Genomic DNA, 115,343 nt, shown 5'->3' with positions numbered 1-115,343 from the left:
AAGAAGATGAATTTGATGTTGATTTAGATGAGGTTTCTTTACCTACTCAAATGCAATACATTACAGAAAAGCCAGAAAAAATAATACAAGAAAATAATACGAGGTACAACTATACATATATTGATGAAGGTGGTAACATAGATATAGTTCCAATTGAGTTATTCGATGATGGTTATTTAACCTATTTAAAGTTTAGAAATAGTAATAAAATTCCTCAGATTTTTATAGAAGGCGAATCCTGTAAAAGGCTGTTATTTGATGATTATGTTGTAATAAAAGGAGTACATAAAAAGCTATTAATGCGTTATGAAGGTAGTGAAGTTGAAGTTATAAATAGGTCACTTTAGTTCTGGTACATATAATATGAGTAAAGAAAGGCATAATAGTGTAGAAGATGAATCAGAGATAGAAAGCAAGGTAGTAACAGTTGGCTCTAATCAAGGTTATAAGGCATTGATGATAGTTATGGTAGCGCTCTTAGTTGGTGGAGTGTACTATCTTTATTTTAGTCCTTCTAATAAAGAGGGTCCAGAGATTGTTAAAAAAGAGGAAACAAAGCAAAACATTCAAGAATTGAAAGGAAAGTTAGAACAAGTTCCAGATAATGTAGTAGTTTCCGAGAGGATAGCAACTGATCTCTTGCCACCCTTACCTCCTCTTCCTATCCCACAAGTCATACCAGAAGTAAAACAAATCAAAAAAGAGGAAGTGACAAAAAAAGAAGAGCAACTAAAAGAAATTCCCTTGTCAAATATACCTGTTTTACCAAAGCAAAATTTTCCTTCTGGTAATGTTATTAGCAATTTGCCTACTTCATTTCCTACAATAGGGGGTGGCGGTTATCCTAGAGACAGACGTAGTGCACAAATGTTAGCAATTTCAGGTAGTAGTGGGGAAGGTAAAGCTACAGATGCTGTTTTATCCAATACCTCAGCACAGTCGAGCAAAGCTACCAAAGCTGGAAAGCTTGGTTTAATGATTATTCAAGGTAAAGTTATTGACGCTATTCTTGAAACTGCAATAAGTTCTGACTTAAAAGGAATGCTCCGTGCTGTTGTTAGTAGAGACGTTTATGCAGAAACTGGTGATACAATTTTAATACCAAAAGGTTCAAGGTTAATAGGTGGTTATTCATTCGACTCAAATGTTGCAAAAGCCCGCGTGAACATAAATTGGAATAGGATCATTCTTCCTCATGGTATAGATGTTGCTATTGCATCATCTGGTACCGATGAGCTTGGAAGGGCAGGGATAGCTGGAATAGTTGATAATAAAATAGTAAGTGCATTATTCTCTTCAGTGGCACTTGCTGGTGTTTCGATTGGTTCAGCTGTTGTAGGACAAAAAGCCTCTAATCTTATCGATGCGCTAACTGCCATGTATGCAGAGAAGTCTATTACTGCAACTGAAATAGATATTTCTTCTCTCAAAGGGGCTATTGTTGAGAGATTGGAGAATTCTATAAAAACTGAAGTTGGGAAGGTAGGAGACGAAAAATGGAAATTGGGTATTAGGGCTATTGAAAAAATTCGAAATGCTAAAAGTGATCAGGATTTGCTGAGAATAATAAAGGAAGAAATAGTAAGTGTGATAAAAAGTTCTGGAGCTAGTGGAGTTGATACAATTACTAGTGACAATATCGGTATAACTTTAGACGATGTACGTCAACTGTTGAGGCAAACTCAGAAAAGAAGCAAATCTGTTTATGATGAAGAAATTGGGAAGTCAATCAATGATTTTTCCAAAGACATGCGAGATATAGTTGATAGGAGTGTAGATAAAAAACCAACTATTTATGTTAATCAAGGAACTGCATTGAAAGTATTTGTTAACCAAGATATAGTATTTCCTCCACAGTCAATATTAAATAACTGAAATGAACTATGCTGCACTTGATACATACTTGGAGCCATTACAAGGGATATTTCAAGAGGAAGGTGTAAATGAAATATCAATAAATAAACCGAAGGAAGTATGGATTGAAAATCGCGGTGAAATAAGATGCGAAAAGTTAGAAATATTTGATCTTAATCATTTAAAATCTCTTAGCAGGTTGATTGCTCAAGCTACAGAACAAAAACTGAGCGAAGAGACACCGCTGCTTTCAGCTACATTACCAAATGGTTATCGTATACAGATAGTGTTTCCTCCAGCATGTGAGCCTGATAAAGTAGTCATTTCAATTCGTAAACCTTCTTCTATGCAATTGGCATTGGATGATTATGAAAAAATGGGGGCTTTTTCTGAAACTGTTATAGGAGTGACCGATAATCCAGTAGATCGTCACCTAGATTTGCTACTGAAACAAAAAAAAATAAAAGAGTTTTTAGAATATGCTGTAATAAGTAAGAAAAATATCATAATTAGTGGTGGAACTTCCACTGGTAAAACCACTTTTACTAATGCTACTTTGCGTGCTATTCCATCTGAAGAAAGAATTATTACTGTTGAAGATGCGAGGGAGATAGTTTTGAATGATCATCCGAATAGAGTACATCTTATTGCTTCTAAAGGAGGGCAAGGCAGGGCAAAAGTGACCACTCAAGATTTGATAGAGGCATGTTTACGTTTAAGACCAGATAGGATAATAGTTGGTGAATTACGTGGAGCAGAAGCTTTTAGTTTTCTTAGAGCAATAAACACTGGCCACCCAGGGTCAATATCAACTCTTCATGCGGATAGTCCGGCAATGGCTCTTGAGCAAATAAAACTTATGGTTATGCAAGCAAATCTTGGCATTCCCCCAGATCAGATCATACCATACATTAGAAATGTAATTGATATTGTTATTCAGCTAAAAAGAACCAGTGGAGGCAAAAGAAGCATTTCTGAGATATTATTTACTAGATCTTCAAATGAAAATACTTAAATTTATACGTAAGTTAAGAAAAAGTAGTTTATGAGTAATGGAAATCACCTACGCAATATTCTCATAGGAGGTGTAGTATCTTTTAGCATACTTGAATTTTGCTTCTATTTGTCTGGTATATTATTCTACCTGTTTGTTGACGGTCCAGATGGTGTAGATTTTAGAGCAATTAATCCTAGCTTGACACCTTTTCCTCAAGCTCTCTGGCCGACAATTTTTGATCATATACAATATTGTTGGCATCATCCAGAGCTATATAGCTTTGAGCTCAAAATTAAATTAGTTGTATCTTCTATACTGCCTCAAATTGTTTTGATGATTATTTTGTGGAATGTGAGAGAAAGACTAATTGAGTGGCGGCCATTTAAAAAGAAAGAATCACTTCATGGAGATTCACAGTGGGCATCAGAGAAAGACATACGAAAAGCGGGATTAAGAAGCAAAAAAGGTCTATTGCTTGGTAAAGATAAGAGAGGATATTTTATTGCTGATGAGTTTCAGCATGCATTGCTCTTTGCACCTACAGGCTCTGGTAAAGGTGTTGGTTTTGTAATTCCTAATTTGTTATTTTGGAATGATTCGGTAATTGTGCATGATATAAAATTAGAAAACTATGAAATAACAAGTGGTTGGCGAGAGCGACAAGGACAAAAAGTATATGTATGGAACCCAGCGCAGCCAGATGGGGTAAGCCATTGTTATAATCCACTGGAATGGATTAGTGAAAAACCTGGACAGATGGTTGACGATGTGCAAAAAATAGCTAACCTAATCATGCCTGAACAAGATTTTTGGCAAAACGAAGCAAGAAGCTTATTTGTTGGGGTGGTACTATATTTACTTGCTGCACCAGAGAAAGTTAAATCTTTTGGTGAGGTTGTGCGTACGATGCGTAGCGATGACGTAGTTTACAATCTTGCTGTAGTTTTGGACACAATGGGTAAAATAATACATCCGGTAGCGTATATGAACATTGCAGCTTTTTTGCAAAAGGCTGACAAAGAAAGGTCAGGTGTTGTGTCAACTATGAACTCGTCGCTTGAATTGTGGGCAAACCCATTGATCGATACTGCAACTGCATCAAGTGATTTTAATATTTTGGATTTTAAAAAGAAGAAAACTACAGTTTATGTTGGTTTAACTCCTGATAACTTAACTAGGCTCAGGCCTTTAATGCAGGTTTTTTACCAACAGGCAACTGAGTTTTTATGTAGAAAATTGCCATCGGATGACGAGCCTTACGGCGTATTATTTTTAATGGATGAGTTTCCAACACTTGGAAAAATGGAGCAATTTCAAACGGGCATCGCATACTTTCGTGGCTATCGAGTAAGGTTATTTTTAATTGTTCAAGATACTGAACAGCTTAAAGGAATATATGAAGAAGCAGGAATGAACTCCTTTTTATCAAACTCAACCTATAGAATAACTTTTGCAGCCAATAATATTGAAACGGCTAATTTGATATCTCAGCTTATAGGAAACAAAACTGTACAACAAGAATCATTAAACAAACCTAAATTTTTAGACTTGAATCCTGCATCAAGATCATTGCATATCTCTGAAACACAGAGAGCATTGCTCTTACCTCAAGAAATTATTATGCTGCCACGTGATGATCAGATAATTTTGATAGAATCGACTTATCCAATTAAGTCAAAGAAAATTTTGTACTATAGTGATAGCACATTCACAAGAAGGCTGATTAAACCAACACGTGTGCCTACACAAGAGCCATATGATCCAAACAAGGTCTTTTCTGCTGCTAACAAAGATAAGATTAGTAATGAAGAAGAGAGTAATGCTATTGAAGCTGCTGATTATCCTGTTGAAGCTAAAACTGAAGATGCAATATACGATGAGCCAGGGATTGAAGATGGATTTGAAGACGAGGATATTGATGATAAGTTTGAAGGTGGTGATGGGTTTGATGATGAGGAAGACGATGATGGGTTTGATGATGAAGACAGTAAGGATGAATTTGACGATGATGATGAATTTGAAGATGAGGACAAACTAGACGGCAATAAAATCGAGGATAGAGGTTAATTTTACCTATTTTTTAGCTTAGAAAATAATTAGTTTTTTCATATTAAATCATTTTTAATTAATTAGTACTAGATTAGCTATTTTAACTAGAGGAATAGTCATGATGAGTAAAAAAACATTAGCAGTTACAGCACTTGCTTTATTGTTGTCACAACAATCTTTTGCAAGTGAAACAGAAGGATTTTACTTTGGTGGTGGATATTACGGTCAATATTTGAACTTGGGTAAGTTGAAAGCAAAAATTGGAGGCAAAGATGTAAAGATGATAACCGTGTATCTATAAATGACATAGACGCTCAGAGAACAGAAGGTCAGTTAATAAGTAAGTATAAAGGAGATTATAACCCACCTTTTGCTGCAAATGTAACGTTTGGTTACACAGGAGAACTAGGCAATAATAGCTATAGAGCTGAATTGGAAGGGATGTACTCTTCTGTAAAAGTAGATAATATTGGTTTATCAAGTAATCAAGTAACTGTTTCGTATCTAAAAGACGTTAGTGAGAGTGCTAATAAAAAAACTTATATGTATAAAACTGTAATTAATCATGACCAAGTAGAAAACGCATCTGTAATGGCAAATGTTTATCATTATTGGAAAAGTGATAGTTTATCTTTTTCTCCTTATGTTGGGGTTGGAGTCGGTGCAACAAGAATGACAATGTTTGAAAAATCGTCAATAAGACCTGCAGGTCAATTGAAAGCTGGCTTTGATTATCGTATAAACGAAGATGTAAATATGCACATCGGATATAGAGGTTTTGGTGTTCTTGGTAGTAATGTTGATTTTGAAGCAGAGGTGTTAGGAGAAATGAAAGCAAAGCAACCGGTAAACCCAGATGGAAAAAAGATATTAGAATTGAATAAAAGTCAAAAACCATCGGACCAGAAGTTACACAAAGAAAGTATCAGTATAGGCAATCAAGTGTTTCACACACACGGTATAGAAGCTGGTCTTACTTTTCATTTTGCAAGCAAAGCTTAACTCTGATAGAGACTATTTTCCTGGTAGCACGTCTGCGTCACACGACTGTAGCTGCTAACCAGGTGACAACTTTCTCGTTATCTGAATATTTTCTTTCTTGTAATTCAGGCTCTTTTTTTCTCAGTTCCAGCGTGTAGCGCTGGAACAACAATAAAAAGCATATGGTTATGCAAGAAGTCTACTTTTTATTCTTAATTAACTCTAAAGCCTTCTTCAGATCTATACTTTCAATATCTGCATTCTTGCCCAACGCAACGTTTGTTTTACCGCATTTTATATAGAATCCGTACCTACCGTTGCAGATAAAAACTTCTTTTCCCTTTTCATTAAAACCAAGAGATTTTAGCTCTTTGCGTGGGCTGCTCTCAATAATTTGTATAGCTTCGTTTAATTGTGTGTCTAATACCTCCTTAGAGCTTTTTTTAAGAGAAAAGTATCGACCATCATAGAGAATATAGTACCCAAATCGTCCAAGACCTATTTTTACTTCTTTTCCAGTTTCAGGGTGCTCTCCGATTATTTTCGGCAGGGAAAGTAATCGAGTGGCGGTATTTAGATCAATATCATTAACATTTATATCTTTTGGTACAGAAATCTTTTTTTTCTTTTCTGACTCACTATTAAACTCCAGATAAAGTCCAAAAGGACCTTTTTTGATCATTACCTCTTGGCCTGTCATATCATCTATACCCAAACTTTTTGGATATTCTGAATTGTCATTACTGCCCGTAATTTCTTTTGTATGATTGCATGCAGGATAGTTAGAACATCCAAGAAACACACCGGCTTTTCCAAAATTTAATTTCAATATACCACCAGAGCAATTAGGACATTTTTTACCTATTTCTTCCTTTCCTTCCTCTGAGCAAAACCAATTGACTACCAAATCATGAATACCACTAAAAATCTCATCATGTGTCATTTGCTTAACAGAATTTACATGATTAAAAAATGGCACCCAAAAATAGCCTAGTTCTTTTTTCCAATCTGCATGTCCATTTGAGATTGAATCAAGCCTTTCTTCCATTTGTGCTGTAAAGTCATACTCTACACAACGCTGAAAAAAAGTTTCCAAAAATATAGTCACGATCTTACCGCGGCTGCTTGGAATAAATCTTTTGTTATCCAATGAAACATATTCACGATCTTGTAATACCGAAATAATTGTTGCATAAGTTGATGGGCGACCTATACCGACTTCTTCCATTTTTTTTACTATACTCGCTTCACTATAACGAGGTGGCGGTTGAGTAAAATGCTGTTTCGGATCAACAGAAATCAACTTGCACGCTTCCTCTTCCTTCATGGCAGGTAGCAGACCTTCATTTTCGGCTTCTATGTTATCTTGATAGACTTTATAAAAACCATCAAAGAATATACTTGATCCACTTGCTCGCAGAATCACTTTCTGGTCAATAGAACTAATTTCAACTACCACTTGATCAAGAATCGCCGATTCCATTTGACTTGCAATGGTTCTTTTCCAGATTAAATCGTACAATTTAAATTGCTCTGGCGTTAAGTAATCCTTAATACTACCCGGTGTTCTATTAATATCAGTTGGCCGGATTGCTTCATGTGCTTCTTGAGCATTTTTGACCTTTTTTACATATTTACGAGGAGAATGCGGTAAATATTTATCACCATATAATGACTTAATTGATCCCCTGATTGAGTTTATAGCCTCATCTGCAATATGAAACCCATCTGTACGCATGTAAGTTATCAACCCTACGGTTTCACCACCAATATTGATACCTTCATATAAATTTTGCGCTACTCGCATAACATTTTTCACATTAAAATACAGTTTATTCACTGCATCTTGCTGAAGACTTGAGGTGATAAATGGAGGAAGCGGGTTTCTCTTAACTTGCTTGCGTTCTACTGTGCTTACAGCATACTGCCTTGACTCGATCTCCCTGACTAAGTTCTTTGCCTCTTCTTCATTCTTAATATCAAATTTTTCTAGCTTTTTATTGTCATAGTGGCTTAGCATAGCAAAAAAAGCCTCATCTTTGCTATTTTGCATTTCTGCCTTTATGCTCCAATACTCCTGTGTTATAAATTTACTAATTTCATCTTCTCGTTCGCATATAAGCTTTAATGCAACAGACTGCACTCGCCCTGCAGATTTGCTTCCCGACAATTTTGTCCACAGCAGCGGTGACAAGCTAAATCCAACTAGATAATCCAAAGCTCTGCGTGCTTGCTGTGCACGCACTAAGTCCATATTAATTTCACGTGGATTTTTTATAGCTTCTTGCACTGCTCTTTTTGTTATTTCGTTAAAGACTACTCTATGAATGTTACTTTCATCATTGATTGCTTTTCTTTCCTTTAGTGCCTCTATCACATTCCAAGCTATTGCTTCCCCTTCTCTGTCTGGATCTGTTGCAAGGTATATATCTGATGTTTTACTAGCTTCCTTGACTAACTCTTTTACATACTTTTCTGCTTTTTCAATAATCTCATACTTCATGGCAAAGTCATTATCAGGATCAACAGAACCATTCTTCGCTGGCAGATCTCTGACGTGGCCAAAAGATGCAGCCACTTTGAATTCTTTACTCAAATATTTACCTATCGTCTTTGCCTTTGCTGGCGACTCAACTATTAATAATGCCATAATTATTAGTACTTAAAGGTAATATGTTGAAATATATAGAATAAAAAGTAAAAAAATATTTTAATGGTCTTTCCAATTTTTCTAAGTAATTGTTTGATGTTCGCAAAAAAACTAATGAAAGAACCTGCTTTATAAATTTTTTCAACTCCCTTACCATAAGGATAACGCTATACTATTTATCTTCGTCTGTGCAGATTAAACGACAAAAGCATAACGCAGTTGTCGTCTTATTTTTAATTTTTTGCACTATGTGCATCTTATTTCTTTACAAAACTTCCAGTTTTTTAACCATATAAGCTGAAACGGGCTGTTTAAGACAGGCCAATTTTCAGGATTAGAGCTAGCTAATAGGGGGTTTCTTTTGTCTTTTTTCTACTTGGTAAATTTCTTGATATTTGTAGCTAAAGTAATTTAAGAGAGGTGTCATCCCAGTGTCGGAGCACTGGGATGACAAGAAAAGGAGTACTGGAATGACACATTCCACCATGTCATTCCAGCGGATGACCAGATTTTTTTATTTGATCCCAGACTGGCTGGTTATGCAAGTTCCAATTTTAATAATATTTACATATAAGCCATACGCTTGAGTTGCAAAGTTCTAAAAAGCAGCCAAAATAAAAATAAGTAGACATTTACAAATTAAACTAAGTGTACAATCAACAAACAAGAGTATTGATTGCAACAATACTCTGTAGAATCGCAATATGGTATGACCATATGCTCTTTATTGATCTGGTTAATATAATTAGTAGAGAATTTTGTTATGCAAAAGATATCTACTACAGCATATTGCAATTGTTTGGAATTGCAGGACTGGGTGCAATGGTAAGACCACTTGGTGCATCTGTATTTGGTCACATTGGTGATAGGTATGGAAGGAGAATGGCGTTAACGATTGCTATCTTGCTAATATCGATTCCTTCTAGTCTCGTTGCGTTTATTCCAAGTTATAGTAAAATAGGAATAACCTCTACTATGTTGCTTCTTACAATCCATCTGATACAAGGGGTTGCACTTGGCGCTGAGCAAGGAGGTAGCTCTGTTTATCTCATAGAGCATTTACCTAATAAGAAAAAACTAGGAATGTTTTTTGGAATAATAAGTTTTGGTCGCTCTATTGGCATATTGCTCTCTGTGGTTGCAGTGATCATCTGTAAAAAAACCACTGATTTTAACGCTTGGGGTTGGAGGCTGCCGTTTATTTTTTCAGCCATTTTAGGATTAATAAGCGCATATAGTATATATACACTAGGAGAAACTCCAGTGTATGAAAAAAATCGAGAACAAAGAAATTTACCTAATTTACCAATAATAGAGCTTACAAAACGCTATAAAAGAGCCCTGATACTTGCCATTTTAATATCTGTACCTGTTAATGTTGCTGTTGGATTTACCATATTTCTTAGAACAATTGCAAAAGAAATAGTGTCTGTTGAAACTTATGTAACAACGTATGTCAACGAAGTTGTACTCATTATAACCAGTATATTAATGCCGATATCTTCAATAATGCTTGGAATTTTAGCTGATAAAACAGGAAGAGAACGCACTGCAATCTTATTTATAGTGATAACAATGGTATTATGTTGTCCTATGTTATCTATTGCATATTACTATAAAAGCTATCTTATAATCATGTTGAGTGTTATGGCTCTTTCTATAATCGAGAGGGGTATTAATCCTATAGGGATAGTTACTGCTGAGCTTTTTCCTACTAATGTTAGATTTAGTGGTGTGAGTTTATCACGTAACATTTCTTATGCCCTGCATGGTGGATTTACTCCTATGATATGCACTGGGTTTACTATAATGTTTCCTAAAATAGACTTTGCTGCTGGGCTTTATGTAATTTTTTGCTTATTAGTCAGCTTAGTAGCAATATTGCAAATAAAACCACAAGATAAAAAGTGTGATTGGTAATTTTCTCTATTTAAATTTATTTCACTTATTTAGCTAATTTTTATTAGAATTATAATTTTGGCTTTTATGAAAACTGCATACGTATGTCAATTCTGCGGTCATAGCACTGGAAGGTGGGTAGGAAGGTGTATTGCATGTGACAGTTGGGATACGGTTGTCGAAGAAATAGTACTAAAAACAGAAACGAGAAGTACATCTGCACCAATTTCAATAAAAGCGTTATCAGATAGTGAAATTATTACCCCCGATCGTTTTTTAACAGGAATAGAAGAGTTAGATAGAGTTTTTGGTGGAGGTATCGTTCAAGGTGCTAGCATTTTAATTGGTGGTGAACCTGGAATTGGCAAATCTACTCTTTTGCTTAGGATTGCAGCTAATGTTGTACAACTTTCCTCTTTTGAATGTCTTTATGTATCTGGCGAGGAATCTTTAGAGCAAGTGAGCCTCAGAGCAAAGCGTCTTAAGATAAATGAACCTAAAATTAAGCTTTTATCTACAGTATCTTTAACTGATGTAGTAGCAACAATAAGGAAAAATAAAAGTATTAAGTTCTTGATAATTGATTCTATACAAACTATGTATGATAGCAAAGTCACATCAGCACCAGGAACTGTAACTCAAGTCCGTACCTGCGCTCATGAATTGACTGTTCTTGCAAAGCAATATAGTGTTTCTCTCTTAATAGTTGGCCATATAACGAAAGATGGACAAATAGCAGGACCTAAAACCCTGGAGCATATGGTAGATACAGTACTATATTTTGAGGGTGAAAATAGTAATCAATATCGCATTTTACGCACTATTAAAAATAGATTTGGCCCTGCAAATGAAATTGGTGTTTTTGAGATGTCTGAAGCAGGACTCATGCCTGTTGATAATCCATCATCATTATTCTTGACCGTACATGATAGAGAAGTAGTTGGCAGCGCCGTATTTGCAGGAGTTGAAGGCTCAAGACCAATCTTAATGGAAGTGCAAGCATTAATAGCAAGGACTAATATGGCAACTCCAAGAAGAGCAGTAGTTGGTTGGGATATTAATAGATTAGCTATGATAATCGCGGTTCTAAGTGCTCGTTGTAAAATGTTTTTGCATGATAAAGAAGTATACCTAAACATTGCGGGAGGACTCAAAATACAGGAACCATCAGCTGATCTTGCTGTTGCTGCTTCCCTTATTTCAAGTTTAGTAAATTTACCGCTACTAACTTCTTCAATAATCTGCGGTGAAGTTGCACTTTCAGGAGAAATTAGAAATGTTTCGCATGCTGATCTCAGACTAAGGGAAGCACAAAAGTTAGGATTTAAAAAAGCGATTATGCCTAAAAATGGCAATTATTCTTCTCATGATATTGAGATAATTAAGCTTGGTCATATAAAAGAGTTAAAAGAGGTCTTCAATCACAATTAAATATTATCTGCATGAACATTTTGCTTGTGGGAAGGGTGTCATCCCAGCTTCCATAATGTCATCTGAGTAGGTGACACTGGCTTCTTTTTTTACTGTTTTTACTGTAATTAAAAATTCATTGGATCTTGATTATATATTTCCTCTGCTATAAGCAATAATTTTTCGCTCTCATCAAAGAGACTTTTTGCGCTAGCTGCTAATTTCTCACTAATTTGTGGTAGACATTGTCATAATATACTCCTTAAATTTTTAAAATATATTTATGTTGGTATACAAGTATCAATATTACATTAATATAATTGCTTTTTAGGCATGAGTGACAAGCTGAAGTGGTTTTTAATTACTCAAAAAACAGAAACGTTTCTATTTCCTACACTTTCTAAAACCATAGGCGCCCATTATTAGCTAAAGTAAAGGTCAAGTATCTGGAATTCTGGACGGCTTTGTTGCATAGCACTGATAGGCATGTAAATCACAGTGAATTTACGCAGCTAATTTAAATTCAGCCATACCTATATCAGTAAATTTGTTCAATAAGTAGCACTTAATTAACAGCTCTTTTTCACGATTTACCTCTGATTTATTTTTCAAGCCAAACCCAAATATTTGCTTCAACCTATAGAAAAAGACTTCAATATAAGACCGTGCTCCATACTTAACTTTTTTCTTCCATTCATTAATACCATCTTCATAATTCTCATATGACCTAATTCTACTAATATACTTGTTTCTTTCTGATAAGTAGTCAGCTAAACAAATTTTAGTATCCTTCCTAGGGCGAATAATAGGCACAATATTGTATTTTCTGCATTCTTTATACACACTTTTTATATCATAAGCCGCATCTGCTCGAATAGAACAAATGTTATATTTATCACTGACTTCTTCTAACATATCGCAGACCGGCAAATAGTCTACAGCAACACCACTAGTGTAGTTCATGCTTATTGCTTTCTTATCATTTATGTTTAAAACAACATGTAATTTTCTTACTTGACCATAACCACTGTATTTTCTTTTTCGAATATTAAGCTTACTATGCCCACCGTTATTATTGTAGATACTAACTCTAGTGCTATCTACGGCAATTTCAACATTTTCCAGATCATCTTTATTGCTTCTATGGTCATCAATCTTCAAATTAAGCTTTTTAAATCTTCTGGAAGCTTGTGTATAGCTGATAATCTTAAGTTTTTTGCCTATTTGTACCATATAACCTTTTACAAAACCTACAGCTTGTCTCAAGCCAATTCTAAAAAGATGAACTATTATGTGTATTAAAATTACAACTTTATCACTATAAGTGTTATTGCCACCTGCAACTTTTGGACTATTTTCATACCAATTTTCTATGGCTTGATTAACAAAATGAAAAACATTTCCTCTTTTTTTGAGAAACTCGTTATATTCTCTTTGGTTACTTACTCTCATTTTTTGTGGCATAAGTTGTACTTGTTTGAAAAATGCCTATTTTACAACAAAATTCGTTAGTAGCCATATATTAAAAAGCTTTTCTTCTTACAATAACCTCAACCAACACTAGCTATGCAACAAAGCCATTCTGGACATAAAATCCTCCTGTGTAAAAAAGAGTTAGAAAAAAAATGCAGTGCACATACGACAGATATACACTGAAGAATACATTTTTTAATAAGTTTGATTAAAAAGTCTGCAGACTAAAGATAGATTTTGAGCTCTTAAAATATCTCTATTTGTAATTATAATGAGATTGAAAATATGCGGAAGTAATTTTTATACGTTAACGGCTCACCCAACCCAATAATCACTTGCAACCAGCGTCACATGCTGGAATGAGACCATCTAAAAACGGCTTCTCATGATAATTAAGCTTGGTCATATGAGAAAATTAAAGAGATCTTCAATCACATTTAAACAGCGCTTCAGCAAACTCTTTGCCAGTAAATTCCCTCAGGTCTTCTATACTTTCACCAATTCCTATAGCGTGTAATTTCACCTTATAAGCTTCTGCAAGCCCAATCACTACTCCACCTTTGGCAGTACCATCTAGCTTTGTTACAATTAACCCGGTAACACCAACCATTTTACTAAAGGCCTCTAATTGGCTATAAGCATTTTGGCCAGTAGTTGCATCAAGAACCAAAATAACATCATGAGGAGCAGTATCATCCAATTTCTTTATCGTTCTATGTATTTTTGACAGCTCTTGCATGAGATTTACATTGTTTTGTAGCCTTCCTGCTGTATCAATTAAAACAACATCAACGCTATCTTTTATCGCTTGATTTACAGCTCTATATGCCACACTTGCAGAATCGCTACCGTGTTCTCCAGTAACAATAGAGCAATCAGAACGTTCTGCCCAAATATTTAATTGCTCACTCGCAGCAGCTCTGAATGTGTCGCACGCAACAAGCATAACGGATTTTCCTTTTTCCTTATATTTATAGGCAAGTTTACCTATAGTTGTAGTTTTTCCATTACCATTCACTCCGCACACCATTATTATGTGTGGTTTTTTATTCAAAATGAGCGGCTGCACAACAGGGTTTAATATTGTTTCTATTTCGCTCATTAACTGCTGTGTGATAATGTTATGTTCAACTTCTGATTCAAATTTGATACTTGCGAGCTTATCAATAAGCAATCTAGAAGTTTTATGACCTATATCCATGCTAATCAGCAGCTCTTCCAGATCATCTAAAAGCGACTGATCTAATTTTTTTTTGCCAGAAAAAATATTTTTTACTCCATCACTAAAACGGGAGGAGGTTTTTAATAGTCCTTGATAAAGATTACTGAATAAACTCAAGAAATACTCCTTTCAAAATTACCATATAAAGAATGACATGCACTATATGTATTTGTAAAGTAAATACACTCGTAACCTATATATTTTGTGAGTAAAATGTACTGCTTGCTAGTGTATTTTACTTTAGTTTTTAACCTAAATATGTTATAATGTAAGTAATGGTTTACGGGTAATCTATGAGTTATAATGAGAAAATTTTAGATCATTACGAAAATCCAAGGAATGTTGGTTCTCTGGATAAAAATGATCCAAATGTTGGTACTGGTTTAGTTGGTGCACCATCATGCGGAGATGTAATGAAACTGCAAATAAAGGTCAACGATAAAGGTGTTATTGAAGACGCAAAATTTAAAACTTTTGGTTGTGGTTCTGCTATAGCTTCAAGTTCTTTGCTTACAGAAATGATCAAAGGAAAAACTATTGAGAATGTAACAAAGATAAAGAATACTCAAATAGTGGAAGAATTGTCTTTGCCGCCAGTAAAGATACACTGTTCAGTACTTGCTGAGGATGCTATAAAAGCTGCTATTCATGATTATCAAAATAAACAAAAACATTGAGGAATATGAGTGAATTTCAAGGAGTAAATTCTGTTAAAAAACCTATCACTCTAACTGCAAATGCAGTAGAGAGGGTAAGGTTTTTATTGGACAAAAAGAAGCATGCTAACCTTGAAGAAGCAATAGGAATAAGAGTTCTAATTAAGCAAAAAGGATGCTCTGGTTTAAAATATGATATTGAGTATGCATATGATGTTCGTCCTTTGGAGTCGGTAATTGAAGAAAGCTGCAGTGATGATCAAAAAGTCAAGGTGCTGATCGATCCAAAATCTATCATGTTTATCCTTGGCTCTGAAATGGATTATGTAGAGGAAAAATTCTCATCAGGTTTTATTTTCAAAAATCCTAATGAGAAAGGAAAATGTGGTTGTGGAGAGAGTTTTCATGTCTAGCAACCATTTCACATTATTTGGAATTGAACCGGCTTTTAACATCAGCTTTGATGAGCTGGAGAAAAAATATATTGAGCTAAGCAAAACTGATATAAATGAAAGAGAGTCCAAAAGTATGGAAAATATCAACAAAGCTTATCAGGTACTGAAGTCACCGCTAAAGCGTGCCGAACATTTGTTGGATCTTTTTGACGTAAAAAGCAAAAAAGAGCATCTTGATCCTGAAATATTAAATGAATCAATGGAAATAAGAGAATACTTTCTAGACTGCGATGATTTACAATTTGCAAGTAGGATGATTGATGAAAAGGTAAAAGATTGTACTAAAAACCTAATTAATGCTTTTGCTACAAAAAATTTTGATGAAGCTGCTACGCAAGTTTTTAGATTGAGATATTTATATAAGTCATTTGAGGAGATAAAGGAAAATGCGGCCAGTTCAAATTTCTGAACCAAGTTTAAATGAGGTAGTTTTTGGTATAGATCTTGGAACTACTAACTCTTTAATTGCCATGGTAAATAAAGCTGGCAATGTAGAAATATTTAAAGATGAGCAAGGTCGTGAACTATTACCTTCTGTCATTTCATATGAAAAGGATGTACTAAAAGTAGGCTACGATGTTGGCGAAAACGCTATCTGCTCTATAAAACGCTTAATGGGTAAAAGTGTTAAAGACTTGCATAAAGAAGGTATCAATTGTGAAATAGATAACGAAAGTGAAAAAGTTATTAGGGTAAAATGCTCAGAAGAAAAGTATCTCACTCCTATTGAGATCTCTGCTGAGATACTAAAAACTCTATGCAAGAGGGTAAAAAAATTCACAGGGATGAAAGTTAACAAAGCAGTGATTACTGTACCAGCTTATTTTGATGATTCAGCACGTAACGCAACCAAATATGCAGCAAAATTAGCTGGCATAGATGTTCTTCGCCTCATTAATGAACCAACCGCTGCAGCACTTTCTTACTCCATTGAAAAGAACAATAACAGTGGCATATATGCAGTTTATGACCTCGGTGGTGGAACATTTGACATTTCAATATTAAAATTACATCAAGGAGTGTTTCAAGTTCTTGCAGTTGGTGGTGATACTAAACTTGGTGGTGATGATTTTGATCATCTACTTAGTTTAATCGTGCTTGAAAAGTATAGAGAACAGGTAGGTTTAAATAAAAAATGCTCTAGTGTCATCCCAGTGCTCCGACACTGGGATCCAGAAAGTTTGATTGCAAGTGAACACACCAGAAAGTTATATAATAAGAACTGGATTCCAGTGTCAAGCACTGCACCATCTGATACAACTACCTACAAATTACAACATTCATACACTAAAACTGGTATCTGCAATATACGTGCTATAAAAGAGTACCTAAGTGAAGATACCTCTGGCACTTTTGAATTCAGCATCAATGGTGAATTATTTAAGTGCAAAATTACCAAAGAAGAATTCGAGCAAGCAATCAGTCCTTTGGTTAATAAGACTATGAATATAGTTACTCGTACTATAAGCAACATAGATCTTAAAATCGATGATATAAAAGGGGTAATTTTAGTTGGTGGCGCAACTAGAGTGCCATTAGTGCAAAATTCACTAATCAAACTCTTTGGCAATAAAGTGCTGAATGATGTGGATCCGGACAAAGCAGTTGCCAATGGGGCAGCTTTGCAGGCTCATTATTTAACTTCAAACTCAAAAGATAGGAATATTCTCCTTGATGTGCTGCCTTTATCACTTGGCATAGAAACTATGGGGGGAATAGTTGAAAAAATTATACCAAGAAATACACCACTACCAGTTTCAGAAATAAAAGAGTTTACAACTTACGCTAACGGGCAAACAGCAATGAAAATTCACGTTTGTCAAGGAGAACGTGAAATGATAAAAGATAATAAATCTCTAGCACTATTTGAACTCAAAGGTATACCACAATTGCCTGCAGGTTCTGCAAAAGTTGAAATAGGATTTACAGTTAGCATTGATGGAATATTGACTGTCACTGCAAGAGAAAAAACTACTGGAGTCGAACAGACAGTTAAAATAAATTCAAGCTCTGGCTTAAATGAAGAAGATATTCAAGATATGGTCAATCAGTCAGTAAGTAACTTTGATGAAGACATGAAGGCTCGTTCCCTTGCAGAGGCTAAAATTAACGGTAACAAGCTCATACATCTAGTTGAAAATGTTTCCACTGAGCAAAAGTTAAAAATTTTACTACAGAACGCAAAAGACGCTTTACAGGAAAATGACTTAGACAACATTAATAATGCTATCTCTGAGTTAGAAAACTCTGCTTTAGAATTATGCGAATCAGCAGACAGATAGAGTTCATACAACTTTGTGAAGTACCCTGTCAAATCTCAGAGCAATAGGTAACCTAAAATCAAACGGCAACCAATCAACTTTGCCTAATTTAAACGATAAACCAACCATGCTTACGCGTCCAACTATATTTTCAGTTGGTATTAACCCAATTTCAGAAAACCTGCTATCAAAAGAATTATTTCTATTGTCTCCCATAACAAAAAATTGATCATCAGGCACATAATAAACTGGAGTATTGTATGATAACTTATTAGAAAGATTATCTATTAGAATTTCATGCTCCTTGCCGCTCGGGAGTGTTTCGATGTATCTTGCTATATTACGCTTTGACTCATAATCAAAAAAATTTTCAATTTGTCTTCGCTTTACTTTCTGATCATTTAAATATAATTTCCCCTCTATCATTTGCACTTTATCGCCCGGTATTCCTATTACCCGCTTAACAAATCTAATGCTGTCATTTCTTGTAGGCTTGAAAACTATTATATCACCACGCTCCGGAGGGGTATAAAAGATTCTACCGCTAAAGATGTTTGGAGAAAATGGAAAAGAGTGTTTACTATAACCATATGAATATTTACTAGTAAAAATATAATCTCCCTCAAGTAGAGTGCTTTTCATTGAACCAGAAGGAATATGAAATGGCTCAAATAAAAAACTACGTATTGATAGCGCAATTAGTAGCAAAAAAAACAGTGAAGATAAAAACTTTCTCGTTCTTGCTATCCGGTTCTCTCTCAATTCTTTCAATTTTATTTTCTTTATAAATTTAAGCTTATCATAACACATAAAAGTGGTAATGTGAAATTTTACTCATGGGTGTTATTGCTCTTTTTCGAAAGTCGAAATAAGCTCTCAAGTAATTGACAGTGATTGATAACCAATAGACATCATTTGCTATGCAATATTGTATAAATCACAATGCTAGTTTTACTAAAAATTATACTATTTTAGATATAATTATAGTATTTAAACTTAAGGTATAGGGATGAACCCTACAATTAGAAAGGTTTTTTGTATTCTACTTATAGTATTATTTATTTCTTTTTCTCATGTTGGAAGTGCTGCTAACTCTAATGACGATACAACTGCTCAAGTAATATGTAATATTATTGGCTACGTTTGGGGAATAGGTGGACCGCTTATGACCGTAGTGATAATAGGAGCAGCTTTACTTGCAATATTTGGTAGAATGCCGTGGCCTGCTCTTTTCGCCCTCGGTGTATTTTGCGCTGTGTTTTTTGGCGCTAAAACTATTGTCATAAAAGTAATGGGTGGTATAAACTCTACAAATGCCTCTTTTATGGAAGAATGTGGAACGGGAGATAAAAAAAAGAGTCAATAGGACTATTTCTTTCTAAAGCAGACTTGGTGCACAGCTTCAACTATATCTTCCACTTGTGGTAATGCTTTCTTTTCTAGGTTTGCAGCATAAGGTAAGGGGACATCCTTGCCGGTTACCCGTACAACCGGAGCGTCAAGGTAGTCAAATCCTTGTTCCATAACCATGGCTGAGAGTTCTGCTCCTATTCCTGCAAATGGCCAACCCTCTTCTATGCTTACTAATCTATTGGTCTTCTTAATAGAGTTAATAACTGTTTCAGTGTCAAGTGGTCTTAAGGTTCTGAGGTCGATAACTTCAGCTTCTATTCCTTCACTAGAGAGTAAATCTGCTGCATTTAACGCATCCATTAGTTTCAATGAAAAAGCAGTGATAGTTACATCCTTTCCTTCCCGTATAACAGCAGCTTTGCCTATCTCAAGTAGATAATCTTTATTTGATAGCTCAGAGTCAGGAACTTCATGCTCATGTCCATAAGCGATCTCGTTTTCTAGAAATATTACCGGATTAGGGTCACGAATTGCAGCTTTAAGCAGACCTCTGCAATCGGAGGCAAAGTAAGGTGCTATTACTTTCAACCCTGGAACATGCGAATACCAAGATGCAAAGCACTGAGAATGTTGTGCAGCAACTCTTGCTGCAGCTCCATTTGGTCCACGAAATACTATAGGGCATCCAAGTTGTCCACCCGACATATAATTTGTTTTTGTTGCGGAATTCACAATTTGGTCGATAGCCTGCATAGAAAAATTAAAAGTCATAAACTCGACTATTGGCCTCAGTCCAGCAAATGCTGCTCCAACAGCAAGACCAGCAAATCCATGTTCAGTAATGGGTGTATCAACTACCCTATTTTCTCCAAACTCTTTCAGTAATCCTTTCGTTACTTTATAAGCACCATCATACTCTGCAACTTCTTCACCCATGATAAATATATCAGGGTCATTTTGCATTTCTTCTCTGATCGCTGTGCATAAAGCTTCTCTTACACTTAAGATTGCCATTTGTAAACCTGTAGATTTCAACTGAAATAACTATATCAAAATTACCAGGAAGCGCACAAGTTAAGTTTTACAAGCATCATGTTGCACTGAGCATTGAATACTTACTTCTTTTAATTCAGTAGGTTGCGGTGATAGTGCGTATGTAACTCCACCGACTATCAATGAAGACATCACAGAAGTTGCAATCATCAATAGAATTGGTAATTGGAAGGCTATACTAAAGGCAACACCTACTGTCAACATGATTGTAAAGTTTACAGAAGCAATTTTTAAGAAAGACAGTTGTCTTTTTTCTGTTTTTTCTAGTAATACTTTATTTGCTTTGGTTTTGCTTAATTCACTATTAAGTGTTGTATTTTTACTTTTTAGATCTTGTATTTGTTGTTTTAGTGATTGATTCTCTTCACTGAGTTTATCAAGTACTTCTAACCTATTCTCATGTCCACCCATGCAATTCTTTACCCGTTTTAATTCCTCATCTGCCTCTTGTAATTTCTGGATTTGGCTATCTCGCAACTGAATTTGAGATGGCAAACTTTCTAAAGTTTGATTATCAACTGCCTCGTCGTGATTTATTTCGGAGCAGGAAGAGGTATTAAATGTAGTTTCAAGTTCTAGACCGCTGTCATCACTACTAACACTTTCGTCAATAGGAGTCTGTTTACCACTACATGTAGCACTTTTTCTTTGCGGTGACTCAAATTTTTCTACCATATTCTTAACACTAACACGTAAGTCTTGCTCACTTACTAAACTGTCACTACTTTCGCACGTAACAGGAGCCTGTGCACCACTACGTATGGTATCATATTGTTTCACAGAATTTATAACATCTGCTGGTGCAGCAGTTTTTTTCTCATGCTTTGTACAAAAATTTTGTTCTGCTTCCTTTAACATTTTTACTATAGCTTCTTTATTTTCTATATTACCAACCACCTCCCTTGGAGTCTTATTTTTGCTTTTTAATGAAGGATTAACTCGATCATCACTTAGTAGTTGTTTTACCATGCTTTCATGTCCACAAGAAGCAGCAATATGCAAAGCAGTTAGCCCATCATTTTTAGAACCATCTTTTACTCGAGCGCTAACACTTGCTTTCTTTTTCATTAGAAATTCCGCTATCAAAAGATTGTTGCATGCTGCAGCAAGATGTAACAACGTCCAATCTTCTGCAGCTTCTTCTGAAAATTTTATACTAAATTGATGTTCTTTACTAAAATTTTTACTAAACTTGTTGTACTCTCCTGCATCTTTTCCTTTTAACTCATTCTTTATTCTTTCAAGTAAATTATCTTCATCCAAATCGCTACTTTCACTTACCTCATTTATTATTTCAAAAAACTTCTCCTTCTCTATTGCCACAACCTTTCCCTCTCAATTTATTTTTATCACTGCATAATCTCACAAAAAAGTTAAATTTATCAAAATTCTATATTTTATATAAAATAAAATTTCCTGTTTCCAAAAATTGGTAAGCATGTTTTTGATGAGATTGTAGAAAACATACTTTTATGACACCATTTGTTGTACGAACTCACTTGGCGAAAACAGATGTTTATATAGTTGTATGGCAAAATGTTTTGCACTAGTTGTGCTACTTCGTTTTCCGTAATAGTTGAAAAAATTAGTAGAAAGTTGTTGTAAGTTTATGTATTTTGAGGCTGTAATGGTCAAAGGTACATGAAGTATGATCAGAGTTAAAGGTGCAAGAGAGCATAATTTGCAGGGTATTGATGTCAATATACCAAAAAATAAGTTAGTTGTTATAACTGGACTAAGTGGTTCTGGTAAGTCTAGCCTCGCATTCGATACGATTTATGCAGAAGGCCAACGCCGATACGTCGAAAGTCTATCGGCTTATGCACGTCAATTTCTTAATATTCAAGATAAACCTGACGTTGAATCGATCACAGGCCTCTCTCCTGCAATATCAATTAACCAAAAATCGATCTCAAAAAATCCAAGATCAACTGTTGGAACCGTTACTGAAATTTATGACTATCTACGCTTAATATATGCGCGAATAGGCATTCCTTACTCACCCGCAACTGGATTGCCAATAACGAAACAGACTGTATCTCAAATTGTAGATACTATTACAGCATTACCTTTAGAAACTAAAGTATATATAATTGCTCCTATTGTACGTGGTAGAAAGGGAGAGCATCTAAAAGAGATACTGGAAATTAAAAAGCAGGGTTACGTAAGACTAAAAATAAACGGTGAAATATGTGATATAGATGACTTGCCTAAGCTCGATAAAAACAAGAAACATGATATTTTTGTGATTGCAGATAGAGTGTCCATATCAGATGATATAGGAAATCGACTACCAAGCAGTATAGAATCAGCATTGAGACTTGCCCATGGCTTAATGTATGCAGAAATAGTTAACTTACCTGATAACCACAATTCCGAGTATAAAAATGGTCAAACTTTAACTTTCTCAGAGAATTTTGCATGTCCTGAGTCTGGCTTTACTCTTGAAGAAATAGAGCCAAGATTGTTTTCTTTTAACAGCCCCTACGGTGCATGCAGTTCATGCAATGGGCTCGGTAAAAAGCTAAGTGTTGATGCAAAGCTAATAGTGCCAGATGAAACGCTCTCGATATCTGAAGGTGCTTTAAAGCCAATTGGATCAATATTCCGTCAAGTGCATACAAACTATGGATTGCTAAAAAATGCAATTCTGTCACTGGCTGAAAATTGCAAATTTAGTCTTGATGTTCCGTGGAAGAATATAGACCAAAAAGTGAAGGATTTAATACTTTTTGGCTCTAGAGAAATGAAATTTCAAGGTTTGGTCAGTATCCTAGAACGCCAGATGGATTACGATGCATCACTTATTGATAGGTATTGTTCTGTTACTGACTGCAAAGAATGTGCTGGCTATAGATTGAGAAAAGAAGCACTTACAGTGAAAATTGATGAAAAACACATAGGTGAAATATCAGGGCTCAGCGTCGATGAATCCCTTGATTGGTTTGAAAATTTGCCAGACAAGCTCACAGAACAACATAAGCAAATTTCAAATAAAATATTAAACGAAATAATCAAAAGGCTGACATTTTTAAAGAATGTAGGGCTAAATTACCTTACACTTGACCGTGAATCTAGCACTCTCTCTGGTGGTGAAAGCCAGAGGATCAGGCTTGCTTCGCAAATTGGCTCTGGTTTAACAGGAGTGCTATACGTGCTTGACGAACCCTCAATTGGCCTTCATCAATGTGATAATGATCGATTAATTGCCACACTTAAAAATCTGAGAGACATGGGTAATACTGTGATTGTTGTTGAACATGATGAAGACACAATAATGGCTGCTGATTATGTGATTGATATTGGTCCTGGAGCTGGTGTAAACGGAGGAAAAGTTGTTGCAGAAGGAACACCAGATCAGTTACAAAAAAATTCAGAGAGCATAACAGGACAGTATTTAAGTGGAAAGAAGGAAATTTCAATTTCAAAAAGAAGAAAGCAAACGACTCAGTTCATAAAGGTAGTTAATGCTTGTGAGAACAACTTAAAAAATATAAATGTTGAATTTCCTATAGGGAATTTTATTTGTGTTACTGGAATATCAGGAGGAGGGAAATCAAGTTTAGTGATAGAAACATTATATAAATACTCAGCACACAAGATAAATCATTCATCTGCAAGGCATGGTCAATGCGACAAAATAGAAGGCCTTGAGTATATAGATAAAATTATAGAAGTTGATCAATCGCCAATTGGTAGGACCCCAGCATCAAATCCAGCAACATATGTTGGTATGTTTACTCACATCAGAAATTGGTTTGCAGGTCTCCCAGAGTCGAAGGCACGAGGTTACAATATAGGCCGATTTTCATTTAATACCAGGGGAGGAAGATGTGAAGCTTGTAAAGGTGATGGGCATTTAAAGATCGAGATGCATTTCCTACCGGATGTTTATGTGAAATGTGAGCAATGTAGAGGACAGAGGTATAACCGAGAAACATTGGAAGTTACTTACAACGGAAAATCAATTTCTGATGTGCTTGATATGACAATAGATCAAGCATGTGACTTTTTTGAAAATCTTCCAATGATAAAGGAAAAGTTGATTTCTTTACAGGAAGTAGGGCTTGGCTATATAACGCTTGGACAGTCGTCAACAACGTTGTCCGGGGGTGAAGCACAACGAATAAAGCTGTCTAAGGAACTATCAAAGCGATTTACCGGGAAAACATTGTATATTCTCGATGAGCCAACAACTGGGTTACATTTTGAAGATGTAAATAATTTACTGAAAATACTCCATAGGCTAGTTGATTTAGGAAATACTGTTATAGTTATTGAGCACAATTTACATGTTATAAAAACTGCTGATTACATAATAGATATTGGTCCAGAGGGTGGAGTAAAAGGTGGCGAAGTGGTTGCTGTAGGAACTCCAGAAAAAGTTGCACAGACTCCAAAAAGCGTTACAGGCAAGTATCTTAAAACATATTTATTGGATCAAGTATCGACTATTTCTTAATAATTAGGTTATGAGGAGCATTTTAAAAGGTATACCTAACATATTTAATTCATGAATCTTCTCTTATTAAAAAAAGCTACAGATCTCATATTTCCAAACGTATGCGTAAGTTGTGAACGTATAATTGATAAAAGTTATGATTTATGTAGTGAATGCAATAAAAAAATCAATTTTTTAACTAAGCATTACTGTAATGTTTGTGGTGTAGTAATTCCAGATAACATTGATACATGTGGTAAATGCATCAGTAACCCTTCACCATTTAAAGTATTAAGATCAGTTTTTGCTTATGATGAACATAGCAAAAATATGATTATAAATTTTAAATTTTTTGATAATTTAAATTATGTGAAAGTCTATGCAAAGTGGATGTACAAAGCTAACAAAGACATGTTTCAAAATGCAGAGGTCATAGTTCCCATACCGCTACATAAAATACGCTTATTTAAACGTAAATATAATCAAGCAGCATTGCTCGCGAAGGAATTAAGTAAGTTATCTAATTTATCTTATACACCATTTGCAATAAAACGTATTCGTCACACCAAACCTCAAGCTGGTCTTTCACTTAAACAGCGTGAAAAAAATTTGAAAAATACTTTTAAAGTAAGTAACAGCGAAATTATCAAAAACAAAATCGTGATATTGGTTGATGATGTAGTAACAACTGGCGCAACCGCAAGGTCTTGCTCTCAGGAAATTTTAAACTCTGGTGCCAGAGAAGTGAGAGTGCTATCGCTTGCAAGAACTGTATGAAAATCAGCTTTAAGGTATAATTTTCATTTTTGAAAACTGTTTAGTGTCTTAGTACTAACTTGTGTATCATTCCTCTTAAAAAAAAGTCTAGTTATAGTGTATACGGAGTCTATAATTATAGCTCTTTTTCTAATAGTTCGAATAGCTGAATATTCTTTCTGGCTAAATTTTTTATAACAAACCAATGGTTTGATTAAAATCAGGAGAATATGGAGGCAGATATATAACTTCAGCACCGACACTTTTAACAAAGTCACTTATTTTCTATGAAAAGTTGCATTATCCAAAATCACCCAGCAAAAAGCTTGAACTAGCTATTAAAAACGTCTGTATCGCAATAGCCTTCAAAAATCATAGGCGCCATAATTTTTCCCTTATTCAAAGCTGCAATCATATTTTTGAATACTCACTGCATTCAGAAAAAAATAGGTACATGCTAGTGTAATAGCACTGGATGTAATAATTGGAACAAGTAAAAAAGCCTCTATTAGTTTTCTTATAGAGCTGGCTGGTTTAATGCTGTTATTATTCAATGATGCAAAATAATTTTCACTAAGGTTGGCCATCCATTTTGCGCCAGATAAGACCCTCTCACTATTTTTTTAGATAAGTTGACTTGTATTTGCTTTCCCATGTTTATAATTATGCTAATAATAAATATGATAAGATCAGTATAAATTTTTTACTTCCGTGTTTTTTCTATTGTTGTTTATAATGACTATAGTTACATCACATATTTCTTTCAATTAAATGGATCAGTTATTTATTGCAAATCACTGACTTTTTTAATGGATTCTTTTTCTAAATAATTTACAAAAATGTGTTTACTTTTGTTTGTAATTGTGTAGTAACTGCAACGTAAAGTTATAGGAGGTAAAGATGAATTTTGAAAATCTGAAAAAGATATTAAGTGCAATTGATAAAGATGCAAGTGTAAATAAAGATAACGTAATTAATAAAATAAAAGAGGTATTGCGAAGGGAAGATACAATAGCGTATCAAGAGTGGGAAAATAAAAATTTTAGTATAAATCATACATTCATCCAAAGTGATCCTGATGCCGAATTTACATTATTAATTGCAGCTGCAGCATCTAGCTGTAAGGATTTAGTGAATGTTTTATTAGATAGGCATGCGGATGTTCATGTAGAAGATGAAAATAGAGAGACTGCTTTGCATCATGCCGTTTATAGTAGATGTGTAGGTGTAGTAAATGCTCTACTAAAAAAAGGTGCTGATGTTAATGTAAAAGACAGAAGTGGTAGTACTCCTTTGCATTATGCTACTATATATAAATTCATAGATGTAGTAAATGTTCTACTAAAAACAGGTGCAGATATTAATGTAAAAGATGAAAATGGTAGTGCTCCTTTGCATTATGCTACTTTAAGTAACCATGTAGAGGTAGTAGATGCTCTGTTAGCTGAAGGCGCAAGTGTTCATGTAAAAGATAGAAATGGTAGTACTCCTTTGCATTATGCTGCTAAAAATGGCTATTTAGAGATAGTAGATGCTCTACTAGACAGAGGTGCAGATGTTTATAAAAAAGATAGTTTGCAGAAAACTCCTTTGTATTATGCCATTATAAATCACCAAGAAGATACGGTAGAGAGTATAAAAGGGTTTTTAAAAAATAAAGTAGTTCAAGGTAGTGTAGTTGTTGGTGGCTTAGTTGCCATGTTAGGGAATTTTGTAACATCGACGCTTTTTATAACCGAGACAATGGAAATTACATTAACATCTGTTACGGCAGCAATAGCTGTATCTGCATCAACAGCATTAACATCTGGTTATGTTAAATATCTAATGTCAAAATTCGATAACGAAATAAAAGAAATAAAAGAGCGACAAAACGTAATGGAAGGGAGGCAAAGCTTAACAGAAGGGTGGCAAAGTGTAGATCTACAAAGCATACGTATACATAATGCTCTTTCGTAAATTTTTACTTCCGCACTTCTTTAGTGTTGCTTATGATAACTATAGATTCATATTTTAATTAGAGGCTTTAATTACCTACTTTAAGTTATTGAATTTCTTATCATAGCATCTGTCATTCCAGTACCCTGGAATGACAGAAAAAGAACACTGAATTAAAAATACAACATACCATCTTATATCTTAATACTGCATAATACCTCGATCATAGATTGATTAAGGACACCTTGAGTTATCTCTTTAATTAGTCTTGATTTACTATGAAAAGCTTGTACTCTTTAAATGTATTATTTATAAATTAACTGTTTATAAGCTAAAATATGTCTAGTAGAGCTAATATACCTTTTTTTATAGCTGGTGCTATTGCTTCTCTTACATTAATTACATCTGGAGTTTTTGCTGTAGCTCCTTACGTTGCATTTTTATCTTCAGTTGCAGCTTTAAATATAGCTCCCCCTGTTATTTTTATTTTATTTGCGCTTTCTGCAGTAGTAATTGTGTTTTCATATAAAATGATTAAACAAAATAAAAAATCTCAAGAAAACTCGAAAGCTGAAGTCGAAGAGCCGAATAAAGGGTTAAGGAAAGAAGAAAATAAGCTAACTCCAATTAAAGAAGAATTAGAAGATGGAAAGGATAAAGAAAATAAATACGGGTTTAGTGGTCTAGAAGAAAAAGTTCATAGAATTTTAGAGAATTTTGTAACGAAAGATGAAGTGAATGGGTTAAAAAAAGAGGTTAGTGACCTTTCTGCACAGTTAATTAATAGTACTGCAATAGATGAAGTAGAAGCAAAGCTGAATATGGAATTTTACGCAAAAGGTGAAGAAAGAGGGTGGAATACAACATTTAGTGATATTATATTACCAAATGACATAAAAGAAAAATTGAAAGGGATTTGTGAGTTACAAGGCAGAGGATATCTCTTGTACGGTCCACCAGGAACTGGTAAAACTAGTATTAGTAAGGCAATTGCAAATCAAACTAAATCTCTATCTGCGTTTATATCTATTTCTGCATCTTGTTTGTCTAATAAATCGAATATAGATCAAATTTTTGAGAAAGCAGAGACAAACAGTCCGTGTATAATTTTTATAGATGAGATTGACGGCATTGGCAAAAAGCGCACTTCCAGTGAAAATGCAGGACCTTTAACTCATTTACTCACTAAATTGGATCGAGAGTTTTTATCCTCAAAAAATATAACGGTAGTTGCTGCAACTAATCATAAGAATCATTTAGATCCTGCGCTTATTAGGGGTGGTCGTTTGGAGTGTATTGAGGTTCCTGGGCTGGATAAAGACGATACACGTCAAAAAATATTACAAGAACGGCTCATCAAAAAGTTAAAAGATAGCGATATGAAAATTCTTGTACAGGCTAGTAAGGGATTCTCAATGGCAAATCTGATTTGCTTAATCGATAAAATAAGCGAAACTACAGAAAAGGAAGGCGAAATAAAATATCTTCGCACTTTCTGTAAAAATTTCAAGAAGGAGCATAACATAAAAGATGAGCCAGATAAGAAATATAGTAACGGGAAAACTAAAAACAAGGATATAAGGCTATCATCTGGAAGCTTATCTAGAAGTTCATCAGTAAGCTCTTCATTGAGTGATGTATCTTCTCGAGGAAGTAAGTGGCAAATCGAGGAATAAAGAGAATTACTACACAGTCTGGTCATGCAAGTCGAATCATGTCATTCCAGTGCTTGACAATAGTTTTTATCCAGAAGGAACTTCTAAAAGGGTGTCATTCCAGTACTGGAATCTAGGAATTTTTTGAGCACGCAAGTTGTGCCAAGTTTTTTGTTGGTAAGAAAGGCTGGATCCCAGTACTGGGATGACAGGAAGAGGGCTACTCGGGTGACATCGAAGGGGCTACTTGCATGACAACAAAGGGGCTACTTGCATAACTCAAATTCAAAGAAAAATCATTTAATGTCATTCCAGCGTGTGACGCTGGAATCCAGAAATAAAGAACAATGGATCCCAGTACTGGGATGACAGGAAAAGGGCTACTCGGATGACATCCTTTTTTTCCTGGATACCAGTCGCATGACACTACTATATAGTAGGTCCCAATTTTATCCCAGTCTGGGATCTTCTTTCAAAAATTCAAAACAATCTATTAAAAAGGAGAATATTATGTCTACAATAATTTTATCATCAATTTTAAGTAAAGCGGGCAGTATTTTTGGGCCAATTGGCCAGATTGTTGGCTCAGAACTCGGTGCTCTGCTTGGTGCACAGCTTGATAATGCAATATTTGGTCTTGATGCCGAGCAAAAGATAACGCATGGGGCGAGGCTGAAAAATCTGCAAGTTCAAACCTCAACTTATGGCAAAGCAATTCCAATTATCTATGGCACTGCTCGCATTGCTGGAAACATTATTTGGTCACAGCCAATAAAAGAGGAGGCGATAACCACTCAAAATAAAACAGGAAGAGGTATAAATATTACATATAACTACTATGCAACACTCGCAATTGCAATTTGCAAGGGGAAAGTAGAAAAATTAAATAGAATCTGGGCGGATATAAAATCGCTTAGTTTTGATGAAATAGATTATACTTTTTACCACGGCAGAGAAGACCAAAACCCTGATCCGTTTATGTTATCAATCGAAGGTGAGAAGAATGTACCAGCTTATAGAGGAATATCTTACATAGTCATCAAAAATTTCCCTTTGGCAGACTATAGTAATCGTGTTCCGGTGTTTACATTTGAAGTGCAAACTGCACTGAAGCTCAATGGATTCTCAGTAGCAGAAAACATTAAAAATATCAATATCATACCAGGTTCAGGGGAGTTTGTGTATGATACGAAAATACAGAAGAAAATTGCACGAGAAAAAATAAGCAGTAGTCAATATATTCCCTATGGACCGGTACAAAGAGTAAATCACAATAATCACACAAAAAAGAGCGATGCTATGCTTTCTTTGGACCAATTGAAGGAAAGTTTACCAAATGTTGAATGGGCATCGGTAGTGGTTAATTGGTTTGCAAGCAGTTTGAATATCAAAGATTGTAAAATATATCCTGCAGTTGAATTTCAAGACGATTCTGCTATAGTGCCTGATGATTGGCAAGTGGGAAATATAACCAGGGATAATGCCCAGCTCATTTCAAAAGATAATCATGGCAATCCAAGATATGGTGGTACAGTTAGCGATGCAGCACTAATAAGATATATAGAAGAGCTGCATAGCAGAGGTTATAAGGTGATGCTCTATCCAATGCTCTTGCTTGACACAAAAAACAAAGAGTGGCGAGGAAAATTGAGCGGTACTCCTCAGGATATAAGTGATTTTTTTGAGAATCAGTATAGCAAATTCATAGAGCATTACACAAGCATTGCCAAACAAACTAAAGTGGAAGGGTTTATTATTGGTTCTGAGTTTGCTCAGCTTACCAGAGTAAAAGATGCGAAAGGCAATTATCCTGCAGTAGCAGAGCTAGTTAAAGTTGCAAAGCAAGTAAAATTTCAGCTTGGAAAAGAAGTAAACGTAACTTACGCTGCCGATTGGAGTGAGTATCATTCATATGATGGTTGGTATAATATGGATGAACTATGGTCTTCAGAGTTTATCGATGTTGTTGGCATAGATGCTTACTTTCCACTCACCGATGGCCCAGAACCTCCTTTTGGCTATTCCGCGAAAGATGTAACGGGTGGTTGGAGCAGTGGGGTAGGGTATGATTATTTTTACGATTACTCAAAAAGTGATCCTGAGAAAATAAAGTATAATGACAGCGAATATGCGTGGAAAAATATCGAGAAATGGTGGAGTGAAGTTCATGGAAATCCAGGTGGTAGTAAAACAAAATGGCAACCAAAAATGAAGAAAATATGGTTTACCGAATATGGATTTCCCAGTATGAACGGCTGCACTAATGAGCCCAATGTGTTTGTTGATAAAGTTAGTATAGAGAGTAAATATCCACGATACTCAAACGGATAGGTGAGCTTTCTTTCGCAGAAAACTGCAATCGAAGGAACATTAAAAAAGTGGCAAAGCTCAGAAATGGTGGAGAAAATGTTCCTCTGGGCGTGGGATGCAAGGCCATTTCCTTATTTCCCCAATTTATGTGACATGTGGGCTGACTGCCATAACTGGCAGACCGGGCACTGGATTCAGGGAAAAATTTCACAACTTAATGTTTCCGATGTTTTGTCTGATCTGTTGCAAAAGGTAGGTCTCAAAGGCGATCAGTTTGATACAAGTGATGTTAAAGGATTACTATCTGGGTATGTAATAAATGATCAGCAACCCGTACGCTCAATTATTAAAATGCTGCGAAGGTGCTATTTTTTTGATGTGGTTGAACAGAACTCAAAACTGAAATTTATTCAAAAGGGCAGGGGAGTGACAACTGGTATACCAGTTGACGAAACTGTTTTCAATCACAATCCCAAGCTGATACAGCTTAGTCAATTAGATTTAAACAATAGGATTAACATCGTTTATTTTAACCGCAATTTTGGCTATCCAATTGATGTGAAATATGCTGAACTGCCAAAGCAGGGCAATGCTGCAACAGTTGAAATACCTCTCATTATGGAGGAAGGGGAGGCGCAAAATATAGCTGAAGTTTTACTTTATTCTTCGTGGCAAGAGAGAAATGTATACAACTTTAAGCTCCCGATAAAATATGCATGGCTTTTACCAAGTGATGTCATAGCAATTTCAGATGGCGAGAAAAGACATACGATGAGAATTATAAAAACAAAGTTTGAAAGCATGTCCATTCAAGTAATGGGAGTTGGTTATGATCCCTCTATATACAAGCTCTCCTTTCCTTCAACAAGATCACTTATGCTTAAAGAATACCCTCCTTCTCACATCAGTAAATCTATCGTAGAAATGATAGATTTACCGCATATTAAAGGTAATATCGCAAGTTTTACTTTAATTAGTGAAGAGGAAGGTTGGAAAGGAGCAACACTTTTTATTTCGTATGATGATAAAAATTATAAGCCCATCGCGAGCGCAAATATACAATCTACTTACGGATATGTAATCGAATCTACCGATGAGGGAATTACAGTAGTGCTACGTTTTGGTAAGCTAGACGTCATGAATCCAACTGTGTTAGCGCTGGTTGGAAAAGAGGTAATAAAATTCCAAGATGCCAAGCTTATAGATAAAAATAAATATAAGCTTAGCAACCTAATTAGAGGTCAAGAAGGGACTAAGAAATATGAACACACTGCAGGTGAAAAATTTATTCTACTTGATGATTCAATAATTTCTTTTGAAGTGCAAAAAGGGAGAAAGTTTTATCTTAAGGCAGTCACTTACGGTGATTCATTAGATAATACGGAAACAAAAATTGTAAACTGAGAGAGCGTAAGTGAAATCTTAATGTCTACTTGCATTTTATTAAAAAATCCACTATATTATAAATATAGCAATATAGTAAGGTAAAATAATGATCGGTAATGTAAAAAAATTATCAAATGAAGCGCCAATAATACTAACATGGGTGCCAAGAGTACATGGTGCATCTTTACCTGATGGTAAAAACAGTGACCTTAATTACTTAGATATAATAAAAAATCATAAATTAATAAATAAAGAAGAGAGGGATATATATTTGATTATCAACGGTCCTGGATTCAAAGAAAATCAAATAGATGATTTAAAATGTGAACTGAAAGGAATTGAAGGAGTACATGTTATAGACTTGCATCAGTATGACTGGAGCGAAATAGATCAAGGATGGAAGATAGATGGTAAAGATACTAGTATCAAAGATTTCTTTAGAGATATGTATAATATGTCAGAGGAGCAAAGGATGTATTTTGCTATTGAAATAGATACTTTTAGATTAATTGCTCTTGCTCTTTCAGAAGAAATTACAGGAGAGAAAGGTGCAATATATATAGACTTTGATTCTTTAAAAGCCATTGACTCTCATATAGGGAAGGATATAACAATTCCTGAAAAAATATTGTTAGGGTTTGTACTTGTAATGTGTGACTCAAATAGTGGAAGAATTATTCAAACAGGCTTAAATAATGATCTAATTGCAATAAATGATTCAAGCGTAGCAGCTGATATTTTATCTGAGTATAAGGATAAAATATTAAGCCAAAAAGAAATGTGCAGTGATATAAAACAACGTTTACCATTGTTAATGGATGAACTATTGGATAAAGAGTTTGCGAAGCTGAGAGAAAAGAAAGAAATTGCAGAGGAACAAATAGAAATAATTGAGGGAGAGACAAAAAAAACAACCAAAGAAGGGGTAAACAGATACGTAAATGATCTTGAAAATAGAGGAATAGTAGCGTTGTATGATATGCAACCACAAAATTTTCAATATCTTAATTCATCATATCTTGGTTGTTCTTCAACAGGTTTTAACTTAGGTCACGTACACATTCAAAAGGTAGTTAACAAAGGACTGATTGGTGAAGAAGTTAGCAGATGGAAGTCATTTGCTTTTGGAGAGAACAATGGTAATTATGTTTCCGTACCAGGAAGTGATTTATCCTGGATGAAAGGAAAAGATCTATACCATGAACGAGTAGATAATAAGCTGGAAGGAGCAGAAGTAGACAGGGTAGCAATGGGAGAGCTATCACTTATATAGCATTGATTAAAGAACTTTCTAGTATCGTCGATTCGGTGCTAGAAAATTCAGTAAAGTAGTTAAAATATTAGCTGAAAAATAATTTTCTTCGAAACAGTCACCTACATATAGAAACGAGAATGTTTAAGCCCCTAGGAGATTTTATTTGTACGCCGCTAAAATTTCATTATAATATGAGTATGTTAATGTGTTGAGGTAAAATAATGATCGGTAATGTAAAAAAATTATCAAATGAAGCGCCAATAATACTAACATGGGTACCAAGAGTATATGGTGCATCTTTACCTGATGGTAAAAACAGTGACTTTAATTACTTAGATATAATAAAAAATCATAAATTAATAAATAAAGAAGAGAGGGACATATATCTGGTTATAAATGGTCCTGGATTTGAAGAAAATCAAATAGATGATTTAAAGCGTGAACTGAAAGGAATGGAAGGAGTGCATGTTGTAGATTTACACCAATACGACTGGAGCGAAATAGATACAGGATGGAAGGTAGATGGTGAAGACATTAGCATAAAGGATTTCTTTAAGAATATGTATAATATGTCAGAGGAGCAAAGGATGTATTTTGCTGTTGAAATAGATACCTTTAGATTGATTGCTCTTGCTCTTTCAGAAAAAATGACAGGAGAGAAAGGTGCAATATATATAGACTTTGATTCTTTAAAAGCCATTGACACTCATATAGGAAAAGACATAACGATTTCTAAGGGAATTTTGTTAGGGCAAGTTACTGTACATGTTAATCAAGAGAGCGGCAAAATTATTAAAACGGATTTAAATAATGACTTGATTGCAGTAAGTTGTCCAAGTATAGCGATTAATATTTTAGCTCAATATAAAAGAGAAATACTGAGTCAAGAAAAAATGTGCTATGAGTTGGCAGAACGTTTATCTCGGTTTATGCAAAGAGAAGAATCACAATTTTTTACCGCATGTAAAAGATTGGAAGAAGAACAGCTGTGGGATTATGAGACGAAGAGATTAGTGAGAGTTATTAAATACGGATTAAAGAAGATAGAGTGTACAATAGGTGATCTCAAAAATGGTGAGATAAGAAAATTATATGAGCCACGGGTGTTAAGGTATATGCAACATCCTGAAGTAAGTATGAATTTGGGTCAATTTTATACTGTAGAAGTAATTCGTAGTGAATTAATTGGTCAAGACGAAAGTAAACTGAAGCTGTTTTGCTTCGAAGAGGACAATGGCAATTACGTTTGTACAATAAATGGTGACCTATCTTGGGCTAGAGGAGCAAACTTATACCATAAACAGGTAAAAAGTGAGTTAGAAAAAGTACAAGTAGATCAGATGGAATTGGAAAATCTATCGTTAGAGTAATCAAGTGTAAACCGGAAAGTAACTCAGGTTACAGTTGATAGTCTATATTATTAAAAGGTTAATAGTTATATATATATTATAGTATAAGAGCTATTAATAGTATATATGTCAAAAAAAATGATTAATGAGTTGAAAGATAAGGCGAGGGAGAGGAGATATGCTGATTTGAAGTCTACAGAAAGTTCTGATTATAGAACATATAAGGATTTGGATATGGACTTCAATAGTGAATATGAATTTGTTTGTGACCTTGTTATTAATGGGAAGGCAATAACTAATGATTTCATTAAAAATTTATATTTAAAACATGAAAATCTCATTACAGAAGATAAGGACAAAAAAGGGAGTTATCGTCTGTTTCTTAAGCAAATCTTCACGGAAGTATTTGTACACGCCGGTGCAGCAGTTCCAAATGACTCTATTATGGAAGAATTGATAACTTATTATAACAGGTCTGGGTACAAGCAATTCTTTTCTTCTCAAAGTCAAGCACTTCGTTCTTTTGGATTGTGCATGTATTCATTCCACTATTTAATTCCTTCTTACAGAGAAAGGACCTGTATAAGTTGTGAAGATCCAAATTATCTGAAGTTCAGTTTTAGCGTAAATGATGGTATATATAACGGTAATAAAATTTTAGTATGTGATTTACAAAACTCAGTGGAGTTTAAACTAAAATGTGAAGGTGAAAATGTGATATATGAAGAAGGTAAGGTTTCTCTCACTATTCCTAAGGAGCTGAAAAATTACAAAGCAAATGATAAGAATTTGTTTGACGTTATTATTGAGTATTTTCAGAAATTTTGCGAAAAATTTGGATTTCACTTTTTTGAGGAAAATTTTGAGTATAATCTGGATAAGCCACTTGGAGTATTAAGTGATATAAATACAACCAAAGACAAGAATCTAAACTTGAAGAATTTAAAATAAGATATTGAAATCTCCGCTTTTTTTAATAAGGTGAGTATAATAAAAAGTAAATCAAGTTTTACAGAAAACCTTTACTTATGATGAAAAGTACGTAATACGTATATAATATAAGATTGTGATATGTCAAAAAAAATAGTTAACGCATTGAAATCTGAAGTAAAAAAGCTCAAGTATTCTGATTTAAAATCTATACCAATGAAATCAGGTGGTTGGAGTAGCATAAACTCTGGTTACAACACATATATTGACCTTGATAGATCACACAACCTTACTATCAACAAACAAAAAATAACCAATGAGCTTATCGAGGAGCTATATTCAAAACATAAAGATCTCATTTTAGGGAATGAAAAAGGGAAAAGAAACTATTGTTTGTTTCTTAAAGTAGTCTTTATGGAAATGTTTATACGTGTTGGTGCAACAGTTCCAAATGACTCTATTATAGAAGAATTGATAACTAGTTATCATCAAGAAGGATATAATCATTTTTTGTTTCTGCATTTATTAAAGGCTCTTTTTCCACTTGGCTTGCTTGTGTTAGATTCTGATATAATAATAACTTATAGTATGGATTGCCATAGTTCCAATTGTCTAAAACTCAGTTTTAGCATGGAATGTATAAGGGTACTTAGCAGTGATCTTGCTAGTGATATCAAAACACCAGGTTTTTACAGTTCAGTAGAATTTAAACTGAACTGTAAGGGTAGAAATGTAACATATGAAGATGGTAAAGTGTCTCTTATTATTCCGAAAGAGCTGAAAAATTATAAAACAAGTGGTAGAAGTTTGTGTGACATTACTATTGAGTATTTTCAAGAATTTTTTGGAAATTTGGGATTTAAATTTGAGACAAAAGTGGAACATAGTCTAGGGGAGCCACTGAAGGTGTTAAATGATGTAAGTGTGCTTTGCTCTCAGTTAGAATGTATCCGTTCAGCAGAGTGGTAAAATAAATTAGACGAAACTAATAAGTGGGTATCATGAAAATCCAGTCTTTTCATGCAAAAAAAAATGATGTCATTCCAGCGCGTGACCAGTTCTGATTGACTAATCAGTCTTCTGGATCCCAGTATCAAGTACTGGGATGACAAGAGTAAAGAGGAAACTGGGATGACATTATGAAGGCCTAGCAATTTATGACGGTGTCATTCCAGCGCGTGACCAGTTCTGATTGCCTGGTCAGTCCTCTTGGTTTCAGTGTTAGGCTACTCGAATAACAGGTGTTACTGAAATAACACCGATGGGCTACTGGAAGGATAAGAGGCTACTCGAATGAAAAGAAAGGGAGTGCACATTTCTTTGAACAGATAGGTTAAATTAGGTTGAAGTTTTAGCAGCAGCAAGTCTGTTAAAATCTTCTTCAGCGTGGTACGATGACCGCGTTAATGGGCTTGATGCAACTACCAAGAAGCCTTTAGAATAAGCAATATATTTATAATGCTCAAACTCTTCTGGAGTAACATATCTATCAATTTTTGCATGCTTTGGAGTTGGTTGCAGATATTGACCAATTGTAATGAAATCAACTTCGGCGCTACGTAAATCATCCATAACCTGAAAGATTTCTTCTTTTGTTTCTCCAAGACCAACCATAAGCCCTGACTTCGTGAAAAGTTTAGGATTAATCTGTTTCACCATCTTTAGCAAATATAGTGAATGAAAATAACGAGCTCTTGGTCTTATTTTTGCATACAGCCTTGGTACTGTTTCGATGTTGTGGTTATAAACATCAGGTGATGCAATAGCTATTGCTTCAAATGCTCCTTTCTTATTTAAAAAATCAGGAGTGAGAATCTCTATTGTTGTTTCCGAAGTTATCTTTCTAATTTCTTCTATACACCTTATAAACTGATTTGCACCACCATCTGATAAATCGTCACGGTCAACAGAGGTAATGACAACGTGCTTTAAATTTAACTTTTTTATTGCTTTTGCTAAATTTTCTGGTTCATGAGGATCGAGCTTATCAGGAATGCCAGTTGCAACGTTGCAAAACGCACAAGCACGAGTACAAACAGAACCGAGAATCATCACAGTAGCATGACGTTTATTCCAACATTCACCAATATTTGGACACGCAGCTTCTTCGCATACTGTATGTAAGTTATGTAGCTTAACAGTGTTTAAGGTTTCATTGAATACTTTACCAGCTGGAGCTTTTGCTCTGAGCCATGTAGGCTTACTATGCATCTGAAACAGCTAGCTCTACCTCTTGTTTTGCTAAAACTTTCTTTAATCTTCTTTTTATCTTTTGCGCTTCTTTACTTAGTTTAATTGTTTTTGTGTTGAGCAAGAAAGCATCAAGATCACCTTTGTAATCTATAGTTCTTAAAGTTCTTGTCGCTATACGAAAGCTAAACTTTTTTTCTAATATATTACTCGTTAATGTAACTTTATGTAAATTTAAGAGAAAGGTACGCTTTGTTTTACGATTTGAGTGCGATACCTTATTACCAAAAGACTTTTTTCTATTTGTTAATTCACAAATTCTACTCACTTCAATATACCAATTTATCCTATGTAACTAGGTTAACCTTATATAGTTAAATAGTCAACTCCCTTGCTTGATTTTTATACCGTATACTGCTTTATAGCCAAAAAACACTGTAATTTTTTCTATTACAAGAGAAACCATATGCTGCATTTCTAATGCTTTACTGCCATTTGTTACTAACAGATGCAGAACACCAGAATTTACGTTTTGTGCGTATGAGATCTTTTGTGGTTTTGTACATTCTGCTAATTCCTCTCCAACTATACTTTTCCAGTTTAAAATAAGACGTATTTCATTTTTGCTGATCTTATTTTTCATGCATTTTAATGCATAGTTTTCTATTATAGATTTTAATTTCTTTGGCCCGCTATATTTAAGCATAGTTTTCTATTAATCAGATTTTGTCATATTTACACTACCGACAATGTTGCAAAAAACATAAAAATAAAACTAGAGAAAACCATTTCTCGAAAACTTCTGTGTCCAGAACCAAGAGTCCGATTTACTTATAGCGCTAATAATCAATTAACCATCGGCTTTAAGGAATGATATGAACATATTATTTCAAGGAAAAGTCATGAGAAACAAGAGATTAGCTATCCAAATTAGCTGTAGCTATGAACCTAATCGGTTAGCAGAACAATGCTTATCAGATGCTTATGAAAAGGTAGTGTCAAAGGAAATAAGTCAAAAAAACTTAAAACATAAAAATGGGATTCAAGGAGGGTCAAATGGTAACAGTATGTTTATATGCGAGAGTTTCTTCGGGGAAACAAGTAGAAGGAAATACGATAGAAAGTCAAATTGCAGCTTTAGAGAAGCAAATTAATCTGGACGGATACAGATTGTTAAGTGAGTATAAATTTATTGATAACGGCTACAGTGGATCTCATTTAGTCCGCCCTGATTTAGAAAAATTACGTGATAAAGTAACAGAAGGTAAAATTGATAAGATTTACATTCATTCTCCTGATCGTTTATCTAGAAAATATGCATATCAAATGGTGCTGATTGAAGAATTTGAAAAAGCAGGAGCAAAAGTGGTTTTTTTAAATTATGAGATTAACGGTAACCCAGAATGGCTTTGTTGCATAGCACTGATAGGCATGTAAATCACAGTGAATTTACGCAGCTAATTTAAATTCAGCCATACCTATATCAGTAAATTTGTTCAATAAGTAGCACTTAATTAACAGCTCTTTTTCACGATTTACCTCTGATTTATTTTTCAAGCCAAACCCAAATATTTGCTTCAACCTATAGAAAAAGACTTCAATATAAGACCGTGCTCCATACTTAACTTTTTTCTTCCATTCATTAATACCATCTTCATAATTCTCATATGACCTAATTCTACTAATATACTTGTTTCTTTCTGATAAGTAGTCAGCTAAACAAATTTTAGTATCCTTCCTAGGGCGAATAATAGGCACAATATTGTATTTTCTGCATTCTTTATACACACTTTTTATATCATAAGCCGCATCTGCTCGAATAGAACAAATGTTATATTTATCACTGACTTCTTCTAACATATCGCAGACCGGCAAATAGTCTACAGCAACACCACTAGTGTAGTTCATGCTTATTGCTTTCTTATCATTTATGTTTAAAACAACATGTAATTTTCTTACTTGACCATAACCACTGTATTTTCTTTTTCGAATATTAAGCTTACTATGCCCACCGTTATTATTGTAGATACTAACTCTAGTGCTATCTACGGCAATTTCAACATTTTCCAGATCATCTTTATTGCTTCTATGGTCATCAATCTTCAAATTAAGCTTTTTAAATCTTCTGGAAGCTTGTGTATAGCTGATAATCTTAAGTTTTTTGCCTATTTGTACCATATAACCTTTTACAAAACCTACAGCTTGTCTCAAGCCAATTCTAAAAAGATGAACTATTATGTGTATTAAAATTACAACTTTATCACTATAAGTGTTATTGCCACCTGCAACTTTTGGACTATTTTCATACCAATTTTCTATGGCTTGATTAACAAAATGAAAAACATTTCCTCTTTTTTTGAGAAACTCGTTATATTCTCTTTGGTTACTTACTCTCATTTTTTGTGGCATAAGTTGTACTTGTTTGAAAAATGCCTATTTTACAACAAAATTCGTTAGTAGCCATATATTAAAAAGCTTTTCTTCTTACAATAACCTCAACCAACACTAGCTATGCAACAAAGCCTTCCAGGGTTAGATGTGAGAGAATGATTCGTTCCAGATGGGTCACGTATGACACATTTGACTTTTTCTACTAAGTTATCGTTATCATCTACTACTTTCATTTTAATCTCTTGTGTAGAACCCGAAAGAATTGTTGCAAAACAACCGGTTAATAACACAATTGTAGACAACATTAAACAAATGTTTAGTAACCTAGAAGATATACAATATTGGTATATTTTAAACATAACAACCTCACAAATCAAATTTTATTATCCGGTAGGCTTAACATAACACATAAAAAGCAGTATTTGTATATTTTTGCCTAACTTGTAATCATTTTTAATTGTAATTTATTAAATTATTATGAAGCTAATTAAAATTCGAGTAAAGTATAGTATTTCCAAGAAGATTATCTTTTTACTGTATGCAGTAATTTTCTTATAGCTATCTGTTTTTTAAGATCTTTCTGCAATCCAAGCTGCTTGAATGGCCTCTAATATTTTTTCATTACAATACTTTTCATCATCATCAAACTCCTTCAAACCCAAGATCTTTTTCTTAAGTTCAGTGAATCTAATACTAATTATATCCTTATTGGGAAACTTCTCTTCTAGAGCTTCTGCAATATCTTCTATATCAAGCCATTTCATACTTTTTTGATAAATTAAACTGGTGCCCATGGGGAGACTTGAACTCCCAAGGTCGCAAAACCCACGGATTTTAAGTCCGCTGCGTCTACCGATTCCGCCACACGGGCCTTATGTTGTTTATCTAGAGTAAAATTCTACTACTAAATTGACTTCCATGTCTGCTGAATAGGGGACTTCGGAATATTGAGGCGCTCTCAAATACTTCACTGAAAGTGCTTTGCTATCTGCCTCTAAATAATCTGGAGCCTTACGTTCTTGTTTTTGTTCAGCCTCTATTAATATAGGAATTTTTGCTGCTCTTTCCCTTATTTTTACTATATCACCAGGCTTCACTCTATAACTTGATATGTTAACCACCTTATCATTAACTGTAACATGTTTATGAGATATAAGCTGTTTTGCCGAGTAAATTGTTGGCACAAAACCAGAGTGATATAAAACAGAGCTTAACCTTGATTCTAAGGCACCAATAAAATTATCAGCCGTATAACCCTTTCTTTTGTAGGCATCTAAAAATGTACGTCTAAGCTGCTTACTTGAAATTGCATAGTAGAACTTAAATTTTTTATGTGCAGCAAACTGCTTACCAAAATCAGATAACTTCTTAAATCCAAGAATACCATGCTGACCTGGAGGGTATTTTCTTTTATTGACCGAATCTTTTGCTCTACCCCATAAGTTTACACCAAGCCTGCGACTGATTCTATACTTTCTATTGATAACAGTTGTCATACAAAAATTCTCACAATCTAACTATAAATTATTAATGATTTTAACATTAAGTGTCAACTTGTTTTTGCCACTATGATATAGTATACTTCACTTTTAAGTTTTCCTATTAATACATGAATCATCTACTACTAAAATCCATGGCAAATGCTGTCCGCTTTTTATCAATTGATGCAGTACAAAAAGCAAATTCTGGACATCCAGGTATGCCACTTGGCATGGCAGATGTTGCCACTGTATTATTTGCTAAATACCTAAATCATAACCCTGATGATTCTCAATGGATCAGTAGAGATCGTTTCGTCTTATCAAATGGTCACGGTTCAATGTTGCAATACTCTATATTATATCTGACAGGCTACATTAGTATAGATGAACTAAAAAACTTCAGGCAACTTACATCAAAAACTCCAGGTCACCCAGAATTTGGCTTAACTTCTGGTATAGAAGCAACAACAGGCCCGCTTGGTCAAGGATTTGCCACTGCTGTTGGCATGGCACTTGCTGAATCGATTCTTGAAAAGCAGTTTGAAATCAGTCACTACACTTATGTAATGCTAGGAGATGGCTGTCTTATGGAAGGTATAAGCCATGAAGCAGCGTCCCTTGCTGGGCATCTTAAATTAAATAAGCTGATAGCACTTTTTGACGACAATGACATCTCTATAGACGGCTCTACTAGCCTCTCTTGTTCTGATGATGTAGAAAAGCGTTTTTCAGCGTATGGATGGAATGTTGACAAAATCGATGGGCATGACTTTGATGCTATATCCCTTGCAATAGAGCAGGCACAAAAGTCTGATAAACCTACACTAATCTGTTGCAAAACTATTATCGGAAAATTTTCGAGCCGTGCTGGCACATCTTCTGCTCATAGTGGTGCCTTTACAGAGGAAGATGTAAAACAGATGAGAGAAAAATTGAATTGGAACTATGAACCATTTTATGTACCAGAAGATGTGAAAAACGCTTGGATGGAAACAGTTAAGAGGGCAAAACAAAACTATACATCCTTGATCAATGAAGAACTACAAAGAAGACTTGAGAAACGTTTGCCGAATAACATCGAGAGTGATTTGGCTAACCTGAAGAAACAAATATGTGAGCTCATGCCAAACGAAGCTACTCGATCTTCTTTCGGCAAAGTAATGGAAATATTGACTAAGTCTATGCCAGAACTAATTGGTGGCTCTGCTGATCTTACCGGTTCAAATTGTACTAAATATAAGCACATGCAGGCAATAGATAGTAATGATTATGGTGGCTCTTATGTCCACTATGGAGTGAGAGAGCACGCTATGGCAGCTTGTATGAATGGTATGGCTCTTCATGGTGGAATTATTCCTTATGGTGGAACTTTTTTAGTATTTTCCGATTACTGCCGCCCTGCTATACGTCTTGCAGCTTTGATGAAACAGCAGGTTATATATGTAATGACTCATGACTCAATTGGAGTAGGGGAGGATGGTCCAACTCACCAGCCAATAGAGCATTTAGCTTCTCTGAGAGCTATACCAAATCTGTATGTTTTTAGGCCAGCAGATGCAATTGAAACTTTGGAGTGCATTAGCATTGCATTGGAAAAAAAAGAATCTCCATCGTTATTTGCACTTTCAAGGCAAAATATTAATTACATGCACTCTTATACTGACCAATTGGCCAACCTATCAAAATTTGGTGCATATATACTATGCGAATATTCAGGAAAGCTAGAAGTGACGATATTTGCTACCGGATCTGAAGTTGAAATTGCAGTTGAGGCAAGAGAAAAATTACAGGAAAAAGGTGTAGGTACAAGGGTCATTTCTATGCCGTGTTGGAGGCTTTTTGACGAGCAAAGTGATGAATATAAAGGGGTAGTATTAAATAATGACAGCATCAAAGTTGCAATTGAAGCTGGAAGTGAAGTGGGTTGGCATAAATATATAGGTTCAAACGGTATATTTATTGGCATGAAAAATTTTGGAGAATCAGCACCTTATGAAGCTCTTTATAAGCATTTTAATATTAGCGCTGATTATGTAGTAAAATGTGTTTGTGAATAACACTTTTTGTCATTACGCTGCGCATAAAATTACTTAATGAACTCAGCCAATACCGTTATTATGATAAGAAAGCTGGTGAAATGTTTCGAGTAACTTTTTCGTTTCTATGATCCACTTGGCGGCAAGAATAAAGTTTTAATCGTTCCATGGTTTCTGTATAATTTTCAAAACTTAATTGGTATATATGAAGGTAATAATAGGTAGCGCTAGTAAACGATTAGGAGATTCAATAGCAAGTGGGCTAAATGCTCAGCTATTCCCCAATCAGGTGTCAAGATTTGCCGATGGTGAGGTAAATGTAGAAGTAGCAAATGATCTACGTAATCAAGAAGTATATATAGTACAATCTCTTTCTTCCCCTGTAAATGATAACCTTATAGAGCTTCTGCTTACAATTGATGCAGCAAAGAGATCTGGAGCCAAGAGAATAACAGCTATTATTCCTTATTACGGATACAGTAGGCAGGATAGGGTTATTAAAAACAATAATATGCAATCTGCTTTAAGTGCTAAATTAACTGCAAATCTTATTCAAATAGCTGGTGCAAACAGTGTTGCTGCTATTGATTTGCATTCAAGTCAAATTGAAGGTTTTTTTGATATACCAGTTACTAATCTAAGCTGTTTTGAAGTATTTGTTAACTCTATATACAAGGAAAACTTGGCAATAGTTGCGCCTGATGTTGGAGCAATTGGCAGAGCTCGTGCTTTTGCAAAGATTTTAGAGGAAAAACACAAGTTGGATAATGATATTGTTGTAGTAGATAAATATAGAGAAAAAGCAGGTACATCTGAGGTAATGAATGTAATCGGAGAAGTTGCAAACAAAAATTGCGTCATTGTTGATGATATAGTTGACTCTGGCGGAACATTATGTAATGCAGCTCTTGCTTTAAAAAATCGAGGAGCAAAGTCTGTAGTTTCGTGCATTACACATGGAATACTTTCAGGAAATGCAGTTGAGAAAATCTCTTCCTCTTCTCTGGATAAATTAGTAATTACGGACACCGTATTTCACAAATTTGAAAAAAATGATAAGATAGAGGTTGTTTCAATTGCAAATATTTTAATTTGCTTTATGCAAGGAGGTAAAAGTGCCAGCTAGATCAACAGAAGATGTTATCACTTCGTTAATAGAATTTGCAAATAAGAGAAAAATAACAATTACTAAGGAAGAAATGCTTAAAACTGCACAGCTTGTGAGGATTAAGTTATCCGATGATGAGATTCAATACTACTCAAAAGAACTGACAATGCTGGATTGGATACATGATACTTTGTTGAAAGTTAATACTGAAGGTGTTTCTCCTATGCGTTATGGAACTATAGATAAGGATATTCATGTACGCGATGATATTATAAATTCTCAAAACATTAAAGAAGAAATATTATCCAATACAAAATCAGAGCATGGGTATTTCGTAGTACCGAAGGTTATAAACGATTAAGATAAAGCAAGATTTATACCGATTTTATAGATCTACTTTCAAAAATAAGACCAATCTGGTAAAGAAGCATTCGTTGGAGTAAAAACCATTTTTTGATTTTTCTTTACTAAATCTACTAAATATAATTTAGAGTTGCTTGGTGATTCTGCGTTAGTAAAGATAATTTCTCTGCCATTTGGTAGCCATGCCGGAGATTCAATTTTATGTCCCTCTGAAAGCAAGCGCTCTTCTTTGCCATCTGGCTTCATAACTCCTATGTAAAATTTTCCTGACTGAATTTTTGTAAAAGCTATCAGATCGCCTTTTGGCGACCAAACAGGTGTAGCATATCTTCCATTTCCAAAACTAATTCTCTTGGGTTTTTTGCTTTTTTTAGTGAAATCTATGATATATAGTTGCTGACTTCCACTTATATCAGAACTAAAAACCATGTACTTTTGATCTGGAGACAAAGAGGGAGAAGTACTTATAGCTGAACCTTTAGTAATTTTTTTTGTTCGTTTACTGCTTAAGTCTAGAGATAATATATTTGTTTCACCACTCAATGAGTGGGAAATAAAAAGAGATTTACCATCAGGAGAAAATCTTGGTGCAGAAATAACTCCTTCAAATGCGCTGATTATTGATTCAGTGTTATCTTTTAAATTTTTTAATATTATATAACTTTTACCATTTGTGTATGATATATAAACAATACCCTTTCCATTTGGTGAAAATCTTGGTGTTGACACAAATTTCTCACCATTTGTTAAGTACTTTATATTACTTCCATCTTGATTCATCACAGCAATTTTACGGACGGATTTGTAATTGCTATCTTTTTCTTCAGCGATATATGTAATTTTTGTATTGAAATGCCCTTTCTCACCAATCAATCTATCATGTATCAGATCTGAAACAAGATGACTAATTTTCCTCCAGTCTTTTGCTAGAAAAACAACCGACTGAGTAAGCAATTCTCTGTTTGTAAAGCTGTCAGATAAACGAAAAGATAGCTCTAAATTTCTGTTTGATACTTCACTTAAACTTATTGTGACTACAGTATCGCTTTTCCAAGACTCAACTTTCGCGTCACGTTTCACATTAAATAAGCCACAATTAGATAGATTTGTTTCAATTACTTTTGTGATGCTTTCACTTAGCTCATTTTCCACTTCTGTCTTGCATGCACATTTAGATACAACAAGATCAATATTACCAATATTGCTTTTTTTTATATCAACATATAAAACAGCTTTTGTGGAATAAGGAATAAATAACGAAATAAATAACACCAGTTGAACGAATAGCTTCATTAGATTTCTTGCATTACCTCCTTTCATCTCAGCAAATAGCTTACTTTTGAAGTTAAACTGCATGACAGTAGAGTAAATCAATTTCTGCAGTACTTGACACTGGAATCCAGAAATTTGACTGCAAGTAAGTGCACTGAGGTGGCAAGCATAAAAGTAGCTGTTTTATTCTAAAATAAACGTCTTTGACAAGGTTGCATGAAAAACTGGATTCCAGTGTCAGAGCACTGGGATGACACTCTACTGGTGGAGATTGCTCTAAAACTACAATGTTTGCCTGGGCGTTGAGATGGCACCCTTCTGGTAGATTCAAATCACAATGTTTGTATAGTTGTGTGATCTGACACTGATTTTTTTTTACGGATTCCAGTATTGCATGCTGAAATAACATCAAAGAATACATTGTTAACTTCTTACTCAAATAATGGTTAATAAAAAGAGGTATATTTCTATACCTGTTCTATTTGGACTTCAATTATAGGTCTTTTTAGTAAATATTCCTTTAAGATACTAAATATTGAACTTTCAATCTTATTTCTTATTTTTTTTATCGGCTGTGAGTCAAATGCTGACTCAACCTTCTTTATGATCTTTTGCATAATGGCTGCATCTTTTTGCGCTTCGAAAACACCAGGTGCAAATACTTTTGGCTTAGCAAGCAGTTTATTTTTCTTGTTTACAACTGCTGTCACTACGATAGCTCCGGCATCTCTCATTCTCTCACGCATTTTTATAACGCTGCATTCTGGATGACGGAGTAACATACCATCAATACCAAAGTAGTCGACATCAATGGAGCTAACTTTTTCCCCATTTTCCAAATTAACAATATCACCTGGTGCAATCATTATTGCTTTTTTCACACCGCACTCTTTAGCAAACTTTACATGTGCATCCGTATGAATATACTCACCATGAACCGGAATAGACATCTTAGGTTTTATCAAAGAATACATTTCCCTTAGCTCTGCTTTTACTGGATGCCCGGAAGCATGAACATTCTCTGTTTTTTCAGTAATAACTTCCACTCCCATCTCAATAAAGGCATTGAGCGTGTTATGTGCACGAGTTTCATTGCCAGGAATGATTTTTGATGAAAAGATCATGGTATCACCTTGCTGCATTTTAAATGCTTGATGACTCTTAGAGGCAAGTCTTGCGGTAGCTGCCAGTGGCTCACCTTGACAACCTGTGCAAAGTAGCACCAGCTTTTCCCTTGGAAAATTTACTGCCTCCTTTGCTTCTAGAAACTCAGGAGAATCAGTTAAATAACCACTATCCTGAGCAACTTTCACTATTCTCCATAAAGATCTGCCAAGTAAAACCACTTTTCTATTTAGTGCTTTTGCAGCTTGGCTTATTGTTTCAATTCGCGCCACATTCGAGGCAAATAGCGAGACAGCAACCAATTTTTTAGACCGCTTTATTATATTGTAAATATTATCATAAATTTCACTTTCTGATTCAGGGTCGTGTTTGCTCAGTATGTTTGTTGAATCACAAATTGCTGCAAGTAGATCACCTTTATCGCCAATTTCTTTTAAACGCTCTATATTAGAAATTAATCCAACAACAGGTTTTGGATCAAATTTCCAGTCCCCAGTATGAAGTGCACTACCTGCTTCAGTGCTAATTAATATTGAATTTGCCTCAGGAATTGAGTGAGTTACATTTATAAACTCAACGGTAAAAGGACCCAAATTTATGCTGCCATTTATGTCTACCTCTTTCACAGGTACCACACCTTCCAATCGAAACTCCTTTAGTTTCTCCTTGAGAAAATTAACTGTAAACTTTGTTGTATATATGGGACATTGCAAATCTTCCCACAGATGAGGCACTGCACCACAGTGATCTTCATGTGCATGTGTAATTATTATTCCAAGCAAATCTTTTTTTCTTTGAGCAATAAAATCTACATCAGCAATGAGTAGCTCAACACCTGGCATAGTTTCATCTGCAAAACCGATACCAAGGTCGATCATAATCCACTTGCCTTGATAATGATATAGGCTAACGTTCATCCCAATTCTTCCTACTCCTCCAAGAGGAAGAAATAAAAACTCATTTTTGTTTATGTTCATTAATTTTAAATTATTAAAATGCGAGGATAGCAAAACTTCGACCTTAAATAAAGGAATTTATCACTTTTGCATAACTTAAAAAAATCTTTTCACTAAAAGAGAAGGCTTTCAAATTGGTAAAAAGAATTAAGTGTAGACAGCTACCTCTTTATATCATTTAGCAAATTTCTCATTTTTTTTTTACTTTTCCAAAGAATCCTTCAGATTTCTGCTCTACACTTTCATGTTCCTCTTCCTCAAGCGCTTTTAATAGCTCAATCTGCTTTTGGGTTAAATTCTTTGGATTTAAAGTCTCAACTATTACCTGTACGTATAAATCACCACGAGCATGTGAGTTCATATATGGCATACCCTTTTCCCTACAACGTAGTTTGGTACCAGTTTGAGTGCCTTCAGGGACCTTTACTTTTATTTTAGCTCCATCAATTGATTGAATATCGATTTCACCACCAAGTACTGCTAGTGTCATTCTTATAGGCACTTTACAGTGTAAATCTGCTCTATTGCGAGTGAAGATCTGATGAGTAGCTATTTTCACACATACGTATAAATCTCCGCTTTTTCCACCTCTTGCTCCAGCTTCTCCTTTACCACTGACCCTTACCTTAGCTCCTTCTTCTATGCCTTTTGGAATTGAAACGGAGATATTTACTTCATCTCTTTTACGCCCACTTCCACCGCATTTCTTACATTTATTTTGTATTATTTCTCCTTCCCCATAGCATGTAGTACACGTTCTTTCAATGGTAAAAAAGCCCTGTTGAGTTCTAATTCTACCGCTTCCCTGGCATGTGTTGCACTGAACTGGTTTGATTGCTCCTTCGCTACCTGTGCCTTGGCATGTATTACATTTTATATTTGTCACATAATGTATAGGTGCTTGTATTCCTTTAAATGCATCTTCCAAGGTAATTTTAAGGTCGTAGCGCAGATCTGCTCCAGATACTCCTGTTGTACTTCTTTTTGTTCTTGACCTACTTGTACTGCCGCCGAATCCTCCACCAAAAAAATCGTTAAATATATCACTAAAATCCCCTCCAGCTTGGCTGAAATCAAATCCACCGGAAGCACCATCGTGACCATAACGATCATAACCTGCTCTTTTTTCAGAGTCAGATAGAACTTCATATGCAGCTGTTACTTCTTTAAATTTTTCCTCTGCTTCCTTATTACCAGGATTTCTGTCAGGATGATATTTTAATGCTAGTTTTTTATATGCTTTTTTTATCTCGTCAGTACTAGCATTTCTGCTCACTTCTAGCAGGTCATAGTAGTCTTTTTTGTTCATATATAATAGCTCAGTATTTTACCTTTAAAGATAGGTATTACATATATGAATTTCAAGTATGACCTCTATTTCCTATAAAATATGGTGCACCCTGAGCGACTTGAACGCCCGACCTTTTGATCCGTAGTCAAATGCTCTAATCCAACTGAGCTAAGGGTGCTTGCACAAAGCTGACTTTAACAGATTTTATAGCTTATTTCAATTGGTTTAGCTAAAAATAAAACTCTTATCATGTATGAAACCTGTAAGAAATTGTACTAGCTCTCTTAAAGGATAACTTAAGTTAACAGTTTCCAATTACTTTGATTTTAGAACCGCTATCCGAATAAGAGCTTTTCACATTATACTGCCAAGCTGCTAACAAATAGCGGAATGACGGTTATAGTTAAATCTAAACTATTTTGGCTATATCAGAAGACGGGTTATGCAGAAACCTTAAAATACTTCTTGCTTGCCAAGGAGAATAAATACATTCCTACAAACAAGCAGATACTCAATATCGATGCATAGGAAAACTTGAAAATTAAATCTTTAATATATATTGATAAGCATTTACCTGCAGAAATTTTGTATAGTAGTCCAACACAAATAATCGTACTATCAATGACCGATGCTATAATTAAAGTGATGAAATTTGCCATATGAAAATTCAATTTCGACTTTAATTCTTCAAAAACAACTATGCTTGAGAGAAGAGAGATTAAAATTGGAGTATATAGAACCAGTATCATAAAACTAAAATTTTGCAATTTAAAAAGACAGCATATCACTGTACACACTATTAAGCTGTAAGTAGCTTTGCTTCTACCATAAAACTCAACCATTGAGTTTACAACTAAAGTAGCTCCCACAAATAAGGCAGCACATATCATTAATTTATTTGAAGTGTTAAGTAAAGAAAGACTGATAAGCAAGAGTATTGATAAAATGGACATAATCACCTACCCAAATTTAATAATATGCATTTATTTTAATCAGACATTACACATAATGAAAAATTTGTCTAGCGTAATCAAAAGTTATTTAAACTAGTACCTAAGTCTTTCAAATCTATTCTTATAATATCCTTTATATTGAGAGCTTTCTCCTCTGTCACTTTTCCAATACATGAAAAAACTATACCTTTAAACAATTCTTCAAACTTCCGCTGATTTTGCGGGGCAATGGTTACTAATATTCTACTTTGCGATTCAGAAAACATTATTATCTTGTTTATTATGTCTGTATTTTGTGTTTTTCCTATTGGTACTAGTGAAAGATCAATTTCAGCACCAAGGTCTCCTGCAATTAGCGATTTTGCCAAAGCAATAATTAAGCCGCCTAAGTTTGGTGCAATTGCAGAGACAATTATGCCATCTTTTATTGCCTGGTTGTAACGTTCATACAACTTCCTAGCGCTCTTTGCATTAACTTTTGGCACGTTGTTATTATCTATTCCACTATATAACTGATATTCAGATCTACCAAGCTCATCGTAGGTTGTACCAAGCACATATATCAAGTCCCCTGGCATTTTCACATCAAGCGATACCGCATTTTCAATATTGTCTATAATTCCAATTGCTGAAATGAGTAGTGAAGGTGGTGCAGATATCATCACTTTCTCGCCATTTTCATCATATCCCTTGAAGTCATTGAACATACTGTCTTTTCCGGATATGAATGGTGTTTTAAATGCAGTTGCAAAGTCGTAACAAGCCTCTGCAGCTCTCTTTAGTTGCCACAATCTTTCTGGATTATAAGCATCACACCAGCAAAAATTATCGAGCAACGCTAGATGATTTATATTTCCTCCTGCAGCTACGTAGTTGCGTATGGCAGTGTCAATCGCACATGCTGCCATGTGATAAGTGTCAATTTCTCCATAACTTGAGCCAAATCCCTGCGATTTTACAACACCTTTGTTTGAAGAAAGGACTGGCCTCGAGACAACAGCTTCGCTGCACACTCTTCCCTTGCCTTGCAGTGGTTTCAGTATTGACGATCCTTGAACCTCATGGTCATATTGCACCACTATAAACTCTTTGCTGCGTATGTTTGGTCTGCTTAGCATTTCTTTTAGTTCAAAGGTGTCATGCAAGTAGCTGAGACTGGAATCCATTTCACGCTCAGCTCTACCATCGTATGGGTTTTGGCGTAAAATGTTTGCAGGCTTTACCTGCTGGATCCCAGTGTCAAGCACTGGGATGACAGGAAAGGATACAGCAGACTCCTTAGACCACGGTTTCGTCTGTAAATGCACTTTGGGATTACCGTCATGCAGAAATTCAGTTTCGATGTCCATTATTACTTCTCCTGGGGGACATTTAACAACGGCTTTGCCACTTTTGTTGAATTCTCCAATTACACAGACCTCCACATCATGTGTTTTCATGATTTGCTTAAACGCAGGAAGATTTTCTTCTGGCACTGCTAAGGTCATTCTCTCTTGTGATTCTGATATCCATATTTCCCACGGAGCCATACCATCGTTTTTAAGGAGAACCTTGCTCAAATCAACTTCAAATCCGTCTTTTCCCATTTCACCAATGGACGATGATAGACCGCCTGCTCCATTATCCGTTATTGCATTATAAAGACCAAGATCTCTTGCTTTTACGACGGCGTTGGATAATTTTTTTTGTGTTATAGGATCACCAATTTGCACAATTGTTGAAGGGCTGTTTCCCGACAATGCCTCTGAAGAAAAAGTTGCACCGTGAATTCCGTCCCTTCCAACTCTTCCACCAATAATTACGATTTTATCACCGTTTTTGGGTTCTTTTATGTGTGAAGGTGCATTATTTATATTCCGTGGAATAATTCCGATGCTTCCAACAAAAACTAATGGCTTTCCACAGAATCTATCGTCAAAGTATACCGATCCAAGTTGCGTTGGAATACCGGAGCAATTACCAGCAACATTAACACCGTGAATCACTTCTTTCATTATATATTTTGGTGGTAAGATTTTATCAGTACGCTCTTTATCTCTATAAAGTTTGCCTTTTGATTCTTTGGCAAAGCAAAAGTAATAAGTATTCATGATAGGTTCTGCACCTTTGCCAAAACCGACTATATCTCGATTAACTCCAAGCACTCCAGTCATTGCTCCACCGAACGGATCGAGAGCTGAAGGACTATTGTGAGTTTCAACTTTATCTACAATCAAGTAATCGTCATCAAAAATTATTCCTCCTGCGTTGTCGGAGAAAACTGACACGCATATGTTAGAATTTATCTCACGCGTTGCACGCTTAATATAATGAGCATATAGACCATCTTTTATTTCATCAATAGGGGAGCAAAAAATATTGTGTTTACAATGTTCAGACCAAGTCTGTGCCAGAGACTCAAGTTCAATATCATATGGATTTCTACCGAGTTTTTTAAAGTAATCCTTTATAGCTTTCATTGCTGCCAGCGAGAGCCCTAAAGTGCCATTACCATCGATTCCATCTCTGCTGATTTTTTCAAGCTCTTGGTCACTTACATTGAGTTTGACAGATTTTGCTCCATTATTACCTGGTGTCATCCCAGTGCTTGACACTGGAATCCATTCTTTTTTTTCCTGGTCACGCGCTGTAATGACACCAACTGGGGTATTTTGTTTACTGTAATACTTCCAATGGCAATTGCCGTTTTCTTTATGGAAAAGTGTGCAATATTCAGTAATAGGATTGAATTCCTGTTTTATGTCATCTTCGGTTGGAAAACCTCCTTGACTTAGAATCAATTTTGAACTTCTTGCCTTGATAGAAACACTTTCATCAATGTGGCGTTTGCTCATTAGATATTCTCTAACAATTTGTTTTGCCGTGTTTCCTACGTTATCGGTCATGCCAGGTAAAAAGCTTATCTCCAAGCCCCACTTTGCTTGTGATTCTATGAAGTTATATTGAACTTCTTCAAGGTTTTCATTGTAGGAATAATAACGGCAGTCTTGTATGGCTTTATTATAAAATAGCCCACAAATTTCTTCATGTAATTTTGATGGTAATTCTTTGCTTATGTAAATCAAGTAAACATTAACTACCCTTCTGCGGCTAACTTGTTCACATTTATTAAAAACTTCTATTCTGATGTTTGCCATGTAATATTGTGAAAGACTTTAATATATCATAGCATAAGAAACTGCGAGCACATTTATATTTTAAATAATTTCTATACAATAAAAGTGTTGTATTAATTGTTACTGTTAGTGGGAAGAGTTTTTACTGTTAATGTGAATGAGTCCCTTTTTGATGTGCTGGTTCAGCACATATTTTCTGAATATGAAAGAGAAAAAATTCCCGAGATAAAGATCATACTTCCCTGCAAGAGGGATGTTATAGCATTGCTGAGTGCATTCAAGAATTACAGAACTATAATTTTGCCAGAGATAGTTTCACTAGAAAACATTGATGAAGAAGATTTAATATTAAATCTTGATAGAGTTAAAGTTATCAACCCAACAAAAAGAACACTGCTACTCATTCAATTTATATTGGAGTGGAATAAAAAAAACAATGATAATTTTCCAATCGATCTGGTTTACAGTTTGCCGTCATTGCTTCAATATACCCAAATAGAGGGTGATTATCAACTTGATGAGCACTCAAAAAAAGTAGGGAATTTCATAAATTTACTTATCAAAACTTGGAGTAAAACTTTAAAAGGTTTGGGAGTAATAGATATACTAAAGCATAAGAATGACTACATAAACAATATGATAAACTTCCTGCAGAAAGATCAGCATATGATCTTTATTGGAATTGGAAAGGGTGAAATCTACAAGTTATTGATTAAGGCTATATATGACCTGCCATTTGGAAAGATAATTCTACCTAACCTGAATTTGAAAATGAACGAAAAAGATTGGAAATCACTTGATAAAAAACACTATCAACATTGCCTGAAAGATTTACTCGATTATTTAAAAGTGGATAGAAGGGATGTTAGTTTTCTGTCAGAAGCGTGTTCTGGTGTCATCCCAGTGTCAAGCACTGGGATGACAGAAGAAAGGGCTGGGATAACAGGAAGTCCTGAGGAATATCTTGATTATATCTTCGATACAACTGCTGATCTAAGTGAAGTTGGTGGCGGATCAATTGAAAATATTGAAGTCATCACTTGTGATTCAAGGGAGGAAGAAGCACAAGTGACGTCACTAATTATAAAGAATGAAGGTTATGAAAACGCTTCTTTGTTTGTCTTTGATAAATTACTTGCAGATCGTATGGCGTGTACCATATCGGAAAACTATTCTTATGTGACGCTTCTGCTTTATAGTATTGAGATTTTGAACTCAAAATGGAACGGTGTGGCATTGCTTTCTCTTCTTAAACATAGGCTAGTGACTTTTGGTTACGCTCAAGAAGAGTACACTCGTATTTTATCTGAGTTTGAGATAGAAGTATTGCGTAGCTTTAATACAAATGGTCTTAAGGATATTATTAACGCTATTAATACTTGTAAAAAGCTAAGACATAAAGAAGATATATTAATTATTATCAGTAAGTTAAAGATTATATTTAATCCTTTACTGTATCTTGTAAATTATCCCATTTTTGATGTGGCATCAGCTCATTTGCAGTGTGTTAATGTCCTTTCTAATATCAATTTTTTAGAGCTAAATGGTGAAATAGGTAATTTTACTCGTGATTTCTTAAATGCATGTGAAGATGTAGCAATAAAATGCTCCTTAGAGTTATATAGCCAAATCCTGATATTATTTTTAAAAAGGAAGTTTTTTTCTCCAGAAAATAACTTAGATAAATTCAGCTTATATCACAATAAGGTTGTAGTACTTGCTGGATTTAATGATATACCAAATTTTCAGAATCCGTTTTTGAGTGCACTGAATAGAGAAAAATTTAACCTTCCTTCTGTGCAAGAAGAGCAAGGGTACTTTTTGTATACTTTGCGCAATTTATTTGGTGCCGGCAAGGTTTATATTACGAGGCTAGTGAGTGATAGAAAATCAATTCTATTGCGCCGTTTGGAAGTTCTGTTACAAGAACCAAAATATCCTTATCGCAATTGGCTAAGAATATTAAATACACCTGAGTGCATTGTTCCATGTACTCAGCCTATGCCAAAACCTAAAACTGAAGTGAGGCAAGCAAAAATGCAAGTGATGTCTTGCAGTGCGGTAGAAAAACTGATTCGTAACCCTTATTCATTTTATGTTGAATACATACTGAACCTTAGACAGTTGAAAGACTTAAATTTTAAGCCATCGATATTGGAGTTTGGCACTATGGTACACAATATTCTTGCAAGATATTTACGCAACGAAAAGTCGCTGATGAATATTGCACGAGAAATATTCTCGTCTAATCGATTCCACTTTTCAAATATGTGGTGGGTAAGGTTGCAGAGGATAATTCAATCTTTTGTTGAGCTTGATAGGACTGGAAACAATCAAGTTGAGTTGGAGAAGAGCTTTTCCTATCCGATATTTCATATTCCAGCGCGTGACACACAACTGCGCGGATGCTGTACAACTTCCACTAAGAATAAGGGTGTCATCCCAGTGCTTGACTACTTGGATCCAAAAAATTTGATTGCAAATGAACACACCAGACAATTGTGTAATAAGAGCTGGTCAGATACTCGAATGACAGAAGAAATTTTATTGACAGCAAGATGTGATAGAGTTGAGTATCTACCAGGTGGGCAAGTAGCAATTATAGACTATAAACTTGGTTCACCACCTTCCAATGAGGAAGTTATGTCAGGATTTTTCCCGCAATTAATTTTACAAGCTTTAGCAGTGGAATACACAACAAAAAAAGAAGTCTCGGAGCTTGCTTATTGGAAACTTGATTATGATAAAATAAAGGTTATTGCTTTGAAAGATTATAGACAAAAAATGCATGAATTTCAGAATATTCTACCAGATTTCTTATCTAATTATTTAAGAGATACTACTCCCTTCATTGCCTCTCCTTATTTTGATAAATTCCTGAGATTTAACATCTACAAACAACTAGAAAGGATAGGGGAGTGGTTATAAATTATATCTCCTCTCATCCAGATCAAAATAGCTGGTTGTACAGCTGGTTTACTAAGTGCAGTAGGAGAATTACTAGATTGTGATATAGACTCATCTTTGCTAGACTCAAACAACCATAAAAAAACACTAAAAAGTGATTCAATCAATTTTAGCCATTAAAACTTGAATAGTGGCTAAAATAGCTTTAAATTGTATATTTATTTTAGAGGGGTATATGCCATCACAAAAACAGCTAAATGCGCAGCTAATTGATGCTGCTAAAAAAGGACAGCTAGATTTTGTTCAGCAAGCTATACAGGGTGGAGCAATTATTAATACAATAGATGATGATTATGGGAGAACTGCTTTAATATGGGCTGCTGACAATGGTCAACTAGAGATATTACAATACTTGATAGAAGAGGGAGCAAATGTTAATGCAGAATCTCCGGGAAACATAACTGCTCTAATTCATGCTGCTGCCCATGGTCATCTTGAGGTAGTACAACTTCTAATAGCAAATGGAGCTGATTTAAATGTGAAACGTAAAGGTCAATTCTCTGCCCTAACATATGCTATTGTAAATGGCCATACGGAGATAGCAAAGCTTCTAACTAGATATCATTTAATAGCTAATCTTGATATGTCAATACCTCGCTTGCCTCTTCCTACTTGTATACCAGAGTTATCATCTTATTGGTATGACTGTAAGGATGAGCTCAATAAAATGAAGGAAGAAGATAGTGAATTATATAATTTTCTTGTAAGTAAGAGAATTAATGAACAGGTAAGAATTTGGACAGAGAGTGAGACAATACGAAATATTGCACAAGATAGATTAAATATAGAATACTCAATCTATGCTAAAGATTTAACAGGTAAAATAGAATTAGTGATATTTGTTCTTAACAACAGGGAAATAATCAATTCTTTATCGTGGTATTATAAGGTAAGAATTCAAACAATTGATCAGGTAAAAAGGCTACTTGATCGTTTCACAAGAGAACATGTAGAGCTTGAAGTAGAAATTGTTCCAGCACAATTAAACTTTAATACTCAAGAGTTACAACCCCCTAAACTAAAAACATTATCATTTGCACAAATGATTAACAATCATGCAGGATTATTTTCAGCTGCCAAAAATGGTCAATTAGAAACAGTAAGATACCTGATAGAAAAACAGAAAGAAGATATTAATTCAACAGATCACTATGGAAGAACTGCTCTAATGTGGGCTGCTGGAAGTGGCTATTTAGAGGTAGTAAAGTACCTGATAGAAACAGCAAAAGCAAATGTTAATGTGAAAGATGGCTATGAAAACACTGCTCTGAATTATGCTACTAGAAACGGGCATTTAGATGTAAAAGAATATCTGAAAAGTCATATACAAAAAGAGCTACGGAAGAAATACGTCTGCATTGGTGTTAGTGGTATAGTAGGTTATGTTGCAGGTATGACAATATCATGTTCTGCGGGAGCAGTGATTACAGTTTGTGCAGCATCAGCGACCGTTAGTCTAGCGTTAGGTGCAATGTTGGGTTATATGATTGTAGAAGTAAAAAAAGAGAAAGCAAACAAAGGTATAGCTTCTGCGCTTAAAGATGTTTTCACTATTCAAGCTCTAAGTAGAATAGCCTTATAGAGAGTGAAAGTAGGTTTATTGCTTAAGGTTGCATGATTGCCTTAATAACAATAAAAAAATAATAGAAGCAAAAGATATGGCTTGAAAATTTTCTAAGGTCTTCACTAAAAATGTCTCAACTTGACACTGAAATACAATTTGATTTAATTAATTCATATATGTAGGTAACGTCAAGCACTAGAAGGAGGAAATATGGATAAAAAAATTAGGATAGAATCAGATAGCTTAGGAGAAGTAAAAGTACCAAGTGAACGTTACTGGGGAGCTCAGACTCAGCGTTCTTTGGAAAATTTCAAAATTGGTACAGAGAAAATGCCAGAGCCCCTGATTAAAGCGCTAGCAATAGTAAAACTTGCAGCAGCACGTGTTAACATGAAACAGGGTAGCATAGATAATAGAGTAGGGGATGCAATCTGCACAGCGGCACAGGAGGTAATAGACGGTAAATTTAATAATCAATTTCCGCTTGTTGTTTGGCAAACCGGTTCTGGAACGCAGACCAATATGAATGTGAATGAAGTGATCAGCAATCGTGCAATAGAAATTTTGGGCGGTGATTTAGGTAGTAAGTCTCCAGTGCATCCAAATGATCATGTAAACTGTGGTCAGTCATCAAATGACACTTTTCCAACAGCAATGCATATAGCAGTAGCAGAGCAAATAAACCGCTTGCTTATTCCCAATCTTGAAGAATTATATAAAGCGCTAAATAATAAGGTTCATGAATTTAAAGATATAATAAAAGTAGGGCGTACTCATCTGCAAGATGCAACTCCTCTAACACTTGGGCAGGAATTTTCTGGCTATGCAGTTCAGATTAAAAAGGGAATAGAGAGAGTAAAGTCAACTCTAAGCAATGTATATGAACTTGCACAAGGTGGTACCGCGGTTGGCACGGGAATCAATACTAAAAAGGGTTTTGCTGAGGATTTTGCTAAAGAAGTGGCAAAAATCACTAATTTTCCATTTATTTCAGCAAAAAATAAGTTTGAAGCACTAGCAGCAAATGATGCTTTAGTTGAGCTCAGTGGAGCACTCAATACAGTAGCAGTAAGCTTGATGAAAATTGCAAATGATATAAGGCTACTTGGTTCTGGTCCAAGATGCGGGATTGGAGAAATAATGTTACCAGAAAATGAGCCTGGCTCTTCAATCATGCCGGGTAAGGTGAATCCAACTCAATGCGAAGCAGTGACTATGGTATGTGCTCAAGTTATGGGAAATCATGTTGCAGTGACAATTGGTGGCTCAAATGGTCACTTTGAATTGAACGTGTTTAAGCCGGTGATAATTTACAATGTTTTGCAGTCTATAAGACTTTTAGCTGATGCAAGTTTAAATTTTGCAGAGAAATGCGTAGTTGATATTAAAGCAAACGAAGAAAGAATAAAGGATTTACTAAATCAGTCGTTAATGCTAGTTACTATATTAAATACGCATATAGGATATGACAATGCAGCAAAAATAGCGAAGCTTGCTTATAAAGAAAATATCACTCTAAAAGAAGCAGCAGCAAAACTTCAACTGCTCACTGAGGAGGAGTTTGAAAGGATAGTGAAACCAGAGGAGATGGTAGGTTAATCTACCACCTTTTTTTGTCCCTAGTTAATTGTGGTAATATGTATGGAACTTTGCTGGTTGCTCTACATATACCTCTTCTAAATCACTTAGAGCGTGGTCATTGTGATTAAAGCCATATCTCTTAACCATCTCATCTAGCGTAACAGAGCTTAGAGAGAAACTGAACTCTGGCAATGGATTCACATTTGAGGATTGCAGACTAGTGAATGGCTCTCCGCCATTTATTTGAGAGTCTAGGAAAGTTAGCTCACCTTCCAGGCTAGTATGTTCTTCTGGCACTGCACTATCATTAACTATTGAATCTTCTGGTACTATATTGCAGAATTGATTATGGAATTCAGCAAAACCCTCAAATGGAGGTACTGATATGCACTGGCGCTTTGCTGGTGGCTCCACTGTGCATATTTCTTCTAATTCACATTCTGTAAGACTATTATACGCTGTAAAATATAAGTCTTGTGATCGCTGTTTTCCAGTTATTGAACGAATTATTTGGCTATATAATTGATTCTCTTCAGCTCTTTTTCTTTTGTTTACTAACGGTTCATTTTCATAAGAAAAGTCTGGTCTACTATCAAATGTATGTTCAACAATTGTTTCCTCGAATGCAGGAGTTATAGGAGATAAATTTAACTCTGGCAAATCATCCACAATTGAGGATTGCAGACTAGTTACTCCATTTATCAAATAGTTATAATACTCTGGGGATAATTGCTCACCTTCTAGGCTATCTGATATATGCTCATTCGACGTTAAACTACTACTAACTGTTGAATTTTCTGTTACAGTATGGCTTTGTTGCATAGCACTGATAGGCATGTAAATCACAGTGAATTTACGCAGCTAATTTAAATTCAGCCATACCTATATCAGTAAATTTGTTCAATAAGTAGCACTTAATTAACAGCTCTTTTTCACGATTTACCTCTGATTTATTTTTCAAGCCAAACCCAAATATTTGCTTCAACCTATAGAAAAAGACTTCAATATAAGACCGTGCTCCATACTTAACTTTTTTCTTCCATTCATTAATACCATCTTCATAATTCTCATATGACCTAATTCTACTAATATACTTGTTTCTTTCTGATAAGTAGTCAGCTAAACAAATTTTAGTATCCTTCCTAGGGCGAATAATAGGCACAATATTGTATTTTCTGCATTCTTTATACACACTTTTTATATCATAAGCCGCATCTGCTCGAATAGAACAAATGTTATATTTATCACTGACTTCTTCTAACATATCGCAGACCGGCAAATAGTCTACAGCAACACCACTAGTGTAGTTCATGCTTATTGCTTTCTTATCATTTATGTTTAAAACAACATGTAATTTTCTTACTTGACCATAACCACTGTATTTTCTTTTTCGAATATTAAGCTTACTATGCCCACCGTTATTATTGTAGATACTAACTCTAGTGCTATCTACGGCAATTTCAACATTTTCCAGATCATCTTTATTGCTTCTATGGTCATCAATCTTCAAATTAAGCTTTTTAAATCTTCTGGAAGCTTGTGTATAGCTGATAATCTTAAGTTTTTTGCCTATTTGTACCATATAACCTTTTACAAAACCTACAGCTTGTCTCAAGCCAATTCTAAAAAGATGAACTATTATGTGTATTAAAATTACAACTTTATCACTATAAGTGTTATTGCCACCTGCAACTTTTGGACTATTTTCATACCAATTTTCTATGGCTTGATTAACAAAATGAAAAACATTTCCTCTTTTTTTGAGAAACTCGTTATATTCTCTTTGGTTACTTACTCTCATTTTTTGTGGCATAAGTTGTACTTGTTTGAAAAATGCCTATTTTACAACAAAATTCGTTAGTAGCCATATATTAAAAAGCTTTTCTTCTTACAATAACCTCAACCAACACTAGCTATGCAACAAAGCCTTACAGTATTGCAGAATTGATTATCGAATTCAGCAAAACCCAGAAATGGAATTACTGTTTGGCTACATGATTGATTCTCTTTGTCAGAAGAAAGTTCTAGTCTAGTATCAAATGTATGTTCAACAACTGTTTCCTCGAACGCAGGAGATATAAGAGAGAAATGTGCTGCTGGCAAATCATCTCTGTTTTGTATTAACGGTTCATTGGAGTTTTCAGTACTTAAGTTGCTTGAACTCTCTTTATTGCTTAAGTAAACATTCTTTAGGACAAGCTTAGCTTTGACAGTTGATTTTGTCTCTAAATTTACTTTATAGTCTTCTTTTTGCTGGGGATTCAGTTGATTAAATAGGGTTTTAAATAAAGTAGATTGGGGAGAAATACAATCGAGTGTATTGAAAGAAAATTTTTTATTGTCCCAAATTTGGGAGAAAAACCCTGGACTTGAAGTCCATCCTTTTAAGAATATAATTTTAAGGTGAAAAATCTGAAAGAATGTGGAATATTATAGAAAAAGCAGTCACTCTGTATATATATCACATAGTGTGGATAACAAAATATCGATATCCAGTACTAGTTGGAGATATTGGACAGAAAGCTAAAGAAGTTGTACAAGAAGTATGTGCAAATAATCAAGTAGAAATTATCAGAGGTAGAGTTGCGTCAAGTCATGTACACGTATACGTTTCTGTACCCCCATACTTAAGTATTAGTAAGTTAGTGCAGTTAATAAAAGGAAAAAGTTCCAGAAAAATCCAGCAAAACTTTCCAGAGCTAAAAAAGAGATATTGGGTTGTGGGCAGTAGGCTAGTTTGTCAGGACTAGCGGAAATGTAACTGACGAAATGATAAAAAATTATATTGAAAATCACTCTAAAAAAGAAGATAAATTTGGTGACTTTCAAGTCGAAAGTTAGCATTCTATGCTCTCTCTCAATCTTTGGATTTTAATCCATAGTGGTTGAATTTGATCAGAAATTTTGCCTTCTAATGTAGTTTGAGATTTTTTATTACTTTCAAACTCTGCAACTTTTTTACTTGTAAAAACGTCTTTTCCTTCGAATTTTTGTTTAAATCCAGCAATCTTTTTAAAATCTTCAGCTATTTTTTTTTGCTGCACGATCCATTCGACCTTCAAGATTATGAATCAATTTTTTAATAATCTTCACTTCATCTTTACGCCCTTTTTGAGCTTTAAGCTCTCGGTGCAATTTAACAATAATTTTTACTTTATCTTCCAATGAAGAATTTTCTGGAAAAACATCTTTAAGTTCCCGATTCAACTCGACGATCTTTTCAAAATCTTTAGCTACTTTTTTAGCTGCACGGTTCATTCGATCTCTAAGACTACGATTTAATTTTGCACTGGCCTTCACTTTATCTTCCAATGCAGAAATATCTTCAAACTTTTTCTCGAGACTTTGTCTAGTTACTTGCCTTTTGTAAGCTTTAAGATCTAGACGCAACTCATTGATAATCTTCACTTTATCTTTCAGCGACGTGCTTTCTGGAAAAGCGCCTGCAAAAGCATCTTGAAATTTCTTCTCAATATTTGATATATCTTGAAGCTGTATCATACCTACTATATAAAAGCTTATGCTAAAATAAGTATACTAGGTAATTATGTAAAAATGATTAACATAGAAGCTTTATCATCAAAATATTATTTACTTATTAGCTTAAAATACGTAACAATATAAAAATGAAAAATAGCCGATTAGCGGTAGTATTCGATTGGGATAATACCTTAGTTGATACTCAAGATAATATTTCTAATGCCATTAAGCATACTTTAGATTTGATGGGATCTGGCAGTAAGGTTGTTGATAGAAATTCTCATGAATCAAGAAAGAGCTACATGGTCAATTTGTTTGGTGATCAGTGGAAAAAAGCGAATCAGATATATCAAAAATACCTAGATAATGCATTGTTACAAAATATTACTCTGAATGAAGGAGTAGAGAAAATGCTGCAGACACTGAAAAGCCACAATATTTACCTAGCGATAGTTAGCAATAAGAAAAATACTAATTTACGTCAAGAAGTTGCCTACTTTAAACTAGATTCTTACTTTGAAAGAATAGTTGGATCATGTGATACTGCAGAAGATAAACCATCTGCAACTCCACTGCTATTTGCACTAGAGGAGAGTACGCTACCTGTAAATAGAGAAAATGTGTTTTTTGTTGGTGACAGCATCACAGATATTCTATGTGCACAAAATGCAAATTGCTTACCTATTGTATACGGACAATCAATAAGAGGTTATGAAGATTTGTTATATTTTCAACATTTTAATAAACTTACAGAATTCATAGTAAAGTATTTGAAAGATAGGTGGTAATGACAGAGATCGCTAGTGTACACAGGCGCTTTTGCGCATATTTAATAGATGTAGCAATTTTATTAATTCCAACCTTACTAATTGTGTTGTCATTAGGGGATTTTCCATTAATTTTACACCTGTCATACATGTGTATAAATTGTGGATACTTTACATATTTTATATCTTCAACAGCTCAAGCAACTCCTGGTCAACAGTTAATGAATATATATACTATCACTTTAGATAGTTCTAAAATAGGTTTGAGCTTAGCATTTGATCGCACTATCTCTCAGTTTTTCCTTCCTATGCTAAATAATTCAATTATCACCTTTATCAAACTTTTTCAAACATCAGTAAATGCTTTAAGTATACTAGAAGTGATTATAGTGATGCTTACCTTCAGTTGGTATTTAGTTGCTTGCTTCTCTCAGAGGAAACAGGCATTTCATGATGTGCTATTTGATACGATTGTTGTGAGAAAAATGAATTGATGTTGCCTTGATTGTTATGTAGATTACATTGGTATATTAGCTAAAGAAAGGTTATGAATAAAGAAATAGTAGAACATTTAAATAAATTACTTACAAATGAGCTGACTTCTGTACGCCAGTATCTTTTGCATTCTGCGATTCTTAAAAATAGCGGAATTAATAAACTTGCAGAAAAGATGAAAAACGAGCTTAATGAAGAACTTGAGCATGCAAATAGGTTGGCAGAAAGAATTTTACTGCTTAAGGGCATGCCAAATTTTCAAGATACAAATAAAATCTCAAAGTATGAAGGAAAGTTCACAAAAGATACAATGCAGAAAATCTTAGAAGATAATTCTAACTTAGAAGAAGAAGGTATCAAGGGCATCAAAGAGGCAATTTCCGTTGCTGAAAAAGAAAAGGATTTCGTGAGTGTAATGTTATTAGAAGGACTACTGAAAAATGAGGAAGAGCACTTACATTGGATCAAAGAACAGATTGACCTTATTGAGCTTATGGGTATTGAAAATTACTTGAGAACACAAATATAGAGTGTTAAGAAAAACAGTATTTATTTTCATTATACCTTTTTTACTTCTTTTTTCACTCGGGTTATGGCAGTTATTTAGATTGAGCTGGAAGAATAATATTATCAAAAATATGGATCTTCCAGTTATTCATCTACTGCCTAGTGATAATCTTTCAAAGTTTAACTACAGAAACGTTAAAATCGACGGAATTTTAAGTGATATAGAACTATATGTTTTCGCAGGTCAACGTGGCTATCATGTGCTGTCTCCTATGTTGCTTATCAATGGACATTACATGTTAATAAATAAAGGAATAGTCAGAGAAAAAAAAGAAGAAAAAGCAAAAATTGAAAAAGTAGCTGCTGATGGCGTTTTGTATTGTGATGGTAGCAAAAATTGGTTTATCAAAAATGATATTGCTTCAAATACATGGTTTACCTTAAGTACAGAAGAAATCTCCAATGATCTAGGTATTAAGCTAGAGAAATGTATATTGTGGCAAGACAATTTTGGTGGCAAATTGACTATACAGCCAATAAAGCATCTTGAATACGCAATTACTTGGTTTGCACTTTCCTTGATTTGGCTCATTATGTGCGTATTTTACTATAGGCAAAATATATATAAGTCGTAGAGATACAGTGTGGAAAAAGAAAAGCTACAAATAGAAAAAATGCAACAAAGTGGAAGAAAATACTTATTACAAGGGTTAGTGATATGTCAGTGTTGCAAATCCGTTTATTATGGAATGAGTAATGCTAAGGGAGGAAGAAGTTACTATCGTTGTCCTGGAAAACGTTTTGGTGAATGTAACAGCAAATCAATACGCGCAGATATACTAGAAGGGGTAGTATGGGAAGAAGTGAAGATGTTAAGAGGGCATATAACGAAGGAAAAGTGTGATTTATCAGAGGTAGATTGGGAGACTAAATTTAATATAATTAGAAAGTTAGTTCAGCGTATTGAAATTGATGATGATAATGTACATATGGTGTTTCGATTAAAAGAACTCGCTCTCGAAAGACAAAAAGAAGATATTCAACCTTGTACCAGAATTATAAAGAATGTAGTGCTATCAAATGCAATAGGAATGCATAAAGTTAGCAATGCCCTGGCTGCAATATCAGTTGCAGTGAAACTTGGAATTAGTGATGAAGAGATTAAAAAAGGTCTTTTGGAATTTAAAGGAGTAGCAAGGAGATTTTCTTTAATTGCCGATATTAAAGGTGTTAAGTTAATTGAGGACTATGCTCATCATCCAAATGAAATACAGGCAACCCTGTCAGCAGCACGTTTGACCACTAAAGGAAAGGTAACAGGAATTATCGAGCCGCTTCGTTTTGCTCGTATTCGTAATTTTTTTGATGAGTTCGTACGAATTTTCATGATGTTTGATTATGTAATTCTCACTCCTGTCCATCCTCCAGAAGATAAGCCTATTCCTGGCTGTGGAATTGATGATATACAAAAAACCTTGATCAGTAATGGGTTTAATGATGTGAAGATTATGAATGATGCTTTACTCATTTCACATTTTATTAGTAATTCGACAAGTTCAGGAGATGTAGTATTATTTATTGGTGCTGGTAGTAATATAGCTAAACTAGCGAAAGAAACTGCAAAGCTGCTGCTAGTAAAATAAACTTAAGCATTGGTGATTTATATGATAAAATTGTGTAGTAAAACTGGATCCCAGTGTCTAGGCAAACAACTGTACAGACATTGCGATATGGGGATAGCTTCCATTAAGAATGGTGTCATCCCAGTGCCCAGACACTGGGATCCAGAAGACTTAACTTTAAATAAGTGGCTGTATAATAAAAACTGGATTCCAGTGTCAAGCACTGACCATCCGCTACTCAAATTACCTGTATATTGCAATGTTCGTACACTGAAATGTTACAGCGCTGGGGTGACATTTCCCGAACGTGAACACAATTGTGAATCTAGTGGAGGTTTAGCATGATGAAAAAGACGATCAGCAGTGTATTTGCAAGAGAAATTTTAGATAGCAGGGGTTACCCAACAATTGAGGTAGAAATAGAACTATGTGATGGAGCAACAGGTAGAGCCGCTGTCCCTTCTGGGGCTTCGACCGGTAAACTAGAAGCATTGGAGCTGAGAGATCAAGATGAAAAAAGGTATTGTGGTAAAGGAGTGCTGAAAGCTGTTCAATCTGTGAGTGGAGTGATAGCAAATAAAATCATTGGCATGGATGCAGCAAACCAGAGTGCAATTGATAAAGTTTTAATTGAACTAGATGGAACAAAAAATAAATCTAAACTTGGAGCAAATGCAACTTTGGGTGTGTCTCTTGCTGTTGCAAAAGCAGCAGCAAACAGCTTTAAAATGCCGTTATATAAGTATTTGGGAGTAGGGGAAGAGCAGATGCCAGTTCCGCTAATTAACGTCATTAATGGTGGAGTACATGCAGATAATAAACTAGATTTTCAAGAATTTATGATTCTTCCGGTTGGTGCTGAAACTTTCAGTGAAGCAATCAGAATATCTGCAGAGGTATTTCATAACTTGCGCAGCATTCTTAAGAAAAAAGGTTATAGCACAAACGTAGGAGATGAAGGTGGTTTTGCACCAAACATTGGAAGCACTGAAGAAGCTCTTAATCTGATAATTCAGGCTGTAGAATCTGCTGGTTATTCGATGAAAAATCACTTTGCACTGGGTCTTGATGTTGCTGCATCTACTTTTTATGAAGATGGAGTTTATAAATTTGAAAACAGAGAACTCACTTCAGAGGAATTGGTTCAGTATTATTTTGACCTTGTAGGCAAATATCCAATAATTTCTATAGAAGATGCAATGAATGAAGACGACTATGAAGGTTGGAAATTACTTACTGTAAAACTTGGGAATAAAGTTCAATTGGTTGGAGATGATTTATTTGTTACAAATTGTGAACTAATAAGTAAAGGAATAGAGGAAAAAATGGCAAATTCTGTACTAATTAAACCAAATCAAATAGGAACGCTTACGGAAACTTTTGCTGCTATTGAAATGGCAAAATCAAATGGCTATAGGGCTATTATTTCGCATCGCTCAGGTGAAACAGAAGATACAACGATATCCCACATAGCGGTTGCATCGAATTGTGGACAAATCAAGACTGGCTCGCTGTCGCGTTCTGATAGGCTTGCAAAGTATAATGAATTAATGAGAATAGAAAGTTCATTAGGAGAAAATGCTAAATATTATTGTGGGTTAGCATGGACTTCATAGACGAAGTTAAATTATATTTAAAAGCAGGTGATGGTGGCGATGGCTGCGCAAGTTTTCGTCGAGAAAAATTCGTTGAATTTGGTGGCCCAAACGGTGGTAATGGGGGCAAGGGAGGAGACATAATTTTCATCAGTGATGCAAATCTCAACACTTTGCTTAATTTTCGTTGTCGAAGACATATTAAAGCAAGTAGTGGAAAAAGTGGTACGAGTAGAGATAGATCTGGCACGGCAGGAAAAGATATTATACTTAAAGTTCCAGTTGGTACACAAATAATCGATGAAGAAAGTGAGGAAGTGATAGTAGATCTTGATAAACCCGACATGGAATTTCAAGTAGTACAAGGTGGAAAAGGTGGACTTGGAAATACTAACTTTAAATCTTCCACCAATAGGGCACCAAGGCATTTTACTCATGGTCAGCCTGGTGAGGAAAGAAACATAGTATTGAAGCTAAAAGTTTTATCTGATGTTGGCATTATTGGTATGCCAAATGTAGGTAAATCTAAATTTTTAACCCGCTGCTCGAATTCTGATACGAAAGTAGGCGATTATGAATTTACTACTATAAGACCACATTTAGGTGTAGCAAAAGTGGATTATAGCGAAATTGTAATAGCAGATATTCCTGGAATAATCGCTGATGCTCATCTTGGAGTTGGGCTCGGACACAAATTTTTAAAGCACATAGAAAGGTGCAAAATTTTACTGCATTTAATTGATGTAACTCACGATGAAATTATTTCAGCTTATAATTGTACGCATAATGAACTGAAGCTTTACAATAGCGATCTTGTTGAAAAAGAGGAAATTGTAGTGTTAAATAAATGTGACTTATTGGAAGAAACAGAAATTCTTGAGAAGAAGAATCATTTAGCCAATTATCTTGATAGAGAAGTACTGTGCTTATCAATCGACGATGATTTACAGCCCATCTTAAGATTATTAAATGAAAAAGTGAAAATTAAGGAAATTAATGTATATGATCCTTTTAAGACATAGATTCAGTATACAGATGGCTAATCTAATAATTGCAGTTTTAAATTATATTAATACCTATAGCATAGTAGTCATTACATAGAATGTTTTCGTCCTCATATCTTGCTTTAATGCTATAATTAGTATTTATTCTTAAAAATCGGAGAACATTATGAGTAACACGTCGATATTACAAAAAATACTATATAGGATTGATAATGATGACAAAATAAGTGCATCTAACATAATTGAAAAATTAAAAAGTGAGCTGCAGCAGCATGTTAATATGTACAATGCATGGGAAGAAAGTGGATTTGACATAAATGCTAATTCATTTGATGGAAGTAACTTACTATGTTTAGCATCTGGAAGTGGCTGTGTAAAAGTAGTAGAGTTTCTTATAGAGAAGGATGCAAATGTTAATATACAAGATAATGAAGGAAAGACTCCTTTGGATTATGCTATTTCTAGTGGAAGGGAAGAAGTAATAGAAATTCTTACAGGAAAAATTCTTTTATCTGATGAAGGACTGACATCACAGATGTCATCAGAACAAGAAGTAGAGATTGATTCACAAGATCAATACGAAACTCTTCCTTCATATCCGTTTTTTTCTAACAGGTAGAAAGTTAGAAAGTACACTGAATTGATTTAATTCTTGAGGAGAAAAACTAATTTATAGTCTAGTTACACAGGCAATTTTCCACATTTGTCTGCATTTTTTGTTCCACAACTTATCTTTTTTTCGGCTTGTGCCATTTCTCACACTGTCTCTTGCTTTCTTGAACTCAGAAATTCAATAGCTACAAAAGCATTTGAGTAGTTTTTTGTTAAGAATTAGGCATAGAATCCCCCATATTTATTAATAAAGAACAGAAAAAATGTAACGCACATGCGACAGAGATTAAGCATATGTGTGCACCCATTTGCGCTGAAGAAGATACGCTACATTCTTTACTTAGTTTGATTATTTGATAGAAAAGTCTGCAGACGAAGATAGATTTTGAGCTCTAAAAATACCTCTACTTTGATTATACTAAGATTAGATAAATAGGCGAAGTAATTTTTATATTAGTTTTTTAGTTGCCAATCAATTTGGAGTTCAATAACTTGACATTTATTCAATACTACTGTATAATAAACATGTGTATTTTTTATACACTATGGCAATAAAATTACCTTGTAATAGGTGTATTGGACCCGAGGGCAGTACTCGGCGCCTCCACCATATTTTTGATACGGGGGCGAATAAGGATCGACATGCATAGTAAAGATGGTACCTTTGCTCGGTTAGATACCACCGCTAAGAGTTCATAATTTAGATGCAAACGATAACTTTGCTGCCGAAGACAATGTTGCATTAGCTGCTTAATTTAGGCACTATAACTTCATTGCTATAAGCACGGTTTAGGGAACGCCGGGTAACAGAAGTTCCCCCAAACATGTAAGGGTTATATGGATAAAACAGATTATCAGAAGTCGCTTAGTTATGCTAAATTTCAAGTTATCAAAAAGGCTTTGAATACTATATTAGATAATGTTTTTACTCCTCACTTAGAAATAGTATTTTTTACGCGCTTTAATGGTGTTGTCATACCAGACTACTTGAAAGAATCATACCCTACTCAAATGCTTATTATATTACAGCATCAATTTTTTGGTCTAAAAGTTCTTGAAGATAAGTTTAGCGTCAGTTTGAGCTTTCGTGGAAAACAAGAACAAGTCACTGTACCGTTTTTTGCTATTAGTGAGTTTCATGATAAAATTTCAGGAGATATTTTAGTATTTAGCGTTGATTCTGATAAAGAATACGAAAGTGAAAAATGTGCTGAAAAATCATCAAATGGTAGTATTATATCTATAGATCAACTTTACGATAAGTAGTTGCTTAATTTTATAAATAAAAAATATTGTATCTGTTCAGGATATCGACAAGACCATAGAGTAAAAGTGAGTTTATAACAAATGGTATCATTTGAGTAGCTGACATTAGCTTTCACATAAAAAACGTTATAAAGCGCTTTCATGTTTACCAACTTAGTGCCAATCTGGATCCCAGTGTCTGGGCACTGGGATGACAACAAAGGGGCTACTTGAACAGAGGCTATTTAGGTAACAAGAGGTGACAAGAAAAGAAGCGCTGGTTTCATACGTACCTGAACACTTATCCTGCATGTAATAAACATGATCAAAAAGCTATTCATACAGTACACATCTCTCCGTTAATTTATCAATAAGTTTTTTATCCACGTGGAATTAAAGGGTATAATATCTTATAGCTTATTGTTTACACCTATTTCAGCATAAAAATTATTGTGGGGCTTGATTTTATACATATCACTACACATAATAGGTTTTAGTGTAAATTAGTAATATGCATCCAATCATATACTTACTTAACCTGTTACTTGATCTTTACAGCTTCGTTCTAATATGCTCAATTGCTCTCGATTTGTTGATTAAATTGAATGTAGTTAACATGTATAATGAGATTGTAAGCAGCATAATGCAAACTTTAAACAGACTCACTTATCCTCCACTAAAGGTTATCAGAAGGTATATACAACCATTCAATGGATTAGATTTATCCGTGATGATATTGATAATAGCAATTCACTTTGTAAAATATACAATTACTTATTACTTTAAGTAGATGTTAAAAAAACAGCTAAAATCAGCGATATACTTGTCACTATTAATGTATATATATATATCGGTTTTTAGCTATAATTATAAAGATCCATCCTTAAATACAGCTACAAATCAGGAAGTAACAAATTTGGGCGGAGTAGTAGGTTCATATTTAGCTGATATATTGGTTCAATTTCTTGGACTCGCTAGTATTACAATAGCTACAACCATAGTTTACTTTTTAATTTTCAGAGCATCATTGCTGAAAATTATCTACCTAACGTTAATCAATGTAGCAATATATGCTATATTGTCGCAACTTTCGCTTGGCATTACTGCTAGATACATGCACGGTGGAATAGTCGGTAATGCTCTAATTGACCACTGCCCGTTTTACATATTCACAGTAGTAGCATCAATAGGTATTGTAGGATTGATTGGTTGGAAGAGAACGGTTTATTCTTTGCTTTTCCTATGTAAAAAAATATTTTCCCTTTTTACAAAGGTTCTGTTTTTCAGGTTACGTAAAACTACTGATTATTCAATAGCACCATTAGTAGTAGAGGAAAAATATATAACCACTAAACAACAACCGAAAGAAAGAAAGAAAAAAGCTGCCGAAGAAATTGTTAAACCACCTTCTAGCGAGTTTGAGTTTCCAAGCATTCACTTACTTTCCAAAGCAGAAGAATCTTTGCAGAGAAAACAGTTGAATGCATTAGAGAGCAATAAGAATTTATCTCTGCTCGAACAGGTTCTGAGTGATTTTGGCGTGCAAGGAAAAATTATAAGTGTATGTTATGGACCGGTTGTGACTTTATACAAACTTGAACCACAAGCAGGTACAAAATCTGCAAGAGTGATTGGTCTTGCAGATGATATTGCACGTTCAATGAGTGCACTTTCTGCACGTATTTCAATAATTCGTGGACAAAATGCCATGGGAATAGAATTGCCAAACAAGGAGCGAGAGATTGTAATGCTGCGTGATTTACTTGAATCGCCAGAATACCAAAATGCAAACTTAAATCTTCCAATTGCGCTTGGCAAGGAAATAAGCGGAAAACCAGTTATTGCAGATCTGACTAAAATGCCCCACTTGCTTGTTGCCGGAACTACAGGGTCAGGTAAGTCGGTTGCAATTAACACGATGATTCTGTCGCTTGTTTATCGACTAAGTCCTGATGAATGCAAGATGATAATGATCGACCCCAAAATGCTCGAGCTTTCAATATATGATGCAATACCGCATCTAATAACGCCAGTGGTAACAGAGCCAAAAAAAGCTGTTATTGCTCTTAAGTGGATAGTGAAAGAGATGGAAAATCGCTATCGCATGATGTCATATTTAAATGTGCGCAATGTAATAAACTATAATCAAAAAATTACAGAAGCGATGAATAGCGGAATAGAGTTGGAGCGCGTTGTACAGATTGGCTTTAACTCAACAACGGGTAAACCTTTATTTGAAAAAATACCACTTAAAATGGAGACATTTCCGTATATTGTGGTGATCGTAGATGAAATGGCAGATTTAATGCTTGTTGCTGGCAAAGATATAGAATGCTCTATTCAACGTTTAGCTCAGATGGCTCGTGCTGCAGGAATACACATCATAATGGCAACACAACGCCCATCTGTAGATGTGATAACAGGTGTGATAAAAGCAAACTTTCCAACGAGAATTAGTTTTGCTGTTACTTCTAAGATAGATAGCCGTACAATACTTGGTGAACAAGGGGCCGAACAGTTACTCGGTATGGGTGATATGCTTTATATGGCCTCTGGTGGTAAGATTATTCGAGTGCACGGTCCATTTGTAAGTGATGATGAGGTGCAAAATATAGTTGATCATCTGAAAACGCAAGGTGAGCCAAACTACATGGAGGAAATCACTCAAGAAGATGAAAATTCTTTCGCGGAATCAGAAGGTGAAACAGAAGATGAAGAGAACGATCTATACAAGCAAGCAGTGGCCATCATTCAGAGAGATCAAAAGGTTTCAACTAGTTACATTCAAAGGCAACTTAGAATAGGCTATAACAGAGCTGCAAATATTGTTGAAAGAATGGAGAAAGAAGGTATTGTCAGTGCTCCGAGTTACTCAGGAAAGAGAGAGATATTGGTAGAATAACCCTTAACTTAAACCAAAGAAAGTTATTTTAAGATCAATAGATCTCTTGCATAACTGGAATTCAAAAGTTCCAGCGCATGACCAGATATTTCTTATTGGATCCCAGTTGTATAGTGTTTAATACTAAATTAACTACTAAAAACGTACAATAGTAATATATTAATTAGCTAGGGGGTTAAAAATGGGTATAACCAAATTTGTATTCGGTTTTGATAAATCGGATGTAACAGCATTGCAGGAAAGTCAAAATATTGATGCTAAAAAGTTTCAAGAAGTATTTAGCGCATTAAAAGAATGGCAAGAAGCTCAAAAGATAGATGCTAAACAGTTTGAAGAGGTATTTAGTGCATTAAAAGAGTGGCAAGAAGCTCAAAAGATAGATGTTGAGCAGTTTGAAAAAGTTTTTGGTGCATTAGAAGACAAGATTGGTACTGAGCAGTTTCAAGCTATGCAAGAGCACTTAAGCGGCTTGCAAGAAAAATTTACAGGCTTAGAAGAAAAAGTAGAAACATTTGCAGACATGGTAGGGGGACAAGAACAAGCAATACTAACTTGTGCCATAGTCAGTGCTGTTGCTGCAATAGCTGTAACTAGTTTTGTTGCATTCTGTATCTATCAGGGAGTTAAGCTTGATAAAGAGAAGAAAAACGACTTGTCTCAAGATATGCCAAGCGGAAAGTTTAATAATGTGAATGATACCGAAAAACTGAAGAATAACTTACAGCAAGGAAGAGTGTAATGCTCTTCTTGAAAGGGTGTTACGTAAAATTTGTAACACCTTAAATTTCCTTTAGATTATGTAGGTTTTGGTAGTAAATTTTTTAGAAAGATGTTTGTATTATAAAGTTGGTAGAGATTCTGATTTACTTGAAGTTTGTTAATTGGTATCTTTTAAAGCACAATATTCACTATAGTATGCTTAAGATCTTTTCTAAAGTTTTATTTATATTAATACTTTTGGTTTCTAGTTTCTTTACTGTACATAATGTTGAAGCGAAGTCTAAGGTAAAGTTCAGTAAGAGGTACATACCTCCTGGTAACCCTGGTGGTGCAAACTTTCATGCAGACGAGGATTTTGCTGAGTCATATAAACTGTATGAGAAGCGTAGGGAGCTCCTCAAGAAAAAAAAGTTACAAGATCTAGCTATGAATAAAGAAGATCTAATCAAAAAATTAAAAGAAAAAAAAATTGCTAGCCTTGATAACGAGCCAAACAACGTGGGAGCTTGCATAGTTGAAGATGGGGAGGATGCTATGATCAATCAGCATGGTATTAATCTTGCACGTTTAAAGGGTGCTGTATTTATAGATCAAGAGCCAGTTTCTCAGTATGAAAGTAAGCAGCATAAAAAAAGTGAACAACAAAAAGGGAAAAAAGTTACTTCAACACGAGAAAAAAAAGTTTCCCCTATAAATGTTACTATAAAAGAAACTCCATCAAGAAGAACGTGCTCTCATGATTCTATTACTGATCTAAATAGAACACCACAGCATAGTTTAAATGGTTCAAGTTCATTTGGCAGTGTAGTTGACACAGTAAAATACTGTCACGATTAATAATATGCTAGATAGAGACCTGACATTGAGTGATGATGCATATGAGTCATCGCCGGTTTCCAGGCATAAAACTCATACTGTAAAAGTTGGACAAGTGAAGATAGGTGGAAATAATCCTATAGTTGTTCAATCCATGGCACTTGGTGCACATATAGATTCTGACAACATAAAAAGTAGTGCTCAGAAATATGCAAAAGAAGTAATAGAACTAGCGCATGCAGGTTCAGAATTGGTGCGAATTGCTTTGAACTCAGAGGAAGTAGCAAAAGCAATACCTTATATAGTAGAGGAAATAAATAAAGAAGGCTTTGATGGTAAGATATTAGTAGGCTGTGGACAATATGAGCTCTACAGGCTGATTCAGGATTATCCAGACAACATTAAAATTCTGGGTAAAATTAGGATAAATCCAGGTAATATAGGCTTTGGTGATAAACGTGATGAAAAATTCGAAAAAATTATAGAGTATGCAATAACGCATGATCTTCCTGTCAGAATTGGAGTAAATTGGGGTAGTCTTGATAAGTACCTTTCACAAAAATTAATGGATGAAAACTCCTTATCTAGTAATCCAAAAACTTCTGATGTTATATTACGTAAGACGCTTGTAATGTCTGCTCTTGGTAGTGCAAAAAAAGCTGAAAAGATTGGCCTTAATGCAGAGAAAATAATCATTTCATGTAAAGTCAGTAGAGTGCAGGATTTAATTTTAGTTTATACGGCACTTGCAAAATCTTCCAATTATGCGCTGCATTTGGGTTTAACCGAAGCTGGTATGGGTAACAAAGGCGTAGTAAATACCACAGCAGGGCTTACTTATTTATTGCAAAATGGTATTGGAGACACTATCCGGGCTTCTTTAACTCAGCGCCCTGGTGAATCACGCACTAATGAGGTGGTAGTATGTCAGGAAATACTGCAGTCTATAGGTTTGTGCTACTTTAACCCTCAGGTGAGTTCATGTCCTGGTTGTGGACGCACAAGTAGCGATCGTTTTCGTATATTAACCGAGGAAGTAAATGGCTACATAAAAACTCATATGCCGGTATGGAAGAAAAAGAATCCTGGTGTAGAGTATATGAAAGTTGCTGTTATGGGATGCATAGTAAATGGTCCTGGAGAGAGCAAACATGCAAATCTGGGGATCAGCCTGCCTGGGTATGGAGAAAAACCTGTTTCAGCAGTCTACAAAGACGGCAAATATTTCAAAACTTTACAAGGTGATAATATTTTTGAAGAATTTAAGGAAATTATTAGTGATTATGTGGAGAAGCATTACACATAAGCCTTTCACAAGTTTGTACTTAGACTACATTCTGTTTAGTGAACGTCAAATGAGACAATAAAGAACGTAAATTTAAAAAATAGATAATAGGGTTTCTTCTGCCTTTTTTTTATATGGTAAATTTCTTAATATTTAGATTGGCCCGGAGTAGTATAGAGATGTTATTCCAGTATCAAGGACTGAAGTTTCCTGATCTACAATATTTGTACAGTTATGAAATAGATGCAATTTGACATAAAAGCTTTACTTTTTGAAATTTTGGGTTACGTTTAATTTAACATATTTCAGTGGGGAATTTATTGTAAGTAGAAAGGAAGCTTTAAAAATATTAGGTTTTGAATCAAGCGATGTGCCCAGTGAACAAGAAATTAAATCAGCGTATAGAAAATTAGCCTTGAAATATCATCCTGATAAACATTCAGAAGCTGTAAAGAAACAAAATGAGGAGAAATTTAAAAAGCTAGGTTCTGCATATGAATTTCTTACTAAGGAAAGCATAGAAGAGGTTACAAATCTAACTGACGAAAATTTAAATGAAATTAATTCGCCTGGAGATTTGAGGTTTTACTTAAGTAGGGCTCTATATAATCAGGATATAAAGTTTCTTGAAAAGCTTTTTTCCAAATTCAAAAGCAGTAAAGATGGAAGATTTGGTGATTACATCAATGAAAAACTTATTTATATTTACTTTCCATTATCTATTGCTTTAATGCAAGCTAAAGATTCAAGAAATTATAGTATTTTGAAACTTCTTTTAGAAAATGGTGCTGATCCTAATATAAAGCTATTACATAATGAAGCTTCGTTATACTATTATATGGTTCTCGACGACAGCATAATTGTAGAGTTATTGTTACAATGTGGTGCTAATCCTAATATGTTAGATAAAAATGGTCGAGTTCCATTATATCAAGCAATCAATTGTGACAACGATAAACGCGAAAAATATGTAGAGTTGCTTCTAAAGTATGGTGCAGATCCTAATCAGAAGGTTAATGGCTCCAGAGTTATAGAGTGTGCTCCATATTTCACTAATAATTGTGTAATGAATTTGATTAAAACGCTTACTCTGCCATACGGCAGCAATAACAAAGTTAGAAAATTAATGGCCGAGTATGGTGGTGTTGATAGACAGTATATTATGCTTCAAGCAATATTTACTTGTTGTTGCTTAACAGTAGCTTCTGCTACTTTTTTTAGTATAGCTTCTCCTTGGTGTTATATACCAACAGCAATATTTGCACTTGCCGCGTGTTTTTTCATTAAAAATGCTGTACATGCTGCATTTTTTGCAAAAGAACCTTCTACTGAGTTTACCGAAGCTAGAGCTTGTCCAGAGATTAGTAAAAGGCTATAATATCTAAAGTTTTAGTGCTGGGTAAAGATGAGAAAAAAGCATCCAGCAGACCTAAGTCAAAGGGAATGGACAAGAATAGAAAGCTATTCCAGAGTATCATACAGGAAAGTAAGAAAAAAATATACTATAGTTAAAAAAATGTGATGGGATACCAAGGAGAAAATTTAAAAATCATATAAAGGAAGAATATGGTATGGATATTGAGATTGTCAAAAGGCCTTCATGTAGGTTCTAAGTCAACAAAGACACACCGCCTTAGCTACTACCAATGAGGGGTTTAAAGTACAGCCAAGAAGGTGGGTTGTAGAAAGGACTTTTGCTTTAGGAATAGAAGACTATCGAAAGAATAAGATTTACTCACTGAAAATTTCATATATCTGGCTATGAGTAGAGTTATGTTAAGGAGAGAAATATGCTTGAATTCGCGAACAAGTTCTAATCATTAATGTTATACACGTTCTTTTCTTTTTCTATTCTCTCTTGTTCTTCAATACAATACATAGCAAGCGGATTAGCTTTAAGTCTTTCGACTCCTATTTCTTCTCCCGTTCCATCGCAGTAACCATAAATGCCTAATTTTATTTTTTCCAACGCCTCCTTAATTTTTTCTTTTCTATCTTTTCGGCGCTTAATTAATTCTCCATTTTCACTATCAGAATAAATACTACTATCTTCTAGATCTTGTTTCTCCAGTTCAGAGAGTATTGATTGTAACTTTAAGCTAAAGTATTCCAGTTGTTTTACGTTCATATATTCTTCATTTTCTGAAGGAACGTAATCTTCCGGTAACTTTATTTTTATTAATTTTTCCATAGCATTATCAATAAAATATATTAAAACTTATATAACTTGTAAACACAAAAAATTATACTACCCTCAAAGTAAACACTATAATTTATAATAAACATTTAAAATCCTGGTATGATTAGTTTGGTAAAAAAATTAGTAATAAATGATAATAATCTTACTTATATAGTATGTATTTTTATTATAATGTTAAGTTTATCTTCATATACACTTGAAAACAACAGTAAACAAGAAGTCATATTAACATTAACATGGATATGTGCTGCATTTGTTTTGCAGATCTCTACAAATAATTTATTTACATCTGATTATCATGATGGAATATTAGAGCAAATCTTTTTACAGCCACTCTCTTCTAGGCTGATAGTTGCTTATAAAATCTTCGCTCACTGGTTGTTATTTGGGTTACCGATTTCAGTGATTTCTTTCATGTTCAGCTTTGCAATTCTAGGCAATAATATTGAACATTCAATAGCAGTTGGAGTGTCTTTATTATTTAATACGCTGATAATCATTAATATTTCAGCTACTGGAAATGCATTGATGATTGGTCGAAATAACTTAGCATCAGGAGTGTCGCAAATTCTTGTTTTGCCAATGATAATGCCAACTTTTGTATATTTCAAATTGCTAACTCAATTTGAAAATTTATCCTTGAATATTTATACACTACTAATCACCATCTTAGTTTTTGTCATTTTAATTGTTAACAGCACTATAACTACTCACATAGCATTAAAATTTGCTGTGGAGCAGGATTGAAAAAACTTACTAGTTATAGCCCTTCTCATAATAGTCCAAAAAGAGTAAGATATGGATTGATAGTAGTGGAAGGTAAGGATGCCAGTAGCAAATAGTTATGACTTAAGAAAAAAGGTAATGGAAGCATTGGATGAAGGAGAGAGTGGAGAAACTGTTGCCAAGAGATTTAAGATCGGAAAAACAACTTTATATGAGTGGAAGAAAAGACGTGAGAAAACGGGAGATTTTCAATCAAAAAAGCTTGGAAGCGTGGCATAAAATTACCGACTGGAATGCATTTGCCGAATTTGCAAATGAGCAAGGTGGCAAAACTCAGTCAGAGATGCTGGGGCAATATTAGTAGACAAACAATTCATCGAGCACTTAAAAATATAGGATTCACAAGAAAAAAAAGACCTACGGATATAAAGAAAGAAATGAAGAAAAGCGAGCTCAATTTTCAAAGGTTATAGCAACAAAAGAACCTAAAGAATTAGTGTATATAGATGAGTCTGGCATTGATAACACTGAACCTATGGGTATTGCCAGAAAGGACAGCGGTTTTATGCCCTAAAATCTGGAAAGAAAACTCAACGAATTAGCATGGTTGCAGCCTTAAGTGGAAGAAAAATAATTGCTCCGTTAACCTTTAAAGGCCACTGCAATATGGATATCTTTAATAAATGGTTTGAGCAGTTTCTGACACCGATTTTGGAACCTGGACAAACTGTTATCCTTGATAATGCTACTTTTCATAAGTCTAATAAGATTTGCTAAAGGAGTTGGTGCAGAAATTTTATATCTTCCTCCATATTCTCCAGATTTCAACAAAATTGAGCATTATTGGTTTGCTATAAAAAACAGAACCAGAAAAAACATTCCTTTATTCAAATCTTTTCGTCATGCTGTCGATTCTTCTTTCTTATGACCTTTTTGGACTATTATGGGAAGGGCTATATTTACTTGTATCTGCTTAGTTAAGGGTGTTAACTTAAGTAGAGATGGAGACATTAGACTTCTTGCATGAATTACAGCGTGTGAAACCATTATTGGATTTCAGACTGGCTGGTTATGCAAGAAATCTAATATCTATCGAAGAGTCAGAAACTTTTATAACTTACCTTTAATCAACCTAACCCATGCGTGCCAATCTCTCTCACCAAGATTGCTTTCGAAAGACAGAAGATCCTTTACGGCTTTTGAGCAAATTTCTTCACTTGGAATTGACAACTCCCTATTCATTGCTAGCATCAGGCATTGAGTTTTACAAGCTTGTTCTAAGTGATACGTATAAAACATTGCTTCTTGTATAGTCTGACCACATGTTATAGATCCATGATTGCGCATTAACATCACAAAATTTTCTTTCAAATCAGCTATTAATCTTTTTCCTTCTGTATCATCAAGTGCCAGGGAATTATAATCATGGTAAGATACCTTATTATAAAAGTGCAGCGCCCACTGACTTATTGGGAGTAATCCATCCTTGAGAGAAGAAACTGCTACAATAGAAGGTGTATGTAGATGAAAAATTGCTTGAATATCTTTCCTTGCTTGATAAATGAAGCCATGGATTACATAGCCAGTTTTATTATATTGATATTCTTTGCCTTCAATTATATTCCCATCAAACGATACTTTCATCAATGAACTTTCATCTACTTCATAAAAACGTATACCAAACGGATAAACATAAAATGACTTTTTATCTTCAGAACGTACAGAGAGATGAGTATACGTATGATCATCTAATTTAAGATAAGATAAAATTTGATAGGCGTTAACTAGGTCTCTTTTCAACTCACTATTTGTTAATAACATAGCTCTTGACTAAAATTTTCTAAAGATTTATACGTAAAAAAAAGTTTATTACAAACTAAAAGGTGAACCTACGTTAAAATACTAAGCACTTTTACTTGCCTTAGGTGATTAGAGTTTACATTTCTAGATTACATAGTATTTTAACTATAAAAGCGACTTTTTATGTAATGTTTCATATGTTTTAAAGCCTTGTTTTTATGTTATTATAATTGTAGGTTTTAATATTAAAAATAATATGATAAACGTTGAGATAAAAAAACAGCTAACAAAATTTTTCATATATATCACTGGTCTTCCAGGAAGTGGTAAACTTTCTACAGCAATAGTATTATCTAGTATGATAAATGCAGTAATTGTAAGTGGACTTGAATATAATCAAACTTCCAAAGAAGCTCGAGATAGAATATATAACACTACACATGTTATGTTTCAGGCAATAGAAGCCTATCCTATTGACTCAAAAAATTATATATTTGTTGATGAATTAATTAAAAATAATGATTACAACATAAGAATATATAACTCAGTAGTAGAACTTAGTAAAAAAATGAGCACAAAAATCCTCCCTATAGTACTTAGGTGCAATCCATTGATATTACAAGAGCGTACTATATCAAAAAAGCAAAGAAAAAATAGGAAGGTTACTAATATAAATAGTATTAAATTTAGGGAGGAAGATTTATTTGTACCACAAAATGCTATAGAGGTAGAAAATTCAAATATGAGTATAAAAGAAGTAGCAGAAGAAATAGTAAGTCAGATGTACAAACTTGGCCAAATTAATAGTGTTTACGCAATAGGCAACGATTTCATATACTGAGGCTCATTTAAATATAGAGCCTCAACTCCATTTAATTTTTGTTTATTTTTTAGTCTATAACGGACTAATAGCCCTGCATGGCTAGCATCCAACTTTGGTAAACTGCAATCCATATATGTAATGCAGTGCGTTTCAGGCTGGAGTTCACTTACTACAGCAGGATTTGATAGCGGTAACAAATTGAAATCAAATAACTGCGTATAAAACTTTTGATCATCTTCGATTATAGCTTTAATATTTTTTTTGCTATTTGTACAAAGTAGCGATATTGCATATGCTTGAGCTTCCAGGGCACTAACCCCATATAACGGCTTATTTGTAGCAAGATTTATACCTTGTGCAGTTGATATACCAACTCTGATTCCAGTAAAACTTCCTGGTCCAACTATCACTGCTAAATGGTCTATTTTATCGTAGCTGTAATTATGCTTATCAAACAAAGTATTCAGTATTTGAAAAAATGATTCTGCATGACTATTGTTTGCAGAATTGCGTTCTACAAAACAATTACCATCGTAATCAATTACTGCTATTGAACTACCAGCACCTACAGTATTAATTGCTAGAATGGACATCACTTAAGCTTATCATAGAGCTTTGTAAACATCATAGTGAACGCACCGTTACCCATAACATTTGCTGAAGTTATTATTGGGTCAAACACTATATACAATGCTGTAATTAATGAAAGCATCTCTGGGGAGAATTTAAGATACTTCTCAAGAACGGGCAACATTACCATAATCCCTCCCGCTGGAACTGCAACAATAGCAAATTTAAATAACAGAAAGTAGAGAAGGAAAGTCACATAGTCTGTTGCAGACAATGCACCACCAAAAGTCATTATCATTGATAGTATTATAATAAAAAAGCAATCACCTACTAAATGAAAGCTAGCGGTTATTGGCACAACAGACGATGCTATATCATGCTGCTTTACATTTTTTTTGCTTCCTTCAAGAGTAAGCGGCATAGCTGCATTACTAGACATTGTGCTCATTGCAGTAATAAATGCTGGTATCATATTACCTATACTAGCTATCCAGCTTGTGATCTTGAACGAATTTGCTGCTCCATATAAGAGAAAAACATAAAGGTAGGTTGCAGATGATATAATAATAAAAATTATTGAGTAATCCTTAAATATTATGGGTAAAACCTGATCATGTTCCATTTTTAAAGCAAGACCAAGTACAAACATTGGAATAATTGGCGTCAAAAATGTCTTCAAAATAAAGAGAGTTAAATCTAACATTTTGTTCGAGAGCTCTTTGCTTTTTTTTGGTAATATTGTGGACACTAATATGCTTAACACAAATCCACAAGCAAGGGCATAAAAATTAGAAAGCAATGCAGGTATCCTAAATGACCATAAAGGAACAATTGTTTCTTCATATGTTATATCTTGTATTGAATAAGTGTTTTGTGTGATGAAATGCCCAACAGAATAAGCTATTAAACTTGAAGCTAGATTCGACAAGAAAATCGTTATAATAAGTAACAATATAAACTTTATAGCCGACTGCTTAAGATTGTTAACACTACTAAAGATTAATGCAAAAACAATAAAAGGCATTATAAATAGTAAGATCTCTTTTATACTAAGGCTTATTGAATACAAGAAGGTTTTCACTTCCATTGGAACTAGATGACCAAAGAATACAACCGAAGTGATAACAGCAAGTAAGGTTAGTAATTGTAACATATTCTAATATAGCGATACCCTATGGAAATACATATGATAAATTAGCTGCTAAGTAAAGTAAAACTGCCTAGAATATTTGCATTACCTTCTAGTACTTGAATGAGATTTCAAATTACAACGTTTCCACAAAGTATATAATTAACATCCACACCTTTGGTCAAGTTCCATTCACGCTTTATTACATTATATTCCATACCAGTCATATCTTGTAGTGTTACATTGTTCTCTCTTAGATGATTTGCAATTTCTGATGGCTTGAGAAATTTATTCCAATTATGTGTGCCTTTTGGCAGCCAGTTTAATATGTACTCTGCGCCGACTATTGCAAGACAGAAGGATTTAATAGTTCTATTTATCGTCGATATAAAAATTAGCCCTTCTGGCTTCAACAGCTCTATTGCTTTTTTCATGAAAAACTCTAAATTATCGACATGTTCAACCACTTCCATCAACAAAACCACGTCATACTTCTTGTCATTGCTTAGCTCTTCAATGCTAGTGTGTGTGTATTCTATATTTAACCCTACTTTCTTCGCATGCAACTGTGCCACTTTTATGTTTTCCTCACATACATCTATTCCTGCAACGCTAATACCAATACGCGCCATTGACTCTGACAAAATGCCACCACCACAACCAACATCGAGCAATGATAGTTCTTTTAAATCGCATTTTTTTAATTCTTTTATTTTCTCAACGATGTATGATACTCTCACAGGATTCATCATGTGCAATGGCTTGAATTTGCCATTCTCATTCCACCATTCACCTGCTATTTTAGCGAATTTTGATATTTCATCTTCGTTATAAGTTTTTGTGGTTTTTTTCTTGCTAATATTGCTAAGTTTATCAAGGCGTTCTTTATGTCTACTTTCTTTTGAAAATTCTGTTTCGAGGAATTGTTTGACTATGTCTTTTGCTAATCCACTCGCAGTAAACCCTGCACCAAGACAAAGTATATTCGCGTTGCCATGCTCGCGAGCTAATTTTGCGATCTCAACACTATTACATAAAGCAGCGTAGATTCCTTCAAAACGATTTGCCACAGTACTCATGCCCAAACCTGTACCGCAAATTAATATTCCATAATTTGCTTTTTTGTTTGTTATATCTTCTACAACTTCAGCAGCATAGTCAGGGTAGTCTACACTCTTTTGTTCAGCAGTGCAGCCACGGTCTATCACTGTATAATCTAAAGTTTCCAAGTAAGCCTTTATTTCTGATTTTAGTTCATAACCTGCGTGGTCTGAAGCAACTGATATCACATCTGACATATAAGAAATTGCAACTTAAGGGTATTTATATGGGTAATTTATTTTGAGCTTTTTGTCAAGCTCTCCTGATCTTTCTGAATAAATTTCGAGTCAGATATGCATAAATTCTATATAATTTTTATCCTACCACTACTCATTCGGTAAAATGGATCATATAGATATTATAAAGTCAAAATTATTGTTGTCCGACATAGTAGGAAAAAAAGTTAGGTTAATAAAAAGAGGAGATAGTTTTGTTGGACTCTGCCCATTTCATAACGAAAAAACTCCATCTTTTTCGGTCAGCAATGTTAAGGGCTTATATTACTGTTTCGGTTGCTCAGCTCATGGTGATGCGTTTGAATTTATTTCACAAACTGAGGGCTTAAGTTTTAAGGAAGCGTTGGAAAATTTGGCATCTGTTGCAGGTGTTGAGTTACCCAAAAACCTCAGCTTTGCTAAAGAAAATGACAAACTGTTTTCAGCACTGAATTTAGCTGCAAGTTGGTTCGCGCAGAAAAATCGAGGTGTTATGGCTTATTTAAGGCAGCGCAAGATCTCACTCAAAATCATAGATAAATTTAGAATAGGTTATGCACCAAGTTCTGGCTTGAAGGAATATTTGAACTCCTCTGGTATTAAAGACGAGATTTTGATCGATGTTGGGTTAATAAATAAGAATTCTCGTGATTATTTCTATGATCGGCTGATATTTCCTATACACAACATCACGGGCAAAGTTATTGGTTTTGGCGGACGTGCGCTGAACTCTGAGCAACAGCCGAAGTATCTAAACAGCCCAGAGAGTCAGCTCTTTAAGAAAAGAGAAAATTTATATGGATTAAACTTTGCTTTGAGTGAAATACGCAAAAAACAGCATCTATTTGTTGTTGAAGGATATATGGATGTAATAGCACTACATCAAGCGGGAATTAGCAATACAGTTGCTCCGCTTGGTACCGCAATTTCTGCAGAGCAGATAAAAAATCTATGGAAATTTGCTAAAGAAATTTCCATCTGTATGGATGGCGATAGTGCCGGACGTCATGCTGCTATTCGAATTGCAGAACTTGTTCTACCGATACTGGAGCCTGGATACACATTGAAGTTCGTAACTTTGCCAAACAATAAGGACCCATACGATATATGCAATGAGCTAGAATATAAGACAGAAGACGTACTCTCTGCTTTTAACCACTCAACAGAACTGCACTCTGAATATTTATGGCATCACATAATTGGTAGCAATTTGCAAAATTATGAAAAATTTGCTCCGGAAAAATATTCAATTCTTGAGCACAAGTTCATGAAATATGTCAATGCTATCGGTAACAGCAGTATTAGAAGGTATTATAGAGATTATTTTTACAATAAGGTCAGTGAATTAAGAAGAAACTTTAAAAAGCTGATTTTTAATAGCAAAGCAACAAAAGGTGAGTATCTTTACAATAAATCTCCAGAGCTAATTGAAGCAGAGCAAAATCAGGCCATAATTTTGCGTATAGCCGTAGAATTTCCTGAAATCTTGAACCGTCCTATATTTTTTGAGCAATTTTCTCATTTCGAATTTACTAATGAGATGAAAAAATTACAACAGTGCGTAATTAATATGGTAACTAATGAGAGCAACTTTAATAAAGAAATTCTGCTACAGGAGTCTAGTGTTATAAAGTTTATATTTGAAAAAACTAGCGTATTAAATAGTCAATTAAGTGAGAAGAGATCGGCAGAAACTGTCTGGAATAACATAGTATTACGGAAAGAATTAAATGTATTACAAGAAGAAAAAATTAAAGCAAGGCTGGGCGGTAATTTTGACTTAGAGGAAAGGCTAATAGAACAAATAAAGCAAATAGAGGATAGTATACAAGAAATGCAAATGGAATTTATTCAAAAGTAGATGGCTTAAGATGTTCAAAATTATTAGAAAAACACTGTATTAGTATTTGCTTAAAATAGCTTATTCTAGTATATTTCTGGTTTGTTCAACTACGATAAGTGTTTTCATTTCTTCCTCTTATTATCTTTCTAGCCTTATACCTTGGAAGTGGTATTTATTTTTCTTTTATCGGACTTGGTAATCCTCTTCATCAAATTTCACCGTTAGTTTGCTTATTACCAGCATTATTTTTTGCTGTTCTATTCAATAAAAACAAAATTCAACATAGTATTGATACTCTTATAAAAGGTATGGGTAATAAAACTACTCTTACCGTATGTTTGATTTTTCTATTTGCTGGAGCATTTTCTACTGTTACTGAATCGCTTGGTAGTATAAATGTTATTACTAACTTAACTATTCGATTTCTTCCAGCAAGATTATTACTTCCTGGAATGTTTTTACTTTCTACTTTTATTTCAAGTGCAATCGGCACATCAATCGGAGTTATTGCACTTATAACACCAATAGCTGTTAATTTAGCACAAAATGGAGCTTTTGATTGTGCAGTGGGTGTTGGAGCTGTGATAGGTGGGTCTATGTTTGGCAGCAACCTTTCAATGATATCTGACACTACTATTGCTGCTACTTCTTCACAAGGAGCTTCAGTAAAGGATAAAATAAAACTCACTTTCAAGACAGGATCTGTTACAGGTCTTATAATACTTATTTATCTAGTAATAATTTCAAATAGTACAGAAGTTGTTTCTATCTCAAGTCTGAATTATTTATCCATAGTCAAAATTATCCCTTATATATCTTTAATAATTATGGGTTTATTTGAAATAAACACTCTAGTAACATTAGCTATTAATATGGTTATTGCTGGGATATTAGGAATAGCTTTTTTTGATTATTCTCTTATTGAATATTCTCGTGACATATATAGGGGTTTTTATAAGATGAATGAAGTAATGATATTTATTCTCTTCAGTAGTGGATTAAGCCACTTAATGTACGAATACAGTCAGAAAAAGATAGATATATTCACCGATAAGGTGAATATGACAAAAACTCAAGCTGAATTTATGATTGCGGGAATATCATCTCTGTTTACTATTTTAGTTTCCAGCAATGTTGTTGCTATTTTATTAACTAGTAATATTGCGAAAAGACTTGCACAAAGATATAACATTGCACCACACCGTAGTGCGTATTTATTAGAAATATTTACTTCTATCACAAAAAGTATCTTACCTTATGGTTCTCACGTATTACTAGCAAGCAGCATTGCCTCTCTGTCACCTATCATCGTACTAACAAAAGTATATTATTGTTTTGTTTTTGCAGCAGTTGCAATAAGTGAAATAGTGATTAATGGCAGACGTCATGCGGTTGTAGCTCCTCAATTACCATAAACAACTCTTTAAATTTTCACTCAATTTGTTGATAAATTAACAAATATTATAATCTTTGCTAAAATACTTATATAGTACCAATTCTTTTAAAGACATAGTATTACTAATGTTATAAAAAATGTATCAAAATAGTGGAGAAAAAAATGCCTGATTATTATGAAATATTAGGAGTAAAAAGAGATGCTACTCATGGTGAGATAAAAAAAGCATATCGCAAATTAGCATTGAAGCTTCATCCAGATAAATTGCTTGAGGAAGTGAAAGAGCTAGATAGGCTAGAAGGAAAGAAGAAGGACGGAAGGCTACTATCACAGTCGGAAGAAGATCAACGGGCTCAACTTGAAGAGAAATTGACAAAGTTCAAGGAAATATCAGTAGCACGCAAAGTGTTATCTGACCCAACAAAAAAAAGCCAGTACGATAGAGGAAAGTATGAGTATGGGGATTGTAGTGATGAACTGGAGTTGTTGCGGGAAGAGATGAGTAAACTTAAACAAGAAGAGAAAAGAGAAAAATTTTTTAATGAAATATATATTATGTATTGTTCGAAAAGTCAAAAATTAATCGAAGAGAAAATAGAAAGGCTAAAGAAGAGTTTAAAAGAAATAGGCAAGATGGGCAAAGCTAAAGAGACTGAAGAACCAACTGAATCCGAATATGTAAGAACTATTCTGGGATTGTTGTTACATATCCAGTCAAATAAGTATGAAGAGTGTGATGATATAATAAAGAAAGTTACAATTGATGCTGGTGACATTACATTTCTAGTGCAAATTGCTATTATGTACGATCGTGTGGCATTTTTCAAGCTCTTTGAAGGAAGGATAGAAATATCACGAAATGAAATCTTAAGCTATGCTTATGAATACCAATCTGAAGAGTTTTTGGATTATTTTTTTAATAAGTACTTAGATAAATTAGATATCAACTATAAAGATAAAGAAGGAAATACAGCTTTACATCATACATTAAAATGGTTGGATTTGGGTAAATCGAAATACCAAGGTTTTGTCAAGTCACTTCTTAGTAAAGGTGCAAGGCTTGATGTTAAAAATAGCAAAGATGAAACTCCATTTGATCTCTTGGTCAATTATGCTACATACTTCTCTCGTAAGGAAAAAGTAGTAGAAAAATTAAATAATCTTTCGGTGGTGCTTAGTGGTTGTAAAACCGATGAGCTAAAGAAGCTAGAAGGTACTTCTGCGTTGAATGAACTAGTAGATACTATTGTTAGATATAAGCATAAAAAAGCTCTAGATCTTCTAGTTGAAAATAACATAAAGATTTCAAGTACTATTTTAGAAGGTATTGTTAAACACAATTGGAAAAAAGAGATTTTTGATTGCTTTTTACATAGAAAGAAATATAATTTTCAGGATGAAAATGGGAATACACCTCTACATCATGCTTTAAGAAACTTACAGCCCTATACGTCAATGCTTCGCAAAGTTGAATCACTTGTGAGTGCAGGTGCGAGATTTGATGTTAACAATGACCAAGGTGAAACTCCGTTTGATCTCTTGGTTGAATATGTTGAGAAGGGGTTTTATGGTCAAGCGTCAAGGTTAAGTTATGCTTGGAAGTTGTTTAACAAATGTGAAAATAAAGATGTACTAAGAGAGCTAAAATATAAAGATGGTACTACTGCATTAGATAAACTAAATGAGCTTCGTATTAAGTGTCGTAATACTTCTATCATAGTTGCTTCTACGTTAGCAGTAGTAGGAGTTGCTTTAGAAGTAGCTATTGCAGTTTACTCAGGAATGTTAGCGTTAGGGATAGGAATTGGAGTTTGTTGTCTTGTTGTTGCTGCAATCATATACCATTGTAATAGTCCTGCAAATTTATTGAAAGATAGCAATGCTGAAGTTGCAATTAATCAAATGGCATTAGTAAAATTATAACTTAAGATCAGAAGAAATGGCAGATCAAGTTTAATAATGTTAATTCAGTAATATATTTAGTAAAATCTAAAACTAAGAAAATTCTATACTTGCAACTCTGTGAGATGCTGGTGGTATCTATCTTACTTTCTTGATAGGAATATAGATGACAAGAGATAGGCAATGGAATTACAAAGAGTTTGCAAATATTAGTTATTATTTGTAGAATATAGAGAAATTAGTAGAGATTTTAATAGTATGCCATCCGTTACTTTTATTTTACCTGATGGAAGTAAGAAAAGTTATGAAGCTGCAGAGGGAGAAACTCTTCTTAATTTAGCCCATAGAAGTGATCCAGATCTGCTTGAAGGTGCATGTGAAGGTTCTCTTGCTTGCTCTACATGCCATGTGATTGTTGATCCAAAATTTTATGATGTTGTAGAAACACATAATCCTATATCTGATGAGGAAAATGACATGCTGGATCTAGCTTTCGGTTTAACAGAGACATCGAGGCTTGGATGCCAAATAAAAATCACAAAAGATATTGACGGTTTGTGCGTAACCGTGCCCAGAGGTACAAGAAATATATCATTAGATAAATAAGAGGATAATGCGTAAAATTTTTATCTATATTCTCATCTCCTTACCTTTGTTTATTCCTCTAGCGTATAGTGGTTTTTGGTATTTTTCTGCATTTAAGGTAAAAAGTCTTTTAACTGATTACATTAATGACGAAAAAGTTGATATTTCACATGATTTTAAGGGATTTCCTTTTAACCTAGTTTTTCGTGTAACGAATCCAAAATTTTCTAATGAGCAATTAACTGTTTCATCTGAAGCTTTAGTGATAAAAAACAGATTATTTGATAAGTCAGTATATATCTATATACCAAGCAATAAAGTAAACATTGCTGTCCGTAGTGATGAGAAAAAGAATATAAAGTGTCACACACACGTGAGTAGCCACTTTGTTGTTAAACTAAATGATTTACTATCTTCATTAAAATTCAACAGAAATAGCACTGTAATAGACTATATAGATATATTTCGTTACGAAGATTATGGATTAAAATGTGATGTTTTAGAAAATCAGCAAAGTGTTATAACTGAAGTGAATGATAAAAGTAATTACATTCAATTTCACTTTGATAAAGAACTGAATGAAAATACTAAACTAGAATTTGATTTTTATACTTACCGTTATAAACATACTGCAAGTCCTGAAAATTACCTTAGTGTCGACGCTAAATTAGATTATGAATTTGTAAACCATATTTCAGCTTCTAAGATTAATTTCAACATAGAAAAATTTTTGATTGAGAGTAATAACTTTTCTATTGCTGCGAATGGTGGAGTAAGTAATTACAATTTAGTTACATCTTCATTTGAAGATAAAATCAATGTAGCCATATCAAATTATAAAGAATTAATTTCGTTTGTGACTAATGATTCAAAGACTGCAGATAAATTGGAAAAATCAATATCTTCCTTATCAGAAAAAATCACTAATAACGACATTCAATTTTCAATAAAGTACGACAATAATGTAGGTTCAGGCTTTATTGGAAAATTATCCACTACTGATTTTATCACTCAATTCACCAAGAATGAGAATAGTAATTAGCTTACTTTTTACATTGATATTCCATTTAAGCATAAATGCTTTTACTTTGGATGATAAACTAAGAGACGAAAGCATGGAAGAGCGAGCAAGTAGCTTATTTGCAGTAATAAAGTGTCCAGTATGCTCTGGTGAATTATTATCCGAATCTGAGTCTCAAGTTGCATATGGTATGCGTAAGACAATTCGCAAGAAGATCAGTGATGGATATACTAACGAGCAAATAGTTTCAGAGTTAAAAAATTCTTATGGAGATTCAATTATCATTGTACCACCTGTAAAATCTAGTACCTACATTTTATGGTTTACTCCTTTTATAATTCTTCTTATTGGATGTTTTCTAGTACGAAAATCAGTTCAGAAAATAGATAAAGTAGTAAAAAGATAACTATAGAGTAAAAGTGAGTTTACAACAAATGCAAGTAGCTACTATACGAACATTTGAGTTTAGATCAAAGATTGTAAGGTTAAATCTTCCATCCAAATAACCACGCACTCTACCTGCTTATCTGGGTAGACTTCTTGCACTAAGGTTTTATAGATCAACATTTGCTTTTTTATTTCATTTGATGAGGAAATAGAAACGTTATGGTGTGATTTATAGTCAATTATGATTGCTTTGTCTTCTGTTATGCACAGTCTGTCTAGCCGCACTAATACTGGTTTTCCGTCAATTGTTCCACTAAGTGGAATTTCTGATTTGCCCTCCAAGTCGAACAGGTAATCATATTTTTCATTAAAGGTTAATATTTTGCTGTAAATTTCATCCTTATCTTCACTAGTGTTTATGCTATCAAGATATTTCCTAACCCAATTTTTTCTCCTGTCTTTCTCTATCTTGGGCATATATTGCAATATACTGTGAATTATTAAGCCTCTTGCATAGCTGTCTGTCGTCCCAATGCTCCTTTTTGTCATTCCAGCATTCTCATCTGTCATCCCAGTGCTTGACACTGGCTTTTTTTCTCCAGGTTCCAGCGTTACGTGCTGCAATGACATTGATAGGTTTGATGGAGGTGAAATCACTGGAACATCAAAATAATCACGTTTTTTATAAATAGAAGGGTAGTTTGCATTCATGCATAGCACTTCAACTTTTTCTTTAAATATCGGCTGTAAGTATAGTTTTTTCCTCTCATATAATGCTCCATATTGAATAACTAGATCATACCAAGAGCCCTTTTGCACTGGCTCTTTGCCTAAAATGTATAACTCATCTTCAGCACGCGTAAGTGCCACGTACAGCAAACGCAAATATTCGTTATAATCCTCTAGTTTTTTCTCTCTTTTTACTTGATTACAATAAGCATTACTATTTTTGCCACACCAAAATGGTGCTTCCGTTGCATCAAACAAAATATTTTCGCTGTTTCTTGGTACCGTATTTGTGTCAACTAAAAACACTATTGGAGCTTGTAGACCTTTTGATTTATGAATTGTCATTATTCGTACAGCATTGAGTTTTGATTGCATATCGTTTTTAATCTCAGGATTATTTTCTTTGATCCACTGAACAAATGCTTGAAGAGATGGGTGCTCAAATTGCAATACGAGGTTCATAAATTCGTCTAGAATCTCGAAGCACTCAAGACCTAGCCTTGCAGCAAATTTCTTCCTGCCTGTGCGCAATATATGAGTGAATAGTGTAAGGGGGGATTTTGTCTGAGATAAATTAATTAGATAGTTTAATTCATTAGAGATAATCTCCTGATAATCTTGAAGTTTTTCCCACAACGACTGTTCTTTACGATCGTATGCAATATTGAATAAATCATCCTCAGTGAAGTTAAATAGCGGTGATTTTAAAACATTTGCAAGAGCAAGATCATTTGCCTGGAGGAGCAAAAATTCAGCTAAAGCTATTAAGTCCTGCACAGCTATGTAATCCATAATTCTAAAATAATCTCGGCCTATAACTGGTACATTTACTTTTTTTAGTTCACTTATTATGTAATCAACTAACACATTTCGCTGCCGTACCAAAATCATAATATCCCTTGGTTCTATATGACGATCTTTGGCGACTAAAATCCGCCCTTCGTTTAACCAATTGTGAATTCTTTGGGCTATTGCCTGAGCAAGTAATCGATCCTTTACTACATAATCTTTCCTCTGTGTTAAATGAATTTGTAAGGCTTGCTGCTCTTCCTCTTCATATCCTGGCAGTAACGGCCAAATTTCAATGTATCCTTGATCGTTTTCTCTATATGGAATATGTTTTATCTTGTTATCATTGAAAGATATTTCTTCACGAAAATTGTTAAATATTCTGTCTACAAGCATCAAAACTTCTGGAGTTGAGCGAAATGACTTTTCAAGTTGACATGATACCCAATCTCTGCCACCGGTTTTCGTGTGAAAATATTGCTGCATGTAATTAAATAGATGGGGATTTGCTCCTTGAAATCTGTAAATGGATTGTTTTACATCCCCAACAACGAATAAAGTTCTCTTTTCGTCACCACCGGTAAAAAATTCATTGCAGAGATTTGTTATAATTTTCCATTGACTGATACTATTGTCTTGCGCCTCATCAACAAGAATGTGGTCTATTTTTTGATCTAGATTAAACAATATCCAATCTTTATAGCCTGGATTGCTAAGGAGATTTGTTGCTAAATTGATGATATCATCATAATCAAGCAGTGCATTCTTTGATTTTTCACTATTATATAGATCAACATATACTTTAAATATACTAAGTAAACTACTGGTTCTTCCGAATATTTGATAAGAATTTATGTCCTTTACATGGGTAAACAATGCATTTTGAATGCTTTCTATCATTTGCTCTACGTCTTCAAATTTTTCCAAAGCACCCTTTGTTATAATGGATGATATGCTCTTTTTTTCGTACGATTCTGATTTGAGAAATACTTTAGCTAAGTTCTCTATCTTGTTGTCATCCAAGTAGCTGACACTGGGATCCATATTTCTTTTTTTCTGGATCCCAGTGTCAGCTACTTGGATGACAACATTTGGTACGGACGATTTTCTGCTATTACACCAATCATAAAGTATCGCACTGTAACTCTGATCTCTTTTGCTGCCCTCACTTAATATTTTAGCTAATCTTTTTATCTGCTCAATCGTTTCACTCTGTAAATCGTGAATCTTATCTGGGGCACTTAGTTTATCTTTGATATACCCTAAATTATTTTCTAGAGCTGATCTCTTTATACATAAGGTATAGAGCAAATCACTCAGCTTGTTTTCATCAAATTCAGCTGCAATGATATTTATATCGTCCTGCACAGTTTCATTATGAAGCGTTTTTTCAAATATGATGGAATGCAATTCTTTACATTCGCTCAACGTACAATTTGGAGCGATACCAGCTTCTGTAGGAAAGCTGGAGATTAATTTGTAACAAAAGGCGTGTATAGTTTGAATATTAAGACCAAGATTTTCCAGTTCAGAAAAAAGCCTTCTTGCTCTTGTTAAATAATCTTTATTTTCTCTGGTTACACACTGGGCTAATTGTTCTAAATCTGCGACCAATATACCCTCTGGATATATTGCCCACTTACTAAGTGTACTGTAAATGCGATCCTCCATTTCATTTGCTGCAGCATTGGTGAATGTTAAGCAGAGAATATTTCTCTTATTCTCTAATAGAAGTCTTAATACTCTGTCTATTAAGATCTTTGTTTTACCTGTACCAGCTGATGCACTTACCCATACAGAGAAGTTAGGATTTATGGCATTTGATCTCATTAGGAGTGTATAAAGTTTGACTGAAGTGGCATTTCAAGTATAGTAAATAAGATAGTGTTAGTGAAGATATACAGATGGAAAGTTTTTGTGTAAAGGCTCCTGCAAAGATCAATCTTTTTTTACATATTATAAATAGAGAAGAAAGAGGGTATCATTTAATTGAAAGTTTGGTTGTCTTTGCTAAACTTTCTAATTTTTTAGAGATAAAAGTAGGAGAAAAAAACTTTAGATATGATAACTCTACAGTTGAATTTGTAAATTCTGAGTTTAGAATAAATTATCGATATAATACTATAACGAGAGCAGTGAGTCTACTGCTTAGGCATGCTCCTGTACGCACTAAAGTCACTGTGAAGGTTGTAAAAAATGTACCAATTGCTGCGGGATTTGGTAGTGGTTCCTCAGATGCTGGAGCTGTGATACGCATGCTGGGAGAGCTTTGGAACATTGATAGGCAATTTTTAAATGATATAGCTTTAAGCGTTGGTGCTGATGTACCTGCAAGTATAGATAGTAAGCCAGTTTTTGTCAGAGGTGTTGGTGAGGAATTATGCCCCATTAAACAATGCTCTTTACCCACAAGTCTGGTACTTGTGAAACCGAAAAAAAAGTTTTTGAATACATCAGAAGTATTTTCCAAGTATAAAGAGGATTTCTCTCAGCCAATTAAGTGGAGTGATAACACTGAGGAGAATTTGTTAGAGCTTCTTAAAGAGACAAAAAATGACCTGCAAGAAGCAGCAATAAGTCTTGTACCTGAAATTCAGAATGTAATATCAACACTAGAGTCACAAGAAGGCTCTATACTTTCTCGTATGTCAGGTAGTGGTGTAGGGTGTTTTGGAATGTTTGATAGTGAAGAAAGTGCAAAAGCTGCAGCGGCAAATATCAAAAAGGAATATCCAGAATGGTGGGTGTGCGACACGGAATTAATGGTTTGATTTATGCCCTTAATTTCCAAGAAGAAAAATCTTATAGATGGTTACAGGGAAGAAAGATTTTGGGTAAATAATCAAGAATATCATGGCTCAATTATAATTTTTCCTGAAAAGGTGATTGAATTGAAAGAAAGTGATATAAATAACAAGGAGTATTTTAAATCTTTTTTAACAGAGGAAATAGAGATTTTGATAATAGGTACTGGTAAGATACGCGATTGTTCAATGAAGTCTTATCTTATGGAGCAAAAGAATTTAAATTTTGAATTTATGACGACGGGTTCTGCATGCAGAACCCATAACGTTTTAATATCTGAAGATAGATTTGTTGTCAGTTATCTGATAGCATGTTAGAGATATTTACACAGAGTTTTTTTATAAACAGTCTAATTGCGGTAATTATGATTAGCCTAGTCACAGGAGCTCTAGGGTCATTTATGATATGGCAAAGGTTATCGTATTTGGGTGATAGTTTGTCCCATTCTTCATTGCTTGGTATTGCACTTGCTTTGATCTTTAATATCAGCCCATCGGTAAGTATAATGCTCATTGCAATTATGTTTGCTATACTACTTTCTCTTAATTTTAATAAATTATACTCTGCTGATACGATATTGAACATAGTTACCAATGTAGTTTTATCATCGAGTTTAATACTTATGTCTTTTCTTCCATCAGGTAATAATAGTATTATTAGCTCACTTTTTGGTGACATATTAATGATTGACCAAAGTAATATAATATCAATTTTTCTAACCTCCGTAATAGTTACTTTGATATTAATATTTAGATGGCGCTATTGGCTGATGATTTCGATTAATCAAGATTTGGCAACAGTTGAGAAAGTAAATGTTAATTTTGTTAGGCTAGAATTTTTGATTATACTCGCTATCTTTATTGCAATTTCTGCTCAATTAATAGGAATATTACTCATTGCTGCATTTTTGTTAATACCTGCTGCATCAGCAAGACTCATTTCAAAAACTCCAATGCAAATGATTATTGTTGCAACAGTTTTTTCTGTGATTTCTGGAGTATCAGGTTTGATATTATCTGCAAGTTTTGACTTATTAACTGGACCTGCAATTATACTTATCGCAGCTGTGTATTTAATCATTGCTTATTTTATAAGATTGGTGTTAAGTAGATCGACTTAATTTTGGTCTCGGAAGTTCATAATTCATTAACAAATGAGTGTAACTATCTGAGCGTAAAGTAGTTTTTGCTACGTTGTTTTTATGTGCTAATTGTTAATTTGTGGAGTGAAAGATATGGCCGAAGGATTTTTTTCTAGATATATAGGACAGCCTATAAAAAATTTTTATAATTATGTTACGGGAAAGAAAGAAGTGTCTGATGATATGCAGAATACAGCAAATCAAGAAAGCTCAGAATTGTTGGAAACTGATGTGCAATCAAATGATGTACCACCAAATAGTGATAATATAATATAGATGGCATGAGAATCACGCCATCTAAAGTTAAAAAATTCCTTGAGAAACCCGATACTTTAAGTGGTGTATTAATTCATGGGAGTGACAATAGTAAGGTCGATATTTTTGTACAGGAAATAATTGCCAACTTGAATGAGTATTCAGTTCAGGTGATGGATTTTGCAGTAGTGAATAAGTCGCCTGGCTTGTTATTTTCCGAGTTGGCAAACATTTCGATGTTTACTAAAAAAAGGTTAGTTAAGCTGATAAATGTCAGTGGAAGTATATCTAAAGAGTTAAGAAACATATTGGATCATAATATAGGCGATCATTATATAGTAATGATAGCAAATGATCTTCCATATAGTTCTACAACTAAAAGTTATATGGAAAGCTCAAAAATTTTCGGTGTCATTACCTGCTATAAGGACAGCGGTAGTAATCTTTGTGATATTATATCAAGTTACTTGAAACAAAATGATATAGAGTGCACAAGTGAGATAATCTACCACTTGCAGTCTTATTTTAATCATAGCAAACTGCCTATATATTCAGAGCTTGAAAAATTAGTTTTATATCTAGGAAAAAGAAAAGATCTTAAACTTGCTGATATAGATCTATGCTTTTCAACCTCCGGCAATGATTATGTTACACTTGATAATCTGTGCTCTGCAATAGTGAGTAAAGACATGGGACAATTCATCAAAATTTCCGATGTATTGATATTACAAGAGAATTTTTCACCGATAGCATTAATCCGTATTATATCAAATTATTTTCTACGGCTAGAAAGCGTTTTGCTGTTAATACAAAATGGAATGAATGAACAAGCTGCAATTGACCAGCTGAGTCCTCCATTGTTCTTCAAACAATTGCAGAGTTTTAAATCTCATTTGAAAAGTTTGCAACTTTCAGAACTTAAGAAGATCTTAGAAAATTTGATGAGCTTGGAAGTGACTTGTAAAAGAACTGACTTGGACCATAAAATGATCTTTCAGCATGAGATTAACTATTGGTGTTATTCGTTCAGCAGAGTAGTAAAATAAGGTAGACGAGAAAAAACAACTAAATGTTGTCATGAAAGTAGCTGACACTGGGATGGCTTTGTTGCATCACTCAAGTAAAAAGAGCTAGCAGTTACTGACAAAATTCACTATAAGACAAGCATTTAACCTACGAAAGAAAAATATGTCACAAAAAATGAGAGTCAGTAACTGCCATGAATATAACAAATTTCTCCAAGAGAGGGGAAATATTTTTCATTTTATTAATGAAGCAATTGAGAATTGGTACGGAAAAGGTCCAAAAATGGCTGGTGGCAACTATATTTATAGCGATAAAGTTGTGATTTTAGTGCATATAGTCGCTAATCTCTTTAGAATTGGCTTAAGACAAACGGTAGGGTTTATAGAAGGGTATTTGCAGCAAATAGGAAAAAATTTGCAGATTATCAGCTATTCACAAGCTTCAAGGAGGTTTAGAAAACTCAATATTAAGATCAGTGACTGTAGAGTTAACAAAAATGATACGGAAGGTATTGAAATTGCCATAGATAGTACAAGTATCAGATAATACCCCTGGTCACAGTAAGGAAAATAGCGAAGTATCGCAGTTATAAACAGGTAAGAAAGCTGCATGTAATGCTGGAGATAGGTAGCAAAAAAGTCATAGCTGCAAAATATAGTAGAGGAGTTTATTCTGATCATTACGGAACCTGTGATCTTATTGAAAGAGTTGAAGCTCAATATAAGCACACTGTATGGAGATAGGGCATATAACCGAAAGAAATTATATAAATTGTGCAATGAACTTGGGATAAAGACAAAAATTCCTCTGCAAAATAATGCAGTAGAGCATCCAAAGTTAGACTATATGGCAGAGAGAAATGCTGCAATTAGACTAATAAAGTCATATGATAAAGATAATATAAAGATGTGGAAAAGGCAAATAAACTACGGAAAAAGATCTTATATAGAAAGTTTTTTCTCGCGACTGAAACAAATATTCGGATTTAATTTTCGTAACAAATCTGAGGTTAATCGTGAAAAGGAACTGCTACTCAAGTGTTATTTGCTTAACAAATTTACTGATTTTGGTATGGCTAAATTTGAAATAGTTACATGAATTTGTCGTAAATCACCACTACATGAAGTGTTATGCAACAAAGCCCACTGGGATCCAGAAATATGGGATATGTATAGAAGTTATTTTAAAATACAACGTTTTGGCGAGATTATGGATTCCAGTGTTAGCTACTTGAATGACAGGAGCAGAAACTGGAATGACAAGAAATCTAATATTTTCACATTTCCTGAACAATGCTTATTGGTGTCATTCAAAATACATTCGGTGCATTTAAACCTTTTGTATAATTCTTTGGCTTTCTTCTAACCTTGCAATAATGCTCTCTCTACCGATAAAAATTAATAATTTAGCGAGTTCTGGACCTGTTTCTGTTCCTGTTAAAGCGAGGCGCAACTGCATAAATAGATCTTTTGCCTTTATATCAATTGTCTGTCGAATATTTTTAACCCACTCTGATAATGTGTTTTCATTACAATCACCTTGAGGTAATGTGCTTAGCGCTATTTTTATAAACTCTTTATTAAGAACCACAGGTTCTATACCAAATTTGCATATTTTCCACCATTTGGCCACTTCAGAAAACTTTTCTATATTACTCCTTATAAAATACCAAAACTCTGAGCCAATTTGACTTAAACGATCTTGCACCATTTCAAATGGCATTTGTTGTAGCACTTTGCTATTTAGCTTATACATTTCACTCAAGCTGAATTGTAAAGATGCTGAACTAAATTTTTTGATATCAAATGAGTCAATTAAAGACTGCATATCAATATAAGCTTCTATCGGATCAGATGTTCCAAGCTTTGCTAAATAGCTAGTTAGCGCCATTGATTCAATCTCATCTTCTCTTATGGACTTAATATCCAGCCCGCCTTTCCGTTTCGATATTTTGCTATCATCAAAGTGTAGTAAGGGAAGGTGGGCAAAGATAGGAATTTTCGCTTTTAATGCTTGAATCATTTGAATCTGAACTGCGGTATTAGTTACATGATCTTCCCCACGTACAACATGGGTTACATTAAAGTCAATGTCATCAATAACAGAAGGTAGCATGTACGTATAAATTCCATCTTCTCTTTTTACTACAGGATCGCTGATATGAATTGTTGCAATATTTATTTCGCCTTTAACTTCATCATTCCATTTTACAGTTTTATTTCTATCCAATTTAAATCTGAAATGTGGTTTTCGTCCTTCTTGCTCATAACGAATTTTCTCTTGCTCAGTTAAAAGCAACGCACCTTTATCGTAAACAGGGGGAAGACCTTGTTTTAATTGCAATTTTCGTTTAGTGTCTAATTCTTCTCTTGTTTCATAACATGCATAAATATGACCTTCTTTCATTAACTGTAAGAACACCTCGTTATAGCGCTCAAAACGCTCTGATTGCTTAAAACTTGAATTCCAATTTATGCCAATCCATTTTAGGTCTTCTATGATATTATCTACATATTTGATATCTGAACGCTCAAGATCAGTATCATCAAAACGTAGTAAAAATTTTCCATTTTGATTACGTGTGTACATCCAACAAATGAGTGCAGTGCGTATGTTTCCTACATGTAGGTAGCCAGTTGGGCTTGGAGCGAATCTTGTTAGCATTTAAATGATTACTTTAGTTTATTTTAATTTTATATAAATGTACTGCTAAAGCAAGATTCTTCTTTGTCTTGGTGTTAGTTGCTACAAAGTACAGCGAACATGAAACCTTTTTGTTAGAGTTCCATGATCTGCCTAAAATACTCTGAAAGCACGGCTTTAGTTATTTACTCTAAATATATTATACGTATACTTGTTATTAAATTAAATTTGAAATGATAAGAAATGAGTGAATTTAAATCAATCCGCAATATTGCAATAATTGCACACGTTGACCACGGAAAAACTACTTTACTTGATAACATGTTAAAACAAAGTGGCACGTTTCGTGAGAATCAAGAAGTTCAAGAACGAGTGATGGATAGTGGTGATCAAGAACGTGAACGTGGGATTACAATACTTGCAAAATGTACGTCAATAATGTGGGGTGATGAGAAAATCAATATCATTGATACACCAGGACATGCGGATTTTGGTGGAGAAGTGGAAAGGGTGCTCTGCATGGCAGATGGTGTATTACTACTGGTTGATGCTGCAGAAGGTCCAATGCCACAGACTAAGTTTGTGTTGTCAAAAGCACTAAAGGCAAATTTAAAACCGATTGTGATAATCAATAAGGTTGATCGACCAGACAGCAGAATTGATGAAGTACTAAATGAAATATATGAGTTATTTTTTAACCTTGATGCAACCAACGAGCAACTAGATTTTCCAGTACTCTATGCTTCAGGTAGAAATGGTTGGTGTGCTAAGGAGCTATCTGATGAGAGAAAAGATTTAAGCCCATTATTTTCAACGGTGATAGATTACATAAAACCTTCCGTTTATGATCAAAATGCACCTTTTGCTATGCTAGTTACTTTACTTGAATCTGATAAATTTCTTGGCAGAATATTGACAGGAAAGATTTACCAAGGAATCGCGCAAGTTAACTCAGATCTTAAGGTAATTGATCTTGATGGTCAAGTGGTTGAGCGAGGGAGATTAACTAAGTTACTCTCATTTTCTGGCTTAAAACGCGTTCCAGTAGAGCAAGCTGTAGCTGGTGATATCATTGCCATTGCAGGACTTGAGAAAGCTTCAGTTTCAGACACTATAGCAGCACCAGAAGTTACAACTGCGATCAGCTCAACTCCAGTTGACCCGCCAACAATGGCGATTACTATAAGCGTGAATGACTCACCTTTTGCTGGGCAAGAGGGAACAAAACTTACCTCAACTGTTATAAAAGATCGTTTATATGCAGAAGCAGAAACAAACGTTGCAATTACTGTAACTTTGGCTCCAAGTGGTGAAGCATTTGAAGTAGGTGGACGTGGTGAGTTGCAGCTTGGGGTACTGATTGAAAATATGAGAAGGGAAGGTTTTGAACTTTCAGTTTCACGGCCTCGAGTGCTGTTTAAAGAAGAAGATGGCAAAAAACTTGAACCTATAGAGGAAGTAGTAATTGATGTAGATGATGAGTATAGTGGAATCATCATGGAAAAACTTAGCTTTCGAAAAGGTGAAGTAACTGACATGAGACCTTCTGGTAGTGGCAGAACTAGGTTGACATTTTTAGTGCCATCAAGGGGATTAATTGGCTATCAAGGAGAATTTTTAACTGATTCTCGCGGCACTGGTATAATCAACCGTTTATTTCACAGTTATGCTCCACATAAAGGTTCAATTTCCGGAAGGCGTAATGGGGTTTTAATTTCAACAGACAAAGGCGAAGCAGTAGCGTATGCAATTTTCAATCTGCAAGATAGGGGAATTATGTTTGTTAAGCCACAAGATAAGGTATATTGTGGTATGATTGTCGGTCAGCATAGTCGTGACAATGATTTAGAAATAAATGTACTTAAAGGTAAGCAATTAACAAACGTAAGAGCTTCAGGTAGCGATGAAGCTATAAAGCTTACTCCACCAAAAATAATGACACTGGAGGATATGATAGCATATATAGACGATGATGAATTGGTAGAAGTAACTCCAAAATCTATACGTTTGCGTAAGAAGTTCCTCGATCCAAATGAACGTAAACGTGCAGGAAGGGCGAAGAATAAAGAGTAATCAACGTTCCTGATAAAAATCTGGATGAGCTACTCGGATAACACCATCATAAAGGGAACCAGTGTCAGTTACTTGAGCAGGTATTGGGATGACAAGAGAAGGCTACAAAGGTGTCATGCAAGTGGCTCATCCAGCTTTTTTATAATCATCGAAAACATTGTATTTTAACATTACTTTTATACTTATAAGTTTCTAGGCACTGGATTTGTTGTAGACTTACTCTATCACTTTACCCTCTTATTTTACCACTCTCCTGCCTATATATTTTTATATGAGGATTTTTGCAAAAGTTTCGCATTTTTTGTAACATGATTTTCAGTATGTGTAACCTAAATGCAAATTGATCACGAAACTAGTGTAATTATTGAGGCCATAGAGAAATTTGGTGGTGAGGCAAGGCTTGTTGGTGGATGTGTTAGAGATTCAATTTTACAGCGTGACATTCACGACATCGATCTTGCTACTAATCTGCTGCCTAATCAAGCAGTTAAAGCGTTAAAACTCCGTAATATAAAAACTATTCCAACTGGCTTAAAACATGGAACTATTACTGCGATTTTAAATAAAAGATCCTTTGAGATTACAACGCTAAGGCATGATGTAAAGTGTGACGGTAGACATGCGAAGGTAGAATTTACTAATGATTGGCAAGCTGATGCTTCAAGGCGCGACTTTACGTTTAATGCTCTTTATGCAGACAAATATGGCCATATATACGACTACTTTGGTGGCATTCAGGACTTAAAAGCACGAAAGTTAAACTTTATAGGTAACGCTGAAGATAGAATTAAGGAAGACTATCTACGTATTTTAAGAGCGTTTCGTTTTCACGCTAAAATATGCATAGGAGATTTAAGTGATGAAATATTGGATGTGTGCAAAAAGCATTCACACATGATTCAAAACCTCTCTGGAGAGAGAATAAGAGAAGAAATATTTAAGTTGTTGGAATGCAATGATCCTGCTCCAACACTTAAGAGCATGCAAAAATCTGATGTTTTACAAAAAATCATTCCAAAAGAAGTAAAATGTGAAATTTTATCTTCACCACTTCTTATCAACACTAAACCTCTTACAAAACCCTCAGCGTATGTCCATACGCCTTTCCTAGATCCCACAATCGATGCACTAACAAAATTAGCTTTGCTTCTTAGGACTGCCGAAGATAGAGTTAGTCTTGGAGAAGAAGTGAGCAAGTTTTTACGTCTTTCAAATAAGCAAAAGAAAAAGCTATTATTTTTATTATCAAACAATATTAAAACAGAGCTTTCAGAAAAAGAGCAAAAGAAATACATATCTTTATTTGGTAAGGAATTATATTGTGACTTAATGAAGATTTGTGGTATTGAGTCTGGAATAAATGTTGATGAGTATATTTCATTTGCTAAGATGTTTAACATTCCAAAATTTCCTTTATCTGGTGATGATTTAATAACTATAGGTCATCAACCAGGGAAAAGTTTAGGTAGAAACTTGGAATTGCTACGACAACATTGGGAAGACAGCTCCTACACTTTAACAAAGGAGGAGCTGATACTTTATGCTAAAAGTTTTATCTAGACTTTGCTTCTTGCTTCACACTTACCGGAGTGCTATTAGTGTGACTCATGGAAGGATTAGGTGTTAATTTGTATTTTTCTTTAGCTTTTTTTGTTAATTGGCATTCATTGTTTTCTTCTGAAGTTTGAACGCACATTTTCTGATCTGGAGATAAAAATTTATCTCGTATGCTTGATGCTAGTTGTAATCCTTGAATCTTATCTGAAAAACATTTCATTTCAGCTTCCGTTAACTTCTGCACAACAAATTTTTTGACTGAGTCATTATTGCTATCATTTCTGTTAGCCAAAAAATCTGTGAAAGAATTTAGTATTGATTTACTATCTTCTTCATTTAAATACAACTTTTCTGCACACCTCTCAACAAAAATTACCTGTTTGAGATCATTTTTTTTAACAAAATCTTTAGCAAGTTCTTCAACAACTTTGTTAACCTTAGTTTCTATGATCGCTTTTCCAGATTTAACCAAATTCTCTTTCAACAGTGCAAGTAACTTATCACTTTTAAATTTATAACCATTTTGATATACTAGAGATTGTATAGTTTCCTTAAGCACGTTATGGCAAAAGTGTTTTTCTTTAAATTCAGGAAAACTTTTTTTCAACTCCTCATTTTTCTTAGATAAAAAGTTCTTGAGATCCTCATTCCCGCGAAGCTTAGATAAACTCTTTGGAATTATAGAATAAGCAGTTGATTTTGCAATAGATACTGTACTAACTTTATCTACCTCTTTAGTTTTTGCTTGTGCTTTAGTTTTTTCATCAATCCCTTCTAATTTTGTATCAACATTATTTGACTTTTCTTTTAACTCTTGTGGTCCATCTTCAGCTATTGAACTTTCAATCTGTTGATTTTTTAATGTTTCACTAAGTGTTTCTACATTATTTTCAACAGAAGATATTGCGATACTTGTTGCTTTTTCTCGTTCTTGACTCAGATGTTCAACTTGTTTTTGTAACTTTTTATTCTCTCTTTGTGAAGACTCTAATTTTTTCTCTAAATCGGTCTTTTGTTTTTCTATTTCAGCACTATTTTTTTCTAATATCTGTAATTTTTCTTTCAATTCTTTAACTCCACCTTCTAATTCTTTTTTCTCTTTTTCAATGGTATTTAGATTAGTCTTTTCTTTCTCTAATTGTTGTTTAAGACTCTGTAATTCAGCACCTTTTTCCTTAGCTTGTTCTTGTAACTTAGTAACTTCACTTTCTAAGTCTTTTTTCTTTATTTCAGCAGCACTTAGTTTATTACTTGAATCACTTTTGTTTTGCTCTAATTGTTGTTTAAGATCCTCTAATTCAGTATTTTTTTTCTTAGCTTGTTCTAATTCTGCTTGTTTCTCCTCAAGTTGATTTTTTAATTCCTTTATTTTAGTATCAGACTCGTTGTTTAACTTACTAAATTTACTCTTAAGTTCTGTGTTTTGCGCTCGTAGGCTTTTATTCTCTTTCTTCACAGTTTGATTTATATCTTTATTTTCACGAAATGAATTTATCAAATCGTCTTGCTCTTTTATTTTTTGGTCTTTTGTAAATATAGTTTGCTGTTGTGCATTATTTTTATTCTCCATTTCCTTTTTCTCTTGTTCTAATCTTTCATTTAATTGCGTTAAACTACCTATTTTCCCATCTTTTTCTTCTACCCTTACTGAGAGCATTTCTATTTTATTTGCAAATTCTTTGCTGCACTCAATTAATTCTTTCTGCAAATGTAATATCTCCTCAGACTTTTCCTTGAACTGTGCTAAAAATTCTTCTCCTCTTTTTTGTGCAATTTTTACCAATTCACTATAGTTCTTTTTAAGTCCTGCAAGTTTAGACTTTAACTCTTCATTTTCTAATTCTAAGTCTTCAATCTGCTGTGCTTGTGCTGCAAAAAATTTAGCAAATATTTCTTTTTCCTCTCCTAATGATTTTACTTGTTCTTTAAGTTTAGTAATTTCTTTCTCTTTTTTAGTTAATTCCTGATTTAAATTTGACTGATTTTCCTCCTTCTTACTACCTTCTTTCAACTTTTCTTTTAATCTCTCATTTTCATCCTTCAATTCCTTTTCTCTGTTAGAATTTAAAAGATCATCAGTCTGAACCACATTATCTGCAATATTGTAATGTAGGATACTCTTTGCCCATTGATTCCACTTTTCTGGCAACATTCGTCCAATTGTTTTTAGATATAGCCAAGCAAGCACAGTGGATAAGCTATATTTTTTTTCCTTTTGTTTAGGTTCGTAATTAACCTTATTGTTAGCATTTAGCATAAAATTACCTAATTTTTAAAGTATTGAAGTTATATATATTAATATAATTATTAAATAAATAATAATATAAATGTTAAATTGTGTGAAAATTTTTATAGATTTTAAGTAGAAATACACATGTTCGTAAGCACAGAATTTGCTTTTTCTATTGCTCTTGCTAACATTTCTTGTTCATTGTGCTGATTTTTCACGTTGATTACCTGAGCTGCCAAATTTGCAGGGAAAGTGACCAAACTAACTTCCCATAGCTCCACTTGTTTTAACACTCGAGCTCCGCTTTCATGATCAACATCATACTCTATTGGTATATAGCCAATCGAAAGCCCGTTAATAGTTCCAGTTTTGAGCATTAAATATGCTTCCTCTGCTTTTTGAATACCAAAAAGCAAATGTGCAGTTATATATAGGCCAATATCATTTTCGCAAATATCCGTAATATTACCTATAGGCTCGCTCGGATTGTGCTGCCAAAGAAGTTTTATCTGACTTTTATTTAAGTTATTCTTAAATGCTCCTGGTAATATCAGATCATTTTGCTTATCAACTATATTAAAAACGCTCGCATAGCCAGAAAATACTCCGTTTTCTTCTATGCTTTTTATTGATAATGGTGAATAGAGAAATTTCTTATTCATAAGTCCTCCTTGTAAATTATGGTATTGGGTTTGCCAGCGCTCTGAGCCAGCTTAAAATGTTGTATAGATTGTTTTCCTATATCTCAGGATGAGTATAAGGCACTACAATATAATTCTATTGTATGCAGTGCTTTGAAAATGTGGAAGTACTTTTTTAGTTATAAAATTTGTCATTTTATATACATAAGGGTAGGGTTTGTTGCACATTGGGTTGTTCAACAGCAGCGTTTTCCAGATTTGTAGAAACAGCTTCGTTTGTAGCTTTTCCTAGAAGGAAGCCAAATCCCAATGAAACAGCGGCTATAAAACCATTCATTAATGACTCTGTCCATGTTTCTCCCTCGTATTCTTGATAGATTTTAGAATATATCATTATTGGCTTCATTCGGGTTTAAATTTCTTCCCAACTCTTCTGATGTTTTCTCCCCAGCATCTTGGGATTTTGTTGATGAACTTTTCTGTAAGTTTTCTAATTCTTGTGCGTCCATCAACACCTCACTATTAAAGCTTAAGTACAAATTATACAGCACTATAATTGTTTAGTCAAGGTAAATACTAGTATATTAAGTAAATATTTACTATATTAATATGATTGCTTAAATTCACAACTAATTGTTTGGGGGAATAAAAAGATTGTGTTTTGTAGGTGATTTTCGTAGCGGAAGGTATTACCCCAGTTTTACAACACCCGGGGTAACGATAAAGAAGGAAGTAGGGAAAGTTATTTATAATAGTTTGAAGCTATTACAAGTTTATATGCTCTGTCCTTGAATATTTGTTTGTTCAATAGTAGTACTTTCCAAATTTGTGGAGATAGTAGCAAACATCCTTCTCGCTAAAGCCGTTGACAATGCAGCACCAATTCCAGCTCCAGTTGCAGCTATAAAACCAGGGCCTAATAATTCCATATTTGTTTCAGTGCTGCTGCTAGTTATATTGTTAATTAACATCATCGCGCCTGCTCCTAAAGCTGCTACTAACCCAATCCTTGACGGTTTACTTGTTGCATCAAGAGAATATTGTACTACTTCTCTAAGCTCTGAATTACTGTTTTTTAACGCTACTGCTATTGATGCTGGTAACATGACCATTATTGGCATGGATAATAGTCCTCCAAGTGTTGCACCAATAATTTCACTCACTTTTGATTTTCCAAGATTAACTCCTAGATTAACTCCTAAGGCTGTTATACCTAATACTCCAATTGAGGTGATAATCCTTACATTTCTCTCTTCCATTTCTCTCACATGCGCCTCATATTGTATTGTAGCTTCTGCTACCGCTAACCCAATACTATTTGGTTGCTGTGGAATCTGATTTACTCGCCCTAACTCTTGTGAAGTTTTCCCTCCAATACTTTTGACGGCATCTTCTAAGTCTAATAACGATCTGTTATTTAACCTTACGTTATCTTGACTATCACAAAAGACAATGTAGTCTAAAATTGTCATTCTCAGATTATTCATTTCTATATCATCATTAATATGATCTTTTAATATACTTATAATCTCTAATGCTCGCTCCTTCATATCTCTTTCTTCTTCTGCACTAGCTGGTGCAAGTATGAGAAAAATTATTCTAAGCAACTCTAGTTGTAAGTTTTTTAAATCCATAATAATTATCATTAATATTGAGTTAAATAATATAGTACTATAATTACTTAATTAAGATTTATATTAATATATTAAGAAATAAGCACTAAAAAATGATATCCTTAGTCGTAAAATACAAAAAGAGCGGAGCACCCAGTGCCACAACACTGGATGGCTTTGTTGCATAGCTAGTGTTGGTTGAGGTTATTGTAAGAAGAAAAGCTTTTTAATATATGGCTACTAACGAATTTTGTTGTAAAATAGGCATTTTTCAAACAAGTACAACTTATGCCACAAAAAATGAGAGTAAGTAACCAAAGAGAATATAACGAGTTTCTCAAAAAAAGAGGAAATGTTTTTCATTTTGTTAATCAAGCCATAGAAAATTGGTATGAAAATAGTCCAAAAGTTGCAGGTGGCAATAACACTTATAGTGATAAAGTTGTAATTTTAATACACATAATAGTTCATCTTTTTAGAATTGGCTTGAGACAAGCTGTAGGTTTTGTAAAAGGTTATATGGTACAAATAGGCAAAAAACTTAAGATTATCAGCTATACACAAGCTTCCAGAAGATTTAAAAAGCTTAATTTGAAGATTGATGACCATAGAAGCAATAAAGATGATCTGGAAAATGTTGAAATTGCCGTAGATAGCACTAGAGTTAGTATCTACAATAATAACGGTGGGCATAGTAAGCTTAATATTCGAAAAAGAAAATACAGTGGTTATGGTCAAGTAAGAAAATTACATGTTGTTTTAAACATAAATGATAAGAAAGCAATAAGCATGAACTACACTAGTGGTGTTGCTGTAGACTATTTGCCGGTCTGCGATATGTTAGAAGAAGTCAGTGATAAATATAACATTTGTTCTATTCGAGCAGATGCGGCTTATGATATAAAAAGTGTGTATAAAGAATGCAGAAAATACAATATTGTGCCTATTATTCGCCCTAGGAAGGATACTAAAATTTGTTTAGCTGACTACTTATCAGAAAGAAACAAGTATATTAGTAGAATTAGGTCATATGAGAATTATGAAGATGGTATTAATGAATGGAAGAAAAAAGTTAAGTATGGAGCACGGTCTTATATTGAAGTCTTTTTCTATAGGTTGAAGCAAATATTTGGGTTTGGCTTGAAAAATAAATCAGAGGTAAATCGTGAAAAAGAGCTGTTAATTAAGTGCTACTTATTGAACAAATTTACTGATATAGGTATGGCTGAATTTAAATTAGCTGCGTAAATTCACTGTGATTTACATGCCTATCAGTGCTATGCAACAAAGCCACACTGGATAACGATAAAGAAGGAAGTAGAGAAAGTTATATGTAATAGTTTAAAACTATTACAAGTTTATATGCTCTGTCCTTGAATATTTGTTTGTTCAATAGTAGTACTTTCCAAATTTTGTAAAGATTCAAATTCTTCTTGCATATCCAGTATGTCTTCTATTACTTGCTGATCTTCATCTCTTTCTTCTAATTGAAATGCTGCTGCTTCTTGAGGTGCTTCTAGCAGTTTTTTTAATATTTCTGTGCGCAGTTTCTCTGTTATTGATTTCCACTGTAGCATTACTAGCATTTCATTTTGCAGCACTGACATTTTCTGTAGTGTTTTCACTTTTTCTGACAGTCCTTTATTTTCTTTTTGCAATGCTTCTATTTTTCTTTGCTGATACTGATTATCTGAATTTGTCATTGGTAATCCATGCATAACCTACTCCAAGTTAAAATTTAGACATTATTAATTAAGTGATACAGTTTCTTTAGTCAATCAATATATTATAACATTAGGATTAACAACTAAAAGAATAGAATGAAATATCAGGCAATATTCCGTATAATTAAACTTTTAAGATGGAAAAATGACAATTCGTGTAGGAATTAATGGTCTTGGTAGAATAGGCAGAAGTGTATTGCGTGCTATTTTTGAAGTAGAAAACTATAGCGAGCAAATAGAAGTTGTGGCGGTAAATGGGTCGCTCAGTGCTGAGCAGCATGCACATTTGATTAAATATGACTCTGTTCATGGCAAATTTAACGGCGATATTGATTTTAACGAGTCTGAAAATTGGCTATCTATAAATGGCAGGAAATTTTCTTTATATAGAGAACGTAGCCCTGAAAATATTCCTTGGAATGTTGATGTAGTGCTTGAATGCACTGGTGCATTCAACAAGCGTGCGGAAGCAGCAAAGCATAATGCAGAGAGAGTAATTGTCTCTGCTCCAGTTTCAGATGCTGATGTAACTGTAGTTTACGGCGTAAATAACGATATGCTAAAAAAGGAGCATAAAGTGATCTCAGCAGGTTCTTGTACTACAAACTGTCTGGCTCCGATTGTACACGTTTTACACTCCAATTTAGGTATAAAAAGCGGTTTTATGACCACTATACATGCCTATACGAATGATCAAAATATTCTTGATGGCAACCATAGAGACTTACGTAGGGCAAGAGCTTGTGGCCTTTCTATGGTGCCAACTACAACTGGAGCAGCAAAAACAATTGGTTCTGTCATTCCTCAGTTAAAGGGTAAGCTAGATGGTACTGCTATTAGAGTTCCGGTTAGCAACGTTTCTATGGTTGATTTTAAATTTACGACTGATAAGAAGGTAACAGCTGGAGAAATAAATGAAATGTTTAAGAATTCAGCAAATCATGTGCTTTCCGTATGTAACGAGCCTTTAGTTTCAATAGACTTTGTCCATAACCCTTATAGTGCAATTGTGGATTTAGCTGGTACATATGTCACAGGTGATATCTGTAGAGTTGCAGCGTGGTACGATAATGAATGGGCTTTTTCACTGAGAATGTTAGATATAGCTTTATTGTAAAGTATGAACGAAAACTCACAAAAATATGCTTCATTTTATGAGCACTTTGCGGAACTTAGAAAAAGGGTTATTTTTTGCTTTCTATTTTTTTGTGTTACCTTCGGGTTTTGTTACTACTTTAAAGAAAATATATACCGCTTTTTACTTGCACCTTTAATAGAAGTTACAAAAGATAGCAATGATTTTTCTCTAATCTATACAGACTTAACAGAAGCGTTTTTTGTATATCTCAGGGTTGCAATAATGAGTGCACTGTTGTTTTCTTTTCCTGTGTTTGCATGGCAATTCTATATGTTTCTAGCACCTGGCTTATATAAAAGAGAAAGGGCGGTGTTATTGCCATACTTAATTGCAACACCGGTTTTGTTTGTAACGGGAGCCGCTGTAGTTTACTACTACATATTTCCCTTAGCCTGGAAATTTTTTATTGCTTTTGAACATAGCGGTAAATCTTTCGGTATACCAATAGAGTTTATGCCATCAGTTAGTGAATATTTAGACCTTGTTCTTCAATTCGCGTTCGCTTTTGGTACTGCATTTCAAATTCCAGTCATACTAACCTTAATGGTGAGAGTAGGGCTAATCACTGCACAAAGTTTGTCAAATAAACGGAGAATTGCGATAGTGGTAATTTTCATTATTGCTGCAATCTTAACTCCACCTGATGTACTAAGCCAAGTAGGGCTTGCAATTCCAATGTTGGTATTATATGAGCTGTCTATTCTGATATGTAGATATATTGAGAAGAAAGCAAAGGATTGAATCAAGAATATTATTTATAAACAAAGAATGAGCACCAGAGCACTTTTTCTTGAACATTGAAATGGGATTATGTAAACTGCCCTTATTGATTTTTTAGTAGACGCCAAGTGAATTAAAATATTACGAGGTGTGTTATGATAATAGTTGTTGGTGGTCAAAAAGGTGGTACTGGTAAAACGACCATAGCCACAAATATAGCGGTGATGCGTGCTAGGGAAGGTAGAAATGTCCTTCTCTATGATCTTGACCCATTAATGCTAGCTACCTTGTGGGCATCCCAGCGAGACAAGGACAAAAGTTTACCGAAAATTAACAGTATTCACAAGGTGTTAGGCCAAATTAACATTGGTGTAGTAATCAGAAATGAGCTACAAGCTTTACAGTCCAAATATCAAGATATTATTGTTGACGCAAGAAGAGTAGATGAAACTTTAAGGGCTGCCTTATCATTAGCTAATCTAGCTATATTTCCGATTCTTCCATCTGCAGCTGATATGTTGACGTTTAACACTCTGAGCAACTTAGTTAACGGTGCTCAAAGTTGTAACAAAAACTTTCAAGCAAGAATCCTACTTAATCAAATGAATACTAATCCAGTTGTAACCAAAAAAGGAATTGAGAAATGTGATGCTTTTTTAAGCTGTTTTGACAACTTAACAAGGTTCGATAGTTTTTTGAGTCAGCGAATTGCAATTGAAGATGCCTATGGCGAAGGTATGGCAATTGTTGAATCAGCAGACTTAAAAGCAATTAGGGAAATTGA

98 protein-coding genes, 2 tRNA genes, 1 other RNA gene and 6 pseudogenes (2 of these 107 only partly in view) are annotated in these 115,343 nt (G+C 34.3%); 69 read left to right on the top strand and 38 right to left on the bottom strand.

Translation table 11 applies throughout. The annotated features are described in order from the left end of the window. The 5 genes and pseudogenes from virB9 to AAGE00_RS05710 form a co-directional block, all read left to right on the top strand. On the top strand, positions 1–347 hold the end of the coding sequence (gene virB9, locus AAGE00_RS05730; protein ID WP_029237539.1) for a P-type conjugative transfer protein VirB9. The gene continues 445 nt to the left of window position 1, outside the view; only the last 347 of its 792 coding nucleotides appear in the window; its start codon lies off the left edge, out of view; the stop codon is at positions 345–347. 16 nt (positions 348–363) lie between these two features. Beyond that, the gene (locus AAGE00_RS05725) at positions 364–1,875 is read left to right on the top strand and encodes a TrbI/VirB10 family protein (RefSeq protein ID WP_213863945.1); all 1,512 of its coding nucleotides are present in this window, start codon (positions 364–366) and stop codon (positions 1,873–1,875) included. Between the two features lies 1 nt (position 1,876). Beyond that, positions 1,877–2,869, top strand: coding sequence for a P-type DNA transfer ATPase VirB11 (gene virB11, locus AAGE00_RS05720; RefSeq protein ID WP_007302612.1), 993 nt, complete (start codon positions 1,877–1,879; stop codon positions 2,867–2,869). A gap of 30 nt (positions 2,870–2,899) precedes the next feature. Beyond that, positions 2,900–4,918, top strand: a complete 2,019-nt coding sequence (locus AAGE00_RS05715; RefSeq protein WP_341815204.1) for a type IV secretory system conjugative DNA transfer family protein — start codon at positions 2,900–2,902, stop codon at positions 4,916–4,918. Between the two features lie 100 nt (positions 4,919–5,018). After that, a pseudogene (locus AAGE00_RS05710) lies at positions 5,019–5,902 on the top strand (P44/Msp2 family outer membrane protein). Positions 5,903–6,080: 178 nt separating this feature from the next. On the opposite strand, the gene topA reads toward AAGE00_RS05710, so the two are convergent. Continuing rightward, positions 6,081–8,531, bottom strand: coding sequence for a type I DNA topoisomerase (topA, locus tag AAGE00_RS05705; RefSeq protein ID WP_341815203.1), 2,451 nt, complete (start codon positions 8,529–8,531; stop codon positions 6,081–6,083). 648 nt (positions 8,532–9,179) lie between these two features. On the opposite strand from topA, the gene AAGE00_RS05700 reads away from it, so the two are divergent. Together AAGE00_RS05700 and radA are read left to right on the top strand one after the other, a co-directional pair. Beyond that, positions 9,180–10,451, top strand: coding sequence for an MFS transporter (locus tag AAGE00_RS05700; protein WP_052264750.1), 1,272 nt, complete (start codon positions 9,180–9,182; stop codon positions 10,449–10,451). A 66-nt stretch (positions 10,452–10,517) separates the two neighbouring features. Then, positions 10,518–11,861, top strand: a complete 1,344-nt coding sequence (gene radA, locus AAGE00_RS05695; protein ID WP_019236958.1) for a DNA repair protein RadA — start codon at positions 10,518–10,520, stop codon at positions 11,859–11,861. Positions 11,862–12,344: 483 nt separating this feature from the next. Here radA and AAGE00_RS05690 read toward each other — a convergent pair whose 3' ends face one another. Further along, positions 12,345–13,304 (bottom strand): IS5 family transposase, encoded by a 960-nt coding sequence (locus AAGE00_RS05690; protein WP_341815149.1) that lies wholly within the window; start codon positions 13,302–13,304, stop codon positions 12,345–12,347. 436 nt (positions 13,305–13,740) lie between these two features. Next, positions 13,741–14,652 (bottom strand): signal recognition particle-docking protein FtsY, encoded by a 912-nt coding sequence (gene ftsY, locus AAGE00_RS05685; RefSeq protein WP_019236959.1) that lies wholly within the window; start codon positions 14,650–14,652, stop codon positions 13,741–13,743. Between the two features lie 176 nt (positions 14,653–14,828). Here ftsY and iscU point away from each other — a divergent pair, with 176 nt between their 5' ends. Genes iscU through AAGE00_RS05665 form a run of 4 tightly spaced genes read left to right on the top strand, consistent with a single transcriptional unit; the run spans position 14,829 to position 17,928 of the window. Continuing rightward, positions 14,829–15,212 carry a Fe-S cluster assembly scaffold IscU gene (gene iscU, locus AAGE00_RS05680; protein ID WP_007302620.1) on the top strand — a complete coding sequence of 128 codons (384 nt, stop codon included), beginning with the start codon at positions 14,829–14,831 and terminating at the stop codon, positions 15,210–15,212. 5 nt (positions 15,213–15,217) lie between these two features. Beyond that, positions 15,218–15,604, top strand: coding sequence for a HesB/IscA family protein (locus AAGE00_RS05675; protein WP_006012614.1), 387 nt, complete (start codon positions 15,218–15,220; stop codon positions 15,602–15,604). Beyond that, the gene (locus AAGE00_RS05670; protein ID WP_007302621.1) at positions 15,597–16,055 is read left to right on the top strand and encodes an iron-sulfur cluster co-chaperone HscB C-terminal domain-containing protein; all 459 of its coding nucleotides are present in this window, start codon (positions 15,597–15,599) and stop codon (positions 16,053–16,055) included. Before AAGE00_RS05675 ends, AAGE00_RS05670 begins: the two co-directional genes overlap by 8 nt. Further along, positions 16,033–17,928, top strand: a complete 1,896-nt coding sequence (locus tag AAGE00_RS05665; protein ID WP_341815202.1) for an Hsp70 family protein — start codon at positions 16,033–16,035, stop codon at positions 17,926–17,928. The genes AAGE00_RS05670 and AAGE00_RS05665 overlap by 23 nt, the downstream gene beginning before the upstream one ends. A gap of 3 nt (positions 17,929–17,931) precedes the next feature. On the opposite strand, the gene lepB is transcribed toward AAGE00_RS05665, so the two are convergent. Next, complete coding sequence (lepB, locus tag AAGE00_RS05660; protein WP_341815201.1) at positions 17,932–18,717, bottom strand: signal peptidase I; 786 nt, start codon at positions 18,715–18,717, stop codon at positions 17,932–17,934. 199 nt (positions 18,718–18,916) lie between these two features. Between lepB and AAGE00_RS05655 the strand changes: the two genes are divergently transcribed. Continuing rightward, a complete protein-coding gene (locus AAGE00_RS05655) occupies positions 18,917–19,273 on the top strand; it encodes a TrbC/VirB2 family protein (protein WP_007302624.1) in 357 nt (118 codons plus the stop codon). A 2-nt stretch (positions 19,274–19,275) separates the two neighbouring features. Here AAGE00_RS05655 and AAGE00_RS05650 read toward each other — a convergent pair whose 3' ends face one another. Further along, positions 19,276–20,274 (bottom strand): pyruvate dehydrogenase complex E1 component subunit beta, encoded by a 999-nt coding sequence (locus AAGE00_RS05650; RefSeq protein ID WP_213863949.1) that lies wholly within the window; start codon positions 20,272–20,274, stop codon positions 19,276–19,278. A gap of 60 nt (positions 20,275–20,334) precedes the next feature. Then, the gene (locus AAGE00_RS05645; protein ID WP_213863950.1) at positions 20,335–21,636 is read right to left on the bottom strand and encodes an ankyrin repeat domain-containing protein; all 1,302 of its coding nucleotides are present in this window, start codon (positions 21,634–21,636) and stop codon (positions 20,335–20,337) included. A 325-nt stretch (positions 21,637–21,961) separates the two neighbouring features. On the opposite strand from AAGE00_RS05645, the gene uvrA reads away from it, so the two are divergent. Continuing rightward, complete coding sequence (gene uvrA / locus AAGE00_RS05640) at positions 21,962–24,775, top strand: excinuclease ABC subunit UvrA (protein WP_213863951.1); 2,814 nt, start codon at positions 21,962–21,964, stop codon at positions 24,773–24,775. A gap of 51 nt (positions 24,776–24,826) precedes the next feature. Then, on the top strand, positions 24,827–25,531 hold the full coding sequence (locus AAGE00_RS05635) for a ComF family protein (protein WP_010405036.1): 705 nt from the start codon (positions 24,827–24,829) through the stop codon (positions 25,529–25,531). 115 nt (positions 25,532–25,646) lie between these two features. Here AAGE00_RS05635 and AAGE00_RS05630 read toward each other — a convergent pair. Then, a pseudogene (locus AAGE00_RS05630) lies at positions 25,647–25,928 on the bottom strand (transposase); the annotation flags it as partial. Positions 25,929–26,410: 482 nt separating this feature from the next. On the opposite strand from AAGE00_RS05630, the gene AAGE00_RS05625 reads away from it, so the two are divergent. The 7 genes and pseudogenes from AAGE00_RS05625 to AAGE00_RS05590 all read left to right on the top strand — a co-directional run bounded on the left by AAGE00_RS05625 (position 26,411) and on the right by AAGE00_RS05590 (position 37,302). Continuing rightward, complete coding sequence (locus tag AAGE00_RS05625; protein WP_213863952.1) at positions 26,411–27,469, top strand: ankyrin repeat domain-containing protein; 1,059 nt, start codon at positions 26,411–26,413, stop codon at positions 27,467–27,469. A 317-nt stretch (positions 27,470–27,786) separates the two neighbouring features. Beyond that, positions 27,787–29,124, top strand: coding sequence for an AAA family ATPase (locus tag AAGE00_RS05620; protein WP_213863953.1), 1,338 nt, complete (start codon positions 27,787–27,789; stop codon positions 29,122–29,124). A gap of 489 nt (positions 29,125–29,613) precedes the next feature. Further along, positions 29,614–32,817 (top strand): annotated as a pseudogene (locus AAGE00_RS07975) (glycoside hydrolase TIM-barrel-like domain-containing protein). 88 nt (positions 32,818–32,905) lie between these two features. Next, the gene (locus AAGE00_RS05605; protein WP_341815198.1) at positions 32,906–34,072 is read left to right on the top strand and encodes a hypothetical protein; all 1,167 of its coding nucleotides are present in this window, start codon (positions 32,906–32,908) and stop codon (positions 34,070–34,072) included. Between the two features lie 203 nt (positions 34,073–34,275). Beyond that, a complete protein-coding gene (locus tag AAGE00_RS05600) occupies positions 34,276–35,424 on the top strand; it encodes a hypothetical protein (RefSeq protein WP_341815197.1) in 1,149 nt (382 codons plus the stop codon). A 105-nt stretch (positions 35,425–35,529) separates the two neighbouring features. Further along, entirely contained in the window at positions 35,530–36,354 is an 825-nt protein-coding gene (locus AAGE00_RS05595; RefSeq protein ID WP_007302637.1) for a hypothetical protein, read from the top strand. A 120-nt stretch (positions 36,355–36,474) separates the two neighbouring features. Then, positions 36,475–37,302 (top strand): hypothetical protein, encoded by an 828-nt coding sequence (locus AAGE00_RS05590; protein WP_213863955.1) that lies wholly within the window; start codon positions 36,475–36,477, stop codon positions 37,300–37,302. 369 nt (positions 37,303–37,671) lie between these two features. Here the strand turns inward: AAGE00_RS05590 and lipA are convergent, their stop codons facing one another. The 3 genes from lipA to AAGE00_RS05575 are packed head-to-tail and all read right to left on the bottom strand — an operon-like array spanning position 37,672 to position 39,229. Continuing rightward, the gene (lipA, locus tag AAGE00_RS05585) at positions 37,672–38,544 is read right to left on the bottom strand and encodes a lipoyl synthase (RefSeq protein ID WP_007302639.1); all 873 of its coding nucleotides are present in this window, start codon (positions 38,542–38,544) and stop codon (positions 37,672–37,674) included. Then, positions 38,537–38,851: a 50S ribosomal protein L28 gene (gene rpmB / locus AAGE00_RS05580; RefSeq protein WP_007302640.1), complete on the bottom strand. Its 315-nt coding sequence runs from the start codon at positions 38,849–38,851 to the stop codon at positions 38,537–38,539. Before rpmB ends, lipA begins: the two co-directional genes overlap by 8 nt. A 54-nt stretch (positions 38,852–38,905) precedes the next feature. After that, positions 38,906–39,229: a DUF721 domain-containing protein gene (locus tag AAGE00_RS05575; RefSeq protein WP_007302641.1), complete on the bottom strand. Its 324-nt coding sequence runs from the start codon at positions 39,227–39,229 to the stop codon at positions 38,906–38,908. A gap of 329 nt (positions 39,230–39,558) precedes the next feature. Here AAGE00_RS05575 and AAGE00_RS05570 point away from each other — a divergent pair, with 329 nt between their 5' ends. Beyond that, positions 39,559–39,960, top strand: coding sequence for a recombinase family protein (locus AAGE00_RS05570; RefSeq protein WP_341815196.1), 402 nt, complete (start codon positions 39,559–39,561; stop codon positions 39,958–39,960). A gap of 12 nt (positions 39,961–39,972) precedes the next feature. Here the strand turns inward: AAGE00_RS05570 and AAGE00_RS05565 are convergent, their stop codons facing one another. The 5 genes from AAGE00_RS05565 to rpsD form a co-directional block, all read right to left on the bottom strand. Continuing rightward, positions 39,973–40,932, bottom strand: a complete 960-nt coding sequence (locus tag AAGE00_RS05565; RefSeq protein WP_341815149.1) for an IS5 family transposase — start codon at positions 40,930–40,932, stop codon at positions 39,973–39,975. Between the two features lie 86 nt (positions 40,933–41,018). Beyond that, on the bottom strand, positions 41,019–41,273 hold the full coding sequence (locus tag AAGE00_RS05560) for a hypothetical protein (RefSeq protein WP_341815195.1): 255 nt from the start codon (positions 41,271–41,273) through the stop codon (positions 41,019–41,021). A 210-nt stretch (positions 41,274–41,483) separates the two neighbouring features. Then, positions 41,484–41,678, bottom strand: coding sequence for a Fe-S cluster assembly protein IscX (iscX, locus tag AAGE00_RS05555; RefSeq protein ID WP_026097274.1), 195 nt, complete (start codon positions 41,676–41,678; stop codon positions 41,484–41,486). Positions 41,679–41,698: 20 nt separating this feature from the next. Further along, a tRNA-Leu gene (locus AAGE00_RS05550) sits at positions 41,699–41,785 on the bottom strand. A 10-nt stretch (positions 41,786–41,795) separates the two neighbouring features. After that, positions 41,796–42,410 (bottom strand): 30S ribosomal protein S4, encoded by a 615-nt coding sequence (gene rpsD, locus AAGE00_RS05545; RefSeq protein ID WP_006012690.1) that lies wholly within the window; start codon positions 42,408–42,410, stop codon positions 41,796–41,798. 113 nt (positions 42,411–42,523) lie between these two features. Between rpsD and tkt the strand changes: the two genes are divergently transcribed. The 3 genes from tkt (at position 42,524) to gatC (ending at position 45,900) form a co-directional block, all read left to right on the top strand. Continuing rightward, positions 42,524–44,452, top strand: coding sequence for a transketolase (gene tkt, locus AAGE00_RS05540; protein ID WP_341815194.1), 1,929 nt, complete (start codon positions 42,524–42,526; stop codon positions 44,450–44,452). 184 nt (positions 44,453–44,636) lie between these two features. Then, positions 44,637–45,557, top strand: coding sequence for a ribose-phosphate diphosphokinase (locus tag AAGE00_RS05535; RefSeq protein WP_341815193.1), 921 nt, complete (start codon positions 44,637–44,639; stop codon positions 45,555–45,557). Next, a complete protein-coding gene (gene gatC / locus AAGE00_RS05530) occupies positions 45,547–45,900 on the top strand; it encodes an Asp-tRNA(Asn)/Glu-tRNA(Gln) amidotransferase subunit GatC (protein ID WP_007302647.1) in 354 nt (117 codons plus the stop codon). The genes AAGE00_RS05535 and gatC overlap by 11 nt, the downstream gene beginning before the upstream one ends. Before the next feature lie 38 nt (positions 45,901–45,938). On the opposite strand, the gene AAGE00_RS05525 is transcribed toward gatC, so the two are convergent. From AAGE00_RS05525 to AAGE00_RS05505, 5 genes are all read right to left on the bottom strand, one after another. Then, positions 45,939–47,195: a Tol-Pal system protein TolB gene (locus tag AAGE00_RS05525; protein WP_012481764.1), complete on the bottom strand. Its 1,257-nt coding sequence runs from the start codon at positions 47,193–47,195 to the stop codon at positions 45,939–45,941. Positions 47,196–47,641: 446 nt separating this feature from the next. Next, positions 47,642–49,276, bottom strand: a complete 1,635-nt coding sequence (locus AAGE00_RS05520) for a ribonuclease J (RefSeq protein WP_012481763.1) — start codon at positions 49,274–49,276, stop codon at positions 47,642–47,644. 169 nt (positions 49,277–49,445) lie between these two features. Then, complete coding sequence (dnaJ, locus tag AAGE00_RS05515) at positions 49,446–50,564, bottom strand: molecular chaperone DnaJ (RefSeq protein ID WP_012481762.1); 1,119 nt, start codon at positions 50,562–50,564, stop codon at positions 49,446–49,448. Positions 50,565–50,646: 82 nt separating this feature from the next. Further along, a tRNA-Arg gene (locus AAGE00_RS05510) sits at positions 50,647–50,724 on the bottom strand. 852 nt (positions 50,725–51,576) lie between these two features. Further along, complete coding sequence (locus tag AAGE00_RS05505; protein ID WP_007302652.1) at positions 51,577–54,636, bottom strand: phosphoribosylformylglycinamidine synthase subunit PurL; 3,060 nt, start codon at positions 54,634–54,636, stop codon at positions 51,577–51,579. 108 nt (positions 54,637–54,744) lie between these two features. Between AAGE00_RS05505 and AAGE00_RS05500 the strand changes: the two genes are divergently transcribed. The 3 genes from AAGE00_RS05500 to fumC all read left to right on the top strand — a co-directional run bounded on the left by AAGE00_RS05500 (position 54,745) and on the right by fumC (position 60,745). Next, the gene (locus AAGE00_RS05500) at positions 54,745–57,543 is read left to right on the top strand and encodes a PD-(D/E)XK nuclease family protein (RefSeq protein ID WP_179943890.1); all 2,799 of its coding nucleotides are present in this window, start codon (positions 54,745–54,747) and stop codon (positions 57,541–57,543) included. 214 nt (positions 57,544–57,757) lie between these two features. Further along, positions 57,758–59,164 (top strand): ankyrin repeat domain-containing protein, encoded by a 1,407-nt coding sequence (locus tag AAGE00_RS05495; protein WP_341815192.1) that lies wholly within the window; start codon positions 57,758–57,760, stop codon positions 59,162–59,164. A 192-nt stretch (positions 59,165–59,356) separates the two neighbouring features. Beyond that, positions 59,357–60,745, top strand: a complete 1,389-nt coding sequence (gene fumC / locus AAGE00_RS05490) for a class II fumarate hydratase (RefSeq protein WP_017532669.1) — start codon at positions 59,357–59,359, stop codon at positions 60,743–60,745. Between the two features lie 24 nt (positions 60,746–60,769). On the opposite strand, the gene AAGE00_RS05485 is transcribed toward fumC, so the two are convergent. The 3 genes from AAGE00_RS05485 to AAGE00_RS05475 all read right to left on the bottom strand — a co-directional run bounded on the left by AAGE00_RS05485 (position 60,770) and on the right by AAGE00_RS05475 (position 62,830). Beyond that, on the bottom strand, positions 60,770–61,549 hold the full coding sequence (locus AAGE00_RS05485; protein WP_341815191.1) for a hypothetical protein: 780 nt from the start codon (positions 61,547–61,549) through the stop codon (positions 60,770–60,772). 31 nt (positions 61,550–61,580) lie between these two features. Beyond that, positions 61,581–62,540 (bottom strand): IS5 family transposase, encoded by a 960-nt coding sequence (locus AAGE00_RS05480; RefSeq protein ID WP_341815149.1) that lies wholly within the window; start codon positions 62,538–62,540, stop codon positions 61,581–61,583. An 86-nt stretch (positions 62,541–62,626) separates the two neighbouring features. Continuing rightward, positions 62,627–62,830, bottom strand: a complete 204-nt coding sequence (locus AAGE00_RS05475) for a hypothetical protein (RefSeq protein WP_341815190.1) — start codon at positions 62,828–62,830, stop codon at positions 62,627–62,629. A gap of 319 nt (positions 62,831–63,149) precedes the next feature. Here AAGE00_RS05475 and tnpA point away from each other — a divergent pair. Then, positions 63,150–63,568, top strand: a pseudogene (gene tnpA, locus AAGE00_RS05470) (IS200/IS605 family transposase). Here the strand turns inward: tnpA and AAGE00_RS05465 are convergent. Beyond that, positions 63,565–63,771: a hypothetical protein gene (locus AAGE00_RS05465; protein ID WP_264685479.1), complete on the bottom strand. Its 207-nt coding sequence runs from the start codon at positions 63,769–63,771 to the stop codon at positions 63,565–63,567. The pseudogene tnpA and the gene AAGE00_RS05465 sit on opposite strands and share 4 nt — an antisense overlap. Further along, positions 63,749–64,228, bottom strand: coding sequence for a hypothetical protein (locus AAGE00_RS05460; protein ID WP_264685478.1), 480 nt, complete (start codon positions 64,226–64,228; stop codon positions 63,749–63,751). The genes AAGE00_RS05465 and AAGE00_RS05460 overlap by 23 nt, the downstream gene beginning before the upstream one ends. Before the next feature lie 125 nt (positions 64,229–64,353). Between AAGE00_RS05460 and AAGE00_RS05455 the strand changes: the two genes are divergently transcribed. The 18 genes and pseudogenes from AAGE00_RS05455 to AAGE00_RS05370 form a co-directional block, all read left to right on the top strand. Further along, positions 64,354–64,995: an HAD family hydrolase gene (locus AAGE00_RS05455; RefSeq protein WP_010401658.1), complete on the top strand. Its 642-nt coding sequence runs from the start codon at positions 64,354–64,356 to the stop codon at positions 64,993–64,995. Further along, a complete protein-coding gene (locus tag AAGE00_RS05450) occupies positions 64,995–65,468 on the top strand; it encodes an RDD family protein (protein ID WP_213863732.1) in 474 nt (157 codons plus the stop codon). Before AAGE00_RS05455 ends, AAGE00_RS05450 begins: the two co-directional genes overlap by 1 nt. A gap of 53 nt (positions 65,469–65,521) precedes the next feature. Next, a complete protein-coding gene (gene bfr, locus AAGE00_RS05445; protein WP_213863731.1) occupies positions 65,522–65,998 on the top strand; it encodes a bacterioferritin in 477 nt (158 codons plus the stop codon). 1 nt (position 65,999) lies between these two features. Beyond that, positions 66,000–66,611, top strand: a complete 612-nt coding sequence (locus AAGE00_RS05440) for an SURF1 family protein (RefSeq protein ID WP_052264983.1) — start codon at positions 66,000–66,002, stop codon at positions 66,609–66,611. A gap of 9 nt (positions 66,612–66,620) precedes the next feature. Then, positions 66,621–67,619 (top strand): recombinase zinc beta ribbon domain-containing protein, encoded by a 999-nt coding sequence (locus AAGE00_RS05435; protein WP_179943897.1) that lies wholly within the window; start codon positions 66,621–66,623, stop codon positions 67,617–67,619. Between the two features lie 21 nt (positions 67,620–67,640). Continuing rightward, the gene (locus tag AAGE00_RS05430) at positions 67,641–67,943 is read left to right on the top strand and encodes a WPE palindromic element domain-containing protein (protein WP_012481758.1); all 303 of its coding nucleotides are present in this window, start codon (positions 67,641–67,643) and stop codon (positions 67,941–67,943) included. Continuing rightward, positions 67,940–69,214 (top strand): phosphopyruvate hydratase, encoded by a 1,275-nt coding sequence (eno, locus tag AAGE00_RS05425; RefSeq protein ID WP_052264984.1) that lies wholly within the window; start codon positions 67,940–67,942, stop codon positions 69,212–69,214. The genes AAGE00_RS05430 and eno overlap by 4 nt, the downstream gene beginning before the upstream one ends. Continuing rightward, a complete protein-coding gene (cgtA, locus tag AAGE00_RS05420; protein ID WP_213863730.1) occupies positions 69,202–70,215 on the top strand; it encodes an Obg family GTPase CgtA in 1,014 nt (337 codons plus the stop codon). Before eno ends, cgtA begins: the two co-directional genes overlap by 13 nt. Positions 70,216–70,363: 148 nt before the next feature. After that, positions 70,364–70,816, top strand: a complete 453-nt coding sequence (locus tag AAGE00_RS05415; RefSeq protein ID WP_341815189.1) for an ankyrin repeat domain-containing protein — start codon at positions 70,364–70,366, stop codon at positions 70,814–70,816. A 481-nt stretch (positions 70,817–71,297) separates the two neighbouring features. Next, positions 71,298–71,632, top strand: a transfer-messenger RNA (tmRNA) gene (gene ssrA / locus AAGE00_RS05410). A 14-nt stretch (positions 71,633–71,646) separates the two neighbouring features. Further along, positions 71,647–72,075: a ClpXP protease specificity-enhancing factor SspB gene (locus AAGE00_RS05405; protein WP_213863728.1), complete on the top strand. Its 429-nt coding sequence runs from the start codon at positions 71,647–71,649 to the stop codon at positions 72,073–72,075. Positions 72,076–72,565: 490 nt separating this feature from the next. Continuing rightward, complete coding sequence (locus AAGE00_RS05400; protein WP_012481756.1) at positions 72,566–72,844, top strand: YggT family protein; 279 nt, start codon at positions 72,566–72,568, stop codon at positions 72,842–72,844. Further along, positions 72,845–74,956: a DNA translocase FtsK gene (locus AAGE00_RS05395; protein ID WP_012481755.1), complete on the top strand. Its 2,112-nt coding sequence runs from the start codon at positions 72,845–72,847 to the stop codon at positions 74,954–74,956. 181 nt (positions 74,957–75,137) lie between these two features. Beyond that, positions 75,138–75,695 (top strand): hypothetical protein, encoded by a 558-nt coding sequence (locus AAGE00_RS05390; RefSeq protein WP_007302667.1) that lies wholly within the window; start codon positions 75,138–75,140, stop codon positions 75,693–75,695. Positions 75,696–75,871: 176 nt separating this feature from the next. Continuing rightward, entirely contained in the window at positions 75,872–76,513 is a 642-nt protein-coding gene (locus AAGE00_RS05385) for a TRP75-related protein (protein ID WP_341815188.1), read from the top strand. Between the two features lie 4 nt (positions 76,514–76,517). Next, entirely contained in the window at positions 76,518–77,798 is a 1,281-nt protein-coding gene (gene ispG / locus AAGE00_RS05380; protein WP_007302669.1) for a flavodoxin-dependent (E)-4-hydroxy-3-methylbut-2-enyl-diphosphate synthase, read from the top strand. A 250-nt stretch (positions 77,799–78,048) separates the two neighbouring features. After that, positions 78,049–79,155 carry a DnaJ domain-containing protein gene (locus AAGE00_RS05375; RefSeq protein WP_410542146.1) on the top strand — a complete coding sequence of 369 codons (1,107 nt, stop codon included), beginning with the start codon at positions 78,049–78,051 and terminating at the stop codon, positions 79,153–79,155. A 111-nt stretch (positions 79,156–79,266) separates the two neighbouring features. Beyond that, positions 79,267–79,601, top strand: a pseudogene (locus AAGE00_RS05370) (IS5 family transposase); the annotation flags it as partial. Here AAGE00_RS05370 and AAGE00_RS05365 read toward each other — a convergent pair. Next, complete coding sequence (locus tag AAGE00_RS05365) at positions 79,591–79,968, bottom strand: TraR/DksA family transcriptional regulator (protein ID WP_007302671.1); 378 nt, start codon at positions 79,966–79,968, stop codon at positions 79,591–79,593. The pseudogene AAGE00_RS05370 and the gene AAGE00_RS05365 overlap by 11 nt on opposite strands. 108 nt (positions 79,969–80,076) lie before the next feature. Between AAGE00_RS05365 and AAGE00_RS05360 the strand changes: the two genes are divergently transcribed. Both AAGE00_RS05360 and AAGE00_RS05355 read left to right on the top strand, forming a co-directional pair. Then, positions 80,077–80,724, top strand: a complete 648-nt coding sequence (locus AAGE00_RS05360; protein WP_341815187.1) for a heme exporter protein CcmB — start codon at positions 80,077–80,079, stop codon at positions 80,722–80,724. 78 nt (positions 80,725–80,802) lie between these two features. After that, positions 80,803–81,631 (top strand): annotated as a pseudogene (locus AAGE00_RS05355) (IS630 family transposase). 182 nt (positions 81,632–81,813) lie between these two features. Here the strand turns inward: AAGE00_RS05355 and AAGE00_RS05350 are convergent. Continuing rightward, positions 81,814–82,524: a class II aldolase/adducin family protein gene (locus AAGE00_RS05350; RefSeq protein ID WP_007302673.1), complete on the bottom strand. Its 711-nt coding sequence runs from the start codon at positions 82,522–82,524 to the stop codon at positions 81,814–81,816. Positions 82,525–82,759: 235 nt separating this feature from the next. On the opposite strand from AAGE00_RS05350, the gene AAGE00_RS05345 reads away from it, so the two are divergent. Next, on the top strand, positions 82,760–83,344 hold the full coding sequence (locus AAGE00_RS05345) for an AAA family ATPase (RefSeq protein WP_019236376.1): 585 nt from the start codon (positions 82,760–82,762) through the stop codon (positions 83,342–83,344). Here the strand turns inward: AAGE00_RS05345 and tsaB are convergent. From tsaB to ubiG, 3 genes are all read right to left on the bottom strand, one after another. Continuing rightward, positions 83,314–83,919, bottom strand: coding sequence for a tRNA (adenosine(37)-N6)-threonylcarbamoyltransferase complex dimerization subunit type 1 TsaB (tsaB, locus tag AAGE00_RS05340; protein WP_007302675.1), 606 nt, complete (start codon positions 83,917–83,919; stop codon positions 83,314–83,316). The genes AAGE00_RS05345 and tsaB overlap by 31 nt on opposite strands. Next, complete coding sequence (locus AAGE00_RS05335; protein WP_007302676.1) at positions 83,919–85,049, bottom strand: cation:dicarboxylate symporter family transporter; 1,131 nt, start codon at positions 85,047–85,049, stop codon at positions 83,919–83,921. Before AAGE00_RS05335 ends, tsaB begins: the two co-directional genes overlap by 1 nt. Before the next feature lie 107 nt (positions 85,050–85,156). Continuing rightward, positions 85,157–86,323: a bifunctional 2-polyprenyl-6-hydroxyphenol methylase/3-demethylubiquinol 3-O-methyltransferase UbiG gene (gene ubiG, locus AAGE00_RS05330; protein ID WP_052264730.1), complete on the bottom strand. Its 1,167-nt coding sequence runs from the start codon at positions 86,321–86,323 to the stop codon at positions 85,157–85,159. Positions 86,324–86,468: 145 nt separating this feature from the next. Between ubiG and dnaG the strand changes: the two genes are divergently transcribed. The 6 genes from dnaG (at position 86,469) to AAGE00_RS05300 (ending at position 93,494) form a co-directional block, all read left to right on the top strand. After that, on the top strand, positions 86,469–88,202 hold the full coding sequence (gene dnaG, locus AAGE00_RS05325) for a DNA primase (RefSeq protein ID WP_019236374.1): 1,734 nt from the start codon (positions 86,469–86,471) through the stop codon (positions 88,200–88,202). A gap of 98 nt (positions 88,203–88,300) precedes the next feature. Beyond that, the gene (locus AAGE00_RS05320; RefSeq protein WP_007302679.1) at positions 88,301–89,599 is read left to right on the top strand and encodes a Na+/H+ antiporter NhaC family protein; all 1,299 of its coding nucleotides are present in this window, start codon (positions 88,301–88,303) and stop codon (positions 89,597–89,599) included. Positions 89,600–89,742: 143 nt separating this feature from the next. Then, entirely contained in the window at positions 89,743–91,503 is a 1,761-nt protein-coding gene (locus tag AAGE00_RS05315; RefSeq protein ID WP_214303422.1) for a DnaJ domain-containing protein, read from the top strand. 237 nt (positions 91,504–91,740) lie between these two features. Continuing rightward, on the top strand, positions 91,741–92,088 hold the full coding sequence (locus tag AAGE00_RS05310) for a ferredoxin family 2Fe-2S iron-sulfur cluster binding protein (RefSeq protein ID WP_006013713.1): 348 nt from the start codon (positions 91,741–91,743) through the stop codon (positions 92,086–92,088). Between the two features lie 7 nt (positions 92,089–92,095). Beyond that, on the top strand, positions 92,096–93,109 hold the full coding sequence (locus AAGE00_RS05305; RefSeq protein WP_213863727.1) for a hypothetical protein: 1,014 nt from the start codon (positions 92,096–92,098) through the stop codon (positions 93,107–93,109). Continuing rightward, the gene (locus AAGE00_RS05300; protein ID WP_213863726.1) at positions 93,093–93,494 is read left to right on the top strand and encodes a cytochrome c-type biogenesis protein CcmH; all 402 of its coding nucleotides are present in this window, start codon (positions 93,093–93,095) and stop codon (positions 93,492–93,494) included. The genes AAGE00_RS05305 and AAGE00_RS05300 overlap by 17 nt, the downstream gene beginning before the upstream one ends. A gap of 59 nt (positions 93,495–93,553) precedes the next feature. On the opposite strand, the gene AAGE00_RS05295 is transcribed toward AAGE00_RS05300, so the two are convergent. Next, positions 93,554–96,823: a UvrD-helicase domain-containing protein gene (locus AAGE00_RS05295; RefSeq protein WP_213863725.1), complete on the bottom strand. Its 3,270-nt coding sequence runs from the start codon at positions 96,821–96,823 to the stop codon at positions 93,554–93,556. A gap of 74 nt (positions 96,824–96,897) precedes the next feature. Between AAGE00_RS05295 and AAGE00_RS05290 the strand changes: the two genes are divergently transcribed. From AAGE00_RS05290 to AAGE00_RS05260, 7 genes are all read left to right on the top strand, one after another. Then, positions 96,898–97,764 (top strand): 4-(cytidine 5'-diphospho)-2-C-methyl-D-erythritol kinase, encoded by an 867-nt coding sequence (locus AAGE00_RS05290; RefSeq protein WP_007302685.1) that lies wholly within the window; start codon positions 96,898–96,900, stop codon positions 97,762–97,764. A 3-nt stretch (positions 97,765–97,767) separates the two neighbouring features. Continuing rightward, the gene (locus tag AAGE00_RS05285; protein WP_007302686.1) at positions 97,768–98,115 is read left to right on the top strand and encodes an Mth938-like domain-containing protein; all 348 of its coding nucleotides are present in this window, start codon (positions 97,768–97,770) and stop codon (positions 98,113–98,115) included. Further along, positions 98,109–98,918, top strand: coding sequence for a metal ABC transporter permease (locus AAGE00_RS05280; RefSeq protein WP_015588476.1), 810 nt, complete (start codon positions 98,109–98,111; stop codon positions 98,916–98,918). Before AAGE00_RS05285 ends, AAGE00_RS05280 begins: the two co-directional genes overlap by 7 nt. A 114-nt stretch (positions 98,919–99,032) precedes the next feature. Next, the gene (locus tag AAGE00_RS05275) at positions 99,033–99,215 is read left to right on the top strand and encodes a hypothetical protein (RefSeq protein ID WP_007302688.1); all 183 of its coding nucleotides are present in this window, start codon (positions 99,033–99,035) and stop codon (positions 99,213–99,215) included. Positions 99,216–99,220: 5 nt separating this feature from the next. Beyond that, entirely contained in the window at positions 99,221–100,240 is a 1,020-nt protein-coding gene (holA, locus tag AAGE00_RS05270) for a DNA polymerase III subunit delta (RefSeq protein WP_007302689.1), read from the top strand. 142 nt (positions 100,241–100,382) lie between these two features. After that, positions 100,383–100,766, top strand: a complete 384-nt coding sequence (locus AAGE00_RS05265; RefSeq protein WP_341815186.1) for a transposase — start codon at positions 100,383–100,385, stop codon at positions 100,764–100,766. A gap of 144 nt (positions 100,767–100,910) precedes the next feature. Beyond that, on the top strand, positions 100,911–101,318 hold the full coding sequence (locus AAGE00_RS05260) for a transposase (protein ID WP_019236369.1): 408 nt from the start codon (positions 100,911–100,913) through the stop codon (positions 101,316–101,318). A gap of 231 nt (positions 101,319–101,549) precedes the next feature. Here AAGE00_RS05260 and gltX read toward each other — a convergent pair whose 3' ends face one another. Then, positions 101,550–102,884, bottom strand: coding sequence for a glutamate--tRNA ligase (gene gltX, locus AAGE00_RS05255; protein WP_052264733.1), 1,335 nt, complete (start codon positions 102,882–102,884; stop codon positions 101,550–101,552). A 222-nt stretch (positions 102,885–103,106) separates the two neighbouring features. Between gltX and typA the strand changes: the two genes are divergently transcribed. Together typA and AAGE00_RS05245 are read left to right on the top strand one after the other, a co-directional pair. Beyond that, entirely contained in the window at positions 103,107–104,936 is a 1,830-nt protein-coding gene (typA, locus tag AAGE00_RS05250; protein WP_007302691.1) for a translational GTPase TypA, read from the top strand. A gap of 333 nt (positions 104,937–105,269) precedes the next feature. Then, on the top strand, positions 105,270–106,496 hold the full coding sequence (locus tag AAGE00_RS05245) for a CCA tRNA nucleotidyltransferase (protein WP_213863724.1): 1,227 nt from the start codon (positions 105,270–105,272) through the stop codon (positions 106,494–106,496). On the opposite strand, the gene AAGE00_RS05240 is transcribed toward AAGE00_RS05245, so the two are convergent. The 5 genes from AAGE00_RS05240 to AAGE00_RS05220 form a co-directional block, all read right to left on the bottom strand. Next, positions 106,489–108,750, bottom strand: a complete 2,262-nt coding sequence (locus tag AAGE00_RS05240) for a hypothetical protein (protein ID WP_341815185.1) — start codon at positions 108,748–108,750, stop codon at positions 106,489–106,491. The two genes, AAGE00_RS05245 and AAGE00_RS05240, sit on opposite strands and share 8 nt — an antisense overlap. Positions 108,751–108,851: 101 nt before the next feature. After that, positions 108,852–109,385: an HK97 family phage prohead protease gene (locus AAGE00_RS05235; RefSeq protein ID WP_007302694.1), complete on the bottom strand. Its 534-nt coding sequence runs from the start codon at positions 109,383–109,385 to the stop codon at positions 108,852–108,854. A gap of 175 nt (positions 109,386–109,560) precedes the next feature. Next, positions 109,561–109,770 carry a hypothetical protein gene (locus tag AAGE00_RS05230; protein ID WP_012481750.1) on the bottom strand — a complete coding sequence of 70 codons (210 nt, stop codon included), beginning with the start codon at positions 109,768–109,770 and terminating at the stop codon, positions 109,561–109,563. Then, positions 109,745–109,873: a hypothetical protein gene (locus AAGE00_RS05225; RefSeq protein ID WP_019078577.1), complete on the bottom strand. Its 129-nt coding sequence runs from the start codon at positions 109,871–109,873 to the stop codon at positions 109,745–109,747. Before AAGE00_RS05225 ends, AAGE00_RS05230 begins: the two co-directional genes overlap by 26 nt. 264 nt (positions 109,874–110,137) lie before the next feature. Further along, positions 110,138–110,998: a hypothetical protein gene (locus AAGE00_RS05220; protein WP_213863723.1), complete on the bottom strand. Its 861-nt coding sequence runs from the start codon at positions 110,996–110,998 to the stop codon at positions 110,138–110,140. 267 nt (positions 110,999–111,265) lie between these two features. On the opposite strand from AAGE00_RS05220, the gene AAGE00_RS05215 reads away from it, so the two are divergent. Next, positions 111,266–112,225, top strand: coding sequence for an IS5 family transposase (locus AAGE00_RS05215; protein ID WP_341815149.1), 960 nt, complete (start codon positions 111,266–111,268; stop codon positions 112,223–112,225). 110 nt (positions 112,226–112,335) lie between these two features. Here the strand turns inward: AAGE00_RS05215 and AAGE00_RS05210 are convergent, their stop codons facing one another. Next, positions 112,336–112,695 (bottom strand): hypothetical protein, encoded by a 360-nt coding sequence (locus tag AAGE00_RS05210; protein WP_019236364.1) that lies wholly within the window; start codon positions 112,693–112,695, stop codon positions 112,336–112,338. Between the two features lie 151 nt (positions 112,696–112,846). Here AAGE00_RS05210 and gap point away from each other — a divergent pair, with 151 nt between their 5' ends. The 3 genes from gap to AAGE00_RS05195 form a co-directional block, all read left to right on the top strand. Then, the gene (gap, locus tag AAGE00_RS05205) at positions 112,847–113,818 is read left to right on the top strand and encodes a type I glyceraldehyde-3-phosphate dehydrogenase (protein ID WP_019236363.1); all 972 of its coding nucleotides are present in this window, start codon (positions 112,847–112,849) and stop codon (positions 113,816–113,818) included. Between the two features lie 3 nt (positions 113,819–113,821). Continuing rightward, positions 113,822–114,580 (top strand): twin-arginine translocase subunit TatC, encoded by a 759-nt coding sequence (gene tatC / locus AAGE00_RS05200; protein WP_007302699.1) that lies wholly within the window; start codon positions 113,822–113,824, stop codon positions 114,578–114,580. A 134-nt stretch (positions 114,581–114,714) separates the two neighbouring features. Further along, positions 114,715–115,343: the 5' portion of an AAA family ATPase gene (locus tag AAGE00_RS05195; protein ID WP_213863722.1), read on the top strand. Its footprint extends 178 nt past the window's final position; the window shows 629 of its 807 coding nt (coding positions 1–629); its start codon is at positions 114,715–114,717; the stop codon falls past the right edge of the window.

It is taken from the genome of Wolbachia endosymbiont (group B) of Aricia artaxerxes, from assembly GCF_964026975.1.
Classification (GTDB): Bacteria; Pseudomonadota; Alphaproteobacteria; order Rickettsiales; family Anaplasmataceae; genus Wolbachia.
The sequence above is the reverse complement of the archived record's forward strand: the minus strand, read 5'-3'. Positions and strand labels throughout refer to the sequence as shown.

Excerpts from the sequence above, each read along its gene's own strand:
- AAGE00_RS05725 (WP_213863945.1), top strand. The coding sequence starts at position 364 with ATGAGTAAAGAAAGGCATAATAGTGTAGAAGATGAATCAGAGATAGAA.
- virB11 (WP_007302612.1), top strand. The coding sequence starts at position 1,877 with ATGAACTATGCTGCACTTGATACATACTTGGAGCCATTACAAGGGATA.
- AAGE00_RS05715 (WP_341815204.1), top strand. The coding sequence starts at position 2,900 with ATGAGTAATGGAAATCACCTACGCAATATTCTCATAGGAGGTGTAGTA.
- topA (WP_341815203.1), bottom strand. The coding sequence starts at position 8,531 with ATGGCATTATTAATAGTTGAGTCGCCAGCAAAGGCAAAGACGATAGGT.
- radA (WP_019236958.1), top strand. The coding sequence starts at position 10,518 with ATGAAAACTGCATACGTATGTCAATTCTGCGGTCATAGCACTGGAAGG.
- AAGE00_RS05690 (WP_341815149.1), bottom strand. The coding sequence starts at position 13,304 with ATGCCACAAAAAATGAGAGTAAGTAACCAAAGAGAATATAACGAGTTT.
- iscU (WP_007302620.1), top strand. The coding sequence starts at position 14,829 with ATGAGTTATAATGAGAAAATTTTAGATCATTACGAAAATCCAAGGAAT.
- AAGE00_RS05675 (WP_006012614.1), top strand. The coding sequence starts at position 15,218 with ATGAGTGAATTTCAAGGAGTAAATTCTGTTAAAAAACCTATCACTCTA.
- AAGE00_RS05670 (WP_007302621.1), top strand. The coding sequence starts at position 15,597 with ATGTCTAGCAACCATTTCACATTATTTGGAATTGAACCGGCTTTTAAC.
- AAGE00_RS05665 (WP_341815202.1), top strand. The coding sequence starts at position 16,033 with ATGCGGCCAGTTCAAATTTCTGAACCAAGTTTAAATGAGGTAGTTTTT.
- lepB (WP_341815201.1), bottom strand. The coding sequence starts at position 18,717 with ATGTGTTATGATAAGCTTAAATTTATAAAGAAAATAAAATTGAAAGAA.
- AAGE00_RS05655 (WP_007302624.1), top strand. The coding sequence starts at position 18,917 with ATGAACCCTACAATTAGAAAGGTTTTTTGTATTCTACTTATAGTATTA.
- AAGE00_RS05650 (WP_213863949.1), bottom strand. The coding sequence starts at position 20,274 with ATGGCAATCTTAAGTGTAAGAGAAGCTTTATGCACAGCGATCAGAGAA.
- uvrA (WP_213863951.1), top strand. The coding sequence starts at position 21,962 with ATGATCAGAGTTAAAGGTGCAAGAGAGCATAATTTGCAGGGTATTGAT.
- AAGE00_RS05635 (WP_010405036.1), top strand. The coding sequence starts at position 24,827 with ATGAATCTTCTCTTATTAAAAAAAGCTACAGATCTCATATTTCCAAAC.
- AAGE00_RS05625 (WP_213863952.1), top strand. The coding sequence starts at position 26,411 with ATGAATTTTGAAAATCTGAAAAAGATATTAAGTGCAATTGATAAAGAT.
- AAGE00_RS05620 (WP_213863953.1), top strand. The coding sequence starts at position 27,787 with ATGTCTAGTAGAGCTAATATACCTTTTTTTATAGCTGGTGCTATTGCT.
- AAGE00_RS05605 (WP_341815198.1), top strand. The coding sequence starts at position 32,906 with ATGATCGGTAATGTAAAAAAATTATCAAATGAAGCGCCAATAATACTA.
- AAGE00_RS05600 (WP_341815197.1), top strand. The coding sequence starts at position 34,276 with ATGATCGGTAATGTAAAAAAATTATCAAATGAAGCGCCAATAATACTA.
- AAGE00_RS05595 (WP_007302637.1), top strand. The coding sequence starts at position 35,530 with ATGTCAAAAAAAATGATTAATGAGTTGAAAGATAAGGCGAGGGAGAGG.
- AAGE00_RS05590 (WP_213863955.1), top strand. The coding sequence starts at position 36,475 with ATGTCAAAAAAAATAGTTAACGCATTGAAATCTGAAGTAAAAAAGCTC.
- lipA (WP_007302639.1), bottom strand. The coding sequence starts at position 38,544 with ATGCATAGTAAGCCTACATGGCTCAGAGCAAAAGCTCCAGCTGGTAAA.
- AAGE00_RS05575 (WP_007302641.1), bottom strand. The coding sequence starts at position 39,229 with ATGCTTAAATATAGCGGGCCAAAGAAATTAAAATCTATAATAGAAAAC.
- AAGE00_RS05570 (WP_341815196.1), top strand. The coding sequence starts at position 39,559 with ATGGGATTCAAGGAGGGTCAAATGGTAACAGTATGTTTATATGCGAGA.
- AAGE00_RS05565 (WP_341815149.1), bottom strand. The coding sequence starts at position 40,932 with ATGCCACAAAAAATGAGAGTAAGTAACCAAAGAGAATATAACGAGTTT.
- AAGE00_RS05560 (WP_341815195.1), bottom strand. The coding sequence starts at position 41,273 with ATGTTTAAAATATACCAATATTGTATATCTTCTAGGTTACTAAACATT.
- iscX (WP_026097274.1), bottom strand. The coding sequence starts at position 41,678 with ATGAAATGGCTTGATATAGAAGATATTGCAGAAGCTCTAGAAGAGAAG.
- rpsD (WP_006012690.1), bottom strand. The coding sequence starts at position 42,410 with ATGACAACTGTTATCAATAGAAAGTATAGAATCAGTCGCAGGCTTGGT.
- tkt (WP_341815194.1), top strand. The coding sequence starts at position 42,524 with ATGAATCATCTACTACTAAAATCCATGGCAAATGCTGTCCGCTTTTTA.
- AAGE00_RS05535 (WP_341815193.1), top strand. The coding sequence starts at position 44,637 with ATGAAGGTAATAATAGGTAGCGCTAGTAAACGATTAGGAGATTCAATA.
- AAGE00_RS05525 (WP_012481764.1), bottom strand. The coding sequence starts at position 47,195 with ATGAAGCTATTCGTTCAACTGGTGTTATTTATTTCGTTATTTATTCCT.
- AAGE00_RS05520 (WP_012481763.1), bottom strand. The coding sequence starts at position 49,276 with ATGAACATAAACAAAAATGAGTTTTTATTTCTTCCTCTTGGAGGAGTA.
- dnaJ (WP_012481762.1), bottom strand. The coding sequence starts at position 50,564 with ATGAACAAAAAAGACTACTATGACCTGCTAGAAGTGAGCAGAAATGCT.
- AAGE00_RS05505 (WP_007302652.1), bottom strand. The coding sequence starts at position 54,636 with ATGGCAAACATCAGAATAGAAGTTTTTAATAAATGTGAACAAGTTAGC.
- AAGE00_RS05495 (WP_341815192.1), top strand. The coding sequence starts at position 57,758 with ATGCCATCACAAAAACAGCTAAATGCGCAGCTAATTGATGCTGCTAAA.
- fumC (WP_017532669.1), top strand. The coding sequence starts at position 59,357 with ATGGATAAAAAAATTAGGATAGAATCAGATAGCTTAGGAGAAGTAAAA.
- AAGE00_RS05485 (WP_341815191.1), bottom strand. The coding sequence starts at position 61,549 with ATGCAACAAAGCCATACTGTAACAGAAAATTCAACAGTTAGTAGTAGT.
- AAGE00_RS05480 (WP_341815149.1), bottom strand. The coding sequence starts at position 62,540 with ATGCCACAAAAAATGAGAGTAAGTAACCAAAGAGAATATAACGAGTTT.
- AAGE00_RS05460 (WP_264685478.1), bottom strand. The coding sequence starts at position 64,228 with ATGATACAGCTTCAAGATATATCAAATATTGAGAAGAAATTTCAAGAT.
- AAGE00_RS05455 (WP_010401658.1), top strand. The coding sequence starts at position 64,354 with ATGAAAAATAGCCGATTAGCGGTAGTATTCGATTGGGATAATACCTTA.
- AAGE00_RS05450 (WP_213863732.1), top strand. The coding sequence starts at position 64,995 with ATGACAGAGATCGCTAGTGTACACAGGCGCTTTTGCGCATATTTAATA.
- bfr (WP_213863731.1), top strand. The coding sequence starts at position 65,522 with ATGAATAAAGAAATAGTAGAACATTTAAATAAATTACTTACAAATGAG.
- AAGE00_RS05430 (WP_012481758.1), top strand. The coding sequence starts at position 67,641 with ATGATAAAATTGTGTAGTAAAACTGGATCCCAGTGTCTAGGCAAACAA.
- eno (WP_052264984.1), top strand. The coding sequence starts at position 67,940 with ATGATGAAAAAGACGATCAGCAGTGTATTTGCAAGAGAAATTTTAGAT.
- cgtA (WP_213863730.1), top strand. The coding sequence starts at position 69,202 with ATGGACTTCATAGACGAAGTTAAATTATATTTAAAAGCAGGTGATGGT.
- AAGE00_RS05415 (WP_341815189.1), top strand. The coding sequence starts at position 70,364 with ATGAGTAACACGTCGATATTACAAAAAATACTATATAGGATTGATAAT.
- AAGE00_RS05405 (WP_213863728.1), top strand. The coding sequence starts at position 71,647 with ATGGATAAAACAGATTATCAGAAGTCGCTTAGTTATGCTAAATTTCAA.
- AAGE00_RS05400 (WP_012481756.1), top strand. The coding sequence starts at position 72,566 with ATGCATCCAATCATATACTTACTTAACCTGTTACTTGATCTTTACAGC.
- AAGE00_RS05395 (WP_012481755.1), top strand. The coding sequence starts at position 72,845 with ATGTTAAAAAAACAGCTAAAATCAGCGATATACTTGTCACTATTAATG.
- AAGE00_RS05390 (WP_007302667.1), top strand. The coding sequence starts at position 75,138 with ATGGGTATAACCAAATTTGTATTCGGTTTTGATAAATCGGATGTAACA.
- AAGE00_RS05385 (WP_341815188.1), top strand. The coding sequence starts at position 75,872 with ATGCTTAAGATCTTTTCTAAAGTTTTATTTATATTAATACTTTTGGTT.
- ispG (WP_007302669.1), top strand. The coding sequence starts at position 76,518 with ATGCTAGATAGAGACCTGACATTGAGTGATGATGCATATGAGTCATCG.
- AAGE00_RS05365 (WP_007302671.1), bottom strand. The coding sequence starts at position 79,968 with ATGGAAAAATTAATAAAAATAAAGTTACCGGAAGATTACGTTCCTTCA.
- AAGE00_RS05360 (WP_341815187.1), top strand. The coding sequence starts at position 80,077 with ATGATTAGTTTGGTAAAAAAATTAGTAATAAATGATAATAATCTTACT.
- AAGE00_RS05350 (WP_007302673.1), bottom strand. The coding sequence starts at position 82,524 with ATGTTATTAACAAATAGTGAGTTGAAAAGAGACCTAGTTAACGCCTAT.
- AAGE00_RS05345 (WP_019236376.1), top strand. The coding sequence starts at position 82,760 with ATGATAAACGTTGAGATAAAAAAACAGCTAACAAAATTTTTCATATAT.
- tsaB (WP_007302675.1), bottom strand. The coding sequence starts at position 83,919 with ATGTCCATTCTAGCAATTAATACTGTAGGTGCTGGTAGTTCAATAGCA.
- AAGE00_RS05335 (WP_007302676.1), bottom strand. The coding sequence starts at position 85,049 with ATGTTACAATTACTAACCTTACTTGCTGTTATCACTTCGGTTGTATTC.
- ubiG (WP_052264730.1), bottom strand. The coding sequence starts at position 86,323 with ATGTCAGATGTGATATCAGTTGCTTCAGACCACGCAGGTTATGAACTA.
- dnaG (WP_019236374.1), top strand. The coding sequence starts at position 86,469 with ATGGATCATATAGATATTATAAAGTCAAAATTATTGTTGTCCGACATA.
- AAGE00_RS05315 (WP_214303422.1), top strand. The coding sequence starts at position 89,743 with ATGCCTGATTATTATGAAATATTAGGAGTAAAAAGAGATGCTACTCAT.
- AAGE00_RS05310 (WP_006013713.1), top strand. The coding sequence starts at position 91,741 with ATGCCATCCGTTACTTTTATTTTACCTGATGGAAGTAAGAAAAGTTAT.
- AAGE00_RS05305 (WP_213863727.1), top strand. The coding sequence starts at position 92,096 with ATGCGTAAAATTTTTATCTATATTCTCATCTCCTTACCTTTGTTTATT.
- AAGE00_RS05300 (WP_213863726.1), top strand. The coding sequence starts at position 93,093 with ATGAGAATAGTAATTAGCTTACTTTTTACATTGATATTCCATTTAAGC.
- AAGE00_RS05295 (WP_213863725.1), bottom strand. The coding sequence starts at position 96,823 with ATGAGATCAAATGCCATAAATCCTAACTTCTCTGTATGGGTAAGTGCA.
- AAGE00_RS05290 (WP_007302685.1), top strand. The coding sequence starts at position 96,898 with ATGGAAAGTTTTTGTGTAAAGGCTCCTGCAAAGATCAATCTTTTTTTA.
- AAGE00_RS05285 (WP_007302686.1), top strand. The coding sequence starts at position 97,768 with ATGCCCTTAATTTCCAAGAAGAAAAATCTTATAGATGGTTACAGGGAA.
- AAGE00_RS05280 (WP_015588476.1), top strand. The coding sequence starts at position 98,109 with ATGTTAGAGATATTTACACAGAGTTTTTTTATAAACAGTCTAATTGCG.
- AAGE00_RS05275 (WP_007302688.1), top strand. The coding sequence starts at position 99,033 with ATGGCCGAAGGATTTTTTTCTAGATATATAGGACAGCCTATAAAAAAT.
- holA (WP_007302689.1), top strand. The coding sequence starts at position 99,221 with ATGAGAATCACGCCATCTAAAGTTAAAAAATTCCTTGAGAAACCCGAT.
- AAGE00_RS05265 (WP_341815186.1), top strand. The coding sequence starts at position 100,383 with ATGTCACAAAAAATGAGAGTCAGTAACTGCCATGAATATAACAAATTT.
- gltX (WP_052264733.1), bottom strand. The coding sequence starts at position 102,884 with ATGCTAACAAGATTCGCTCCAAGCCCAACTGGCTACCTACATGTAGGA.
- typA (WP_007302691.1), top strand. The coding sequence starts at position 103,107 with ATGAGTGAATTTAAATCAATCCGCAATATTGCAATAATTGCACACGTT.
- AAGE00_RS05245 (WP_213863724.1), top strand. The coding sequence starts at position 105,270 with ATGCAAATTGATCACGAAACTAGTGTAATTATTGAGGCCATAGAGAAA.
- AAGE00_RS05240 (WP_341815185.1), bottom strand. The coding sequence starts at position 108,750 with ATGCTAAATGCTAACAATAAGGTTAATTACGAACCTAAACAAAAGGAA.
- AAGE00_RS05235 (WP_007302694.1), bottom strand. The coding sequence starts at position 109,385 with ATGAATAAGAAATTTCTCTATTCACCATTATCAATAAAAAGCATAGAA.
- AAGE00_RS05230 (WP_012481750.1), bottom strand. The coding sequence starts at position 109,770 with ATGAAGCCAATAATGATATATTCTAAAATCTATCAAGAATACGAGGGA.
- AAGE00_RS05225 (WP_019078577.1), bottom strand. The coding sequence starts at position 109,873 with ATGGACGCACAAGAATTAGAAAACTTACAGAAAAGTTCATCAACAAAA.
- AAGE00_RS05220 (WP_213863723.1), bottom strand. The coding sequence starts at position 110,998 with ATGGATTTAAAAAACTTACAACTAGAGTTGCTTAGAATAATTTTTCTC.
- AAGE00_RS05215 (WP_341815149.1), top strand. The coding sequence starts at position 111,266 with ATGCCACAAAAAATGAGAGTAAGTAACCAAAGAGAATATAACGAGTTT.
- AAGE00_RS05210 (WP_019236364.1), bottom strand. The coding sequence starts at position 112,695 with ATGCATGGATTACCAATGACAAATTCAGATAATCAGTATCAGCAAAGA.
- gap (WP_019236363.1), top strand. The coding sequence starts at position 112,847 with ATGACAATTCGTGTAGGAATTAATGGTCTTGGTAGAATAGGCAGAAGT.
- tatC (WP_007302699.1), top strand. The coding sequence starts at position 113,822 with ATGAACGAAAACTCACAAAAATATGCTTCATTTTATGAGCACTTTGCG.